The 111,653-nt window shown below is 73.8% G+C and carries 104 protein-coding genes, 3 pseudogenes and 2 riboswitches (2 of these 109 only partly in view); of the genes and pseudogenes, 52 read left to right on the forward strand and 55 right to left on the reverse strand.

Features of this window, described 5'->3' with window-relative positions; genetic code table 11:
- A protein-coding gene (def, locus tag ACH4C6_RS12710) for a peptide deformylase (protein ID WP_398108566.1) crosses the window boundary here: on the reverse strand, nucleotides 1-495 show its 5' portion. It extends 45 nt beyond the left edge of the window; only the first 495 of its 540 coding nucleotides appear in the window; it begins with the start codon at nucleotides 493-495; the stop codon falls past the left edge of the window.
- Nucleotides 496-653: 158 nt separating this feature from the next.
- Between def and ACH4C6_RS12715 the strand changes: the two genes are divergently transcribed.
- From ACH4C6_RS12715 to ACH4C6_RS12735, 5 genes are all read left to right on the forward strand, one after another.
- A complete protein-coding gene (locus tag ACH4C6_RS12715) occupies nucleotides 654-1,892 on the forward strand; it encodes a MurT ligase domain-containing protein (protein WP_398108567.1) in 1,239 nt (412 codons plus the stop codon).
- Between the two features lie 23 nt (nucleotides 1,893-1,915).
- On the forward strand, nucleotides 1,916-2,644 hold the full coding sequence (locus ACH4C6_RS12720) for a type 1 glutamine amidotransferase (RefSeq protein ID WP_369198542.1): 729 nt from the start codon (nucleotides 1,916-1,918) through the stop codon (nucleotides 2,642-2,644).
- Between the two features lie 202 nt (nucleotides 2,645-2,846).
- On the forward strand, nucleotides 2,847-3,872 hold the full coding sequence (locus ACH4C6_RS12725; protein WP_398108568.1) for a 6-phosphofructokinase: 1,026 nt from the start codon (nucleotides 2,847-2,849) through the stop codon (nucleotides 3,870-3,872).
- A 163-nt stretch (nucleotides 3,873-4,035) separates the two neighbouring features.
- A complete protein-coding gene (locus ACH4C6_RS12730; RefSeq protein WP_398108569.1) occupies nucleotides 4,036-4,986 on the forward strand; it encodes a cytochrome c oxidase assembly protein in 951 nt (316 codons plus the stop codon).
- Between the two features lie 80 nt (nucleotides 4,987-5,066).
- The gene (locus ACH4C6_RS12735; protein WP_398108570.1) at nucleotides 5,067-5,246 is read left to right on the forward strand and encodes a hypothetical protein; all 180 of its coding nucleotides are present in this window, start codon (nucleotides 5,067-5,069) and stop codon (nucleotides 5,244-5,246) included.
- Nucleotides 5,247-5,250: 4 nt separating this feature from the next.
- On the opposite strand, the gene ACH4C6_RS12740 is transcribed toward ACH4C6_RS12735, so the two are convergent.
- The 4 genes from ACH4C6_RS12740 to ACH4C6_RS12755 are packed head-to-tail and all read right to left on the reverse strand — an operon-like array spanning nucleotide 5,251 to nucleotide 9,332.
- Entirely contained in the window at nucleotides 5,251-6,465 is a 1,215-nt protein-coding gene (locus tag ACH4C6_RS12740; RefSeq protein ID WP_398108571.1) for a sensor histidine kinase, read from the reverse strand.
- Nucleotides 6,462-8,174, reverse strand: coding sequence for a cation acetate symporter (locus tag ACH4C6_RS12745; protein WP_398108572.1), 1,713 nt, complete (start codon nucleotides 8,172-8,174; stop codon nucleotides 6,462-6,464). Before ACH4C6_RS12745 ends, ACH4C6_RS12740 begins: the two co-directional genes overlap by 4 nt.
- A 10-nt stretch (nucleotides 8,175-8,184) precedes the next feature.
- Nucleotides 8,185-8,580, reverse strand: coding sequence for a hypothetical protein (locus tag ACH4C6_RS12750; RefSeq protein WP_398108724.1), 396 nt, complete (start codon nucleotides 8,578-8,580; stop codon nucleotides 8,185-8,187).
- 2 nt (nucleotides 8,581-8,582) lie between these two features.
- Entirely contained in the window at nucleotides 8,583-9,332 is a 750-nt protein-coding gene (locus tag ACH4C6_RS12755) for a LytR/AlgR family response regulator transcription factor (protein ID WP_398108573.1), read from the reverse strand.
- A gap of 122 nt (nucleotides 9,333-9,454) precedes the next feature.
- Here ACH4C6_RS12755 and ACH4C6_RS12760 point away from each other — a divergent pair, with 122 nt between their 5' ends.
- From ACH4C6_RS12760 to ACH4C6_RS12780, 5 genes are all read left to right on the forward strand, one after another.
- A complete protein-coding gene (locus ACH4C6_RS12760; protein WP_369198548.1) occupies nucleotides 9,455-9,940 on the forward strand; it encodes an Lrp/AsnC family transcriptional regulator in 486 nt (161 codons plus the stop codon).
- A 158-nt stretch (nucleotides 9,941-10,098) separates the two neighbouring features.
- The gene (gene ddaH / locus ACH4C6_RS12765; RefSeq protein WP_398108574.1) at nucleotides 10,099-10,938 is read left to right on the forward strand and encodes a dimethylargininase; all 840 of its coding nucleotides are present in this window, start codon (nucleotides 10,099-10,101) and stop codon (nucleotides 10,936-10,938) included.
- Nucleotides 10,935-12,170, forward strand: coding sequence for an ornithine--oxo-acid transaminase (rocD, locus tag ACH4C6_RS12770; protein ID WP_398108575.1), 1,236 nt, complete (start codon nucleotides 10,935-10,937; stop codon nucleotides 12,168-12,170). Before ddaH ends, rocD begins: the two co-directional genes overlap by 4 nt.
- 211 nt (nucleotides 12,171-12,381) lie before the next feature.
- Nucleotides 12,382-14,841, forward strand: coding sequence for a SpoIIE family protein phosphatase (locus ACH4C6_RS12775; protein ID WP_398108576.1), 2,460 nt, complete (start codon nucleotides 12,382-12,384; stop codon nucleotides 14,839-14,841).
- A 67-nt stretch (nucleotides 14,842-14,908) separates the two neighbouring features.
- The gene (locus tag ACH4C6_RS12780) at nucleotides 14,909-16,150 is read left to right on the forward strand and encodes a PP2C family protein-serine/threonine phosphatase (protein WP_398108577.1); all 1,242 of its coding nucleotides are present in this window, start codon (nucleotides 14,909-14,911) and stop codon (nucleotides 16,148-16,150) included.
- Here ACH4C6_RS12780 and ACH4C6_RS12785 read toward each other — a convergent pair whose 3' ends face one another.
- Entirely contained in the window at nucleotides 16,151-16,606 is a 456-nt protein-coding gene (locus ACH4C6_RS12785; RefSeq protein ID WP_398108578.1) for an RpiB/LacA/LacB family sugar-phosphate isomerase, read from the reverse strand. It abuts the gene before it with no gap.
- A gap of 235 nt (nucleotides 16,607-16,841) precedes the next feature.
- Between ACH4C6_RS12785 and ACH4C6_RS12790 the strand changes: the two genes are divergently transcribed.
- Nucleotides 16,842-17,558 (forward strand): lysophospholipid acyltransferase family protein, encoded by a 717-nt coding sequence (locus ACH4C6_RS12790; protein ID WP_398108579.1) that lies wholly within the window; start codon nucleotides 16,842-16,844, stop codon nucleotides 17,556-17,558.
- 66 nt (nucleotides 17,559-17,624) lie between these two features.
- Here ACH4C6_RS12790 and ACH4C6_RS12795 read toward each other — a convergent pair whose 3' ends face one another.
- From ACH4C6_RS12795 to ACH4C6_RS12830, 8 genes are all read right to left on the reverse strand, one after another.
- Nucleotides 17,625-19,217, reverse strand: coding sequence for an alpha/beta hydrolase (locus ACH4C6_RS12795; RefSeq protein ID WP_398108580.1), 1,593 nt, complete (start codon nucleotides 19,215-19,217; stop codon nucleotides 17,625-17,627).
- Nucleotides 19,218-19,363: 146 nt separating this feature from the next.
- Nucleotides 19,364-20,137 carry an urease accessory protein UreD gene (locus tag ACH4C6_RS12800; protein WP_398108581.1) on the reverse strand — a complete coding sequence of 258 codons (774 nt, stop codon included), beginning with the start codon at nucleotides 20,135-20,137 and terminating at the stop codon, nucleotides 19,364-19,366.
- Complete coding sequence (gene ureG, locus ACH4C6_RS12805) at nucleotides 20,125-20,802, reverse strand: urease accessory protein UreG (RefSeq protein ID WP_398108582.1); 678 nt, start codon at nucleotides 20,800-20,802, stop codon at nucleotides 20,125-20,127. Before ureG ends, ACH4C6_RS12800 begins: the two co-directional genes overlap by 13 nt.
- A gap of 152 nt (nucleotides 20,803-20,954) precedes the next feature.
- Entirely contained in the window at nucleotides 20,955-21,629 is a 675-nt protein-coding gene (locus tag ACH4C6_RS12810; protein ID WP_398108583.1) for an urease accessory protein UreF, read from the reverse strand.
- A 17-nt stretch (nucleotides 21,630-21,646) separates the two neighbouring features.
- Complete coding sequence (locus tag ACH4C6_RS12815; protein ID WP_398108584.1) at nucleotides 21,647-23,368, reverse strand: urease subunit alpha; 1,722 nt, start codon at nucleotides 23,366-23,368, stop codon at nucleotides 21,647-21,649.
- Nucleotides 23,361-23,672: an urease subunit beta gene (locus ACH4C6_RS12820; protein WP_398108585.1), complete on the reverse strand. Its 312-nt coding sequence runs from the start codon at nucleotides 23,670-23,672 to the stop codon at nucleotides 23,361-23,363. Before ACH4C6_RS12820 ends, ACH4C6_RS12815 begins: the two co-directional genes overlap by 8 nt.
- A gap of 12 nt (nucleotides 23,673-23,684) precedes the next feature.
- Nucleotides 23,685-23,987: an urease subunit gamma gene (locus tag ACH4C6_RS12825; RefSeq protein WP_398108586.1), complete on the reverse strand. Its 303-nt coding sequence runs from the start codon at nucleotides 23,985-23,987 to the stop codon at nucleotides 23,685-23,687.
- A gap of 110 nt (nucleotides 23,988-24,097) precedes the next feature.
- Nucleotides 24,098-24,745 (reverse strand): TetR/AcrR family transcriptional regulator, encoded by a 648-nt coding sequence (locus ACH4C6_RS12830; RefSeq protein ID WP_398108587.1) that lies wholly within the window; start codon nucleotides 24,743-24,745, stop codon nucleotides 24,098-24,100.
- A 119-nt stretch (nucleotides 24,746-24,864) separates the two neighbouring features.
- On the opposite strand from ACH4C6_RS12830, the gene ACH4C6_RS12835 reads away from it, so the two are divergent.
- Nucleotides 24,865-25,857 (forward strand): ABC transporter permease, encoded by a 993-nt coding sequence (locus ACH4C6_RS12835; protein ID WP_398108588.1) that lies wholly within the window; start codon nucleotides 24,865-24,867, stop codon nucleotides 25,855-25,857.
- Between the two features lie 920 nt (nucleotides 25,858-26,777).
- Nucleotides 26,778-26,990, forward strand: a riboswitch (cyclic di-AMP (ydaO/yuaA leader).
- A gap of 3 nt (nucleotides 26,991-26,993) precedes the next feature.
- Complete coding sequence (locus ACH4C6_RS12840; protein ID WP_333929876.1) at nucleotides 26,994-27,467, forward strand: C40 family peptidase; 474 nt, start codon at nucleotides 26,994-26,996, stop codon at nucleotides 27,465-27,467.
- A 461-nt stretch (nucleotides 27,468-27,928) separates the two neighbouring features.
- Here ACH4C6_RS12840 and ACH4C6_RS12845 read toward each other — a convergent pair whose 3' ends face one another.
- The gene (locus tag ACH4C6_RS12845; protein WP_398108589.1) at nucleotides 27,929-28,387 is read right to left on the reverse strand and encodes an ATP-binding protein; all 459 of its coding nucleotides are present in this window, start codon (nucleotides 28,385-28,387) and stop codon (nucleotides 27,929-27,931) included.
- Between the two features lie 214 nt (nucleotides 28,388-28,601).
- On the opposite strand from ACH4C6_RS12845, the gene ACH4C6_RS12850 reads away from it, so the two are divergent.
- Together ACH4C6_RS12850 and ACH4C6_RS12855 are read left to right on the forward strand one after the other, a co-directional pair.
- Nucleotides 28,602-29,462, forward strand: a complete 861-nt coding sequence (locus tag ACH4C6_RS12850) for a helix-turn-helix domain-containing protein (RefSeq protein ID WP_398108590.1) — start codon at nucleotides 28,602-28,604, stop codon at nucleotides 29,460-29,462.
- 9 nt (nucleotides 29,463-29,471) lie between these two features.
- Nucleotides 29,472-29,702 carry a DUF397 domain-containing protein gene (locus tag ACH4C6_RS12855; RefSeq protein ID WP_398108591.1) on the forward strand — a complete coding sequence of 77 codons (231 nt, stop codon included), beginning with the start codon at nucleotides 29,472-29,474 and terminating at the stop codon, nucleotides 29,700-29,702.
- A 128-nt stretch (nucleotides 29,703-29,830) separates the two neighbouring features.
- On the opposite strand, the gene ACH4C6_RS12860 is transcribed toward ACH4C6_RS12855, so the two are convergent.
- Nucleotides 29,831-30,958, reverse strand: coding sequence for an 8-amino-7-oxononanoate synthase (locus tag ACH4C6_RS12860; RefSeq protein WP_398108592.1), 1,128 nt, complete (start codon nucleotides 30,956-30,958; stop codon nucleotides 29,831-29,833).
- 150 nt (nucleotides 30,959-31,108) lie between these two features.
- On the opposite strand from ACH4C6_RS12860, the gene bioB reads away from it, so the two are divergent.
- From bioB to mug, 13 genes are all read left to right on the forward strand, one after another.
- Nucleotides 31,109-32,392: a biotin synthase BioB gene (bioB, locus tag ACH4C6_RS12865; RefSeq protein ID WP_398108593.1), complete on the forward strand. Its 1,284-nt coding sequence runs from the start codon at nucleotides 31,109-31,111 to the stop codon at nucleotides 32,390-32,392.
- Nucleotides 32,385-33,665, forward strand: a complete 1,281-nt coding sequence (locus ACH4C6_RS12870) for an adenosylmethionine--8-amino-7-oxononanoate transaminase (RefSeq protein ID WP_398108594.1) — start codon at nucleotides 32,385-32,387, stop codon at nucleotides 33,663-33,665. Before bioB ends, ACH4C6_RS12870 begins: the two co-directional genes overlap by 8 nt.
- 1 nt (nucleotide 33,666) lies before the next feature.
- Entirely contained in the window at nucleotides 33,667-34,392 is a 726-nt protein-coding gene (gene bioD, locus ACH4C6_RS12875; protein WP_398108595.1) for a dethiobiotin synthase, read from the forward strand.
- Between the two features lie 209 nt (nucleotides 34,393-34,601).
- The gene (gene bla / locus ACH4C6_RS12880; protein WP_398108725.1) at nucleotides 34,602-35,486 is read left to right on the forward strand and encodes a class A beta-lactamase; all 885 of its coding nucleotides are present in this window, start codon (nucleotides 34,602-34,604) and stop codon (nucleotides 35,484-35,486) included.
- 93 nt (nucleotides 35,487-35,579) lie between these two features.
- Nucleotides 35,580-36,254: a class I SAM-dependent methyltransferase gene (locus ACH4C6_RS12885; protein WP_398108596.1), complete on the forward strand. Its 675-nt coding sequence runs from the start codon at nucleotides 35,580-35,582 to the stop codon at nucleotides 36,252-36,254.
- A 230-nt stretch (nucleotides 36,255-36,484) separates the two neighbouring features.
- Nucleotides 36,485-37,300, forward strand: coding sequence for an ABC transporter ATP-binding protein (locus ACH4C6_RS12890; RefSeq protein WP_398108597.1), 816 nt, complete (start codon nucleotides 36,485-36,487; stop codon nucleotides 37,298-37,300).
- A 4-nt stretch (nucleotides 37,301-37,304) separates the two neighbouring features.
- Nucleotides 37,305-39,872 (forward strand): ABC transporter permease, encoded by a 2,568-nt coding sequence (locus ACH4C6_RS12895; protein ID WP_398108598.1) that lies wholly within the window; start codon nucleotides 37,305-37,307, stop codon nucleotides 39,870-39,872.
- Nucleotides 39,873-39,975: 103 nt separating this feature from the next.
- A complete protein-coding gene (locus ACH4C6_RS12900) occupies nucleotides 39,976-40,410 on the forward strand; it encodes a GNAT family N-acetyltransferase (RefSeq protein ID WP_398108599.1) in 435 nt (144 codons plus the stop codon).
- Nucleotides 40,411-40,551: 141 nt separating this feature from the next.
- Nucleotides 40,552-41,889: a hemolysin family protein gene (locus tag ACH4C6_RS12905; protein WP_398108600.1), complete on the forward strand. Its 1,338-nt coding sequence runs from the start codon at nucleotides 40,552-40,554 to the stop codon at nucleotides 41,887-41,889.
- A complete protein-coding gene (locus tag ACH4C6_RS12910) occupies nucleotides 41,886-42,899 on the forward strand; it encodes a hemolysin family protein (protein ID WP_398108601.1) in 1,014 nt (337 codons plus the stop codon). Before ACH4C6_RS12905 ends, ACH4C6_RS12910 begins: the two co-directional genes overlap by 4 nt.
- A 96-nt stretch (nucleotides 42,900-42,995) precedes the next feature.
- Nucleotides 42,996-43,775, forward strand: coding sequence for an SGNH/GDSL hydrolase family protein (locus ACH4C6_RS12915; protein ID WP_398108602.1), 780 nt, complete (start codon nucleotides 42,996-42,998; stop codon nucleotides 43,773-43,775).
- A 129-nt stretch (nucleotides 43,776-43,904) separates the two neighbouring features.
- Nucleotides 43,905-45,347, forward strand: a complete 1,443-nt coding sequence (purB, locus tag ACH4C6_RS12920) for an adenylosuccinate lyase (protein WP_398108603.1) — start codon at nucleotides 43,905-43,907, stop codon at nucleotides 45,345-45,347.
- Between the two features lie 13 nt (nucleotides 45,348-45,360).
- On the forward strand, nucleotides 45,361-45,933 hold the full coding sequence (gene mug / locus ACH4C6_RS12925; RefSeq protein WP_398108604.1) for a G/U mismatch-specific DNA glycosylase: 573 nt from the start codon (nucleotides 45,361-45,363) through the stop codon (nucleotides 45,931-45,933).
- On the opposite strand, the gene ACH4C6_RS12930 is transcribed toward mug, so the two are convergent.
- Nucleotides 45,911-46,342: a hypothetical protein gene (locus ACH4C6_RS12930; RefSeq protein WP_398108605.1), complete on the reverse strand. Its 432-nt coding sequence runs from the start codon at nucleotides 46,340-46,342 to the stop codon at nucleotides 45,911-45,913. The two genes, mug and ACH4C6_RS12930, sit on opposite strands and share 23 nt — an antisense overlap.
- 338 nt (nucleotides 46,343-46,680) lie before the next feature.
- On the opposite strand from ACH4C6_RS12930, the gene ACH4C6_RS12935 reads away from it, so the two are divergent.
- A complete protein-coding gene (locus ACH4C6_RS12935) occupies nucleotides 46,681-47,838 on the forward strand; it encodes an ROK family transcriptional regulator (RefSeq protein WP_398108606.1) in 1,158 nt (385 codons plus the stop codon).
- 39 nt (nucleotides 47,839-47,877) lie between these two features.
- Here ACH4C6_RS12935 and ACH4C6_RS12940 read toward each other — a convergent pair whose 3' ends face one another.
- Together ACH4C6_RS12940 and ACH4C6_RS12945 are read right to left on the reverse strand one after the other, a co-directional pair.
- Nucleotides 47,878-48,639, reverse strand: a complete 762-nt coding sequence (locus ACH4C6_RS12940) for a GntR family transcriptional regulator (protein ID WP_398108607.1) — start codon at nucleotides 48,637-48,639, stop codon at nucleotides 47,878-47,880.
- Nucleotides 48,640-48,805: 166 nt separating this feature from the next.
- Nucleotides 48,806-49,690: an RNA polymerase sigma-70 factor gene (locus ACH4C6_RS12945; RefSeq protein ID WP_398108608.1), complete on the reverse strand. Its 885-nt coding sequence runs from the start codon at nucleotides 49,688-49,690 to the stop codon at nucleotides 48,806-48,808.
- Between the two features lie 280 nt (nucleotides 49,691-49,970).
- On the opposite strand from ACH4C6_RS12945, the gene ACH4C6_RS12950 reads away from it, so the two are divergent.
- The 4 genes from ACH4C6_RS12950 (at nucleotide 49,971) to ACH4C6_RS12965 (ending at nucleotide 55,435) form a co-directional block, all read left to right on the forward strand.
- Complete coding sequence (locus tag ACH4C6_RS12950; protein WP_398108609.1) at nucleotides 49,971-50,801, forward strand: alpha/beta fold hydrolase; 831 nt, start codon at nucleotides 49,971-49,973, stop codon at nucleotides 50,799-50,801.
- Nucleotides 50,802-50,860: 59 nt separating this feature from the next.
- On the forward strand, nucleotides 50,861-52,300 hold the full coding sequence (locus ACH4C6_RS12955) for a PLP-dependent aminotransferase family protein (RefSeq protein ID WP_398108610.1): 1,440 nt from the start codon (nucleotides 50,861-50,863) through the stop codon (nucleotides 52,298-52,300).
- 206 nt (nucleotides 52,301-52,506) lie between these two features.
- Nucleotides 52,507-54,069, forward strand: coding sequence for an alkaline phosphatase D family protein (locus ACH4C6_RS12960; protein WP_398108611.1), 1,563 nt, complete (start codon nucleotides 52,507-52,509; stop codon nucleotides 54,067-54,069).
- A 109-nt stretch (nucleotides 54,070-54,178) separates the two neighbouring features.
- Nucleotides 54,179-55,435 carry a GNAT family N-acetyltransferase gene (locus ACH4C6_RS12965; protein ID WP_398108612.1) on the forward strand — a complete coding sequence of 419 codons (1,257 nt, stop codon included), beginning with the start codon at nucleotides 54,179-54,181 and terminating at the stop codon, nucleotides 55,433-55,435.
- Between the two features lie 9 nt (nucleotides 55,436-55,444).
- Here ACH4C6_RS12965 and ACH4C6_RS12970 read toward each other — a convergent pair whose 3' ends face one another.
- Complete coding sequence (locus ACH4C6_RS12970) at nucleotides 55,445-56,662, reverse strand: trans-sulfuration enzyme family protein (RefSeq protein WP_398108613.1); 1,218 nt, start codon at nucleotides 56,660-56,662, stop codon at nucleotides 55,445-55,447.
- A gap of 59 nt (nucleotides 56,663-56,721) precedes the next feature.
- Here ACH4C6_RS12970 and ACH4C6_RS12975 point away from each other — a divergent pair, with 59 nt between their 5' ends.
- On the forward strand, nucleotides 56,722-57,213 hold the full coding sequence (locus tag ACH4C6_RS12975) for an Lrp/AsnC family transcriptional regulator (RefSeq protein ID WP_398108614.1): 492 nt from the start codon (nucleotides 56,722-56,724) through the stop codon (nucleotides 57,211-57,213).
- 32 nt (nucleotides 57,214-57,245) lie between these two features.
- Nucleotides 57,246-58,937: a DUF885 domain-containing protein gene (locus ACH4C6_RS12980; protein ID WP_398108615.1), complete on the forward strand. Its 1,692-nt coding sequence runs from the start codon at nucleotides 57,246-57,248 to the stop codon at nucleotides 58,935-58,937.
- Nucleotides 58,938-58,953: 16 nt separating this feature from the next.
- On the opposite strand, the gene ACH4C6_RS12985 is transcribed toward ACH4C6_RS12980, so the two are convergent.
- Nucleotides 58,954-59,472: an immunity 21 family protein gene (locus ACH4C6_RS12985; RefSeq protein WP_398108616.1), complete on the reverse strand. Its 519-nt coding sequence runs from the start codon at nucleotides 59,470-59,472 to the stop codon at nucleotides 58,954-58,956.
- A gap of 45 nt (nucleotides 59,473-59,517) precedes the next feature.
- Nucleotides 59,518-59,991: a rhodanese-like domain-containing protein gene (locus ACH4C6_RS12990; RefSeq protein WP_398108617.1), complete on the reverse strand. Its 474-nt coding sequence runs from the start codon at nucleotides 59,989-59,991 to the stop codon at nucleotides 59,518-59,520.
- Nucleotides 59,992-60,085: 94 nt separating this feature from the next.
- On the opposite strand from ACH4C6_RS12990, the gene ACH4C6_RS12995 reads away from it, so the two are divergent.
- The gene (locus ACH4C6_RS12995) at nucleotides 60,086-60,532 is read left to right on the forward strand and encodes an Lrp/AsnC family transcriptional regulator (RefSeq protein WP_398108618.1); all 447 of its coding nucleotides are present in this window, start codon (nucleotides 60,086-60,088) and stop codon (nucleotides 60,530-60,532) included.
- 6 nt (nucleotides 60,533-60,538) lie between these two features.
- On the opposite strand, the gene ACH4C6_RS13000 is transcribed toward ACH4C6_RS12995, so the two are convergent.
- The 5 genes from ACH4C6_RS13000 to ACH4C6_RS13020 all read right to left on the reverse strand — a co-directional run bounded on the left by ACH4C6_RS13000 (nucleotide 60,539) and on the right by ACH4C6_RS13020 (nucleotide 66,708).
- Nucleotides 60,539-63,535, reverse strand: a complete 2,997-nt coding sequence (locus ACH4C6_RS13000) for an AAA family ATPase (RefSeq protein WP_398108619.1) — start codon at nucleotides 63,533-63,535, stop codon at nucleotides 60,539-60,541.
- Nucleotides 63,532-64,695, reverse strand: a complete 1,164-nt coding sequence (locus tag ACH4C6_RS13005) for an exonuclease SbcCD subunit D (protein WP_398108620.1) — start codon at nucleotides 64,693-64,695, stop codon at nucleotides 63,532-63,534. Before ACH4C6_RS13005 ends, ACH4C6_RS13000 begins: the two co-directional genes overlap by 4 nt.
- Before the next feature lie 109 nt (nucleotides 64,696-64,804).
- On the reverse strand, nucleotides 64,805-65,431 hold the full coding sequence (locus tag ACH4C6_RS13010) for a YigZ family protein (protein WP_398108621.1): 627 nt from the start codon (nucleotides 65,429-65,431) through the stop codon (nucleotides 64,805-64,807).
- Nucleotides 65,432-65,440: 9 nt separating this feature from the next.
- Nucleotides 65,441-66,001 carry a SixA phosphatase family protein gene (locus ACH4C6_RS13015; protein WP_398108622.1) on the reverse strand — a complete coding sequence of 187 codons (561 nt, stop codon included), beginning with the start codon at nucleotides 65,999-66,001 and terminating at the stop codon, nucleotides 65,441-65,443.
- The gene (locus ACH4C6_RS13020) at nucleotides 65,998-66,708 is read right to left on the reverse strand and encodes a hypothetical protein (protein ID WP_398108623.1); all 711 of its coding nucleotides are present in this window, start codon (nucleotides 66,706-66,708) and stop codon (nucleotides 65,998-66,000) included. Before ACH4C6_RS13020 ends, ACH4C6_RS13015 begins: the two co-directional genes overlap by 4 nt.
- A 285-nt stretch (nucleotides 66,709-66,993) precedes the next feature.
- On the opposite strand from ACH4C6_RS13020, the gene ACH4C6_RS13025 reads away from it, so the two are divergent.
- Complete coding sequence (locus tag ACH4C6_RS13025; RefSeq protein ID WP_398108624.1) at nucleotides 66,994-67,299, forward strand: hypothetical protein; 306 nt, start codon at nucleotides 66,994-66,996, stop codon at nucleotides 67,297-67,299.
- 66 nt (nucleotides 67,300-67,365) lie between these two features.
- Here ACH4C6_RS13025 and ACH4C6_RS13030 read toward each other — a convergent pair whose 3' ends face one another.
- From ACH4C6_RS13030 to ACH4C6_RS13045, 4 genes are all read right to left on the reverse strand, one after another.
- On the reverse strand, nucleotides 67,366-67,722 hold the full coding sequence (locus ACH4C6_RS13030) for a DUF3618 domain-containing protein (protein WP_398108625.1): 357 nt from the start codon (nucleotides 67,720-67,722) through the stop codon (nucleotides 67,366-67,368).
- Nucleotides 67,719-67,985 (reverse strand): phage holin family protein, encoded by a 267-nt coding sequence (locus ACH4C6_RS13035; RefSeq protein ID WP_398108726.1) that lies wholly within the window; start codon nucleotides 67,983-67,985, stop codon nucleotides 67,719-67,721. Before ACH4C6_RS13035 ends, ACH4C6_RS13030 begins: the two co-directional genes overlap by 4 nt.
- 295 nt (nucleotides 67,986-68,280) lie before the next feature.
- Nucleotides 68,281-69,333, reverse strand: coding sequence for a FecCD family ABC transporter permease (locus tag ACH4C6_RS13040; protein ID WP_398108626.1), 1,053 nt, complete (start codon nucleotides 69,331-69,333; stop codon nucleotides 68,281-68,283).
- Entirely contained in the window at nucleotides 69,330-70,355 is a 1,026-nt protein-coding gene (locus tag ACH4C6_RS13045) for an ABC transporter substrate-binding protein (RefSeq protein WP_398108627.1), read from the reverse strand. Before ACH4C6_RS13045 ends, ACH4C6_RS13040 begins: the two co-directional genes overlap by 4 nt.
- A 68-nt stretch (nucleotides 70,356-70,423) precedes the next feature.
- Nucleotides 70,424-70,611: riboswitch (cobalamin riboswitch) on the reverse strand.
- A 79-nt stretch (nucleotides 70,612-70,690) separates the two neighbouring features.
- Here ACH4C6_RS13045 and ACH4C6_RS13050 point away from each other — a divergent pair.
- Entirely contained in the window at nucleotides 70,691-71,101 is a 411-nt protein-coding gene (locus ACH4C6_RS13050) for a CoA-binding protein (RefSeq protein WP_398108628.1), read from the forward strand.
- 101 nt (nucleotides 71,102-71,202) lie between these two features.
- On the opposite strand, the gene ACH4C6_RS13055 is transcribed toward ACH4C6_RS13050, so the two are convergent.
- Both ACH4C6_RS13055 and ACH4C6_RS13060 read right to left on the reverse strand, forming a co-directional pair.
- Nucleotides 71,203-71,766: a YbaK/EbsC family protein gene (locus tag ACH4C6_RS13055; RefSeq protein ID WP_398108629.1), complete on the reverse strand. Its 564-nt coding sequence runs from the start codon at nucleotides 71,764-71,766 to the stop codon at nucleotides 71,203-71,205.
- 43 nt (nucleotides 71,767-71,809) lie between these two features.
- On the reverse strand, nucleotides 71,810-72,382 hold the full coding sequence (locus ACH4C6_RS13060) for an XRE family transcriptional regulator (protein WP_333929834.1): 573 nt from the start codon (nucleotides 72,380-72,382) through the stop codon (nucleotides 71,810-71,812).
- A 97-nt stretch (nucleotides 72,383-72,479) separates the two neighbouring features.
- Between ACH4C6_RS13060 and ACH4C6_RS13065 the strand changes: the two genes are divergently transcribed.
- Nucleotides 72,480-73,337 (forward strand): EamA family transporter, encoded by an 858-nt coding sequence (locus tag ACH4C6_RS13065; RefSeq protein ID WP_398108630.1) that lies wholly within the window; start codon nucleotides 72,480-72,482, stop codon nucleotides 73,335-73,337.
- A 29-nt stretch (nucleotides 73,338-73,366) separates the two neighbouring features.
- On the opposite strand, the gene ACH4C6_RS13070 is transcribed toward ACH4C6_RS13065, so the two are convergent.
- Nucleotides 73,367-74,131 carry an acyltransferase gene (locus tag ACH4C6_RS13070; protein ID WP_398108631.1) on the reverse strand — a complete coding sequence of 255 codons (765 nt, stop codon included), beginning with the start codon at nucleotides 74,129-74,131 and terminating at the stop codon, nucleotides 73,367-73,369.
- A gap of 111 nt (nucleotides 74,132-74,242) precedes the next feature.
- Here ACH4C6_RS13070 and ACH4C6_RS13075 point away from each other — a divergent pair, with 111 nt between their 5' ends.
- Nucleotides 74,243-74,770: a gamma carbonic anhydrase family protein gene (locus tag ACH4C6_RS13075; RefSeq protein ID WP_398108632.1), complete on the forward strand. Its 528-nt coding sequence runs from the start codon at nucleotides 74,243-74,245 to the stop codon at nucleotides 74,768-74,770.
- Between the two features lie 23 nt (nucleotides 74,771-74,793).
- On the opposite strand, the gene ACH4C6_RS13080 is transcribed toward ACH4C6_RS13075, so the two are convergent.
- From ACH4C6_RS13080 to ACH4C6_RS13095, 4 genes are all read right to left on the reverse strand, one after another.
- Nucleotides 74,794-75,432 (reverse strand): DedA family protein, encoded by a 639-nt coding sequence (locus tag ACH4C6_RS13080; RefSeq protein ID WP_398108633.1) that lies wholly within the window; start codon nucleotides 75,430-75,432, stop codon nucleotides 74,794-74,796.
- Between the two features lie 72 nt (nucleotides 75,433-75,504).
- Nucleotides 75,505-77,889: a phosphoketolase gene (locus ACH4C6_RS13085; RefSeq protein WP_398108634.1), complete on the reverse strand. Its 2,385-nt coding sequence runs from the start codon at nucleotides 77,887-77,889 to the stop codon at nucleotides 75,505-75,507.
- A gap of 573 nt (nucleotides 77,890-78,462) precedes the next feature.
- Nucleotides 78,463-80,121, reverse strand: a complete 1,659-nt coding sequence (locus ACH4C6_RS13090) for an RICIN domain-containing protein (RefSeq protein WP_398108727.1) — start codon at nucleotides 80,119-80,121, stop codon at nucleotides 78,463-78,465.
- A 561-nt stretch (nucleotides 80,122-80,682) separates the two neighbouring features.
- Nucleotides 80,683-81,135, reverse strand: coding sequence for a DUF4442 domain-containing protein (locus ACH4C6_RS13095; protein ID WP_398108635.1), 453 nt, complete (start codon nucleotides 81,133-81,135; stop codon nucleotides 80,683-80,685).
- A gap of 163 nt (nucleotides 81,136-81,298) precedes the next feature.
- On the opposite strand from ACH4C6_RS13095, the gene ACH4C6_RS13100 reads away from it, so the two are divergent.
- On the forward strand, nucleotides 81,299-82,309 hold the full coding sequence (locus ACH4C6_RS13100) for a hypothetical protein (RefSeq protein ID WP_398108636.1): 1,011 nt from the start codon (nucleotides 81,299-81,301) through the stop codon (nucleotides 82,307-82,309).
- Between the two features lie 25 nt (nucleotides 82,310-82,334).
- Entirely contained in the window at nucleotides 82,335-83,672 is a 1,338-nt protein-coding gene (locus ACH4C6_RS13105) for an MFS transporter (RefSeq protein ID WP_398108637.1), read from the forward strand.
- Here the strand turns inward: ACH4C6_RS13105 and ACH4C6_RS13110 are convergent.
- Nucleotides 83,634-84,479: a spermidine synthase gene (locus ACH4C6_RS13110; RefSeq protein WP_398108638.1), complete on the reverse strand. Its 846-nt coding sequence runs from the start codon at nucleotides 84,477-84,479 to the stop codon at nucleotides 83,634-83,636. The two genes, ACH4C6_RS13105 and ACH4C6_RS13110, sit on opposite strands and share 39 nt — an antisense overlap.
- Nucleotides 84,480-84,579: 100 nt before the next feature.
- Nucleotides 84,580-85,749: pseudogene (gene tuf / locus ACH4C6_RS13115) on the reverse strand (elongation factor Tu).
- 370 nt (nucleotides 85,750-86,119) lie between these two features.
- Here tuf and ACH4C6_RS13120 point away from each other — a divergent pair.
- Nucleotides 86,120-86,911: a TVP38/TMEM64 family protein gene (locus ACH4C6_RS13120; RefSeq protein WP_398108639.1), complete on the forward strand. Its 792-nt coding sequence runs from the start codon at nucleotides 86,120-86,122 to the stop codon at nucleotides 86,909-86,911.
- A gap of 28 nt (nucleotides 86,912-86,939) precedes the next feature.
- Here ACH4C6_RS13120 and ACH4C6_RS13125 read toward each other — a convergent pair whose 3' ends face one another.
- The gene (locus tag ACH4C6_RS13125; RefSeq protein WP_398108640.1) at nucleotides 86,940-88,109 is read right to left on the reverse strand and encodes a thiolase family protein; all 1,170 of its coding nucleotides are present in this window, start codon (nucleotides 88,107-88,109) and stop codon (nucleotides 86,940-86,942) included.
- Nucleotides 88,110-88,212: 103 nt separating this feature from the next.
- On the opposite strand from ACH4C6_RS13125, the gene ACH4C6_RS13130 reads away from it, so the two are divergent.
- The 3 genes and pseudogenes from ACH4C6_RS13130 to ACH4C6_RS13140 form a co-directional block, all read left to right on the forward strand.
- Nucleotides 88,213-88,683, forward strand: coding sequence for a winged helix-turn-helix transcriptional regulator (locus ACH4C6_RS13130; RefSeq protein ID WP_398108641.1), 471 nt, complete (start codon nucleotides 88,213-88,215; stop codon nucleotides 88,681-88,683).
- Between the two features lie 241 nt (nucleotides 88,684-88,924).
- Nucleotides 88,925-90,262 (forward strand): annotated as a pseudogene (locus ACH4C6_RS13135) (diacylglycerol/lipid kinase family protein); the annotation flags it as partial.
- A gap of 180 nt (nucleotides 90,263-90,442) precedes the next feature.
- A pseudogene (locus tag ACH4C6_RS13140) lies at nucleotides 90,443-91,993 on the forward strand (alpha/beta hydrolase); the annotation flags it as partial.
- A 33-nt stretch (nucleotides 91,994-92,026) separates the two neighbouring features.
- Here the strand turns inward: ACH4C6_RS13140 and ACH4C6_RS13145 are convergent.
- The 7 genes from ACH4C6_RS13145 to ACH4C6_RS13175 form a co-directional block, all read right to left on the reverse strand.
- Entirely contained in the window at nucleotides 92,027-92,752 is a 726-nt protein-coding gene (locus ACH4C6_RS13145; protein ID WP_398108642.1) for a lysostaphin resistance A-like protein, read from the reverse strand.
- Nucleotides 92,753-93,224: 472 nt separating this feature from the next.
- Nucleotides 93,225-94,580: a hypothetical protein gene (locus tag ACH4C6_RS13150; protein ID WP_398108643.1), complete on the reverse strand. Its 1,356-nt coding sequence runs from the start codon at nucleotides 94,578-94,580 to the stop codon at nucleotides 93,225-93,227.
- Between the two features lie 160 nt (nucleotides 94,581-94,740).
- The gene (locus ACH4C6_RS13155; RefSeq protein WP_376326096.1) at nucleotides 94,741-94,938 is read right to left on the reverse strand and encodes a hypothetical protein; all 198 of its coding nucleotides are present in this window, start codon (nucleotides 94,936-94,938) and stop codon (nucleotides 94,741-94,743) included.
- Between the two features lie 154 nt (nucleotides 94,939-95,092).
- Nucleotides 95,093-95,278 carry a CsbD family protein gene (locus tag ACH4C6_RS13160; protein ID WP_398108644.1) on the reverse strand — a complete coding sequence of 62 codons (186 nt, stop codon included), beginning with the start codon at nucleotides 95,276-95,278 and terminating at the stop codon, nucleotides 95,093-95,095.
- Nucleotides 95,279-95,337: 59 nt separating this feature from the next.
- On the reverse strand, nucleotides 95,338-96,966 hold the full coding sequence (locus ACH4C6_RS13165; protein WP_398108645.1) for an MFS transporter: 1,629 nt from the start codon (nucleotides 96,964-96,966) through the stop codon (nucleotides 95,338-95,340).
- A gap of 159 nt (nucleotides 96,967-97,125) precedes the next feature.
- Nucleotides 97,126-99,777, reverse strand: a complete 2,652-nt coding sequence (locus ACH4C6_RS13170) for a LuxR C-terminal-related transcriptional regulator (RefSeq protein ID WP_398108728.1) — start codon at nucleotides 99,775-99,777, stop codon at nucleotides 97,126-97,128.
- Nucleotides 99,778-99,956: 179 nt separating this feature from the next.
- The gene (locus ACH4C6_RS13175; RefSeq protein WP_398108646.1) at nucleotides 99,957-100,448 is read right to left on the reverse strand and encodes a hypothetical protein; all 492 of its coding nucleotides are present in this window, start codon (nucleotides 100,446-100,448) and stop codon (nucleotides 99,957-99,959) included.
- A 307-nt stretch (nucleotides 100,449-100,755) separates the two neighbouring features.
- On the opposite strand from ACH4C6_RS13175, the gene ACH4C6_RS13180 reads away from it, so the two are divergent.
- A complete protein-coding gene (locus tag ACH4C6_RS13180) occupies nucleotides 100,756-101,631 on the forward strand; it encodes an undecaprenyl-diphosphate phosphatase (RefSeq protein WP_398108647.1) in 876 nt (291 codons plus the stop codon).
- Nucleotides 101,632-101,739: 108 nt separating this feature from the next.
- Nucleotides 101,740-101,919, forward strand: a complete 180-nt coding sequence (locus ACH4C6_RS13185) for a hypothetical protein (RefSeq protein ID WP_398108648.1) — start codon at nucleotides 101,740-101,742, stop codon at nucleotides 101,917-101,919.
- 20 nt (nucleotides 101,920-101,939) lie between these two features.
- Here the strand turns inward: ACH4C6_RS13185 and ACH4C6_RS13190 are convergent, their stop codons facing one another.
- Nucleotides 101,940-102,542 carry a DUF4291 domain-containing protein gene (locus ACH4C6_RS13190; RefSeq protein WP_398108649.1) on the reverse strand — a complete coding sequence of 201 codons (603 nt, stop codon included), beginning with the start codon at nucleotides 102,540-102,542 and terminating at the stop codon, nucleotides 101,940-101,942.
- A gap of 210 nt (nucleotides 102,543-102,752) precedes the next feature.
- Here ACH4C6_RS13190 and lnt point away from each other — a divergent pair, with 210 nt between their 5' ends.
- Nucleotides 102,753-104,327, forward strand: coding sequence for an apolipoprotein N-acyltransferase (gene lnt / locus ACH4C6_RS13195; RefSeq protein ID WP_398108650.1), 1,575 nt, complete (start codon nucleotides 102,753-102,755; stop codon nucleotides 104,325-104,327).
- Here the strand turns inward: lnt and ACH4C6_RS13200 are convergent.
- Nucleotides 104,251-105,156, reverse strand: a complete 906-nt coding sequence (locus ACH4C6_RS13200) for a Gfo/Idh/MocA family protein (RefSeq protein WP_398108651.1) — start codon at nucleotides 105,154-105,156, stop codon at nucleotides 104,251-104,253. The genes lnt and ACH4C6_RS13200 overlap by 77 nt on opposite strands.
- Entirely contained in the window at nucleotides 105,128-106,354 is a 1,227-nt protein-coding gene (locus ACH4C6_RS13205; protein ID WP_398108652.1) for an FAD-dependent monooxygenase, read from the reverse strand. Before ACH4C6_RS13205 ends, ACH4C6_RS13200 begins: the two co-directional genes overlap by 29 nt.
- 79 nt (nucleotides 106,355-106,433) lie before the next feature.
- Here ACH4C6_RS13205 and ACH4C6_RS13210 point away from each other — a divergent pair, with 79 nt between their 5' ends.
- The 3 genes from ACH4C6_RS13210 to ACH4C6_RS13220 all read left to right on the forward strand — a co-directional run bounded on the left by ACH4C6_RS13210 (nucleotide 106,434) and on the right by ACH4C6_RS13220 (nucleotide 108,216).
- A complete protein-coding gene (locus ACH4C6_RS13210; RefSeq protein WP_398108653.1) occupies nucleotides 106,434-107,042 on the forward strand; it encodes a TetR/AcrR family transcriptional regulator in 609 nt (202 codons plus the stop codon).
- 42 nt (nucleotides 107,043-107,084) lie between these two features.
- A complete protein-coding gene (locus tag ACH4C6_RS13215; protein WP_398108654.1) occupies nucleotides 107,085-107,597 on the forward strand; it encodes a DinB family protein in 513 nt (170 codons plus the stop codon).
- A gap of 106 nt (nucleotides 107,598-107,703) precedes the next feature.
- A complete protein-coding gene (locus ACH4C6_RS13220; protein WP_398108655.1) occupies nucleotides 107,704-108,216 on the forward strand; it encodes a hypothetical protein in 513 nt (170 codons plus the stop codon).
- A 6-nt stretch (nucleotides 108,217-108,222) separates the two neighbouring features.
- On the opposite strand, the gene ACH4C6_RS13225 is transcribed toward ACH4C6_RS13220, so the two are convergent.
- The 4 genes from ACH4C6_RS13225 to ACH4C6_RS13240 all read right to left on the reverse strand — a co-directional run.
- Nucleotides 108,223-108,732, reverse strand: a complete 510-nt coding sequence (locus ACH4C6_RS13225) for a hypothetical protein (RefSeq protein ID WP_398108656.1) — start codon at nucleotides 108,730-108,732, stop codon at nucleotides 108,223-108,225.
- A gap of 124 nt (nucleotides 108,733-108,856) precedes the next feature.
- Nucleotides 108,857-109,540: a uracil-DNA glycosylase gene (ung, locus tag ACH4C6_RS13230; RefSeq protein WP_398108657.1), complete on the reverse strand. Its 684-nt coding sequence runs from the start codon at nucleotides 109,538-109,540 to the stop codon at nucleotides 108,857-108,859.
- 92 nt (nucleotides 109,541-109,632) lie between these two features.
- The gene (locus ACH4C6_RS13235; protein WP_398108658.1) at nucleotides 109,633-111,213 is read right to left on the reverse strand and encodes an ABC transporter substrate-binding protein; all 1,581 of its coding nucleotides are present in this window, start codon (nucleotides 111,211-111,213) and stop codon (nucleotides 109,633-109,635) included.
- 222 nt (nucleotides 111,214-111,435) lie between these two features.
- Nucleotides 111,436-111,653 carry the 3' end of an SDR family oxidoreductase gene (locus tag ACH4C6_RS13240; protein ID WP_398108659.1) on the reverse strand. It continues 541 nt past the right edge of the window, so 218 of the gene's 759 nt are visible here — the last part of the coding sequence; the start codon falls outside the window, past its right edge; it ends in the stop codon at nucleotides 111,436-111,438.

Genomic DNA, 111,653 nt, shown 5'->3' on the forward strand with positions numbered 1-111,653 from the left:
GTGCCGCCGGCCCGTGAGGCGGTCCGCGTAGATGCGGCCCTCCAGGTGGTCGGACTCGTGCTGCAGGCAGCGGGCGAAGAAGCCCGTGCCGTGGACCGTGACGGGCTCACCGGTCACGGTGAAGCCCTCCACCACGGCGTGGTCGTGGCGTTCGGTGCCCGCTTCCAGGCCCGGCAGGGACAGGCAGCCCTCCGGACCGCGGACCACCACCCCGTCCGCGACCACCAGGCGCGGGTTCACGACGTGGCCCAGATGGCGGACGTCCTCGTCGTCCGGGCAGTCGTACACGAAGACCCGCAGCGGCACGCCGACCTGGTTGGCGGCGAGGCCGACGCCCCGCGCGGCGTACATCGTGGCGAACAAGTCCTCCACGAGCCGGGCCAGTTCGGGGCCGAAGTCGGTGACCTCCGCGCAAGGCGTGTGCAGGACGGGATCGCCGTGCAGCGTGAGGGGTCTCACGCGGCCTCGGGCGCCGGGGATGGGGCTGTGTCGCATGGCGGCAAGAGTAAGGTCCTGTCGGTCCGCGCCTTCCACACGAGTTCGCCACAGTGCCACGGTTCGGGAGTGCGAATGGATCTCGATAGGCTGAGGTCCACACCACGTGGCCGTCAGGCTTCAGGGCGCGGCGCGTACGCAAGGAGGATCGAGAACTGATGGCAGGCAACTCGGACCCGCTCTCGCCGCGGGCCAAGCTGGCCGTGACCGCGGGCAAGGCGGTCGCGGCGGCGTCCCGCGCCGCGGGACGCGGCAGCGGATCGGTGATCGGCGGCCGGGTGGCACTCAAGCTCGACCCCGACCTGCTGGCCCGGCTCGCGCAGAACCTGGACGTGACGCTGGTCTCGGCGACCAACGGCAAGACCACCACCACCCGGCTCATCGCCGAGGCCCTGCGCGCGGCGGGCCCCGTCGTGTCGAACGCGCTCGGCGCGAACATGCCGGCCGGCATCACCTCGGCGCTCGCCGGCGGCTCGGAGGCCCGGTACGGCGTCATCGAGGTCGACGAGAAGTACCTCGCCGGGGTCGCCCGGGACACCGCACCGAAGTGCATCGCGCTGCTCAACCTCTCCCGCGACCAGCTCGACCGGGCCGCCGAGACGCGCATGCTCGCCGAGAACTGGCGCGAAGGGCTCGCGGGCTCCAAGGCCGTGATCGTGGCCAACTGCGACGACCCGCTGGTCGTGTGGGCCGCCTCCTCCTCCCCCAACGTGGTCTGGGTGGCCGCGGGTCAGATGTGGAAGGACGACGCCTGGTCCTGCCCGTCCTGCGGCGGTGTGATGCAGCGCCCGGGCGACGACTGGTTCTGCGGCGAGTGCGGCTTCCGCCGCCCGACGCCGAGCTGGGCGCTCTCCGGCGACCACGTCCTCGACCCGCACGGCTCCGCCTGGCCGATCCACCTGCAGCTGCCCGGCCGCGCCAACAAGGCCAACGCGGCCTCCTCGGCCGCCGTCGCCGCCGTGTTCGGCGTGCCGCCGCAGGTCGCGCTGGAGCGCATGTACCAGGTGCAGGCGGTCGCCGGCCGGTACGACGTCGTCCAGTTCCAGGGCCGTGACCTCAGGCTCCTGCTCGCGAAGAACCCGGCCGGCTGGCTGGAGACGTTCTCCCTGATCGACCCGCCGCCCACGCCGGTCATCCTGTCCGTGAACGCGCGCGGCGCCGACGGCACGGACACCTCCTGGCTGTGGGACGTCGACTACACGCGGCTGTCGGGCCACCCGATCTGCGTGATCGGCGACCGGCGGCTGGACCTGGCGGTGCGCCTGGAGGTCGCCGACCAGAACTTCCAGGTCCACGACACCCTCGACCAGGCCGTGGCCGCCTGCCCGCCGGGCCGGATCGAGGTCATCGCCAACTACACGGCGTTCCAGGACCTGCGCCGCCGCGTCGGCAACTGAGCACGAGACGTCAGGGGACTTTTGTGAGCGACAACCAACTGCGGGTCGTCTGGATCTATCCCGACCTGCTCAGCACCTACGGCGACCAGGGCAACGTCCTCGTCGTGGAGCGCCGTGCCCGGCAGCGCGGCCTGGACGTGGCCCGGCTCGACGTGCGCAGCGACCAGCCCATCCCGACCTCCGGCGACATCTACCTGATCGGCGGCGGCGAGGACCGGCCGCAGCGGCTCGCCGCGGAGCGGCTGCGCCGGGACGGCGGACTGACCCGGGCGGTGGAGAACGGCGCCATCGTGTTCTCGGTGTGCGCCGGCTACCAGATCCTCGGCCACGAGTTCATCAACGACCTCGGCCAGCGCGAGCCCGGCCTGGGGCTGCTGGACGTGGTCTCGGTGCGCGGCGAGGGCGCGCGGTGCGTCGGTGACGTGCTGGGCGACATCGACGAGCGCCTGGGACTGCCGCCGCTGACCGGCTTCGAGAACCACCAGGGCGTCACCCACCTGGGCCCCACCGCCCGCCCCCTCGCCCGGGTGCGGTTCGGCAACGGCAACGGCACGGGCGACGGCACCGAGGGCGCCTTCAACGACACCGTCTTCGGCACGTACATGCACGGCCCGGTGCTGGCGCGCAACCCGCTGATCGCGGACCTGCTGCTGAAGCTGGCCCTCGACGTCAACGCGCTGCCGCCGACCGACGACCGCTGGTACGAGGCCCTGCGCAACGAGCGCATCGCGGCTGCTCAGCAGCCCGCCTGAGCACAGCGCCGCAGCTCGTCCGAGGCACGCGTCGACCTCCGGGTCAACAGCCCGTCTGACGTCACATCCGCACAGGTGAGCGGGGTCGTCCAGCAGGCGGACGCGTGCTTCGGTCCGGCGCCCGGATGCGGCTAGGGTGGCGGGGATTCCCGCCGGACAACGTGGTCCGGTCCCCGGCCCACGTTGAGAAGGTATTCGGGCTATGCGCATTGGTGTCCTCACGTCCGGCGGCGACTGCCCCGGCCTGAACGCCGTCATCCGGTCCGTCGTGCACCGCGCCGTCGTGGACCACGGCGACGAGGTCATCGGCTTCCGGGACGGCTGGAAGGGCCTCCTGGAGTGCGACTACCTCAAGCTCGACCTCGACGCGGTGGGCGGCATCCTCGCCCGCGGCGGAACGATCCTCGGTTCCTCCCGTGTCCAGCCCTCCCACCTGCGCGACGGTGTGGAGCGGGCCCGGGGGCACCTGGAGGAGCTGGGTCTCGACGCGATCATCCCCATCGGCGGTGAGGGCACGCTGAAGGCCGCCCGCCTGATGTCCGACAGCGGACTGCCCGTGGTGGGCGTGCCGAAGACCATCGACAACGACATCGCCGTCACGGACGTCACCTTCGGCTTCGACACGGCCGTGGGCGTGGCGACCGAGGCGCTCGACCGGCTGAAGACCACCGCCGAGTCGCACCAGCGGGTGCTGGTCGTGGAGGTCATGGGCCGGCACACCGGCTGGATCGCGCTGCACTCCGGCATGGCGGCCGGCGCGCACGCGATCGTCGTCCCGGAGCGGCCCTTCGACATGGAGGAGCTGACCCGGCGCGTCGGCGAGCGGTTCGAGGCGGGCAAGCGCTTCGCGATCGTCGTGGCGGCCGAGGGCGCCAAGCCGCGGCCCGGGACCATGGACTTCGACGAGGGCGGCAAGGACATCTACGGGCACGAGCGCTTCGCCGGCATCGCCCGGCAGCTGTCGATCGAGCTGGAGGACCGGCTGGGCAAGGAGGCCCGCCCGGTCATCCTCGGCCACGTGCAGCGCGGCGGGACGCCGACGGCGTACGACCGGGTGCTCGCCACGCGGTTCGGCTGGCACGCGGTGGAGGCCGTGCACCGGGGCGAGTTCGGGCAGATGACCGCGCTGCGCGGGACGGACATCGTGATGGTGCCGCTGGCGGAGGCCGTCGAGACGCTGAAGACCGTGCCGGAGGACCGCTACGACGAGGCGGAGTGCGTCCTCTGAGCCCGAGCTGATCTGCCGGGTGCGGGTCGCGGGTGGTCGCTCGCGCCGTTCCCCGCGCCGCCGAGGCGCCGTGCCGCCCCCGGTCACAGTGGTGACCGGGGGCGGCTCTACTCTTGTGGGCGGACAACTTGTTGCACACCCCCACGAAACAGGAGCCGGCGGAATGGATCACAGCGGGCACGGCATGACCATGGATCTGCCGCCGTTCACGCTGGGGCGAGGGCTGGAGTGGTCGGCGGACCCGTTCTTCCTCGTCGCCTGCCTGGCGGGTCTGGCCCTGTACGGGTGGGGTGTCGTCCGGCTGGTGCGGCGCGGGGACAAGTGGCCCGTGGGCCGGACCGTCGGCTACACGCTGGGCGTGCTGAGCATCATGCTCATGATGTGCACGCAGCTCAACGACTACGGCATGGTCATGTTCAGCGTGCACATGGTGCAGCACATGGTGATCAGCATGGTCTCGCCGATCCTCATCCTGCTCGGAGCGCCGATCACGCTCGCGCTGCGGGCGCTGCCCACGGCCGGACGGGGGCGCAAGGGGCCGCGTGAGCTGCTGCTGATGTTCCTGCACAGCCGGTACATGCGGATCGTCACCCACCCCGCGTTCACGATCCCGCTGTTCATCGCCAGCCTGTACGGGCTGTACTTCACGCCGCTCTTCGACACCCTGATGGGGTCCAGGGCGGGGCACGTCGCGATGATGGTGCACTTCCTCGCCGTGGGCCTGGTGTTCTTCTGGCCGATCATGGGCGTGGACCCGGGTCCCCACCGGCCCGGCTACCTGATGCGGATGCTGGAGCTGTTCGCGGGCATGCCGTTCCACGCGTTCTTCGGCATCGCCCTGATGATGGCGACCGAGCCGATGGTCGAGACGTTCAAGAACCCGCCCGCCTCCCTCGGCGTCGAGGCGCTGTCCGACCAGAACGCGGCGGGCGGCATCGCCTGGGCGTTCAGCGAGATCCCGTCGGTGCTGGTCCTGATCGCCCTGCTGTTCCAGTGGTACGCCTCCGAGCAGCGCCAGGCGCGGCGCACGGACCGGGCCGCGGAGCGCGACGGCGACAAGGAACTGGAGGCGTACAACGCCTATCTCGCCTCGTTGAACGCGCAGGGGCGCTGAAGGCGGCTCGCGCAAGGCCCGTGCGCGCCGGGCGTCCGGCAGGCACCATGGAGGGACCGGACCACGAGGAGGGTGTCGCGATGCCCGGTTCCACGAACGGTTCCCACTCGACGAAGACCATGGGGGTGCTCACCGTCGGCGGTCTCGTCGTCGTGACGGCCTACACGGTGGCGCTCGGGAGCAACGGCTGGCTGTGGTTCGGCTGGGTCGTCCTGGGATTGATCACCCTCGGCATGGTGGTCACCACGCGCAGCACCTGAGCGCTCACCCGCCGGTCAGCCGGCCCGCCGAGTGGACGCCCGGCTGGTACTTGGGCAGCCGGACGGTGATCTTCATGCCCGCGCCCTGCGCGGTCTCGATGACGAGGCCGTGGGCGTCGCCGTAGACCTGGCGGAGCCGGTCGTCGACGTTGGACAGGCCGATGCCGCCGGAAGGGCTGGCCTCGCGGGCGAGGATGCGGCGCAGCAGCTCGGGGTCCATGCCGGCGCCGTCGTCCTCGATGACGACCAGCGCCTCGGCGCCCGCGTCCTGGGCGGTGATCTGGATGTGGCACTTGCCCGTGGGGACGGCCTTGCCCTCCAGGCCGTGCTTGACGGCGTTCTCCACGAGCGGCTGCAGGCACAGGAAGGGCAGGGCGACGGGCAGCACCTCGGGGGCTATCTGCAGGGTGACGGAGAGGCGCTCGCCGAAGCGCGCCCGGACCAGTGCCAGGTAGTGGTCGATGGCGTGCAGCTCGTCGGCGAGGGTGGTGAAGTCGCCGTGCCGGCGGAACGAGTAGCGGGTGAAGTCGGCGAACTCCAGAAGCAGCTCGCGGGCGCGCTCGGGGTCGGTGCGCACGAACGAGGCGATCACCGCGAGCGAGTTGAAGATGAAGTGCGGCGAGATCTGGGCCCGCAGCGCCTTGATCTCGGCCTCGATGAGGCGGGTGCGGGAGCGGTCGAGGTCCGCCAGCTCCAGCTGCACCGAGACCCAGCGGGCGACCTCGCCGGCGGCCCGGACCAGCACGGCGGACTCGCGGGGGGCGCAGGCGACCAGGGCGCCGTGCACGCGGTCGTCGACGGTGAGGGGGGCGACGACCGCCCAGCGCACCGAGCAGTCCAGGTTGTCGCAGGTCAGCCGGAACGCCTCGCCGCGGCCGGTGTCCAGCGGCCCCCCTAGGCGCTCCATGATCTCGCCGCGGTGGTGGGCGCCGTCGCCGTCCCAGACGAGGACCTGTTCACGGTCGGTGAGGCACAGGGCGTCCGTGCCGAGCAGGGAGCGCAGTTTGCGGGCGGACCTGCGGGCGGTCTCCTCGGTCAGGCCGGCCCGCAGCGGCGGCGCGGCCAGGGAGGCGGTGTGCAGGGTCTCGAAGGTGGCGTGCTCGACGGGCGTGCCGAGTCCGGCGAGGCTGCCGGCCCGGGCGGTGCGCCGGCCGATCCAGACGCCCAGGGCCAGGACCGGCAGCACGGCGACGCACAGGCCCGCCAGGAAGTCGCTCACGGCGTCACCTCGCTGCGCAGTTCCTCGGGCAGGTGGAAGCGGGCCAGTACCGCGTTCGTGCCGGGCGGCACCCGGCCGGGGGTGGCCAGGGAGACCACGACCATGGTGAGGAAGCCGAGCGGCACGGACCACAGGGCGGGCCAGGCGAGCAGGGCGTGCAGGGCGCCCGGGCCCGGGTAGCCCGTCATGGTCGCGGCGACGGCGAGGAGGGCGGAGCCGCCCCCGACCAGCATCCCGGCGGCCGCGCCGGGCGGGGTCAGCCGCCGCCACCAGATGCCCAGCACGAGCAGCGGGCAGAACGAGGACGCCGACACGGCGAAGGCCAGTCCCACGGCGTCGGCGACCGGGAGCCCGCCGACCAGCACGCTGGCCGCGAGGGGCACGGCCATGGCCAGCACGGTCCCCAGCCGGAAGTGCCGTACGCCCCGGGAGGGCAGCACGTCCTGGGTGAGGACACCGGCGACCGCCATGGTGAGCCCCGAGGCCGTGGAGAGGAACGCGGCGAAGGCGCCGCCGGCGACCAGCGCGCCCAGCAGGTCGCCGCCCACTCCCCCGATCATGCGGTCGGGCAGCAGCAGGACCGCCGCGTCGGGGTCCGAGGTGAGGGTGAGTTCGGGCGCGTAGAGGCGGCCGAGGGCGCCGTAGACGGGGGGCAGCAGGTAGAAGGCGCCGACCAGGGCGAGGACGGCGACCGTGGTACGTCGGGCGGCGACGCCGTGCGGACTGGTGTAGAAGCGGACGACGACGTGCGGCAGGCCCATGGTGCCGAGGAACGTGGCGAGGATCAGGCCGTAGGTGGCGTACAGGGGGCGCTCCTCCCGGCTCTCGGCCTGGGACGGGGACAGGTCGCCGCCGCCGCTGCGCTCGGCCTCGGGGACGGCGGCGCCGGCGGGGAACGCGAGGCGCGTGCCGCCGTCGATGCGGTGGGTTCCGGCGGTCAGGTCGACGCGGCCGGCGGTGTGGGTGCGGCCGTCGACGGTGCCGGTGACCGTGACGGTCAGCGGGCGGTCCAGCCTCAGGTCGATGTCGTCCGCGACACGGACGACGCGCTGCTCGCGGAAGGTGGCCGGTTCGTCGAAGGCGTGGCGCGGGGCGCCGTCGCCCTGCCAGGCCAGTACCAGGAACAGGGCGGGGACCAGCAGGGCGGTGAGCTTGAGCCAGTACTGGAAGGCCTGGACGAAGGTGATGCTGCGCATGCCGCCCGCGGCGACGGTGGCGGTGACGACGAGGGCGACGGTGACCCCGCCCAGCCAGTCGGGCGCCCCCGTGAGCACGGTCAGTGTGAGCCCCGCTCCCTGGAGCTGGGGCAGCAGGTACAGCCAGCCGACGCCCACCACGAAGGCCCCGGCGAGCCGCCGCACGGCCGGGGAGGCGAGGCGGGCCTCGGCGAAGTCGGGCAGCGTGTAGGCGCCGGAGCGGCGCAGCGGCGCGGCGACGAACAGCAGCAGGACGAGGTAGCCGGCGGTGTAGCCGACCGGGTACCAGAGCATGTCGGGGCCCTGGACCAGGACGAGCCCGGCGATGCCCAGGAAGGAGGCGGCGGACAGGTACTCGCCGCTGATCGCCGCCGCGTTCAGCCGCGGGCCGACCGTGCGGGAGGCGACGTAGAAGTCGGACGTGGTGCGGGAGATGCGCAGGCCGAAGGCGCCGACCAGGACGGTCGAGACGACGACCAGGGCGACGGCGGGGACGGCGTAGCCGGAGTTCATCGGGCGGGGCTCAGCGGTCTTCGACTAGGCGCACGAAGTCGCGTTCGTTGCGTTCGGCGCGGCGGACGTACCAGCGGGCGAGCAGCACCAGGGGCAGGTAGAGGCCGAAGCCGAGGACGGCCCACTCCAGGCGGCGGGCGCCCGGCAGCGCCGCGAACAGCAGGGGCAGCGGGCCGACGAGCAGGCCGAGGACCGCGAGGACGGTGAGGGCGGCGCGCAGCTGGCTGCGCATCAGGGAGCGCACGTAGGTGTGGCCGAGGGTGGTCTGCTCGTCGATCTCGGTGCGCGGCCGGTAGGAGGCGGAAGGCGCGGGATGGCGCCCCCGGGAGCGCAGCCGGGCGTGCGGGAGGCTCTGGCGGGGCGGGCCGGTGACGACGACGCGGCGCGCGGTGGGGTCCTGGGGCACCGTCACGGCCTCCGCATCAGCAGGTCGCGCAGTTCCCGGGCGTGGCGCCGGCTGACCTGCAGCTCCTCCGAGCCGACGAGGACGCTGACGGTGCCGGCGTCGAGGCGGAGTTCGCCGATGTGGCGCAGGGCGACGAGGTGGCGCCGGTGGATGCGGACGAAGCCGCGCGAGCGCCAGCGCTCCTCCAGGGTGGACAGCGGGATGCGCACCAGGTGGCTGCCGCGGTCGGTGTGCAGGCGGGCGTAGTCGCCCTGGGCCTCGACGTGGGTGATGTCGTCGACGGCGACGAAGCGCGTCACGCCGCCGAGTTCGACGGGTATGTGGTCCGGGTCGGGTTCGTGCACGGGGATGCTCGGGGAGGTGCCGCGCCGTTCGGCGGCCCGGCGGACGGCCTCGGCCAGCCGTTCCTTGCGCACGGGTTTGAGGACGTAGTCGACGGCCTTGAGGTCGAAGGCCCGGACGGCGAAGTCCTCGTGGGCGGTGACGAAGACGACGAGCGGGGGCCGGGCGAAACCGCCCAGCAGCCGGGCGAGGTCGAGGCCGTCCAGACCGGGCATCTGGATGTCGAGGAAGACGACGTCGATCGCCTCGGGGCCGCCGGGGCCGGACTCCAGGGCACGGTTGATGCGGCGCAGTGCCTCGGTCGCGTCGCCGGCGCCCTCCGCGCTGCCGATGCGGGGGTCGGCCCGCAGCAGGTAGAGGAGTTCCTCCAGCGAGGGGCGTTCGTCGTCGACAGCCAGGGCGCGCAGCATGAACCCGGAGTGTAGGGGCGATCCCCGCGTCCGGACACGGGCCGGTGGTGATCGTTCGCACCGGCCGGGGCGGCCGCGCCGGGCCGGGGGCGCACCGGGGCGACGGTGGATACAGTGCCCGCATGAACAGCAGGTCCGCGCCGTTCGACGAACTCGACCGGAAGATCATCACCGCGTTGATGGCGAACGCGAGGACGTCGTTCGCCGAGATCGGTACGGCGATCGGGCTGTCGGCCACCGCCGTCAAGCGCCGGGTCGACCGGTTGCGCGAGACGGGCGTGATCACCGGGTTCTCGGCCACGGTCAAGCCGTCCGCGCTGGGCTGGCGCACGGAGGCCTACGTCGAGGTGTACTGCGAGGGCGCGGCGCCCCCGCGGCGGCTGGCGGAGGTCGTGCGGGACTACCCGGAGATCGCCGCGGCGATGACCGTCACGGGCGGCGCGGACGCGCTGCTGCACGTGCGGGCGCGGGACGTGGAGCACTTCGAGGAGGTGCTGGAGCGCATCCGCCAGGAACCGTTCATCCGGAAGACGATCAGCGTGATGGTGCTGTCGCATCTGCTGCCGGAGAGTCCCGAGGCGGGAGCCAGTCAGCCGGCACCCGAGTAGCCCGGCCGGCCGGCGCAGCAGGCGTGCGCTGACCAGCCTGAAGACGCAGCATTCGTGCGTCGACGCGCAAGCAATGTTTCTTGTCGGGCCCGGCTCTTGATTCCTACCGTTGTGTCCACCACTCATTACGGACCGTGAGGAAGCGGAGGGACCCCTTCGTGCCCGACTCCCGTGTGCCGCGCCGGCGGCGCTATCTCGTCTGCGAGCCCAGACACTTCGCCGTGCAGTACGCGATCAACCCGTGGATGCACCCCGACGAACCCGTCGACGTCCTCCGCGCCCTGGACCAGTGGCAGACGCTGGTCGACACCTACCGCGCCCACGGCCATACCGTGGACATCGTGAAACCCGTGCCCGGTCTGCCCGACATGGTCTTCGCCGCGAACGCCGCGGTCGTCGTCGACGGCCGTGTCTTCGGCTCGCTGTTCCACGCCCCGGAGCGCCGTCCCGAGTCCGTGCCCTACGAGGCGTGGTTCAAGACGGAGGGCTACGAGGTCTACCACCCGGAGTCGGTGTGCGAGGGCGAGGGCGACCTGGTGCCGGCCGGCCGGTGGATCCTGGCCGGGACGGGCTTCCGCACCACGCGGGAGGCCCACAGCGAGGTGCAGGAGTACTTCGGTGTGCCGGTGGTGAGCCTGACGCTGGTGGACCCGTACTTCTACCACCTGGACACGGCGCTGTTCGTCCTCGACGACGGGCACGACGGGCGCGACGGAAACATCGTCTACTACCCGGAGGCGTTCTCGCCGGGCAGCCGGGAGGTGCTGGCCCGGATGTACCCGGACGCGGTGCTCGCCACCCGGGAGGACGCGATGGCCTTCGGGCTCAACTCCGTGTCCGACGGACGCCATGTGTTCGTCTCGCCCGGGGCGTCGGGACTGGCCGCGCAGCTGGCCGACCGCGGTTACGTCCCGGTCCCCGTCGACCTGTCCGAGTTCCAGAAGGCCGGTGGCGGCATCAAGTGCTGCACCCAGGAGATCCGGGAGAACCGCTCATGACCGCACCCGTCCGCGCCCAGGACTCGCCCGGGACCCGTGGCTCCGAGGAGCTGATCCGCGCCGAGGAGCCGGTCCTGGCGCACAACTACCATCCGCTGCCCGTCGTCGTGGCCCGGGCCGAGGGCACGTGGGTGGAGGACGTCGAGGGCCGGCGCTACCTCGACATGCTGGCCGGCTACTCGGCCCTCAACTTCGGTCACCGGCACCCGGCGCTGATCGAGGCGGCCCACCGCCAGCTCGACCGGCTGACCCTCACCTCGCGCGCCTTCCACAACGACCGGCTCGCCGCCTTCGCGGAACGGCTGGCGGGGCTCACCGGCATGGACATGGTGCTGCCGATGAACACCGGCGCGGAAGCGGTGGAGAGCGGCGTGAAGGTGGCCCGCAAGTGGGCCTACGACGTCAAGGGCGTCCCGGAGGGCCGGGCGACGATCGTCGTCGCGGCGGACAACTTCCACGGCCGTACGACGACGATCGTCAGCTTCTCCACGGACGAGACGGCACGGGCGGGCTTCGGGCCGTTCACACCGGGGTTCCGGGTCGTGCCGTACAACGACCTGGCGGCGATGGAGGAGGCCGTCGACGAGACGACGGCGGCGGTGCTGATCGAGCCGATCCAGGGCGAGGCGGGCGTCATCGTCCCCGACGACGGCTATCTGGCCGGCGTGCGCGAGCTGACCCGGCGCAAGGGGTGCCTGTTCATCGCCGACGAGATCCAGTCCGGCCTGGGCCGGACGGGCAGGACGCTGGCGGTCGCGCACGAGTCGGTGGTGCCGGACGTGCTGCTGCTGGGCAAGGCGCTGGGCGGCGGCATCGTGCCGGTGTCGGCGGTGGTCGGACGCCGTGAGGTGCTCGGGGTGCTGCACCCCGGTGAGCACGGCTCGACCTTCGGCGGGAACCCGCTGGCGGCCGCCGTCGGCACGGCGGTGGTCGAGCTGCTGGAGACGGGCGAGTTCCAGCGCCGGGCCACGGAGCTGGGCGAGGTCCTGCGCGACGGTCTGACCGGCCTGGTCGGCAAGGGCGTGGTCGGCTTCCGCTCCCGCGGCCTGTGGGCGGGCGTCGACGTGGACCCGGCGCTCGGCACCGGCCGCGAGATCAGCGAGCGCCTGATGCGCGAAGGCGTCCTGGCCAAGGACACCCACGGCTCGACGATCCGTCTGGCCCCGCCGCTGACCATCACGGCGGAGGAGCTCACGGGCGCCCTCGCGGCACTGGAGAAGGCCCTGGGATGAGATCCGGCCGGGGAGGGCCGCTTTCCTGTCCCTCCCCGGCCGCCCGGGCGGCCCGGCGAGCACCCTGTCGGGGCGGCCACGGGGCCAGGGGCTCCCCCGCCGGAGGTGGCGCGGGCCCCGACCGGACCCTCCCGGGCCGCCCCCTGGCGCCGGAAGGGTGAAGATTGGGGCAAGAGGTGGTAGACCACTCTCAGCGACAGAGAGGTCGGCCGTGGGCGCACACGAGGAGTCCGGCGTTGCCCGGCATCGGTTCGACGTGGCCGATGCCGCGCCCCTGTTGCTCGATTCCCGGGGCGTGGTGACGGGCTGGACGGGCGACGCCCGGCGGCTGCTGGCGTACCCGGCGGCGGAGGCGGTCGGCAGGAAGCTGGCCGATCTGCTGGTCGCCGAGGACGCGCAGCGCGTACCGGACCTGGTGGAGCGGTGCCGCAGGGACGGCGGCTGGGCCGGGCTGCTGACGGCCCGGCGCAAGGACGGGCGGCGGGTGAGGGTCGCGGCCCGCATCGCCTCCGCCGAGGAGGCCCAGGGGGCCCCGCGCTGGCTGGTGCTGCTGTCGGAGCTGGCCGGCGCGACCGGCTGGGACATGAGCCGCACGGTGCTGGAGCAGATGGTGGCCGACGCGCCGGTCGGCATCGCGATCGTGGACACGGACCTGCGCTTCGTGTGGTCGAACACCGCTCTCGAGCAGTTCGGCGGCGGACCGGCGGCGAGCCGGCTCGGCCTGCGCTTCGCGGACGTCCAGCCCGGCATGGACGCCCAGGCGGTCGAGGCGCAGATGCGGCACGTGCTGGAGACGGGCGAGGCGGTCGTCGGGTACGAGCACGTCGGCCGCGTGCGGTCGGCGCCACTGCGCGAGACGGCGCACATGCTGTCCTTCAGCCGCCTCGAGGACGACCAGGGGCGGCCGATCGGCGTCTACTACACGGTCGTCGACATGACCGAGCGGCACCGCGCCCGCCAGCGCCTGGCGCTGCTGGACCGGGCCGGGGAGAGCATCGGCCGCACCCTGGACCTCAACCGCACCGCGCAGGAACTGGCCGACGTGGCCGTGCCGGGCCTGGCCGACTTCGTCTCCGTGGACCTGCTGGAGTCGGTCCTCGGGGGTGCCGAACCGGCTCCCGGGCCGCTCGCGGACACCGGGGAACCGGTGGCGCTGCGCCGCGCAGGCTTCCGGTCCGCGCAGGAGGACCTGGTGGAGGCCGTCATCGCCATCGGCGAGGTCGTGGAGTTCCGGCCCGGCACGCCTCCGGTGCGCTGTCTGGCCACCGGGCGGTCCTGGCTCGGGGAGCGGATCGACCCGCAGGCCAGGGACTGGACGACGGACGTCCCGAGCGGCCGGCCCGCCACGTTCCGGGAACTGGGCCTGCACAGCGTGCTGACAGTGCCGCTGCGGTCGCGCGGCATCACGCTCGGCGTCACCACCTTCTTCCGCCGCAACCGCCGGGAGTCCTTCGACGAGGGGGATCTGCGGCTGGCGGAGGACCTCGTCACGCGGGCGGCCGTCTGCGTGGACAACGCCCGCCGCTACACCCGTGAGCGGGACGCCGCGCTCGTGCTCCAGCGCAGTCTCCTGCCCCACCGCCTGCCCGAGCAGGGCGCGGTCGACGTGGCCGCCTGCTACCGACCGGCGGACGAGCTGACCGGCCTCGGGGGCGACTGGTACGACCTGATCCCGCTGTCCGGTGCCCGGGTGGCGCTCGTCGTGGGCGAGGTGCCCGGGCACGGCATCGACGCCGCCGCGGCCATGGGGCAGCTGCGGACCGCCGTGCGGACCCTGGCGGCGCTGGACCTGCCACCCGAGGAGGTGCTGGCGCACCTCGACGACCTGGTGGCCCGCACGGCGCGGGAGGACGGCGCCGAGCCGGGTGCGGCGGGGTCGGCGGGCTCGCTGTGCGTGGGCGCGGGGTGCCTGTACGTCGTCTACGACCCGGTCGACGGCGGCTGTGCGATGGCCGCGGCCGGGCATCCCGCACCGGCCGTGGTCCGGCCCGACGGCTCGGTGGTGTTCGCCGATCTCCCGCAGGGACCGCCGCTCGGGGTGGGCGGCCCGCCGTTCGAGGCGGTCGCGATGCCGCTCGACGAGGGCAGCACGCTCGCCCTGCACACCGACGGACTGCTCGCCCGGGGCGAGACCTGGGCGGTCGACGCCGGACGGGAGCGGCTGCGCCGGGCACTCGAGCACGGCGGGCCGCTGGAGACGTCCTGCCGCGCCGTGGTGGACGCGCTGGTCCCGGCGCGCCCCTACGACGACGTGGCCCTGCTGATGGCCCGGACGAAACGTCTCGGCAGTGATCAGGTCGCCGACTGGGAGCTGCCCTCGGACCCGGCCGTCGTCGCCGAGGCCCGTCGCACGGCCACCCGGCAGCTGGCCCGCTGGGGCCTGGACGAGCTGGCCTTCACGACGGAGCTCGTGGTGAGCGAGCTGGTCACCAACGCCATCCGGTACGCCACCGGCACGATCCGGCTCCGCCTGATCCGCGAGCGCACCCTGGTGTGCGAGGTGTTCGACGGCGGTGCCACCGCGCCCCACCTGCGGCACCCGCGCACGACGGACGAGGGCGGGCGCGGTCTGCTGCTGGTCTCCCAGCTCACCCAGCGGTGGGGCACGCGCTTCGTCGCCGACGGGAAGATCATCTGGGCCGAGCAGTCCCTCACGGAGCTCGCGGACTGACGCCCGGGCGAGGACGGTCCAGGCCGTGCGAAACTGGGGTGATTCCGGCAGCAGTGAGGCGGCGGCCATGACGGAAACGGCGATCGACTTCTCCGCGGTCTTCCAGTCCCTGCCCGGCATGGTGGCCCTGCTGACGCCCGACCTCGTGTACGCGGACGTCAACGCGGAGTTCGTCCGGGTCTCCGGCCGCACCCGCGAGCAACTGGTCGGCCGCTACCTCTTCGACGTCTTCCCCGACAACCCTCACGATCCGCAGGCGACGGGCATGCGCAACCTCCAGGCGTCGCTGTACCGCGTCCTGGCGACCGGCGAGCGGGACGCCATGGCCCTCCAGCGCTACGACGTGGAGGATCCGCCGCACTCCGGGAAGTGGCAGGAGCGCTACTGGAGCCCGGTGAACACGCCGGTACCGGGCCCCGACGGACGCGTGGTGCTCGTCGTGCACCGCGTCGAGGAGGTCACGGAGCTGATCCGGGCCCGGGGCCGCTCCGACGGCCACGGCGACGGCCGCGCCCGGGTGCTGGAGGCCGAGCTCTACACCCGCGCCCGTGAACTGCAGGAGCTCAACGAGCGGTTGCGTCTGGCGCACTCGCGGGAGCGGGAGGTGGCGCTGGCCCTCCAGGAGGCCATGCTGCCCGCCGGGCCGCAGACCCGGCACGACCACCGGGCCGCCGTCCGCTACCGGCCCGCCGTCGGGGCGCTCAACGTGTGCGGCGACTGGTACGACCTGGTGGACCTGGTCGGCGGTCACCGTACCGGGGTGTCCGTCGGCGACGTCGTCGGGCACGGCCTGGGGGCCGCCGGGGTGATGGGCCAGCTGCGCAGCGCGCTGAGCGCGGCGTCCCGGGTCGCGGAGGGGCCGGCGCAGGCCCTGGACGTGCTGGGGCGGTACGCGCACGTCGTCGACGGCGCCGAGTCGGCGACGGCGGTGACGACCTTCATCGACTTCGACCGGCGGACCATCACCTACAGCAGCGCCGGTCATCCGCCGCCCGTGCTGGTCCACCCCGACGGCCGCACGGAGTTCCTGGACCGGGCCACGGACACACCGCTCGACGCACGCCCCGACCCGATCCCCCGGCCGCAGGCGGAGACGGTGTTCACGGCGGGCGCGACGCTCGTGCTGTACACGGACGGGCTCGTCGAACGCCGGCGCGAGGACATCGACACCGGCCTGGAACGCCTCGCCGACGCCCTGCGCCGGCACCGCGCCCTGGACCCCGAACTGCTGGCCGACACCGTCCTGATGGAGCTGCTGCCGCCCGGCGGCGCCACCGACGACACCGCCCTCATCGTCGTGCGGCTGTGACTACAGCCGGGTCTTGCCGTGGTCGAGCAGCCGTACGCGGTCCACGTTCTGGCGGTCCTCCGGGTCCGCGCTGGGCTCGCCGGCGAACCAGGCGTCCAGGATCTCGCCGAGCAGCGGCCCGGACGTCAGGCGCAGGCTCAGCGCGAGCACGTTGGCGTCGTTCCAGCGCCGGGCCCCGTCGGCGGAGTAGGCGTCCGTGCACAGGGCGGCCCGCACGCCGGGCACCTTGTTCGCGGCGATCGAGGCTCCCGTGCCGGTCCAGCAGCACACCACGGCCTGGTCCGCCGCCCCCTCGGCGACCTCCCGGGCCGCGGCCTCGGAGCACACCGCCCATTGCGGATCGTCGCCGGGGCGCAGCGCCCCGTGCGTCCGCACCTCGTGGCCCCGCTCGCGCAGCGCGTCCACGAGGGCCCGGGCCACGGGCTCGTCCATGTCCGAGGAAACAGAGATGCGCATGTCCGGCAGACTACTCGGCGCTCCCCCCGCACGGCACCGGCCGCGCAGCCGAGCGGCGGGATCGGGACGGGGCGGTTCGCCCCTCACCCGGGGGATCGGCGGAGGATCGGCGCGGACCTGTCGGACCTGGTGTCCGGCGGCCGCGCCTGCACCTACACTGGCACCCCACGACATGCCGGTTGACCTGCTGGAACGCGGTGGCTGAGTCCCCCGCGAGAGTCGAAGGGCGGCCGCTTTGTTCTACTACCTGCTGAAATACGTGCTGCTGGGTCCGCTGCTGAGACTGGTCTTCCGGCCGAGGATCGAGGGGCTGGAGCACGTTCCGGCGGAGGGCGCGGCCATCGTCGCCGGCAACCACCTGTCGTTCTCGGACCACTTCCTGATGCCCGCGATCCTGAAGCGGCGCATCACCTTCCTCGCCAAGGCCGAGTACTTCACCGGCCCGGGCGTCAAGGGCCGCCTGACGGCGTTCTTCTTCCGCAGCGCCGGGCAGATCCCCGTCGACCGCTCCGGCAAGGACGCGGGCCAGGCCGCGATCCGCGAGGGTCTCGGCGTCCTGGGCAAGGGCGAGTTGCTCGGCATCTACCCCGAGGGCACCCGCTCGCACGACGGGCGGCTCTACAAGGGCAAGGTCGGGGTCGCGGTGATGGCGCTCAAGGCCGGCGTGCCGGTCGTGCCCTGCGCGATGATCGGCACCTTCGAGGCCCAGCCGCCCGGCAAGGTCGTCCCCCGCCTGCACCCGGTGGCGATCCGCTTCGGCGAGCCCCTGGACTTCTCCCGCTACGAGGGCATGGAGAACGAGAAGGCGGTGCTGAGGGCGATCACCGACGAGATCATGTACGCGATCCTGGCGCTGTCCGAGCAGGAGTACGTCGACCGGTACGCGGCCGACGTGAAGGCCGAGGCGGCCGCCGCCCGGCAGCGCAGGTTCCGGCGGTCGCCCCAGAGCTGATCTGCGCCGCTCGCGGCATGGGTGTGGGGCGGCCGGAGGTCCGGCCGCCCCACGTCGTTCGGTCCGCTACGGCTTCGGCGTGGCGTGCGGCGCGCACGTCACGTCCGCGCCGTCCAGCTTGCCGGTGAGCAGGTAGGCGTCGACCCGCGTGTTGATGCACGGGTTGGTCAGCCCGGTCACGCCGTGCGAGCCGGCGTCCTTCTCCGTGATCAGGCGCGAGCCCTTGAACCGCTTGTGCAGTTCGACGGCGCCCTCGTACGGGGTGGCGGCGTCACGCTCGGACTGGACGATGAGCACGCCGGGCAGGCCCTTGCCCGTCCGGACGTTCAGCGGCGTCTGCTGCTTGGCCGGCCAGGTGGCGCACGGCAGGTTCATCCAGGCGTTGGCCCACGTCATGAACGGGTGGTCCTTGTGGAGCCGCGTGTTGTCGCGGTTCCACTTCTGCCAGCTGGTGGGCCACTTGGCGTCGGCGCACTCCACGGCCGTGTACACGGCGTTGCCGTTCTCCGAGGAGGCGTTGCCGACCGTGTCCGACAGGTCGGGGGCGGCGGCGTCGACGAGCGCCTGGGTGTCTCCGGCGACGTACTTGCTGAAGACCGAGGCGACCGGTGCCCAGGAGGAGTCGTAGTAGGGGGCGCTCTGGAAGAAGGAGATGAGCTCGGCCGGGCCCACGACCCCGCCGATCGGGTTCTTCTTCGCGGTGGCGCGCAGCTTCAGGTACTGCTGCTGGACCTCGGCGCGGGTGTCGCCCAGGTGGTAGGTCGCGTCGTTCTCGGCGACCCAGTCCTGCCAGTCCTTCCAACGGCCCTCGAACGCGACGTCCTGGTCCAGGTTGGCCTGGTACCAGATCTTCTCGCGGGAGGGGTTGACGACGCTGTCGACGACCATGCGGCGCACGTGGCCCGGGAAGAGCGTGCCGTAGACGGCGCCGAGGTAGGTGCCGTACGAGACGCCCAGGTAGTTGAGCTTCTTCTCGCCGAGGGCGGCGCGGATGACGTCGAGGTCGCGCGCGGTGTTCGGCGTCGTCATGTGCGGCAGCATCCAGCCGCTGCGCTCCTGGCAGCCCTCGGCGTACTCGCGGGCCAGCTTGCGCTGGGCGCGCTTGTCGGCCTCGGAGTCGGGCACCGGGTCGGCCTTGGGCGCCTTGACGAACTCCTGCGGGTCGACACAGGAGATGGGCGTGGACCGGCCGACACCGCGCGGGTCGAAGCCCACGAAGTCGTACGCCTTGGCCGCGTTGGCCCAGATCGGGTTCTTGGACGTGACGCGGGCCGGGAAGCGCAGTCCGGAGCCGCCGGGGCCGCCGGGGTTGTAGAGGAGCGCACCCTGCCGCTCGGCCTTCGTGCCGGTGTTGCCGATGCGGTCCACGGCGAGCTTGATCTGCTTGCCGTACGGCTTGGCGTAGTCGAGCGGCACGGTGACGTACCCGCACTGGATCGGCTTGGCCAGGTTCCAGTCGGCGGGGCAGTCCTGCCAGTCGATGCCGGTCTTCGCGGCCCGGGCGGCGGCGATGGCGGCTCCGCGCGCCTCACGGTCCTGGCCGTGGCCACTGCCCGCGCTGGCGTTGGCCGTGGGCGCCGCGACGGCGCCGGCTATCAGCGTGGCCGTGACGAGCGCACCGGCCGAACCGAGCGCCGTCATACGCCTTGTCGGTCTCATACCCCTCAAGGGGGACCTCCCCGTACATCGTTGCGATCAGTACGGGGGATCCTCGCGGTTGCGAGGTGTCCGGGAACAGGGGCGGCCGCCCTTCTTTGCCAATCCGATAAACGGAGAAGTCGTGCTGCTGTACGGACGTGGCCCGTCTAGGAGAGGAGCAGCAACGCCTCGTCGAGCACGCGCCGCAGGCGCAACGCGTCCGGTGCCAGGGCGCTGACCAGCGCGGCGGGGCCGGCGAGCGGCATGAGGCAGGCCGTCTCCCCCAGCATCCGTGCCGTCACCGGCCGCGTGGCGAACTCCGGGCGGACGACGACGAGCTGGCCGACCGCGCGATGGCCGGCGAGTACGGCCGGGCCGTCCCAACCGCCGGGCGCGCCGGGTCCGCAGGCCAGTTCCTGGTCGAGCACGACGCGTTCGGCGACCCGCACGGTCAGCCGGCTCGACAACCGCCCGGGCTGCTCCCCCGCGCGTCCCAGCACCTGCTCCTCGCGCAGCACGAGTCTCGCGGTGGGCGCCAGGTCGGCCCGGGTGGTGACGCGCAGGCCGCTGCCGCGCACGGAGATCAACTGCTGCGGCAGCCAGTGCAGTTCGCCCCGGTCGGCGACGGACAGCCGGACGTCGTAGCGGGCTTCCTCCCCGGTCTGCCCGGGCAGTACGAGGGTGGCGGCCGCCGACTCCACGGTCAGCCGGGCGCCCTCCTCCACGTGGCCCTCCACGGTGAAGTGGTCCCCGCCCAGCGGCCCGCTCATGGCGCCCACCAGCACGACCCGGGCCTCGGAACCGGTCGAGCGGGTGCGGCGCAGGGCCAGGGGGCCGTCGCTCTCCAGGACGGGCAGCGCGGTCCCGCCCCGCCCGTCGTCGCGGGCGACGATCCGTGCGACGGACCGCACCCCCGTGCCGTACGTGGTCACGCCGTCCACGCGGCGAGCCGGTCCCGCACCCAGGCGGCGACTTCGGCCACCCCGGCCTCACTGCGCAACGACTGGAGGACGACGGGGAGTTCGCCCCGCTGCGCCTTGGCGTCGGCAGCCATCCGGGCCAGATCGGATCCCACGTGCGGGGCGAGGTCGGTCTTGTTGACGACGAGCAGGTCGGCGGTGGTGACGCCCGGTCCTCCCTTGCGCGGGATGTCGTCACCCCCGGCCACGTCGATGACGAAGATCTGCGCGTCGACGAGCCCCTTGGAGAAGGTCGCCGTGAGGTTGTCCCCGCCGGACTCGACGAGCACCAGGTCCAGCGGGCCGGCCTCGTCCTCCAGGTCCTCCACGGCCTCCAGGTTCGCGGAGATGTCGTCCCGGATCGCGGTGTGCGGGCAGGCACCCGTCTCCACCGCGGTGATCCGCTCGGGTGGCAGCACGGCCTCCCGCAGCAGGAACTCGGCGTCCTCGCGGGTGTAGATGTCGTTGGTGACGACGGCCAGGGACAGTTCGTCGCGCAACGCCCGGCACAGTGCGGCCACGGTGGCGGTCTTGCCCGATCCGACGGGCCCACCGAGCCCGATGCGCAGGGCACGGCGGCGGCCGTCGGGACGCAGGGCGTCGGCGCCGACAGCGGCCGGGCCGTCGTGGGTGTGGTCGAGGTGCATGGTGCGGCTCCTGCCGTGTGGCCCGTTCGGTGCGGGTGGCCCGACGGGTGCGGGTGGTTCGGTGGGGCGGGTGGTCCGGAGGTGCGATCGGGTCGGCGAGTCGGCGGATTGACGGGGTGCCGGGGTGCCGGGGTGCCGGGGTGCCGGGGAGGCTAGGAGGCGAACAGCCGTGTTCCCCACGCCGCGTGCGCTTGTGCCCCCGTCTCCAGCAGTGGCGCCGACCCCGCGGGCAGTGCGTCGGTCCCGTCCTCGACGGCTCGACGCGCCGCCTCCACCGCCCGGCCGGCGACGAGGTCCATCTCCGGCGCGAGCCGGGCCAGGACGCCCGTCGCGTCGAAGGGGTCCAGGCTCAGCAGGCGCACGGTCGCCGCCGCGGGTCCGCTCACGCTCTCGTACGCGGCGCAGTACGCGGCGTCGGCCGGTCCGAGGCCGGCCGCCCGGGCGGCCAGGCCCAGCACCACCGGCTGATGCGCGCCCTTGGGGAACTCCCGTGCGAGTGCGTCGAGTTCCCGGGAGGGCCAGGTGGTCCGCGCGGCCCGCAGCAACTGCCGCCCCAGCTTCCGCGCGGCGGTCCGCAGCGCGGGTGAGGGCGTACGGGCGTCCGCCGCACGGTCCAGCGCGACCGCGTCGAGCCCGAGCGCGGCGGCCGCGGCGAGCCCGGCCGCCGTCAGGCCCGCCGTGTGCAGCCGTCCCCGGCAGAACTCCCCGAGGCTCGCCGCCCCGGTGATGCGCCCGGCGCCGACGGCCGCCTCGGCGCCGCCCGAGTGGGCGTGGCCGCCGGCGGGGAACCGCCCGTCGGCCACGATCAGCAGCGTCGCACGCGACATGGGATCACCCCTGGCCGTCAGAAGAGGAAGTAGCGCTGGGCCATGGGCAGTTCCGCCGCGGGCGCGGCCTCGACCGGTCGGCCGTCGATGTGCACGGCGAAACTGTCGGGGTCGATCCGCACGTCGGGCCGGGCGTCGTTCTCCCGCATGTCGGCCTTGGTGACGCCGCGGGTGGACTCGATCGGCACGAAACGCTTCCCGAGGCCGAGCCGTTCGGGCAGGCCGTCGTCGAGGGCGAGGGGGGCGACGAAGTTGACGGAGTTGGCGGCGGGCGCCCGGCCGATCGCCCCGAACATCGGACGCGGCAGGATCGGCTGCGGGGTGGGGATGGAGGCGTTCGCGTCGCCCATCTGCGCATACGCGATCTGCCCGCCCTTGAGCACGAGCAGCGGCTTGACTCCGAAGAACGCCGGTTCCCACAGCACCAGATCGGCCAGCTTGCCGGTCTCCACCGAGCCGATCTCGCGGGCCAGGCCCTGGGCGAGGGCGGGGTTGATCGTGTACTTGGCGACGTAACGGCGTACGCGGTGGTTGTCGGCCCGCCCGTCCCCGGGCAGCGCACCCCGGCGCAGCTTCATCGCATGGGCCGTCTGCCAGGTGCGCAGGACGACCTCCCCGACGCGTCCCATCGCCTGGGAGTCCGAGGAGATGATCGAGATGGCACCGAGGTCGTGCAGCACGTCCTCGGCCCCGATGGTGGACGGCCGGATGCGCGACTCGGCGAAGGCCAGGTCCTCCGGCACGGCCGGGTTGAGGTGGTGGCACACCATCAGCATGTCGAGGTGTTCCTCGGCGGTGTTCACCGTGAACGGCCGGGTGGGGTTGGTGGAACTGGGCAGCACGTGCGGCTCGGACACCACGGTCATGATGTCCGGCGCGTGGCCGCCCCCGGCGCCCTCGGTGTGGTAGGCGTGGATGCCGCGCCCGGCGATCGCGGCGAGCGTGTCGCCGACGAAGCCGGCCTCGTTGAGGGTGTCCGTGTGGATGGCGACCTGGATGCCGGTCCGCTCGGCGACGGTCAGTGCGGCGTCGATGACGGCCGGGGTGGAACCCCAGTCCTCGTGGAGCTTCAGGCCGAGCGCGCCGCCCCGGATCTGCGACAGCATCGCCTCGTGGGAGACGGTGTTGCCCTTGCCGAGCAGGCCGATGTTGAGCGGGTGGGCCTCCATCGCCTCCAGCATCCGCGCCAGGTGCCAGGGGCCGGGTGTGACGGTGGTGGCCTTGGAGCCCTCGGCCGGGCCGGTGCCGCCACCGACGAGGGTCGTGATGCCCGACGCGAGGGCCTCGTCGGCGATCTGCGGGCAGATGAAGTGGACATGGGCGTCGATGGCACCGGCGGTGAGGATGCGCCCGTTGCCGGCGATGATCTCGGTCTCCGGGCCGATGACCAGGTCGGGGTGGACCCCGTCCATGGTGTCGGGGTTGCCGGCCTTGCCGATGCCGGTGATCCGGCCGTCGCGGATGCCCACGTCGGCCTTGACGATCCCCCAGTGGTCGACGATCACCGCGCCGGTGACGACGGTGTCCGGCGTGCCCTCCGCACGGGTGGCACGGGCCTGGCCCATGGACTCGCGGATGACCTTCCCGCCGCCGAACACGGCCTCGTCCCCGGCGCGTCCGGGCCCGCCGCAGTGGTCCTCCTCGATCTCCACCAGCAGGTCGGTGTCCGCCAGGCGGATCCGGTCACCGGTCGTCGGGCCGAACAGGTCGGCGTAGGCGGCACGCGAGAGCTCAGGCATCGAGGGGACCTCCCGTCCGGCCGCGCAGGCCGGGCACGATCCGGGCCCCGGCGAGCGGGACGAGTTCGACCTCGACGGGGATGCCGGGCTCGAAGCGCACGGCCGTCCCGGCGGCGACGTTCAGCCGCTTGCCGCGCGCCGCGACGCGGTCGAACTCCAGGCCCGGGTTGGCTTCCGCGAAGTGGTAGTGGGAGCCGACCTGGACGGGGCGGTCGGCGGCGTTGAGGACGGTGAGCCGGGTGACCTCGCGGCCGGAATTGCACACGATCGGCCCGTCGGCGAACAGGATCTCTCCAGGAATCACTGCGGCGCCCCGTCAGACGATCGGGTCGTGGACGGTGACGAGCTTGGTGCCGTCCGGGAAGGTGGCCTCGACCTGGACGTCGTGGATCATCTCCGCGATACCTTCCATGACGTCGTCCCTGGTGAGCAGTTGACGGCCGGAGGACATCAACTCCGCGACGGTGCGCCCGTCACGGGCCCCCTCCAGGAGGTGCGACGTGATCAGGGCGACCGCCTCGGGGTGATTGAGTCGCAGGCCGCGGTCCCGGCGCTTCCGCGCCACGTCGGCCGCCACATGGATGAGCAGACGCTCCTGTTCGTGCGGGGTCAGCTGCACGTCCCACCTCAGTCCTCGCTCCGGACCGTGCGGGGTCCGATGGCCGCCGCCACGGGGCGACGAGCCGGGTGGCGTGCGCGGCAGGCTAGTGGGGCCGCGTTTCGGGTGCGTTAACCGCGTGGCGCTCCGCCGGCGGCGGCGGACCGGCCCTCCATGCTCATCAGCGCCCGCAGTCCGTCCCGCAGGATCTCCACCGGGGCCGGGCCGAACAGGGACTGCTGGGCGATGAAGCCGAGCACGGAGGCGATCATCGTGCGGGCCACGTCGTCCGGCTCGACGTCCGCCCGCATCATCCCGGCCTCCTGGTAGGCCTGGACGATCCTGCCCCAGGACGCGCGGACCGAGCCGTAGCCCTCCCGGAGCAGGGCCGCCAGCTCCTCGTTGCGCAGGGTCTCCGTCCACACCTGGATCACGAGCCGGGGGAAGGCGGGCCTGCCGTCCACGACGAGGGACTCCCGGGCTCCGAGCGTCCTGCCGAGCACGGAGGCGACGAGTTCGTCGGGCGGCGGGGGCGGGGTCCGACGGGCCGCCTCCTCGAAGGCGTCCCGGACCGAGCCGAGGACCTCGGTCACGATCGCGCCGATCAGCTCCTCCTTGCCGCTGAAGTAGCGGTACACCGCACCCGCCGAGAGATCGACCTCCTTCAGCACGTCCTGCATGGAGGTGGCGTGGAAGCCGTTGCGGGCGAAGCAGAGCGCGGCGCCGTCGAGGATCTGGCGGCGGCGGGCGTCGAGGTGTTCCTGGGACACGCGGGCCATGGCCCCCAACGTAAAACGAATATTCATTCTTGACAAGGACGCACCCCGGGAGGACGGTGGAGACAGCAAAACGAACGATCCTTCTTTTTAGTCCAGACCTCTCCCTCCAGGAGACCCTCATGTCCTCCCGAGCCCGCCCGCTGATCGCGGTCGTCGTCCTCGTGCCCGTCGTCGCCGCCCTGGCCCTGTGGGCCTTTGCCTGGCCGGCCTCCCGCACGGCCCCCCGCGACCTGCCGCTGGGCGTCGCCGGACCGCCCGCCGCGGCGGCCCAGGCCGAACGGCAGCTCCAGCAGCACGAGGGAGCTTTCGAGATCCACCGCTACGCCGACGAGGCAGCCGCCCTCGACGCCATCGAGGGCCGGAGCGTCTACGGCGCGATCGTGGTGACGCCCCAGGGGCCCGAGCTGCTCACGGCCTCCGCGGCCGGGCCGGCCGTCGCCCAGTTCCTGCAACAGGCCGTGGCCCGGCAGTCCTCCGCCGAGGGCACCCCCGTGCGGACGGTCGACGTGGTGCCCACCCCGGCGAGCGATCCCCGCGGCGCGGTGCTGAACGCCGCCGTGCTCCCGCTCGCCCTGGCCGGGATCGCGGCCGGCGCGGCGGTCACTTTGCTGGGGCTGCGCGGCGTCCGCGCCGTGACGGCACTGCTCGCGGTGTCCGCCGCGGTGGGTGCGGTCGCCGCCGGGATCGCGGACAGCTGGCTCGGCGCCCTCGCCGGCGACTGGTGGGTGGAAGCCTCGGCGCTCGGTCTGTCCACCCTGGCCGTCGGTGCGGCCGTCGCGGGTCTCGCCGCCCTGATCGGCCCCGCCGGCACAGGACTCGGGGCGGCCCTGGTGATGCTGCTGGGCAACCCCTTCTCCGGAGCCACCTCGGCCCCGCAGATGCTCCCGGAGCCGGCCGGGGCGATCGGCCAGTGGCTGCCGCCGGGCGCGGGTACGTCGCTGCTGCGCTCGGTGTCCTACTTCGACGGCGCCGCGGCGACCGGGCCGGTGCTCACCCTGGCCTGGTGGGCGGCGCTGGGACTGGGGGCCGTCCTGCTCGGCAGCACCCTGCGCGCCCGCAAGAAGGACGGCGCCCCCGCCGAGGACCGGCGCGACCTCGCGACGGTCGGCTGACCGCAGGCGACGGCCGTCGCCGGACGACGGCACCCGGACGACCGTGCATCCCCGCTGTAGCGGACGGGGGTGCACGGTCCTGCCGTGCTCCTGCGGAGTCCGGCACCGGGCCCTGCGGGGGTTCTTGCGGGGGCGCGACGAACCTCGCCGGGGAAGGGCCGCCCGCGACCGCAGGTACCGATGCGGCCCACAACCCCGGCGTGCCGGCACGCCGTGCTCCCGGCGCGCTCCTGGTGCTCCGTCAGCCGGGCCGGCCGAGCGGGCGAGCGGCAGAGCCGGTGAGCGGGCGGCCGGTGATCCCTTGGTGCGGGTGGAGGAGCCGACCCGGTCGAGGGAGGGCGAGGGCGGGCGAGGGAGGGCCGGGCGGGAACCGGCCCCCGCGGCTCGGGGAAGGCCGAGCTGATCGGTCGTTACCTCGGCGTCGTCGACCTCCTCGGACGGGCCAACTCGGCGTGTCGCGCTCACCCTGATGCACCAACGGGGGAAGACGGAATCGCGTGCCGCCACGCCGGACCGCGTCCCGACGCGCTCGGGACGGCGAGCCGCGCACCGCCCGCGTCACCCTTCCGCCGCGGTCCGCCAGTTGAGGGGGGTGCACCACCCGGAACACGCCGACCGGCGGAACGTCCGACTCCGAGTCGAAACCGACCAAATGGCGTACCCCTGTTCGGAGTAGACACGCGTCCGGACTTCGGGTGGCTGAAGTTGCGCAACGGGCCTGGCCGCAGGGCGGAATTGGACATTCCCTCCCTGGTCGGACCGTCCACGGTGGGGTGGACGGCGGCTCGAACACAGACGTGTCCACCCGAACGGGTGAGTGGTGAGTAACAACACAAATCCTCGGTTCCGTTGGGATTTCGGGACAGCCATGAGTCAAGATCCCTGACTGACGACAAGCCCCCGCCACAGCGGCGGGGCGATCCGGGCGGACGCCGAGTCCTGCCGCCGCCCGGATGACCGGTCGACAGGAGTGGATCGGCAGGAGTGGAGGACCCAAGCACGACGGGTCGCCGGGACGGTCACGCCATGACCGGGTCCGAGCAGCCCTTGGGGTGAAGCCGCGTCAGCGGCCGGGCAACTTCGCCAGCCCGAATCCGACAGGTCATCCTTCACAGGCGGCTGACGAAGGGTTGCGCATGACTGCGCTCAATCGTGTCCCGTCGCTCATGGCCCGTGCCGGTACGGCCTCGGCTCTCACCATCGCCGCCGTCGGCGGCTCGATAGTGGCGCCCGGCTTCTCGTCCGAGGCCGCGGCAGCCACCCCGGCGACCAAGGCACTCCAGATCGCGGCCTCGAAGAAGGGATCGCCGTACAAGTACGGGGCCACCGGTCCGCACCGGTTCGACTGCTCCGGGCTGACGCTGTACTCGTTCAAGAAGGCGGGCAAGAAGCTGCCGCGCACGGCCGCCCAGCAGTACAACAAGACGCGCCACATCTCCGCCAAGAGCCGTAAGGCCGGGGACCTGGTCTTCTTCCACTCGGGCAAGAACGTGTACCACGTCGGTATCTACGCGGGTAAGAACAAGCTGTGGCACTCCCCCAAGACCGGGGACGTGGTGCGACTGCAGAAGATCTGGACCAAGAGTGTCTGGTACGGGCGCGTGAAGTGACCGCCCGGCGTGCGGCGGCGTCCTGACGCGCCGCCGCACGCCGCGGGCGTGAAGGCGGCTCGGACGGTTACCCGTGAGGTCACCCAGACGGACGTGCAGATTCTTTTCGCCTTCCTGCCGTCACTGGCCTTCACCTCGCGCTTTCGCCTTCAGCACCTCGGCCCTGCTGGTGGTGGACGTGACCACGGGCCGCAAGGCCGGGATCGCGGCGGGTGGGGCCACCTTCGTGGTCTGCGCCGGCCTGAGGGCTGCTGCCGCGGCTGGTGCGCCGGGCCGGGCCGCCGCGGCGGTGCCCGCGCCCGAGCGGCGCGCGGTGACGCAGCCGCCTCGGCAGCCCGGCTCCCTCAGAGCGCGCACGGAGGCCCCGGCAAGGCGTCGCCGAGCGCGACGGGGTCCCGGGGGCCGCCCGGGGGGCCGAGCGAAGGGTGATCGGGCGCCGTCCGCGGAGGTCCGTCGGAGTTCTAGGGTTCCTGAGGGCCCCGGGACGGTACCGGCTGGGCCGGGATGGTCCAGGGCAGTTCGATCGTGATGGTCTTGCCGCCCTCCCGGGTCGGCCGGATGCGCAGCTTGCCGCCGCATTCCGCGGTCAGCCACCGGATGATGACCAGGCCGCGCCCGTTGTCCTGCTGGACCGCGGCGGGCAGGCGCCTGGGAAGGCGCGGATGGCTGTCCGTGACGCCGATGCGCAGGTGCTCGTCACGGTCGAGCACGACGTCCACCGTGAACGTGGGCGACTGACCGAAGGTGTGCTGGACGGCATTGGTGGCCAGTTCGGAGATGATCAGCCGGACGGTGTCGGACACCTCCGTGTCGGCCGGCAGGCCCCACTCCGCCAGCGTGCCCACCACGTAGGCGCGCGCCGCGGGGACCGAGGCGGGATCGCTCGGCAGAGTGACGGATGCTTCCAGATGGTCTGCCATGGCGACGTCGTCCCTTTCCCACGGCACCGTGGTCCGACACCACGCGGATGGTTCGAGTACGGTCCCGGACTGGTGCTTCCGTCGCCAGAGTGCCACCAGAACACCCCCGAAGGACGGCGATCCACCAAGATATGCATATATCTGTCGCCCGAAGCGGTGAACTCTGCGACGCGAGACCGTATATGGGTGGTCCGGAAGGAGTAAGGAGAAGCACATGCAGCACGGTCCCGCGGTGCGCCGCCGGAAACTCGGCGCCGAACTGCGTGCCCTGCGCACGTCGGCGGGGCTGACCAGCGGTGAGGCGGCCCGGCTGGTGGGCTGGCACCAGTCCAAGGTCAGCCGGATCGAGACCGGCACGAGCGGGGTGAAACCGGCCGACGTGCGGTTACTGCTCGACGCCTACGGCGTGGCCGATTCCCAACTGCGCGAGCTGCTGGCGGTGTTGGCGGGTTCGGACGACGGCGGCGGGCGGCACCACTGGTGGCACGCCTACCGCGGTGTGCTGCCCCCGACCTACCGCGACTTCATCAGCCTGGAGTCCCAGGCCACCGCGATGCGCACGCTGGAGACCACCGTCGTCCCCGGCCTGCTCCAGACGCCCGAGTACGCCCGTGCGGTGACCAGGGCGGCGGTGGGGAACGTGCCGGAGGACCGGCTCGACACCCTCGTGGAGGTGCGCCTCGCCCGGCAGGACGTGCTGCGCGCAGATCCGCCGCTGGAGTTGAGCGCCGTCCTGGACGAGGCGGTGCTGCGCCGGGAGGTGGGCGGCCCGGGGGTCATGGCCCGGCAACGGGAGCGGCTGGTGGAGGCGGCGCGGCTGCCCCACGTACGGCTTCAGGTTCTGCCGTTCGCCGCCGGTGCGCACATCGGGGTGACCGGACCTTTCGTTATCTTGTCATTTTCGAGCACTTCTGATCTGGACGTGGTTGTTCTCGACCACTTGACGAGTAGCCTCTACCTCGAACGGAAAGAAGACCTCCGGGCCTACACGGAGGCCTTCAACTCCCTTTTGATCCACGCCCTTTCGCCCGAGGATTCGTTGGATTTCATCGCCGGGACATCCACCGGCGCATAAGGAGGCACCATGCGTGCACTGCCTCGTCATGTCCCCTCGAGCCGCGCACTGCACGGTGTGCGGTGGCTGCGCAGCAGCTACAGCACCGGCGCGAACAACTGCGTCGAGACCGCGCGTCCGGACGCTCCGCCGTGGGCCGGACTGCTCGCCGTGCGCGACTCCAAGACCCCGGACGGGCCCGCGCTGTTCTTCTCACCGCGGAGCTGGGCGGGGTTCACCGCCGGCCTGGACCGTCTGTGAAGCCCGTCTGTGAAGCTCTTTTGATCAGCCGCTTCAGGCGCTGCGTCAGCTGCCTCAGCCGCTGAAGAGGCCCGTCTCCCGTCCGATCAGTCCGTCATCGTGCCGACGCACGGCCGTGTCACGCCGACTCATGGTCGCGTCTCGCCGATCACTCGTACAGCGCGTTCGATCTGTTCACCGGTCAAGTCCGCGCGAGCGGTCAGCCTGAGCCGGGAGATGCCGTCGGGCACGGAAGGAGGACGGAAACAGCCCACGGCCAGGCCCGCCGCGCGGCATTCGGCCGCCCAGCGCACCGCGTCCTCGGCCGAGGGCGCCCGCACCGAGACCACCGCGGCGTCGGGGCGTACCGCCTCCAGACCCGCGGCGCTCAGGCGTGCGTGCAGGTCACCCGCCACCGCCCGGGCCCGGGCGGCCCGTTCGGGCTCGCGGCGCAGCAGCCGCAGCGCCGACAGGGCCGCCCCGGCCGCGGCGGGGGCCAGGCCCGTGTCGAAGATGAACGTCCGCGCCGCGTTGACGAGATGGTCGACGACCCGCGCGGGACCCAGGACGGCTCCGCCCTGGCTGCCGAGCGACTTCGAGAGGGTGACCGTCGTGACGACGTCCTCGGCGCCCGCGAGACCCGCCGCGTGGGGCGCACCCCGGCCGCCCTCCCCCAGGACGCCCAGGCCGTGGGCGTCGTCGACGACGAGTCCGGCGCCGTGCTCGCGGCAGACGCGGGCCAGTTCCGTGAGCGGGGCGGCGTCGCCGTCGACCGAGAAGACGGTGTCGGAGACGGCGATCGCGGGTCCGTCGTGTGTCCTCAGTGCCTTGCGCACCGCCTCCGGTTCGGCGTGCGCGGCGACCTGGGTCGCGCCGCGGGCCAGCCGGCAGCCGTCGATGAGCGAGGCGTGGTTGCCGGCGTCGGAGACGATCAGCGAGCCGTGCGGGGCCAGCGCGGTGACGGCGGCGAGGTTCGCGGCGTATCCCGAGGAGAAGACCAGAGCCGCCTCGTAGCCGCAGAAATCGGCCAGTTCGCCTTCCAGCTCGGCGTGCAGTTCGGTGGTGCCGGTGACGAGCCGGGAGCCGGTGGCGCCGCCGCCCCAGACCCGGGCCGCCCGGGCCGCCCCCTCGGCCACCTCGGGGTGGTGGGCCAGTCCGAGGTAGTCGTTGCTCGCGAGATCGAGGAGGGGCGAATCGGCCGGGCGGGGGCGCAGCGTCCGGACGAGTCCGGCGCTGCGGCGCCGCTGCGCCTGCTCGTCGAGCCAGCCGAACGCCATGGGTGGTCCTCCGCGGGTTTTGTAGGCAGTGCACAGACACTAGCGGGACGACCAGCGGGTCACAGTGTGGCAATACCCACACGTCGAAGCCGATTGCTTGTGTGAAGTCTCCTTGGCCCGAAGCGGGTCCGTAGGACAGGATCGGCTCTCATGGACCTGCTGAACACGCTGGTGGACAAGGGGCTTCGGCGCGAGACGCCGACCCGTGACGAGGCACTGGCCGTCCTTCGGACGTCCGACGACGACCTCCTCGATGTGGTGGCCGCGGCCGGGAAGGTGCGCCGGCACTGGTTCGGCCGACGGGTGAAACTCAACTATCTCGTCAACCTGAAGTCGGGCCTGTGCCCGGAGGACTGCTCGTACTGTTCGCAGCGGCTCGGCTCCACGGCCGGGATCCTGAAGTACAGCTGGCTCAAGCCGGATCAGGCGTCCGACGCGGCGGCGGCCGGGGTGGCCGGAGGCGCCAAGCGGGTGTGCCTGGTGGCCAGCGGACGGGGCCCGACCGACCGCGACGTGGACCGGGTCTCCGACACGATCAAGGCGATCAAGGAGAACAACGAGGGCGTCGAGGTGTGCGCCTGCCTGGGGCTGCTCTCCGACGGCCAGGCGGAGCGGCTGCGCGAGGCGGGAGCGGACGCCTACAACCACAACCTCAACACGTCCGAGGCGACGTACGGGGACATCACCAGCACGCACACCTACGCCGACCGCGTCGACACGGTGAACAAGGCGCACGCGGCGGGGCTGTCCGCCTGCTCGGGGCTGATCGCCGGCATGGGCGAGACGGACGAGGACCTGGTCGACGTCGTCTTCTCGCTGCGCGAACTGGACCCCGACTCCGTTCCGGTCAACTTTCTGATCCCCTTCGAGGGCACCCCGCTCGCCAAGGAATGGAACCTCACCCCGCAGCGGTGTCTCCGGATCCTCGCGATGACGCGGTTCGTCTGCCCCGACGTGGAGGTCCGGATCGCGGGCGGGCGCGAGGTGCATCTGCGCACCATGCAGCCGCTCGCCCTGCACCTGGCCAACTCGATCTTCCTGGGCGACTACCTCACCAGTGAGGGCCAGGCCGGAAAGGCCGACCTGGAGATGATCGCGGACGCCGGGTTCGAGGTGGAGGGCACCGACCAGGTCACCCTGCCCGAGCACCGGGCCGGCGGCGGCTGCGGCAGCGGTGGCGGCGGCTGCGGTACCGAGGCGGCCGAGGGCGTGGGCGCGTGCGGTTCCGGTGGGGCCGAGGGAGCGGGCGTGTGCGGTTCCGCGCCCGCCTCCGAGCCCGCGTCCACCAACGAGCCCGCGTCCACCACCGAGGCCGCGTCCCCCTCCGGGACCGCGCCCGCTCCTCCTTCGGAGCCCGCTCCCGCCGGTCCCCGTACGGACCTGGTCGCCGTGCGCCGCCGGGGTGCCGGGACGGATCTCGCACCCAATGCCTGAGCTGACGGTCCCCGAGCTGCTGGAGCTCGACCGGCGGCACGTCTGGCACCCGTACGGCCCCATGCCGGGGCGGCAGGAGCCCCTCGCCGTGGAGTCCGCGAGCGGGGTGCGGCTGCGGCTGGCCGACGGCTCGGGCGAGCTGGTCGACGGGATGTCCTCCTGGTGGTCGGCGATCCACGGGTACAACCACCCGGTGCTGAACGAGGCCGCCCGCGAGCAGCTCGGGCGGATGAGCCACGTGATGTTCGGCGGGCTGACCCACGAGCCCGCCGTCCGCCTGGCGAAGCACCTTGTCGACATGTCGCCGGAGGGGCTGGAGCACGTCTTCCTCGCCGACTCCGGGTCGGTGTCGGTCGAGGTGGCGGTCAAGATGTGCCTCCAGTACTGGCGTTCCTTGGGCCGCCCCGGCAAGCGGCGGCTGCTGACCTGGCGCGGCGGCTACCACGGGGACACCTGGCAGCCGATGTCGGTGTGCGACCCCGAGGGCGGGATGCACGAGCTGTGGGCCGGGGTGCTCCCGCGCCAGGTGTTCGCCGACCCGCCTCCGGCGGAGTTCGAGGAGACCTACGCCGAGCACCTGCGCTCGCTGATCGCCGAGCACGCCGACGAGCTGGCCGCGGTGATCGTCGAGCCGGTGGTGCAGGGCGCGGGCGGCATGCGGTTCCACTCCCCCGCCTATCTGCGGGTGCTGCGCGAGGCGTGCGACGCGCACGACGTGCTGCTGGTGTTCGACGAGATCGCGACCGGATTCGGCCGTACCGGCGCGCTGTTCGCGGCGGGGCACGCGGCGGTCACGCCCGATGTGATGTGTGTGGGCAAGGCGCTGACCGGCGGCTATCTGACGATGGCGGCGACGCTGTGCACCGGGCGGGTGGCCGACGGCATCTCGCGCGGCGAGGTGCCGGTGCTCGCGCACGGCCCGACCTTCATGGGCAACCCGCTCGCCGCCTCGGTGGCCTGCGCCTCGATCGAGCTGCTGCTCGGGCAGGACTGGCTCGCGGAGGTCAAGCGGATCGAGTCGGGACTGCGCGACGGGCTCGCCGCGGCCGCCGAGTTCCCGGGCGTCGCGGACGTACGGGTCCTGGGCGCCATCGGCGTGGTCCAGCTGGACCACGCCGTGGACATGCGGGCGGCCACGGCGGCGGCCGTGCGCGAGGGTGTGTGGCTGCGGCCGTTCCGCGATCTGATCTACACGATGCCGCCGTACGTCACGGGCGACGCGGACCTGGCGCGGATCGCGCGGGCGGTGTGCGCGGCGGCGCGGGAGGGATGACATGCCGGTACTGATGATCACGGGTACGGGCACGGAGGTCGGCAAGACCGTCGTGACAGCCGCCGTCGCCGCGGCGGCGCTGGCGGCCGGACGTACGGTGGCCGTGCTGAAGGCCGCGCAGACCGGCGTGCTGCCGGACGAGCCCGGGGACGCGGCGGAGGTGGCCCGGCTGGCGGGTCCGGTGACGACGGCCGAACTGGCTCGCTACCCCGAGCCGTTGGCCCCCGCCACCGCCGCACGCCGGGCCGGCCGGGCTCCGGTGCGGCCGCACGAGGTCGCGGAGGCGGCCGCCAAGCTGGCCACCGAGCACGACCTGGTGCTGGTGGAGGGCGCAGGCGGGCTGCTGGTCCGGTTCGACGCGGCCGGCGGCACGCTGGCGGACGCGGCCGGGCTGCTGTCGGCGCCGGTGCTGGTCGTGGTGCAGGCGGGCCTGGGCACCCTCAACACCACGGAGCTGACGGCGCGTGAGCTGCGGCGGCGCCGCCTGGACCTGGCGGGAATGGTGATCGGGAGCTGGCCCGCCGAGCCGGACCTCGCCGCGCGCTGCAATCTCGCGGACCTTCCGGACGTGGCCGGGGCGCCCCTGCTCGGTGCGGTCCCGGCCGGGTCGGGGAGCCTGTCCCCCGCCGAGTTCCGGTCGTCGGCGCCGGGATGGCTGGCGCCGCGTCTGGACGGCACCTGGGACGCGGAGGCGTTCCACACACGGGAGGCTCCCCGGGAGGTGTGAGCGATCCGGTGGCCGGGACGGCAAGCGGCCACCGGGGGGCGCGAGCGTCGCGTGGGCATGGCGGTGAAACCGCGCACGGGCGTGATCGCGTGGTGAACCACACAGGCGATCACCTCCGCACCTCCCACCCTCCGCTCCTCCCACCCACCGCTCCTGCGCTCTTTCGCTCCTCCGAAAGGACCACCGTGACCACCGTGCGCACCACACCTCTGCTCCCGTCCCGGCGTACCGCCCTCACCCTGGGTGCGGCCGCCGCCCTCGCGCTGGGCGGGGGAACGGCCCGCGCCGCGACCGGCTCCGGCGGCGTCACCGCGCGGCTGAGGCAGTTGGAGCGGGAGCACACCGCCCGACTGGGGGTGTACGGCCGGAACCTGCGCACGGGCCGCACGGTCGTGCACCGGGCCGACGAACGCTTCCCGATGGCCTCGCTGTTCAAGACGCTGGCCGCGGCGGCCGTCCTGCGCGACCTCGACCGCGACGGCACGTTCCTGGCCCGGCGCATCCACTACACCCAGGACTACGTCACGCGGTCCGGCTACTCCCCGATCACCGAGCAGCACGTCGCCACCGGGATGACCGTCGGCGAACTGTGCGACGCCACCCTCCGGTTCAGCGACAACACGGCAGGCAACCTGCTGCTGAAGGAGCTGGGAGGACCGGCAGCCGTGACGCGTTTCGCCCGGTCGGTCGGTGACCGCGTCACGCGGCTGGACCGCTGGGAGCCCGAACTCAACTCGGCCGAGCCCTGGCGCGAGACCGACACGACCTCCCCGCGAGCCATCGGCCTCACCTACGCGCGTCTGGTGCTCGGGGACGCGCTCGACCCGTGCGACCGGGCGCGGCTGACGGACTGGATGCTGCGCAACACCACCAGCGGCGAGAAGTTCCGCAAGGCGCTGCCCGCCGACTGGCTGATCGCCGACAAGACCGGCGGCGGGCGCTACGGCGGCAACAACGACGTGGGCGTCGTGTGGCCGCCGGACGGATCGCCGATCGTCCTGTCGGTCCTCACCACCCAGCCCGAGGAGGACGCCCCTGCGGACAATCCGCTGGTGGCCCGGGCGGCCGAGTTGGTGGCGGCAGAACTCGCCTGAGCGGGCGGCTCCCCCGGCCGCCACGAAGAGGGGTGCGCCCAGTCCGTCCGGGGGAGAATTCGGGTGAGGCCCGCTCCACGAGGGAGGTCCCCCATGCCGCTCCGGTCCGGCCGGGTGCCGCGGGACGTCGTGCACCACCCGCTGTTCGCCCGGTGCTACGCCCGGGTCAGTGTCCGCGCGGAGACCAGCCTGGGCATGGGCCGGGTCCGCGAGCGGCTGCTCGGCGGACTGTCCGGGCGGGTGATCGAGATCGGCGCGGGCAACGGCCTGAATTTCGCGCACTACCCGGGCACGGTCGCGGAGGTGGTGGCCGTCGAGCCGGAGCGACGGCTGCGGCGGCTGGCCGTGGAGGCGGCGCTGCGTGCCGAGGTGCCGGTGGACGTGGTGCCGGGGGCGGCGGAGGCCCTGCCGGTCAAGAGCGAGGGGTTCGACGCGGCCGTGGTGTCGCTGGTGCTGTGCAGCGTGCGCGACGTGCCCCGGGCGCTCGGGGAGCTGCGGCGGGTGCTGCGGCCGGGCGGTGAGCTGCGGTTCCTCGAGCACGGCCGCGGTGGCGGCCGGGCGATGGTCTGCGCGCAGCACGCCCTGGACCGGACGGTGTGGCCGCTGGTCAGCGGCGGCTGCCACGTGGCGCGGGAGCCGGTGCGGGCGCTGCGGGAGGCCGGCTTCGAACTGGGCCCCTACCGACAGCTTCTGATGCCGGAGCAGGGTCCGGTGCTGCCCACGTCGTACTGCGTCCTGGGCACGGCCTGGCGCCCGGCTGACCGCTGACCGCCTACCGCCTACGGCGACGGCCGACGGCCGACGGCTGACGGGCGACGGGCGATGGGCGACGGGCACCTGGTGGCGGCCGGCATGCGGGAGCCCGCGCGCCCGTGAGGTCGCGAGCCCGCGAGGTCGCGCGCGACGAAAGGACGCGTGCGGGCCCTCGGGTGTTTCGGGTGTGGGGCGGGTCACATTACCCTCGGCGGGGACGTGCCCGTGTCACCGGAGGAGGCGCCGTGTCCACACCTGCTGCCGAGCACGCTCCCGGCCTCGCGCCGGCCGACGGGATCGCAGCCCGCGCCCGCGACCTGACCAAGGCATACGGCTCCGGCGAGACGGCCGTGCTGGCGCTGGACTCGGTGGACGTGGACATCGTCCGCGGCCGGTTCACCGCGGTCATGGGTCCCTCGGGCTCGGGCAAGTCCACGCTGATGCACTGCCTGGCCGGGCTCGACACGGTCTCGGCCGGCCAGGTCTGGCTCGGCGACACGGAGATCACCGGGCTGAAGGAGCGTGACCTCACGCGGCTGCGCCGGGACCGCATCGGGTTCATGTTCCAGTCGTTCAACCTCATCCCCACCCTGAACGCGCGCGAGAACATCACCCTGCCCATGGACATCGCGGGCAAGAAGGCCGACGAGGAGTGGCTGGACCGGGTGATCGACACCCTCGGCCTGCGCGACCGGCTGCGGCACCGGCCGGCCCAGCTCTCGGGCGGGCAGCAGCAGCGCGTGGCGTGTGCGCGGGCCCTGGCGTCCCGGCCGGAGCTGATCTTCGCGGACGAACCGACGGGCAACCTCGACTCCCGGGCCGGCCTGGAGGTGCTGGGGTTCCTGCGGGAGGCGGTGGACCGGCTGGGGCAGACCGTCGTCATGGTGACCCACGACCCGGGGGCCGCCGCCCACGCGGACCTCGTGCTCTTCCTCGGTGACGGCCGGATCGTGGACGAGATGCCCCGGCCCACGGCGGACGCCGTGCTGGAGCGGATGAAGCAGTTCGACGTGATCCGCTCCCGGTCCGGGGACGGCCCGGCGACGGGTGCGGAGAACTGACACCGTGCTCAAGGCGACCCTGAGGAGCTTCCTGGCCCACAAGGGGCGGCTGCTGCTCTCGGCGCTCGCCGTCGTGCTGTCCGTCGCATTCGTCGTGGGCAGCCTGATCTTCTCGGACACCGTCAGCCACACCTTCGACCGCCTGTTCGCCTCCACCGCGGCCGATGTCACGGTCAGCCCGCAGGAGGACCTCGACGAGGCGGTGCCCTCGGGGCGGACGGCCACCCTGCCGGCGTCGCTCGCCGCACGCGTGCGCCGGATCGACGGGGTCGCCGCGGCCCGGGCCGACGTCGAGGTCTCCGGCCTCACGGTCGTCGACCGCGAGAGGCGAGCGGTGAGCCCGACCACGGGCGCGCCCGCGCTGGGCAACGCCTGGAACCCGGGCGAGCACAGCCGGGTGGAACTGGCCTCCGGCCACGCCCCGCGCGGTCCCGGCCAGGTGCTGGTGGACGAGGAGACAGCGCGCCGCAAGCACGTGCGCGTCGGCGACACCCTCACCGTGATCGCGCCCCCGGGTTCGTTCGAGGCCCGGGTGGTCGGGATCGCCGGTTTCACCACCGCCAACGCCGGTGCCGCCCTGTTCTACTTCGACACCCCGACCGCGCAGACGAGGCTGCTGGGGCGGCCGGGACTCGCGACGAGCATCTCCGTCGACGCGGCGGCCGGAGTCGGCGACGAGCAGCTCGAGCAGCGGGTCGTCGCCGCGCTCGGCTCGCGGGGCTACGACATCAGGACGGCCGGGGAGCAGGCGAAGTCCGACGTCCAGAAGCTGGGCGGGTTCCTCGACGTCATCAAGTACGTGATGCTGGGCTTCGCCGGGGTGGCCGTCCTGGTGGGCGTCTTCCTGATCGTCAACACCTTCAGCATGCTCATCGCCCAGCGCACCCGGGAGCTGGGGCTGCTGCGGGCCCTGGGGGCCGACCGGCGCCAGGTCCGCCGGTCCGTGCTCACCGAGGCGCTGCTGCTCGGCCTGGCCGGCTCCACGGCGGGGCTCGCCGCGGGCATCGGGCTCGCGGCCGGCCTGATCGCGCTGATGGGGCTGCTGGGCACGAGCATCGGCGCCGGTGAGATGCAGATCGGCTGGGTGACGCCGGTGTCGGCGTACGTCGTGGGCCTCGCGGTCACCTTCGTCGCCGCGTACCTGCCGGCGCGCCGGGCCGCGAACGTCTCGCCGATGGCGGCGCTGTCGGACGCCGAGGTCGCCGGCGTGGGCCGGCCGCTGCGGGTGCGGGCGGTCGCGGGCGCCCTGGTCGGGGCGGCCGGGGCGGCGGCGCTCGCGGGCTGTGCGGTGGCGGACCGGACGGCGCCGGCGGCGTCGCTGCTGGGCCTGGGGGTGGTGCTGAGCCTGATCGCGACCGTGATCGCCGGGCCGCTGCTGGTCCGCCCGGTGATTCGCGTGCTGGGCGGCGCGTTCCCCGCCCTGTTCGGTCCGATCGGCCGGATGAGCCAGCGCAACGCCCTGCGCAATCCCCGGCGCACCGGTGCCACGGCGGCCGCCCTGATGGTGGGTCTCGCCCTGGTCGGCGGGATGTCGGTGGCCAGCGAGTCGATGACGGCCTCGTTCGACCGGCAGATCGACAGGACGCTGGGGGCCGACTTCGTCGTGCAGAACACCAACTTCCTGCCGTTCCCGAGGGAGGTCACCGACGCCGTGCGGGGCACGGAGGGCGTCGGCCTGGTGGTGCGCGGGCGGTTCGCCCCGGTCGCGGTGCGGCTCCCCGACGGCGACCGCGTGGAGACCACGGCGGCGGGCTACGACCCCCGGCTCGACGAGGTCGCCGACATCACCTACACCCAGGGCGACTCGGCCACCGCGCTCGCCCCCGGCCACCTGGCCATGGACCGTGACTTCGCCCGCGAGCACGGCGTACGGGCCGGCAGCACCCTGCCGGTGGAGTTCCAGGGCGGGCGCCGGGCGGAGCTGACGGTCGGCGCGCTCACGGTCCAGGACACCGCCGAGGGCTTCGGCACGCAGGGCGGGCTCTACTTCGGCCTCGGCACGCTCCAGCGGTACGCCCCGGGCGGCCAGGACTCCGCGCTGTACGTCAACGCCGCCCCGGGCACCGGCGACGACGAGCTGCGCGCGAACCTGGAGGAGGTCCTCGACCCCTATCCCCAGGTGCAGGTGCGCGACCTGGCCGACTACAAGCAGCTGGTCCGCGACCAGATCGCCGTGCTGCTGTACCTCGTGTACGCGCTGCTGGGGCTGGCGATCATCATCGCGGTGCTGGGGGTGGTCAACACGCTGGCCCTGTCGGTCGTCGAGCGCACCCGGGAGATCGGGCTGCTGCGGGCGATCGGGCTGGCCCGCCGCCAACTGCGGCGCATGATCCGGCTGGAGTCGGTGGTGATCGCGGTGTTCGGTGCCGTGCTGGGTCTGGCGCTGGGGCTGGTGTGGGGCGTGTGCACCCACGAGGTGCTGGCCCTGCAGGGCATGACGGCCCTCGCGATCCCGTGGCTCACGGTCGTGGCGGTGGTGGCCGGTTCGGCGGTGATCGGCGTGGTGGCGGCCCTGCTGCCGGCCCTGCGCGCCTCGCGGATGAACGTCCTGGCCGCGATCGCGCACGACTGACCGGCGGCGTGCCGGTGGCGTGACCGTGCCGGGACCGGAGGGAGGGCTGTCCGCATCGTGGAACCGTCTGTCCGCGAGGGCCGTCCCTGGTGTGATCGTCGGCATGGACGACGTGCGCATCAGGGCAGCGACCCCGGACGACCTCGACTCGGTCCTGGCCTTCTGGAAGGTCGCCGCCGAGGGGACGAGCATCAGTGACGACCGCCAGGGCGTGGAGCGTCTCCTGGCACGCGACCCCGGGGCGCTGCTCCTGGCCGAGAGCGGTGGCGACACGGCCGGCACGGTGATCGCGGGCTTCGACGGCTGGCGGTGCCACCTGTACCGGCTGGCCGTGCATCCCGGCCACCGCCGCCGGGGCGTGGCGAGGGCGCTGCTCGCCGCCGCCGAGGAACGGTTCGCGGCGCTCGGCGGGCGGCGGGCCGACGCGATGGTGCTGACCCGCAACGGGACCGCGCAGCGCGCGTGGGAGGCCGCCGGCTACGCGGCCGAGGAGCAGTGGCGGCGCTGGGTGAAGCCCCTCACCGACGCGTCCGTCTGAACACCTCCGAAGGACTTTGCACATCCTTTACTCTTGTCGGGCCACTCGGTTCTGCATGAAAGGTCGTGAGCGTCCGCCCATGGGCGATCCTCCCCGCGCGTACCCCGCCGTCCTGGAGAACCATGGAACGGGGGTGAACCGATGACCGAAGTGCTCCTGCTCCTCGCGGCCATCCTGCTGTCGCTGGCCTGCGGCGCCTTCGTGGCCGCCGAGTTCTCCCTGACCACGGTCGAGCGCGCCGAACTGGAGCGGGCCGTGGAGCGCGGCGAGCGCGGCGCTCAGGGCGCGCTGAAGGCCGTACGGAACCTGACCTTCCAGCTGTCGGGGGCCCAGCTGGGCATCACCGTCACGAACCTGGTGGTCGGCATGCTCGCCGAGCCGTCCATCGCCGCCCTGATCGCCGGGCCGCTGGAGGACCTCGGCGTCTCCCGGTCGGCCTCGCGCAGCGTGGCGCTGGTCATCGGCACGGCCCTGTCGACGGTGTTCCTGATGGTGGTGGGCGAACTGGTGCCCAAGAACTGGGCGATCTCCTCGCCGCTGGCGGTGGCCAAGACGGTCGGCAACGCCCAGCGCGGGTTCAGCGCCGTGTTCCGGCCGTTCATCACCCACCTGAACAACACCGCGAACTGGGTCGTGCGGCGCATCGGCGTGGAGCCCGCCGAGGAGCTGGCCTCGGCGCGCGGGCCGCAGGAACTGGCGGCCCTCGCCCGGCACTCCGCCAAGGAGGGTGTCCTGGAGCCGGACACCGCCGAGCTGTTCGTGCGGACCCTGAACCTCGCCGACCTGACCGCCGAGAACGTGATGACGCCGCGGGTGCAGGTCGTCGCGCTGGAGGTGCAGGCGACCCTGGAGGACGTGGCGAACGCGACCCGCGCCACCGGACTGTCCCGCTTCCCGGTCTACCGGGGCACCCTCGACTCGGTCGTCGGCACGGCCCACGTCAAGGACGTGCTGGCGGTGCCCGCGGAGCGCCGCACCCGGATCCACGTCTCCGAGCTGATGCGCGAGCCGCTGCTGGTGCCGGAGAGCCTCACCGTCGACCGGCTGCTGGACCGGCTCTCCGGCAGGCGCACGATGGCCGTGGTGATCGACGAGTACGGCGGCACGGCGGGCGTGGCGACGCTGGAGGACATCGTCGAGGAGGTCGTCGGCGAGGTGCGCGACGAGCACGACCCGCACGAGACGCCGGACCTCGCCCCCGCCGGGACGGACGAGGGCGGCCACGCCCTGTACGCGGCCGACGGCGCCGCCCGCGTGGACCATCTCCAGCGCGTCGGCCTGCGCGCACCGGAGGGACCGTACGAGACGCTGGCCGGACTGGTGGCCGCCACCCTGGGGCGGATACCGGCCCCCGGTGACACGCTCGAGGTCGCGGGCTGGCGGCTGGAGGTCCTCGACGCCACCGGCCGCCGGGCGGCCCGGGTCATGCTGCGCGCACCCCTGGACGAGAAGCCCGAGGAGAAGGGGGCGGAGCTGTGACCGCCGTGCAGTTGCTGATCGGTCTGGCGACGCTCGTCGTCAACGCGTTCTTCGTCGGGGCCGAGTTCGCGCTGATCTCGGTGCGCCGCAGCCAGATCGAGCCGCACGCCGACCAGGGCGACCGGCGCGCCAAGAGCGTGCTGTGGGGCCTGGAGCACGTGTCCGCGCTGATGGCGGCCGCGCAGCTGGGCATCACGCTGTGCACGCTGGTGCTGGGCGTGGTCGCCGAGCCGGCGATCGCGCACCTGCTGGAGCCGGTGTTCCACGCGGTCGGCGTCCCGGAGGGGGCGGGGCACGCGGTGTCCTTCGTGATCGCGCTGGCCCTGGCGACGTATCTGCACATGCTGCTCGGCGAGATGGTGCCGAAGAACATCGCCCTCGCCGAGCCGGTGCGCAGCGCGCTCGCGCTCGGTCCGCCCCTGGTGGCGCTGTCCCGGGCGCTGCGCCCGGTGATCTTCACGGTGAACGCCTTCGCGAACGCGCTGCTGAAGCTGTTGCGGGTGGAGGCCCGCGAGGAGGTCGCGGCCTCCTACTCGGATGCGGAGATCGCGCAGATCGTGAAGGACTCCGGCGAGGCGGGGCTCATCGACGACCGCGCCCAGGAGCGGTTGCGCGACGCGCTGGAACTGGGGCGGCGGCCGGTGCGCGACGTGGTGATGCCGCTGGAGCGCGTGGTGTACGCGAGCGTGGGCATCACGCCCGAGGGGCTGGAGCGGCTGTCGGCCGAGTCCGGGTTCTCCCGGTTCCCGGTGGTGGACGAGGGGCGGCGGATCGTGGGCTACCTGCACGTGAAGGACGCCCTGGAGGCGGTGGGGCGGGACGTGCCGTTCCGGTTGCGGGACATGCGGTCCATCGCGCGGGTCCGGGAGGCGACCCCCATGGACGACGTCCTGACGGCCATGCGGGGCAGCCGGACGCACCTCGCGGCCGTCCTCGGCGCCGACGGAAGGCTGGCGGGGCTGGTGACGATGGAGGACGTGCTGCGGGAGCTGTTCGGGCAGCGGGCGTGACGGGACGGCCCCGGGTGCCGTGAGGGGGCCGGTGCGGGGCCCGGACGGAGGCCGACCGACTGCTGGGTATGTGCACGGGATACCCTTTCCGTCGCCATGCAGACGAACCCCACCTACAGCAGCCTGGTCGCCCTCGGCGACTCCTTCACCGAGGGCATGTCGGACCTGATGCCCGACGGCACCTACCGGGGCTGGGCCGACCTGCTCGCCGCCCGGATGGCGACCCGCACACCCGGCTTCCGGTACGCCAACCTGGCGGTGCGCGGCAAGCTGATCCGGCAGATCGTCGAGGAGCAGGTGGACGTCGCGGCCGCCATGCAGGCCGACGTCGTGACCCTGGTCGGCGGCCTCAACGACACCCTGCGGCCCAAGTGCGACATGGGCCGGGTGCGCGGGCTGCTGGAGGAGGCCGTGGAGAAGCTGGCCCCCTCCTGCAAGCAGCTCGTGCTGATGCGCAGCCCGGGCCGGCAGGGGCCCGTACTGGAGCGGTTCCGCCCGCGCATGGAGGAGCTGTTCGCCTGCGTCGACGACCTGGCCGCGCGGCACGGCGCGCTCGTCGTCGACCTGTACGGCGCGCCCTCGCTGAGCGATCCGCGCCTGTGGGACGTGGACCGGCTGCACCTGACGGCCGAGGGCCACCGCCGGGTCGCGGAGGCCGTGTGGCAGGCGCTGGGCCACGACCCGGAGGACGCCGACTGGCACACGCCGATGCCGGCCACGCTGCCGCCGGGCTGGATCACGCGCCGGGTCACGGACGTGCGCTTCGCGCGCCAGCACCTGCTCCCCTGGATCGGCCGCCGCCTCACGGGGCGCTCCTCGGGCGACGGTCTGCCCCCGAAGCGGCCGGACCTGCTGCCGTTCGAGGAACTGGCCTAGGACCTGTCGTCCGGACCGCGCAGGACCGGCCGCCGCCGCACGGCCGAGTGCTGTGGCGCGGATCTCGTAGGTTCCGACGAAGCCACCCGTGGCGCTGGCCTGCACGAATCGCCAGTAGAATCCGTCCACGTGACTTCCGCTCCCGCCAAGCCCCGCATCCCGAACGTCCTCGCCGGACGCTACGCCTCGGCCGAGCTCGCCACGCTCTGGTCGCCCGAGCAGAAGGTGAGGCTGGAGCGGCAGCTCTGGCTCGCCGTGCTGCGCGCCCAGAAGGACCTCGGGATCGAGGTGCCGGACGCGGCGCTCGCCGACTACGAGCGGGTGCTCGACACCGTCGACCTGGCCTCCATCGCCGAGCGCGAGAAGGTCACCCGGCACGACGTGAAGGCGCGGATCGAGGAGTTCAACGACCTCGCCGGGCACGAGCACGTGCACAAGGGCATGACCTCCCGCGACCTGACCGAGAACGTCGAGCAGTTGCAGATCCGGCTCTCCCTGGAGCTGGTCCGCGACCGCACGGTGGCCGTCCTGGCCCGCCTGGGCAAGCTGGCCGGCGAGTACGGCGAGCTGGTCATGGCCGGCCGCTCGCACAACGTGGCCGCGCAGGCCACCACCCTCGGCAAGCGCTTCGCGACCGCGGCCGACGAGCTGCTCGTCGCGTACGGCCGGGTCGAGGAACTCCTCGGGCGCTACCCGCTGCGCGGCATCAAGGGCCCGGTCGGCACCGCCCAGGACATGCTGGACCTGCTGGGCGGGGACGCCGCGAAGCTCGCCGAGCTGGAGCAGCGCATCGCCGCGCACCTGGGCTTCTCGCAGGCGTTCACCTCGGTCGGCCAGGTCTACCCGCGCTCCCTGGACTACGAGGTCGTCACCGCGCTGGTGCAGCTGGCGGCGGCGCCGTCCTCGCTGGCGAAGACGATCCGGCTGATGGCCGGGCACGAGCTGGTCACCGAGGGCTTCAAGCCCGGCCAGGTCGGCTCCTCGGCGATGCCGCACAAGATGAACACCCGCTCCTGCGAGCGCGTCAACGGCCTGATGGTGATCCTGCGCGGCTACGCCTCGATGACCGGCGAGCTGGCGGGCGACCAGTGGAACGAGGGCGACGTGTCCTGCTCGGTGGTGCGCCGGGTGGCGCTGCCGGACGCGTTCTTCGCGCTGGACGGCCTGCTGGAGACGTTCCTGACCGTGCTGGACGAGTTCGGCGCGTTCCCGGCGGTCGTCGCCCGGGAGCTGGACCGCTACCTGCCGTTCCTCGCCACGACCAAGGTGCTCATGGGCGCCGTGCGCGCGGGCGTGGGCCGGGAGCTCGCCCACGAGGCGATCAAGGAGAACGCCGTGGCCTCCGCGCTCGCGATGCGGGAGCAGGGCGCCGAGCGCAACGAGCTGCTCGACAAGCTGGCCGCCGACGAACGCATCCCGCTGGACCGCGAGCGGCTGGACGCCCTGATGGCGGACAAGCTGTCCTTCACCGGCGCCGCGGGCGACCAGGTCGCCACCGTCGTCGCCCGGGTCGAGGAGATCGTCAAGCAGCACCCGCGGGCCGCCGGCTACACCCCCGGCGCGATCCTGTGACGCGCCGCCGCTGATGCCGCGTCTCACCCCCGAGGAACTTCAGGCCGCCCGCGACCGCGTCGTGCCCGACGTGGTCGCGGAAGGCCTGCACGTGCTGTTCTGCGGGATCAACCCGGGCCTGATGACCGCCGCGACGGGCCACCACTTCGCCCGTCCCGGCAACCGGTTCTGGCCCGCGCTGCACCGCTCCGGCTTCACGCCGAGGCTGCTGAAGCCGTCCGAGCAGGGGGAGTTGCCCACGTACGGGCTCGGCATCACCAACGTCGTGGCGCGGGCGTCCGCCCGGGCCGACGAGCTGAGCGCCGAGGAGTACCGGGAGGGCGGGCGGCTGCTCGCCCGGAAGGTGGAGCGGCTGCGGCCGCGCTGGCTGGCCGTGGTGGGCGTGACCGCGTACCGCGCGGCGTTCGACGACCGCAAGGCCCGGGTGGGACCCCAGTCGCTCCTGATCGGCGATACGCGCGTGTGGGTGCTGCCCAATCCGAGCGGGCTGAACGCGCACTGGACGCTGGAGACGATGGCGCGGGAGTTCGCCCTGCTGCGGGAGGCCGCCGAACTCCCGGACGCTACGGGGGATCCGTCTCCGTGACGAGCGCGAGCAGCCGGACCGCGTCCGCCGGGTCGCGATCGGCGACCGCCACGGCGACCCAGCGGCCGGTGCCCCCCACCTGCCACAGGTGGGCCACGCTCGCCCGCTGACTCAGCTCGGCCCAGGGCCGGGGTATCTCCTCGCGCTCGGTGCGGAGCAGGACGGTGAGCAGGTTGTACGGGTCCGCGTCGCCCCAGCGGGAGGCCAGCACCTCGTGGACGGCGTCGCGGTCCTTCTCGAACCGGTCGACCGTCTCCGCCCGCAGCGCCGGATCGTCCTCCTCCGCCGTCGCCAGCACCGCCGTGTGGTGACCGGGTCCCGACACGCCGACGTCCGACGGGCCGTGCTCCGCCGGAAAGGGGCGGTGGCACAGCTCGTCGACGACGGCGATGTGCCGTGCGATGTCCATGGCTCCAGTAAACCCGCCACCACTGACAGTTGGCGGTGCGTCAACCGGCCGGCCCGCCGTCCGCCGCCGAACCGGCCGGTTCGGCCGGTGACTTCCCGCCCGGACCGGAACCGGCCGGTGGTCCGGGTGAACGGCTGCGACCATGACCCGCATGACCCGCATGATCCGTATGACCGGCCTGACCCGCATGCGGGACCGCACGCAGGCGGTGATCGCCGCCCACGAGTCGGGGTTCGTCGCGCCGGGCTGACGGACCCGTCCTGGTGCCCGGCCCTCGCCGGGGCGGGCCGGGGCAAGTACGATCCGGCCAACACGCGCACGACCTGGGAGGACGGACGGTGGGGCGGCTGACCGGCGGGGATCCCTCGCTGCTGCGCAGGATCAACTCCGCGGTGGTGCTGCACGCGTTGCGTGCCACGGACTGCGCGACGCTGACCGAGATCACCCGGGTGACGGGGCTGTCCAGGCCGACCGTCGAGGGTGTCGTGGAGGGCCTGATCGAGGCCGGGCTCGTCGTGGAGAAGGCTGCGGAGGAGGGCGCCGCGCGGCGGCAGGGACGGCCCGCGCGGCGGTTCCGGTTCCGGGCGGAGGCCGGGCACCTGCTCGGGCTGGAGATCGGCGCACGCCGGGTGGCGGCGCTGCTGGCGGACCTGGACGGCCGGGTGATCGGCTCCCAGGCGCGGGACGTGCCCGAGACCGCGGGGGCCGACGAGCGGCTGGAGCGGCTGCGGGGCGCGGTCGCCGAGCTGCTGCGCCGGGCCGGGGTGGCCCGCGGCTCGCTGCGGGCGGTGGGGGTGGCGACGCCCGGGATCGTCGACGCGGACGGCACGGTGCGGCTGGGCACGGCGCTGCCGGGGTGGACGGGCCTGCGGCTGGGCGAACGGCTGAGCCGGTCCTTCAAGTGCCCGGTGCTGGTCGAGAACGACGCGAACGCGGCGGCCGTGGCCGAGCACTGGAAGGGCGCGGCGGCCGAGACGGACGACGTGGTGTTCGTGCTGGCCGGTCTCAGCCCGGGCGCCGGTTCCCTGATCGGGGGACGGCTGCACCGCGGCTACGGCGGGGCCGCCGGGGAGATCGGCGCACTGCACCTGCTGGGCCGGGAGGTGACCCCCGAGACGCTGCTGTCGACCACCGACGAGCCGCTGCCCCCGCTGGACGAGCAGGCGGTCGCCGGGGTCTTCGCCCAGGCCCGCGAGGGGGACCAGCGGGCCCGGGCGGCCGTCGACCGCTACCTTCAGCGCCTGGTCCACGACGTGGCGGCCCTGGTCCTGGCCCTCGATCCCGAGCTGGTCGTGATCGGCGGCTGGGCGGCGGGCCTGGACGGTGTGCTGGACCCCCTGCGCCGGGAACTGGCCCGGTACTGCCTGCGTCCGCCGCAGGTGACCCTGTCCCGGCTCGGTGACGCGGCGGTGGCGACGGGAGCGCTGCGGCTCGCCCTGGACCATGTGGAGGAGCAGCTGTTCAGCGTGGAGGGCACGACCACGCCGCGCCGCTGAGGGCCCGGGGCCGGACGGGCCGGACCCGGGGGTGCGGCGTCAGCTGGCCTGGCGCTGCGGGCCGTCGTGGATCTCCACGCGCCCCGCGTCGCCGAAGGTCAGCCGGCAGGTGTCCGCCCGGTACGTCGCGACGGACAGCGCGGCCGTGCGCCCCGCCGTGACGAACCGCGTCGTCACCACCAGCACGGGCGCTCCGGGCAGCCGGTCCAGCTCGCGGGCGTCGTCGGCCCCGGCCGAACCGAGCTCCACCGCGTTCTCCTGCCGGTCCAGCTCCAGGCGCTGCAGCTCGCGCAGCACCGCTCGCGCGCGTGCGGTGCCCGAGGGCGCGTCGATGCCGGAGAGCTCGGGCACCGAGGCCCGGGGGATGTAGAGCAGTTCGGCCGCGACCGGGCGGCCGTGGGAGACGCGGAAACGGCGCACGACGTGCACCTGCTCGTCGTCACGGGTCTCCAGCGTCCCGGCGATCGCGGCGGGCGGTACGGCGGCCGTGCAGTCCACCGGCTGCCAGGCGTCCTCGGGGCCGCCGGGCCAGGTGTGCGGGCCGGTGCCGAGGGAGACGCCCATGCGGGGTGGCGCGACCGTCGTGCCGACACCGCGGCGGCGCTGCAACCGGCCTTCCAGTTCCAGCTGCTCCAGGGCCTGGCGGAGCGTGGCGCGGGCGACGCCGAAACGGGCGGCGAGATCGCGCTCGTTGGGCAGGATCTCCCCCACCGCGAACTCCGAGTCGAGGGCTTGGCTGAGCACGGTCTTGAGGTGCCAGTACTTCGGCTCCGGCACCGGTTCCAACTGCGTGGTCCCCACCCTGTCCTCCGCAATCGCCGTGGTCGGCTTCGTTTAAGCGCCCTTGTTTATTAAAGGTTGTTGCACTTATCTGCGACCATAGGGCGGCCCTGATGCTTGGTCAAGACCAATGCCGGGAACGTTCACGGCGCGTTGACACAGGGCGCGCCGGGCCGCGCGGCACCGGCTAGGCGGCGGGCACCGCCCCCAACTTGTCCGGGTTGCGGACCACGTAGACGGTCTGGACGCGGCCGTCGGCCACATCGAGCTGGAAGACCGTGTCGGGCTTGCCGCCGGACAGGACGAGGACCGCCGGGCCGGCGTTGAGCTCCAGGAAGCGGACCGAGAAGTCCTCCACACCCTTGCGCGCCGCACCGACGAGGAAGCGGCCCACCTTGTCCGCGGTGTGCACCACCCGCAGGGGCGCCCGCGACTTGCCGCCGCTGTCCCCGACGAGCCGGACGTCCGGGGCGAGCAGGGCCATCAGCCCCTCCAGGTCGCCGTCGGCCGCCGCGGCGAGGAACCGTTCGGTGAGGTCGCGGCGCTGGGCGGGGTCGACCTCGTAGCGTGGCCGCCGTTCCTCGACGTGGCTGCGGGCCCGCCCGGCCAGCTGGCGGACGGCCGGTTCGCCCCGGTCGAGCATGGCGGCGATCTCGGCGTGCGGGAAGCCGAAGGCCTCGCGGAGCACGAAGACCGCGCGCTCCAGCGGGGAGAGCGACTCCAGCACGACGAGGACGGCGAAGGAGACGGAGTCGGCGAGCACGGCCCGCTCGGCGGTGTCGGGCACGGTGTCGCCGAAGTCGGTGACGTACGGCTCGGGCAGCCAGGGCCCGACGTAGGTCTCGCCGCGTGACTTGATCTGGCGCAGCCGGTCGATGGCGAGGCGGGTGGTGATCCGCACGAGGTAGCCGCGCGGCTCGCGCACGCCCCCGCGGTCGGCGCCCGACCAGCGCAGCCAGGCCTCCTGGACCACGTCCTCCGCGTCGGCCACCCGCCCCAGCATGCGGTAGGCGACGCCCAGCAGGACGGGCCGGTGTGCTTCGAAGACGTCGGTCGCGGTCTCGGTCGTCACGATCCCATCCCAGCCCACGGCCGCCGCCCTGTCCAGGCGGAACCGGTCCTTCCCGGACACCGTGGCCGAGTGGCGCCGGACCCGGTGCCCACCCTCGGCGGGATCCGGCCGGTGCGGTGGGCGGGGGGGGGCCTGCTCCTGTGCAACCCGGAGGTGGGCACGGCCCGTTGAGCGTGCCGCCCGGGGGTGAAGGTGGCGGCTTCCGGGGGCTACCCACCGGTAGCAATTGCTGACAAGCTGTCTACGGCGTCTGTCAGCGCATCCAGCCGAGGAGCACCCCATGTCCGCCACCGTGTCCTTCGACGTCGCCACCGCGCGCGGCGAGCGATCCGTGACCCTGTCGTACACGCGCAGGGGCAGCGGCGATCCGTTGCTCCTGCTGCACGGCATCGGCCACCACCGGCAGGCGTGGGACCCGGTGGTCCCCGCCCTGGCCGCCGAGCGCGACGTGATCGCCGTGGACCTGCCGGGCTGCGGCGAGTCGCCGGCGCTGCCGGACGGCATGGCGCACGACCTGCCCACGATGAGCGCGGTGCTGACGGCCTTCTTCAGCGCGCTGGACATCGAACGGCCCCACGTGGCGGGCAACTCGCTGGGCGGTCTCCTGGCCCTCGATCTGGCCCGGGCCTCCCTGGTGCGGTCCGTGACCGCCCTGTCCCCCGCCGGCTTCTGGAACGACGCCGAGCGCCGCTACGCCTTCGCCGTGCTGACGGCCATGCGGGGCATCGCCCGGCGCATGCCGCTGCCCGTGGTGGAGCGGCTGGCCCGGCCCGCACTCGGCCGCACCCTGCTCACCAGCAGCATCTACGCGCGCCCGGGGCGCCGCGCCCCCGAGGCCGTGGTCGCGGAGACCCGCGCCCTGGCCGGCGCGCAGGGCTTCGCCGAGACGCTGCGCTCGGGCCGTACCGTGCAGTTCACGCACGACATCGTCGGCACACCCGTCACCGTCGCCTGGGGCAACCGGGACCGGCTGCTGGTCCCGCGCCAGGGGGTGCGCGCCAAGACCGTCATCCCGCAGGCCCGGCTCGTGCGGCTGCCCGGCTGCGGCCACGTCCCGATGAACGACGATCCGGCCCTGGTGGCCAGGGTGGTCCTGGACGGCAGCCGCTGACCGCCCGAGGGCGGAAGGCCCCCGCCGGGGGGCGGGGGCAGCCTCTAAGGTCTCCTTCCATGAGGTCGACGCACAGCGAGCCGGGCGAGGGCGGCGCGTCCGCCGCCTGGGAACTGCTGCTCCCCGCCGCCTCCGCGCCCGCGCGCACCCGCGGCCGCGCGCTGCAGGCGGCGCTGCGCGAGGCGGTCCGCTCGGGACGGCTCACCCCGGGCACACGACTGCCGTCGAGCCGGGACCTCGCCGCGGACCTGGGGGTCTCCCGCGGTCTGGTCACGGAGGCGTACGAGCAGCTCGCAGCCGAGGGCTACCTGCGCAGCGGCCGGGGCGCCGGGACCTGGGTGGGCGACGCGGTCCGGACCGCGCGGCCCCGGGCGCACGACCTCGCCCCCCGGTCCGCGGGCACCCGGGCGGACTTCGTGCCCGGCACCCCGGACCTCGCGCTGTTCCCCCGCTCGGCCTGGGCCGCCGCGCAGCGCGGGGTGCTGGCGGAGCTGCCCCACAGCGACCTGGGCTACCCCGATCCGCGCGGCCTGCCCCGGCTGCGCACCGCGCTGGCCGAACTGCTCGCCCGGCGGCGGGGCGTGGTGGCCGACCCCGAGCGGATCGTCGTCGTCTCCGGCGTCGCCCAGGCGACGACCCTGCTCGGTCACGCGCTGCACGCCCGCGGGATCCGCAGGGTCGGGGTGGAGGACCCCGGCAGCCCGCAGCACGACGCGCTGTACGGCTCGGCCGGCGTCACGGCCGTGCCGCTGCCGGTCGACGGCGAGGGCATCGCCATGGAGCCCCTGCGGGCCTCGGGTGTACGGTCCCTGGTGACGACACCGGCCCACCAGTTCCCCACCGGGATCGCCTGCTCGGCCCGGCGCCGCGCCGAACTGCTCGACTGGGCCCGGTCGGTGGACGGACTCGTCCTGGAGGACGACTACGACGGGGACTTCCGCTACGACCGCGCTCCCGTCGGGGCGCTCCAGGGCCTCGACCCCGACCGCGTGGCCTACACCGGCTCGGTCAGCAAGTCCCTCGCCCCGGGGCTGCGGCTGGGCTGGCTGCTGGTACCGGAGTCCTGGACCCCGGAGGTCGTGGAGCGCAAGCGCACCATGGACCTCGGCCATCCGGCCCTCGACCAGGCCCTGTTCGCCCGGTTCCTGGAACGCGGCGACTACGACCGGCAGTTGCGCCGCTGTCAGCGGGCCTACCGTGAGCGGCGGGACGCCCTGGTCGCCGCGCTGGACGCGCACTTCCCCGGCTCGGTGGTCTCGGGCATCGCCGCCGGGCTGCACGTGATCGCCACCCTGCCGCAGCGCTACGGGCCCGAGGAGCGGTTCCTCGCGCGCGTGGCGCAGGCCGGGGTGGCGGTGCGCCCGCTATCCTCGTACGCGCACGCGCCCGGCGCCGGTGACGGCGCGAAGGAGGTACGGCTGGTCCTGGGCTACGCCCACGTGCCGCCCGCCCGGATCCTCGAAGGCGTACGGCTGATGGCGGAGGCGCTCGCCGGCTGACGGCGGGTCGGCCGCGGGACCGCCACCGGCACCCGCAGGCGACCCCGCCACCGACACCGACACCGACACCCGCCGGCGACAGGAAGACGTCGCCCTGTTCCCTCACCCTGCGATCAGTTGTTCACTTGGGGTTCGTGCGGGCGCTGCGGCGTGCCAGTAGGTGTGGCTCTGCACACTGGCCGGATCCCGTCCCTGGAGGCGCATCCATGTCCCACCGTCCCTTCCCCCGGCGCAGCGTCCTGCGCGGCACCCTCGCCGCGTCGGCGGCCCTGTCCCTGCCCACGGCGCTCGGCTCCGCCCCCGCCTTCGCGCGGTCCGGGCGCCCGAACGCCGCCTGGGGCGTCCAGACGGGCGACGTGACCTGCGACTCGGGGCTGGTGTGGGTGCGCTCCGACCGGCCCGCCCGGATGATCGTGGAGACCTCCGCCACCGAGTCGTTCCGCCACACCCGGCGGTGGCACGGCCCGCTGCTCGGTCCGGGCACCGACTTCACCGGCACCACCCGGCTGCGCGGCCTGCCCTCCGGTGAGCAGATCCACTACCGGGTCTCGCTCGCCGACCCGGACGACCCGCGCCGTACCGGCGAGCCCGTCACCGGCACCTTCCGGACCGCCTCCGCCCGGCGCCGCGACGGCGTGCGGTTCGTCTGGTCCGGCGACCTCGCGGGGCAGGGCTGGGGCATCAACCCGGAGTTGGGCGGCTACACCATCTACAACGCCATGGCCGCCCTCGACCCCGACTTCTTCCTGTGCAGCGGCGACAACATCTACGCCGACGGACCCATCGCCGAGACCGTGACCCTGCCCGACGGCCGGACCTGGCGAAACGTCACCACCGAGGAGAAGTCCAAGGTCGCCGAGACGCTCGCCGAGTTCCGCGGCAACTTCCGCTACAACCTGCTGGACGAGAACCTGCGGGCCTTCAACGCCCGGGTGCCCTCCGTCGTGCAGTGGGACGACCACGAGGTCGTCAACAACTGGTACCCCGGTGAGATCCTCACCGACGGCCGCTACACCGAGAAGCGCGTCGACGTGCTGGCCGCCCGCGCCCGCCGGGCGTTCTCGGAGTACTTCCCGGTCTCCACCCTGCGCCGGCCGGACGGACGGGTGTACCGCGTGCAGCACCACGGCCCGCTGCTGGACGTGTTCGTCCTGGACATGCGCACCCACCGCAACGCCAACTCCCCCGGCGACCAGCCCCTGGACGAGCAGGGCATCCTCGGCCGCGAGCAGCTGGAGTGGCTCAAGCGCGAGCTGTCCCGCTCCCGCGCGGTGTGGAAGGTGATCGCCTCGGACATGCCGATCGGCCTGGTCGTGCCGGACGGGAAGACGGACGTCGAGGCCGTCGCCCAGGGCGACCCGGGTCAGCCGCTGGGCCGGGAGCTGCAGATCGCCGAACTGCTCCGGCACGTCACGCACCGGCGGATCACCGGCACCGTGTGGCTCACGGCCGACGTGCACCACACCTCCGCCCAGCACTACCTGCCGTCGCGGGCCGCGTTCACCGACTTCGCGCCGTTCTGGGAGTTCGTGTCGGGCCCGTTGAACGCCGGCGCCTTCCCGGCGAGCGCGCTCGACGGCACCTTCGGCCCGGACCGCGTGTTCGTGAAGGCGCCGGCCACGGGCAACGTCTCGCCCGCGGGCGGCTACCAGTTCTTCGGCGAGGTCGACATCGACGGGCACAGCGGCGAGCTGACGGTGCGTCTGCGGGAGCAGGACGGCACGGTGCTGTACACGAAGGTGCTCCAGCCCGGCCGGGTCGGTCAGTGAGTACACAGCGCAACGTTTGAATCGTCGATAAAACGGGGAAAATGGCGCCTTTACCCGCCGGTCACAATCCGTTCTCGACCGCGCAACACCGTTCCGTCACAGTGGGTGCATGACGCGCGAAGCGAACGAACCGACGAACCGCAACGACGACCCCCGCACCACGACGGCATGGCAGCGGGCCGGGGCGGCCTTCCGCGGGCGTTTCAGTCGCCGCCACGGACACGCGCCGCCGACGAGTGATACCGGGTCCCCGGCACCGCAGCAGGTGCCGGGGGCGGACACCCTGTGGCGGATGCGGACCACGGTGCAGGACGAACCGGGGTCCCTGGCCGCCCTGTGCGCGGCCCTCGCCGCGCAGCGGGTGGACATCATCAGCCTGCAGACCCACCCGCTGGCCGAGGGCACGGTGGACGAACTCCTGCTGCGGGCCCCGGCCGAGCTGCTCGCCTCGGACCTCTCCGCGGCCGTGCGGTCGGCCGGCGGCACCGACACCTGGCTGGAACGGGCCGACGCGCACGACCTGGTCGACGCGCCGACCCGGGTCCTCGGGCTCGCCGCGCGCACCGCCCTCGACGCCGCGGAACTGCCGCTGGCGCTCCGGCAGTTGCTGGGCCGGTGCACGATCCGCTCTCGGCCCGCTCCGGCGGGCGGCGACCGCGCGCCGGCCACCGCGCCGGTGGAAGGGGCCCTCGACGGCACCGTGCTGCGGCTGCGCTCCCCGGAGGGCGGGACGATCACCGTGGAGCGGCCGTACCTGCCCTTCACCCCGACCGAGTTCGCCCGGGCCAGGGCCCTGGTGGAACTGGACGCCCGGCTCGGCCCGCGGGTGCCGCAGGGCGCCGACGTGCTCACTCTCGCCGAGGGCAGCGACATCACCGTGCGGCGGGCCGACCCGAGAGATTTGCCGGCGGCCCGGGCGATGCACGAGCGCTGCTCGCCTCGGACGCTGCGGCTGCGCTACCACGGGCCCGTCGGTGACGCGGACCGCTACCTCGGCCATCTGCTCAGCCCCCGGCACGGCCGCACCCTCGCCGTGCGGACGGCCTCCGGCCGGATCGTCGGACTCGGTCACCTGCTCTGGGACGGGGACGAGACGGAGGTCGCGCTGATCGTCGAGGACGCGTGGCAACGGCGGGGTGTGGGCACGCAGTTGCTGGCCCGGCTGGTGGGCATGGCCGTCGAGGCGGGCTGCTCCAGCGTGTACGCCGTGACGCAGGCGTCCAACACGGCGATGGTCGCGGCCATGCGGGGGCTCGGGCTCCCCCTCGACTATCAGGTCGAGGAGGGCACGCTGGTGATCACGGCGCGGCTGGCCGGGGCCGTGCCGGCGGGTGCGGAGGAACTGGGCAGCACCTCCGCACCGTAGGGCCGCCGGTCAGAGGGCGGGGACGGCGGTGTGCCGCCCGTTCGCGCGGCTCCCCGCGGCACCGGCCGCGCCGGACAACGCCCGGTCCAGGTCCGCCCAGAGGTCCTCCACGTCCTCCAGGCCCACGGACATCCGCAGCAGCCGGTCGCCGACCCCGGCGCCCCGGCGGTCGTCGGCGTCGACGATGCGGTGGCTGATGGACGCCGGGTGCTGGATGAGGGTGTCCACACTGCCCAGGCTCACGGCCGGGGTGATCAGGCGGACCCCGGCGATGACCTCGTGCGGGTCGCCGTGCACCTCGAAGGCGACCATGCCGCCGCCGATGCGCGGGTAGTGCACCCGGGCCACCCGCGCATCGGCGGTGAGGCGGCGGGCCAGTTCGGCGGCCGTGGCGGACGCGGCGCGCACCCGCACCGGCAGCGTGGACAGGCCGCGCAGCAGCAGGTAGCCGGCCAGGGGGTGCAGGACCCCGCCCGTGGCGAAGCGCACCTGGCGCAGCTTCCCGGCGAACTCCTCGTCACAGGCGACGACGCCGGCCAGGACGTCGCCGTGCCCGCCGAGGTACTTGGTGGCGCTGTGCAGCACCAGCCGGGCCCCGTGCTCGGCCGGGCGCTGGAGGACGGGTGTGGCGAAGGTGTTGTCCACGAGCAGCGGCACCGAGCCGCAGGCGTGGGCGACGGCCCGCAGGTCGACCTCGGTGAGCGTCGGGTTGGCCGGCGACTCGACCATCACCAGCCCGGTGTCCGGGCGCAGCGCGTCGGCGACTCCGGCCGGGTCCGTCCAGGTGACCTCCGAGCCGAGGACCCCGGCGGTCAGCAGATGGTCGCTGCAGCCGTACAGGGGGCGCACGGCGACGACGTGGCGCAGGTCCGCCGCGCCGCGCGCGAGGAGGACGGCGCTCAGCGCGGCCATGCCGCTGGCGAAGGCGACCGCCGCCTCGGTGCCCTCCAGCCGGGCCAGGGCGGTCTCGAAGCGGGCCACGGTCGGATTGCCGAGCCGCCCGTAGACGGGCGGTCCGTCCGGCTCCGCGCCGGTGGCGGCGAAGGCGTCGATCCGGGCCGCCTCGCCGCGGCTGTCGTACGACGGGTAGGTCGTGGACAGGTCGATCGGCGGGGCGTGCAGCCCCTGCCGGGCGAGATCGTCCCGGCCGGCGTGCACGGCCTCGGTGGCGAGTGCTCGCGGTGCGGTGCGTACGTCGTCGTAGGCGCCCATGCTCGCTGTGTCCATGACGGAAGGGTGAACACCGGCCGGGTCGGAGGGGGCGAAACCCGTGCTACGTTCGGCCGATGGCCGAATCTGTCGTACTGGACCCGGTGGATCTTCATCTTCTGCGGCTGCTGCAGAACGACGCCCGGGCCACCTACCGGGATCTGGCCGCACAGGTCGGGGTGGCGCCTTCGACGTGCCTGGACCGGGTGGCCCGGCTGCGGCGCTCGGGGGTGATCCTCGGGCACCGGCTGGAGCTGGATCCGGCCAAGCTCGGGCGGGGCCTCCAGGCGCTGCTGTCGGTGCAGGTCAGGCCGCACCGGCGGGAGCTGGTCGGCCCGTTCGTGGAGCGGATCCGCGCGCTGCCCGAGTCCCGGACCGTCTTCCATCTGACCGGTCCCGACGACTACCTGGTCCATGTCGCGGTGGCCGACATGGCGGACCTCCAGCGGCTCGTGCTGGACGAGTTCACCGCGCGGCGGGAGGTGGCGCGGGTGGAGACGCGGCTGATCTTCCAGGAGTGGGCGTGCGGCCCGCTGCTGCCGCCTTCGCCCTCGGCTCAATCCGCGTGACGCGGGCGGTCCGCCGTACCAGGATGGACCGCATGTCTGAGATCACCAGCGCGCTTCCCCGAGAGGTCGCCGACGCCTACGTCGACGAGCTCGTCGCCCTCGACCCGATCACCGGCACGTTCCTCGGCGACAAGGCGAGTTCGAACCGGCTCCCCGACACCTCGCCCGCCGGCCAGGAGGCGCTGGCGGAGCTGGCCCGCCGGACGCTGGCCCGGCTGGACGAGGCGGAGCGGCGGCCCGGCGCGGACAGCGACATCGAGCGCCGCTGCGGGCGGCTGCTGCGTGAGCGGCTCACCGCCGAACTCGCCGTGCACGAGGCCGACGAGGGCCTGCGTTCCGTCAGCAACCTGAGCTCCGTCGCGCACGCGGTGCGGCAGGTGTTCACCGTGACGCCGGCGCAGAGCGAGGAGGACTGGGCGGCGATCGCCGAGCGGCTGCGCGGGGTCCCGGCCGCACTGGAGGGCTACCGGGAGTCCCTGGCGCTGGGCCTGGAGCGCAAGCTGTACGGCGGGCCGCGCGCCACGGCCACCTTCGTCGGGCAGCTCGGCGAGTGGGCCGACACGGACGGCTCGGGCCGCGGCTGGTTCGAGGGGTACGCGGCCGCGGGCCCCGAGTCCCTGCGGACCGAACTCGACACGGCCGCCCGGGCCGCCACCGAGGCGGTCGCCGGGCTGCGGGACTGGATGCGGGACGTGTACGCACCGGCCGTCGAGGGCGCCCCGGACGTGGTGGGACGGGAGCGGTACGCCCGCTGGGTGCGCCAGTACAACGGCACGGACCTCGACCTGGACGAGGCGTACGCCTACGGCTGGTCCGAGTACCACCGCCTGCTGGGCGAGATGAAGGGCGAGGCCGAGAAGATCCTCCCCGGTGCCGCCACCCCCTGGGAGGCGCTGGCCCACCTCGACGGACACGGCACCCACATCGAGGGCGTCGACGAGGTCCAGGACTGGCTCCAGGGCCTGATGGACGAGGCGATGGACGCCCTGGACGGCACCCACTTCGACCTGGCCGAGCGGGTGCGCCGGGTCGAGTCGCGCATCGCCCCTCCGGGCAGCGCCGCGGCCCCCTACTACACGCCGCCGTCGGACGACTTCTCCCGCCCGGGCTGCACCTGGCTGCCGACCATGGGGGCGACGCGCTTCCCGGTGTACGACCTGGTGTCGACCTGGTACCACGAGGGCGTGCCCGGCCACCACCTGCAACTGGCCCAGTGGAAGCACGTGGCGCGAGACCTCTCCCGCTACCAGGCGAGCGTCGGCATGGTCAGCGCCAACGCCGAGGGCTGGGCGCTGTACGCGGAGCGGCTGATGGACGAACTGGGCTTCCTGACCGACCCGGAGCGCCGGCTCGGCTACCTGGACGCGCAGATGATGCGGGCGGTGCGCGTCATCATCGACATCGGCATGCACCTGGAGCTGACGATCCCGGACGACTCGCCGTTCCACCCCGGCGAGCGCTGGACGCCGGAGCTGGCGCAGGAGTTCTTCGGCTCGCACAGCAGCCGCCCGGCCGACTTCGTGGAGAGCGAGCTGACCCGCTACCTGTCCATGCCCGGGCAGGCCATCGGCTACAAGCTCGGCGAGCGGGCCTGGCTGCTGGGCCGGGAGAACGCCCGCAAGCGGCACGGGGACGCCTTCGACGCGAAGGCGTGGCACATGGCGGCGCTGTCGCAGGGGTCGCTGGGGCTGGACGACCTCGTGGACGAACTGTCCCGGCTGTAGGCCCCCCGCCCGGGGGTCACCTCGGCGTGCGCAACCGGAGCCGGACGAGGTCCAGCCAGGTCTCCTGGCCCGGCTGGACCCGCGCGGCGCTGACCGTGTAGGTGCCGGGTCGCAGGGCGACGCGGACCTGGTCGGCGTCCGTGAGGCCGGTGCCGGGCCAGGCGGCGTCGAAGAGACGGACGGGGCCGGGCACCTTCCAGGCCAGCTCCGGCCCCCAGTCGGCCGTCGCGGCCGCCGAGGGGAGGCTCGCCAGCAGCTCCTCCTCGGAGTCGGCCGCGCACCAGCGGACGAACAGGCCGTGGCCGGGGAGGTACGCCGTCGCGGCCGGTTCGTCGCCCAGGACGAGGGCGGTGCCGTCGCCGACCGGGAGGAGCCCGGCCTGCCCGTCGACCTCGCAGGCCCGGTCGTAGTCCGACGCCGTCTCCTCGCCGTCGGCGCCCGCCCAGAACGGCAGGACGGTCTCGGGAACCGCGATCAGCGGCCCGCCGCCCGACTCCACCCACTCCACGACGCCCGGTTCCGCGTATCGCACCATGGCGCACGAACCTACAGGGTCAACTCCTCGGCTTGGACGCGGGGTTCAGCAGCCGCAGTCGTCCGCGTCCACGGGGGCCGTCAGCGGGTCGGGGTCCCGGTGGACGGCGCCGCCCCGGGTCTCGAACGCCAGGCCCTCGCGCACCCAGTACTCGAAGCCGCCGAGCATCTCCTTGACCCGGTAGCCGAGTTCGGCGAGGGCGAGCGCGGCGCGGGTGGCGCCGTTGCAGCCGGGGCCCCAGCAGTACGTGACGACGGGCACGGACGGATCGAGGAGCCGCGCGGCCTGCTCGCGGACGAGCGCGGTCGGCAGGTGGAGCGCGCCGGGGACGTGCCCCTGCTCCCACGCCCGGGTGGCACGGGAGTCGACGAGGACGAAGCCCGGGTCCCCGCCCGCCGCGAGCGCGGCGGAGACGTCGGACACGTCGGTGTGGAAGGCGAGGGCGGCCCCGAAGTACGCGGCGGCCTGCGCCGGTGCGGCCGGCGCGACCCGCAGGACGGGATTCACGGTGGTGGTCATGGACAAGAACCTACGGACCCCGACCCGCCCGTTGAAGGAGCGATCCCCGGCCCCGGCCTTGATCCGCCGGGGATTCCCCTGCTATTCCTCGGGAGTGACCGACTATTCCCCGGACAGCACCGACTGGCGCATCCTCGACGTCCTCCAGCACAACGGCCGGGCCGGTTTCGCCGAGCTGGCCCGGGCCGTGTCGATGTCGGCGAGCGCGGTCACCGAGCGCGTGCGCCGCATGGAGGAGGCCGGGGTGATCCGGGGCTACACGGCGGTCGTCGACCCGGAGCGGCTGGGGCTGCCGATCCTGGCGTTCGTCCGGCTCAGGTACCCGACCGGCAACTACAAGCCCTTCCACGACCTGGTCGCCGTCACGCCGGAGATCCTGGAGGCGCACCACGTCACGGGCGACGACTGCTTCGTCATCAAGGTCACGGCGCGGTCCATGCGCCACCTGGAGGAGGTGTCCGGGAAGATCGGCGCGCTGGGGTCGGTGACCACGAGCGTCGTCTACTCCTCGCCGCTCCCCCGGCGTGCTCTGGGCCGCTGACCGGTCTCAGCCGGCGCCCCGTTGCCTCAGGACCGATCCCGAGCGGCCCTTGACGACCTCCAGCTGGGCGTGGATCCGCCGTCGCAGGTCGGCGACGTGGCTGACGATGCCGACGCTGCGGTCGCGCTCGCGCAGGGAGTCGAGGACGTCGAGCACCTCGTCGAGGGTCTGGTCGTCGAGGCTGCCGAAGCCCTCGTCGATGAAGAGGGTGTCGAGCCGCACCCCGCCCGCCTCGTCCGTGACGACGTCGGCGAGGCCGAGGGCGAGCGCGAGGGAGGCGAAGAAGGTCTCGCCACCGGAGAGCGTCGCCGTGTCGCGTTCGCGGCCGGTCCAGGCGTCGACCACGTGCAGTCCGAGACCGCTGCGGCCGCGCCCGGTGCGGTCGTCGGAGTGGACGAGGGTGTAGCGGCCGGACGACATGCGGCGCAGCCGCACGGTCGCGGCGGCGGCGACCTGCTCCAGCCGGGCCGCCAGCACGTACGACTCCAGGCGCATCCGGCGCTCGTTGTCCGCCGAGGTGCCCGCGGCGAGGCCCGCCATCCGGGCCACCCGGTCGTACTGCTCGCGCAGCGGCGCCAGTCGGCGCATCGCCGCCTGCGCGCGGGCGGACAGCCGGTCGAGTTCGGCGCAGCGCCTCCGGGCGGCGTCGTGGGCGGAGGCGGCGTCGCGCAGACGGCGGGCCGCCCGGTCGGCGGCCTCCTGCGCCGCGGCCACGTCGGCGGGTGGCCGCGCGGCGGCCTCGGCGGTGTCCGCCTCGGCGAGGACGGCCCGGACGGCTGCCTCCTCGTGCTGCCAGGCGTCCAGCCGCCGCTGCAGCTCCCGGTGGGCGGCGTCGTCGAGGAGGGCGGCGGCCGCGGCCTGCGGGGTCTCGAAGCCGGCGCGGAAGGCGGCGTCCGCGAGCCGGGCGTCGGCCTCCTTCAGGCGCTGGGCGCAGTCCGCGGCCGCGCGGACGGCGTCGGCGGCGTCCTGGAGGAGTGCGGTGCGCCGCTCCAGCTGCGCCGCGCGGGCCGCGACGCTCTCCGCAGCGCCCCTCGCCCGGTCCAGTTCCTCCTGGAGGGCGGTGCGCTCACGGTCGAGGCGCTCCCGGTGCCCCACCCGGGAGGCGGCCCGGACGGCGGCCTCCTGCCGGGCGGCGACGCGCCGCTCGTGCTCGAGTCCGGCCTGGCGCAGCCGCTCCTGGGCCGAGTGCAGTTCGGCGGCGGCGCCGCGGGCCCGCGCGTACTCCTCCTCCAGTTCCTCCGCCTCGGTGGCCAGCCGGGCGGTGGGTGCGTCACCGGCCTCGGCGGTGGCGGCGGCCAGGGCCTCCCGGACGACGCCGAGGCGGCGTTCGTGCTCGGCGCGCTGCTCCTCGGCGCGCTGGTGTGCGGCGAGGGCGCGTTCCTCGGCCTCGCGGTCGACGTGCCCGGCGACCTTGCGGGCGGGTGCGGGGTGCTCGGTGGCGCCGCACACCGCGCAGGGTTCGCCGTCGGCGAGGCTCTCGGCGAGTTCGGCGGCGATGCCGGCCAGCCGCTGTTCCTTCAGGTCCAGCCAGTGCTGCTTGGCCCGCAACGCCTCCTCCTGCGCGGTGCGGACCTGTTCGACGGCCTTCTCCGTGTCCCCGGCGAGCTGGTCGCGCAGCCGGGCCGCGGCCAGCCGCTGCCGGGCGGGCTCACGCCGCACGGCGAGCTGCTCGGCGAGGGCGGCGGCCCGCTGGGCGTGGTCCACGCGGGTCTGGAGGGCCGTGCGGGCCTCCTCCCAGCCGTCGAGCCAGGCCTCGGCCTCCTGGAGGAGGTCGGCGTCGGCGCGCTCCTGGCGGTCCAGGCCGGTGCGTTCGTCGTGGAGTTCGGCCAGCCGGCGTTCGGCGCGGCGGGCCGCGTCGAGTCCGCCCAGTTCCTCGGCGGCGCGGCGGGCGGCGGTGGCCAGACCGGACGCTCCCGCGTCGGCGAAGTCGGCGGGCAGCAGGGCGCGGGCGCGCGCTTCGGCGGCGGCCGCCCGGTGGTGTGCGGCCTCGGCGGCCTCCCGCAGGTCCAGGGCGGGGGCGACGCCCTCGGCCTTGCGGGCCCGCTCCATGAGTGCCTGTGCCTCCCGGAACGCCCCGGCCCCCTCCTCCAGCCGCGCCGCCCGCTGCCGCGCCTCGGCGAACCTGCGCTGCAGCCGGGCGAGCTCGCGCACGGCGTCCAGGGCACGGGTGGCGGCGGTCTGCGCGGACTCGGCGGCGGCGAGGGTGCACTCGGCGACGGTGAGCTGTTCGCGGGCGGTGCTGCGGGCCACGGCCGCGGCGCCCAGCACGGCCTCGGCGAGCCCGGGTTCGCCCGGGGTCAGCTCCGGCAGCCGCAGGGCCTCGCCGGCGGCCTGCTGCATCCGGTGGGCGTCGGCCAGCAGCTCGGCGTCGCCCTCGCGCACCCGCGTCTCGGTGGCGCGGCGGCGGTCGGCCAGGCGCTTCTCGACGTCGGCGAAGCGGCGGGTGTCGAAGAGGCGGCCCAGCAGCTTGCCGCGGGCCTCGGCGTCGGCGCGCAGGAACCGCGCGAAGTCGCCCTGGGGCAGCAGCACGACCTGGCAGAACTGCTCCCGGCTCATGCCGAGCAGCTGGGTGATCTCCTCGCCGACCTCCTGGTGGGAGCGGCTGAGGTCCTTCCAGACGCCGGCGGACGCGTCGTAGGTGCGCAGCCAGGTCTGGGCCTTGTCGACGGTCGTGCCGGTGCCGCGCTTCTTGGGGCGCTCCCAGGGCGGCTGGCGGGTGACCTCCAGGCGGCGTCCGGCGACGGTGAGTTCGAGGCTCACCTCGGTGCGGGTTGTGGGGGCGGCGTGGTCGCTGCGCAGGCCGGTGCCCTGGCCGCCCGTCTGCCGGGCGCCGGGGACCGAGCCGTACAGGGCGTAGCAGACGGCGTCGAGGACGGAGGTCTTGCCCGCGCCGGTCGGTCCGTGCAGCAGGAACAGGCCGGCGGCCGACAGGTCGTCGAAGTCGACGCTCTGGGTGCCGCCGAAGGGCCCGAACGCGGTGACCGTGAGCCGGTGCAGCCTCACCGGGCCACCTCCCGCACGGTGTCGTCGGCGCGGACCGCGTCGAACGCGTCGCTCAGCACGCGCTGTTCGTGCGGATCGGGCCCGGTGCCGCGCACGTGCGCGACGAAGTCCTCGGCGATCTGCTGGTCGCTGCGTCCGGCCAGGCGCCGGGCGTAGGACTCCTCGCCCTCCTCCCGCTCGCGGTCGGGGTCGAAGACCAGGCTGAGGGTGTGCGGGAAGCGTTCGGTGAGCCGGGCCATGGGGTCGGCCGGGCGGACCGGGTCGGTGAGCGTCGCCTCCACCCACGCCTCCTCGTGCCGGGCGAGACCCGGGTCGGCGAGCAGGTCGTCGAGCGTGCCGCGGATGCGGGCCAGGGGACGCGGCACGGGGCAGTCGACGCGCTCGGCGCCGACCGTGCCGTCGGCGGCCAGGTCGACCAGCCACATGCTCTTGCGGTGGTCCGCCTCGGAGAAGGAGTACGGCAGCGGGGAGCCGGAGTAGCGGATCCGGTCGGTGAGGGTCTGGCAGCCGTGCAGATGCCCGAGGGCCACGTAGTCGACGCCGTCGAAGACCCCGGCGGGCACGGCGGCCACTCCGCCGACGGTGATGTCGCGCTCGCTGTCGCTGGGTTGCCCGCCGGTGACGAAGGCGTGGGCGAGGACGACGGAGCGGGTGCCGGGCGCCCGCCCCGCGAGGTCGGCGCGGACGCGGTCCATGGCGGCGGCGAGCACGCTCTCGTGCCCGGCCTTCTCCACGCCGAACTCGTCCTTGACCAGGGCCGGTTCGAGGTAGGGCAGTCCGTAGAAGGCGACGTCGCCGTGGGCGTCGGCCAGCACCACCGGGGTGCCGGCCGCCGACGGCTCGGTGCGCAGGTGGATGCCGGCCCGGTCGATCAGCCCGGCGGCCACGCCCAGCCGGCGGGCCGAGTCGTGGTTGCCGGAGATCATGACGGTGGGCACACCGAGGGCGGCGAGCCGGTGCAGGGCGTCGTCGAACAGCTCGACCGCGGCGAGCGGCGGCACGGCCCGGTCGTACACGTCTCCCGACACGACCACCGCGTCCACGGCCCGCTCCCGCACGGTCGCGACGAGGTGCCCGACGAACTCGGCCTGGGCACCGAGCATGTCGACCCGGTGGAAGGAGCGGCCCAGGTGCCAGTCGGACGTGTGCAGGAGTCTCATGATCCCCCGAGACTAACCGCCGGTGCCGACATCACGGGTGCTTACTCCCGTATCGCCCGGCATCAGCAGGCGCGTTGTGACCCGTTAACGTCCGCTTCGTCCCGTGTCCTCAGGCGTCGCCGTACGCCTCGCCGCCCTCTTCGAGGCGGGCCGTGCCGGAGGTCACGTCGGCGAGCCAGGCCCGGAAGGCGTCCAGGTCGGCGTCCGGGAGGGCGATCTCCAGGTCGACCTCCTCGCCGTACCGGACGTCGCGCACCTCGCGTCCGGTGGTGCGCAGGTCGTTCTCCAGTCTCCCGGCGCGCTGGTGGTCGACGGTGACCGTGGCCAGGCGGTACCGGCGGCGGGTGCGGGTGCCGACCGCGTCCAGGGCCTCGCCGACCGCGCCGCCGTAGGCCCGGATGAGCCCGCCCGCGCCGAGTTTGACGCCGCCGAAGTAGCGGGTGACGACGGCGACGACGTAGCGCATGTCGCGGCGCAGGAGCATCTGGAGCATGGGGAGACCGGCGGTGCCGCCGGGTTCGCCGTCGTCGCTCGCCTTCTGGACCGAGGCGTCGGCGCCGATGACGTAGGCCCAGCAGTTGTGGTTGGCGTCGGCGTGCTCCTTGCGGACCGCGGCGATGAACTCCTGGGCCTCCTGCTCGGTGGCCGCCGGGGCGAGGGCGCACAGGAAGCGGGAGCGGTTGACCTCGGTCTCGTGCACGGCCGCGCGGGCGACCGTGCGGTATTCGTCCTGCATCCGGCCAGCCTATGCGTGCGGCCCGTGGTGCTTCCTGTCGCCCCGGGCGACGGTCAGCGCGGTGAGCAGCGCACTTCCGGGGGTGAGGGCGTGCCAGGCCGTGCCGTGCCAGGACAGGACGGCGATCGCCGCGGTCGGGAACTTCGTGCGGACCCGCTCCAGGGTGTCGTCGAGACCGTCCCCGGCGAGGGCCAGGACCAGGTCCTCCAGCCCGGGGTTGTGCCCGATCAGCAGCAGCGTCTCCACCTCGGCGGGCACCTCGTGGATCACGTTCAGCAGGCCCTGGGGCCCGGCGGCGTAGAGCCGCCGGTCGTGCCGCACGGGCGGAGGTGTGCCCCATTGCGCGGCGGCCAGCTCCCACGTCTCGCGGGCGCGCACGGCGGTGGAGCACAGGGCGAGGTCGGGCAGGCAGTCCGCCTCGGCCAGGGCACGCCCGGCGGCGGGGGCGTCCCGGCGGCCGCGCGGCGCGAGGGGGCGTTCGTGGTCGGCGGCGTCCACGGGCCAGGCGGACTTGGCGTGCCGCAGCAGCACCAAGCGGCGCAGCGGGCCTCCTCCCGCACGGTCGATCACGAGGATCCCAGGCCGGCGGTGAGGTCGAGGCCGAGGAGGCGGTCGGCGTGGGCGTAGGTCTCGAAGCGGGCCCCGTCCGGCACCTCGGGCCCGGTCTCCACCCGGCGCAGTTCGTCCAGCACCGCCGGGAGGCCGAGGTCGTGCTCCCAGGCCTCGCGCAGCCGCCGGCGCACGTCCTCGGGGACCGGGCGCGAAGGGCTGCGGGCCCAGCGGGCGACCGCCTCGCGCCAGCGCGTGAGCGTGGCGTCCGCCTCCTGGAGAGCGGCCGGCCCCACGTGGACGGGGGTGCCGTGGTGCCGGGTCAGCAGAGCCAGGCGCAGGGCTGCGGGGTCGGGGAGGTCCGCCGGGCCGGGGCCGCTCGCCGCTGCGACCGCGACGCGCGGCCCGTCCGGCTCGGGACCGCCGTCGGCGGCGACATGGACGACCCGGGTGCCCCTGACCCTTGCGTCGGGTCCGGCCTCGAAGGACCGCATGCCGAGCGCGACGGCACCGGCCCGCAGCTCCGGCTGCAACGGCCCGCCGTCGAGCCACGCCGACGCCACGCAGCCCCCGATCTCCAGGGCCCGGACGAGCAGATCGGCCACGAGCAGGACGCGCAGGTCCGTCAGTGCGGAGCCGGCGGCGTGCGCCCGGACCAGGGTCGGTCCGCGGTGGGCCGGGGCGGCCTCGGCCGGCTCGCCGGTACGGGCGTCGATGATGCGCAGCACAGGGCGAGCCTAGGCCGGTCGGCGGTCCCGTGCGACGTGTTCCGGACGGCGTTTCGGCGCACGGGGCATCGCCGCGAGACGGAGGTTCTCCTGCGCGACGACGGTCGTTGCGGGCGGCCAGGTGCTCCAGCGCCTCCTCGCCGCCTCCCCCGCCGCGCCGGACGGGGGAGCTTCGCCCTCGGTCGGCGATCCGGTGCCGGATCGTGCGAAGCGTCCCCTACGGTGCTGCGCCAAGGCAGCTTGTCGCGGCTCTGGCGACGAGCACACAGGAAGTGAGGTGCCGTCATGGCCGTCCGGGACAGAAGTGCCACCATCGGAGCGAGCGGGATCGAGCAACTCCACCTCTCCGTCGCGAAGCAATGCACCGTGGAGATCCGTCAGCCCCGTGACACCCTGACGCTCAGCCGTCGCAAGAACGGCGTCAACCTCGATCTGATCGAGGACAATCCCAACTTCACCGGCCTCCTGGCCTCTCAGACCATTCCCTGGGGCACGATTCGCGCACTCGGGCCCCAGGGGCTCCGGATCCTCTACCGCGTACGGACCGGCAGAGACGTCACACTCGTCCCGGAATTCGAATTCGAGGACTGAGCCACCGCTCAGGGCCCTCGGAGCAAGACCGGCCGACCGAAGGCGACTTCGAGGGCCTTCACCGGCTCACCTCTTCGTGCGGCACAGCAGCCACAACGCGACACCGGCACCGGCGGCGGCCAGCAGCACGGTGCGGTTGTCCCGCGCCAGTCGGGTGCCGTGGGCCGCCTGGGCGCGGACCGGGTCGGGCAGCTTGTCCTGCAGCCGGGAGGTGGCCCGGACGGCCTCGGCCTTCAGCTCGCCGGCCTTGGCAGCGGCCTGTTCCTTGACCTCGGCTGCCTTTTCCTGGGCGCGGCCCCTGATGTCGGTCCTGGCCGCCAGGGCCTCGACCGTCCTGCCGAGCTCCTGACGGGTGCGCTCGACCTGGTCGCGCACCTGATGCGGGTTCGAGGCGGTGGGCTCGTCCTGGGACGGTCGGGTCATCGCTGTGCACTCTCCTTGATCTCGGCCACGTCTGCCTTCACGCTGTCGATCGTCTTCTCCGGGGTGGGCGGAGCACCCTGCGCAACCTGCTTCTTTCCACTCAGGGCCATGATCGCGGCGATCACCCCCAGCACCGCGGTGACGATCAGTGCCGCGGCCCACACGGGCAGCGGGACCGCCAGGGCGGCGATCGCGGTGGCGACCAGCGCCTGCAGCATCAAGCCGCCCTGGCCGGCTCTGCTTCCGGCAGGGGGTGGCTGCATGGTCGACACGACGATCACCCTCGTCCCTCTCTTGGTCCGATCCGCACCGGTGAGCTTCGGACTCGTCGGCGGTGTTCACGCGAGTACCCAGGAAGAGCAGCTCAGGACACCGATCGACGCGCCATTTCCAGCAACCGGCGGCTGGTCGGCACGTCGTGCGGGAACGGCAGGCGGGGCTGCCGGGCATGCGGCGCCCGGCGCGCGGCACTGCTTGCGCAGTCGGGCCCGGCCCTTCTCACGGCGCTCCACGCCGACTTGTCCGGACTCCGTGCGGCGCCGGGGCGGTCCGGGCCGCTCATCGCACCCTCCGTGTCCGGTACAGCACCGCCACGAACGCCGGCACCCCGACGAGCGACGTCACGACGCCCACCGGGACCCTCTGGGGGTCCAGCACGGTCCGGGCGAGGGTGTCGACCCACACCAGGAACACGGCGCCGGCCAGGGCCGTGACCGGCAGCAGCCGGACGTGGCCGGGGCCGGTGAGGGCCCGGGCGGCGTGCGGCAGGACCAGCCCGACGAAGCCGATGGCCCCGGCGGAGCTGACCAGCGCGGCCGTGAGCAGGGCCGTGACGCACAGCAGTACCAGGCGGGTCCGGGCCACGGAGACCCCGAGAGCGGCGGCGGTGTCCTGTCCGAGGGCGAAGACGTCGAGCGTACGGGCGTACCCCAGACACATCGTCAGGGCGACGGCCAGTGCGGCGAGGCACAGCCGGACGTCGGTCCAGCCCGCGCCGCCGAGCGAGCCGAGCAGCCAGAACAGCACGCCGCGGGTCGTCTCGGCGTCGGCCGAGGTCATCACGACGAACGAGGTCAGCGCGGAGAACAGCTGCATGGCGGCCACGCCCGCGAGGACGACCCGGTCGGTGGTGCCGCCGAGGGTGTGGCTGAGCAGCAGCACGAGCGCGAAGGAGACGAGGGCGCCGAAGAACGCGCCCGCGGACACCGACACGGCACCCCCGCCGACGCCCAGCACGACGACGGCGACCGCTCCCGTCGAGGCGCCGGAGGACACCCCGAGCACGAACGGGTCGGCCAGCGGGTTGCGCAGCAGCGACTGCATCACCGCCCCGCACACGGCGAGTCCGGCCCCGCACACGGCGGCGAGGAGGGTGCGCGGCAGCCGCAGCTGCCAGACGATGCCGTCCCGCACGGGCGTCAGCCCGGACTCCCCGAGGCCGAGATGGGCGGCCACGACCGACCACACGTCCCCGACGCCGATGTCGGCGGGGCCGATCGTGATGGCCGCGGCGACCGAGACCACGAGGGTCACGGCTCCGGCCGCGCCCAGCGCGAGCCCGGCGGCGCGGCGAGGGCGGACGCGGGGGCCGGCCGGATCCGGGGCGGTCACCCGGCCAGCCCGAACCGGCGCAGCCCCGCGGCCACCTGCTCCACTCCCTCGACCGTGCGGATGGTCGGGTTCATGGCCTGCCCGCTGAGCAGCACGTACCGCCGGTGGCGGACGGCGTCCATGGTCCGGGTGACCGGGTTGGACTCCAGGAAGGCGATCTTCTTCGCGGCCGATTCGGCGGTCTGCGACGTGCGGGTCAGGTCGCCGATGACGAGGACGTCCGGGTCGCGGTCGGCGACCGTCTCCCAGTTGATCTGCGGCCACTCGTCGTGGGTGTCGTCGAAGACGTTCTGCGCGCCGAGGGCCCGGGTGATGATGCCGGGCGCGCCGCAGCAGCCCGCCATGTAGGGCGAGTCGGAGTTGGCGAACCAGTACAGGAGGGTGACCCGGGAGGCGTCGAGGCCCGCGGTGGCCTGGTCCATCCGCCGTTGCAGGGAGGCCACGAGCCGGTCGCCGCGTTCCCGCTCGCCGAACATCGCGGCCAGGTCGCGCACTTCCCGGTAGACGGTGCCGATGCCGAGGGGCTTGCCGCGGGAGCCGTCGCCGCCGGAGCTGTTGTCCTTGCCGGCGCAGTCGGACGGGGAGACGTAGGTGGGGACGCCGAGCTTCTCGAACTGTTCCCGGGTGGCGACGCCGCCCTTGCCGAGGGTGGAGACGAACGAGGCGGTCACGAAGTCGGGGTCGGCGTCCAGGACCCGCTCGAAGGAGGGGTTGTTGTCGGCGAGCCGCGGCACCTCGGCGTTCTCCTTCTCGAGCCCTTTCATCACGGGGTCGGTCCAGGTGGCCGTGCCGGCGAGGCGGTCGGCGAGACCGAGGGAGAGCAGGATCTCGGTGGTGCCCTGGTCGAGGGAGACGGCGTGCCGCGGCGGGGACTCCACGCGGACCTCGTGCCCGCAGTTGCGGAGGGTGACGGCTGTCTTCCCGTCATGGCGGCCGGAGGGTTCCGTGCCGCCGCAACCGGCGAGGAGCAGGGAGCAGACGGCGAGCAGGGCGGCCGCGCGGGCGGGTCGGGCGAGGGGCACGGGGAACCAGTCCTCGGTCGTCGAGGGCTCGGTCGCGGAGCCCGGTCGTACAGTGCTCCCCCGCCGCGTCGGCCGCGGGGGCCGCCAGCAGGTCTTCGGACTCGGGTTCGTCCGGATCGGGGCGCCTTCCCGGACACGCGGTGCGTCCAGTGGCCGAGGCCCCGCCCGTCCCCCTCACCGCTGCGCGTCAGTTCCGGATTCGCACCGGATTCCCTGACCCACGTACATGGGTTCGACTGGCCTCGGCAAGCTATCACGGGGGTGCCGGGGAATCACCGGGCTGCCCGGGCCGTTGACCGGGAACAGTTCCTTTGCGACTCCCGAGGAGGTCACCGGTGTACGGCGACGAGGCAGCGGTCCGCAGGATTCTCACCGAACTCGGCGACACCTGGGCCGTGGTGGGCCTGTCGTCGAACCGGCAGCGTGCCGCGTACGGCGTGGCCGCGACGCTCCAGCGCTTCGGCAAGCGCGTGGTGCCGGTGCATCCGAAGGCGGAGACGGTGCACGGCGAGCAGGGGTACGCGAGCCTCGCGGACATCCCCTTCGAGGTGGACGTCGTGGACGTCTTCGTGAACAGCGACCTGGCCGGCGCGGTCGCGGACGAGGCCGTCGCCAAGGGCGCGAAGGGTGTCTGGTTCCAGCTCGGCGTCGTCGACGAGGCGGCGTACGAACGGACCCGCGCGGCGGGTCTGGAGATGGTGATGGACCGCTGCCCGGCCATCGAGATCCCCCGACTGGGGCGGTGACGAGGGCCGTCGCCGCGCTGTAGGCGGCCTCGGTGGACCGCTTGGTGCCGGAGACGGAGACGCGGGCGTTTCGCCGAGCAGCGCCCGGGCGCGGCGGCGCGCTACGGAACGGGAGCTCCGAGGCCCTCCACGACCTCGGCGCCCGGCAGTTCGGCGAGGGCCTTGCCCGGGACCAGCAGCTTGCCGCGGCGCCGGCCGCTGCCGACGAGGACGTAGGGCAGGTCGACCACGGCCGCGTCCACGAGGACGGGCCAGTCGGCGGGCAGCCCGATCGGGGTGATGCCGCCGTACTCCATGCCGGTCTCACCGGTCGCGGTGTCCATCGCGGCGAACGAGGCCTTGCGGGCGCCCAGTCGGCGGCGGACCACGCCGTTGACGTCGACCCGGGTGGTGGACAGCACGACGCACGCGGCGAGCGTGGTCCCGCCGCCGCGCTTGCCCGCGACGACCACGCAGTTGGCGGAGCGCTCCAGCAGGTCCTGCCCGTAGTGCTCCACGAAGGTCGCGGTGTCGGCCCAGGCGGGGTCGGTCTCGACGTAGACGATCCGGTCGGCGGGGACGCTGCCCCGCCAGTGGCGTACGGCGTCGGCTACGGGGGCGGTCAGCTCGTCGAGGCAGGCGGGGGCGGGCCGGGCGTCGTCGAAGTGTCCGAGGGGTGCGCGCATGGCCGCACGCTAACAACACCGCGGGGCCCGCCGCCCGGGCGTCTCAGGAGACGGGCGGCACCGAGACGGCCATGACCATCTCCATCGGCACGTCCCCGGTGTTGCCGTACGTGTGGGGCACGCCGGCCTCGAAGTGGACGCTGGCGCCGGCGGGCACCCGGTGCTCGGCCCCGTCGACGGTGAGCGTCAGCTCCCCGGCCGTGACGTGCAGCAGTTCGGTCGTGCCGGCCGGATGCGGGTCGGAGGGGCTGCTCTCGCCGGGCATCAGCCTCCAGTCCCACATCTCCAGCGGCCCGGGGGCCTCGGTGCCGGCGAGCAGCCGGTTGTAGCTGCCGGCGTCGGTGTGCCACAGCCGGACGGCCTGCTCGGCGGGGACGACGCGGACGTTCGGGCCCTGCTCGTGGTCGAGGAGGGTGGTGATGCTGACGCCGAGCGCGTCACCGATCTTCACGACGGTGCCCAGGCTGGGGTTGGTGCGGGCCTGCTCGATCTGGATGAGCATGCCGCGGCTGACTCCGGCGCGGGCGGCGAGCACGTCCAGCGTGAAGCCGCGCACCGCGCGCCAGTGCTTGACGCTGCGCGCCAGGGACTGGGTCAGCAGGTCGAGGTCCGACACGTTCCGTCCAATATTCTGTATGACATAGTTCAGCGAGCTGCACTATGGTGTGGTTGACCTGATCGTCCACTGAACTGTACTGCGAGGCATCCGTTCCATGACAGCGCTCTTCGCCCTGGCCACCAGCCTGCTCTGGGGCCTGGCCGACTTCGGCGGCGGACTGCTGACCCGCCGCACGCCCGCGCTCACCGTGGTCGTGGTCTCGCAGTCGATCGCGGTCGTCGTCCTGGGTGCGGTCGTCGTCGCCACGGGCGGCTGGAGCGAGGCCGGGCCGCAGCTGTGGTTCGCCGTCGCCGCCGGGCTGGTCGGGCCGGTGGCGATGCTGGCCTTCTACAAGGCCCTGGCCCTCGGGCCGATGGGCGTGGTCTCGCCGCTGGGGTCGATCGGCGTGGCCGTGCCCGTGGGGGTGGGACTGGTGCTGGGCGAGCGCCCCGGCCTGCTGCAGTTCGTCGGGATCCTCGTCGCGGTCGCCGGCATCTGCCTCGCCGGCGGGCCGCAGTTGCGCGGCGCGCCCGTGCAGCGCCAGGCCATCGCCCTGACCCTGCTCGCGGCCTTCGGGTTCGGCGCGGTGATGGCCCTGATCGCCGAGGCGTCGCACACCCTGACCGGTCTGTTCCTGGCCCTGTTCGTGCAGCGGGTGACCAACGTGGCCGCGGGCGGGGCGGCCCTGTACGTCTCGGTGCGGCGCGGCGCCCCCGCGCTCCCGGCGGACGGCTTCCCCTGGCACGCCCTACCCGCTCTCGCCTTCGTGGGCCTGGCGGACGTCGCCGCGAACGGCACCTACTCGATCGCCGCCCAGCAGGGGCCGGTCACGGTGGCGGCCGTGCTCGCCTCGCTCTACCCGGTGGTGACGGCGGTGGCCGCGCGCGGTGTGCTGCGTGAGCGGCTGCGGGCGGTCCAGGCGGCGGGCGCCGGACTGGCCCTGGTCGGTACGGTCCTGCTGGCCTCGGGCTGAGCCCGCGGGCGGCCGGCCCGCCGTGCGGCTCAGGAGCCCGGTTCGAGCTCCGCGAGTCCGGCCGCGGCCTCCTCGGCCAGCTCCGACAGCGCCCGCAGCTGCTCGGGCGTGACCCCCTCCGGGATGGGCACCGGCGCCGGGGTGCGCAGCGGCGGCTGCCAGCCGTCGCCGGGGGTCCAGCGGCGTACGACGCGGGCCGGCGCGCCCGCCACGACGGAGTGGTCCGGCACGGCGCCCCGGACGACCGCGCCCGCCGCCACCACCACGTTCCGGCCGATCCGGGCGCCGGGCAGGATCACCGCGCCGGTGCCGATCCAGCAGCCCGGCCCGATCTCCACCGGCTCCATGCGCGGCCACTGCCTGCCGATCGGCTGGTGCGGGTCGTCGTAGGAGTGGTTCGTGGACGTGACGTAGACGTAGGGCCCGAAGTAGCAGTCACTGCCGATGGTGACCGTCGTGTCCGCGATGACGTGGCTGCCGCGGCCGAGGACCACGCCGTCGCCGATCCGCAGGATCGGGTCGGGACCGAGGTCGAGGTCGGGCATCAGGCCCGCGGTGAGGGTGACCTGCTCGCCGATGATGCAGTGCGCGCCGAGGCGGATCCACGGCTCGCCGAAGACCGTGCCGAGCGGGAAGGCGAGCCTCGTGCCCGTCCCCATCGCGCCGAAGCGGTACCGGCCGGGGTGCTCGGCGGTGACCGAGGCCGTCCGCTGGAGCCAGGCCCAGCCCGCGTGGACGGCGCGCTGCGTCAGGCCCCGCCGCCAGGATGAGAACGTGTTCTTGCGCTTCGGCACGGAAGTCACCGTACTCAGCCGGGCCGGCCCCCATGACGGAGAGGGCCTGTGATCTTCGCCCCACGGCGTGGCGTACGGTGCGGATCGGCAACGACGTCAGTGGAGGCGGGCATGGCACAGCGGGCGATGGTCATGGGGATCGGCGGCCGGGAACCGGAGATCGACGGGACGGCGTTCGTGGCGCCCACGGCCTCCGTCATCGGGGGCGTGACGCTGGGCGCCGGGGCGAGCGTCTGGTACGGGGCCGTGGTGCGCGGCGACGTGGAGGAGATCTCCGTCGGCGCGAGCAGCAACGTCCAGGACAACTGCACCCTGCACGCCGACCCCGGTTTCCCCGTGCGGATCGGTGAGCGGGTCAGCATCGGGCACAACGCGGTGGTGCACGGCGCGACCGTCGAGGACGACTGCCTGGTCGGCATGGGGGCGACGGTGCTGAACGGGGCGGTGATCGGTGCGGGCTCCCTGGTCGCCGCGCAGGCGCTGGTGCCGCAGGGGATGGTCGTGCCGCCCGGTTCGCTCGTGGCCGGGGTGCCCGCGAAGGTCCGGCGGGAGCTGTCCGAGGAGGAGCGGCAGGGTGTCACCCTGAACGGCACGATGTACGCCGAGCTGGCGAAAGCCCACCGGGACGCGCACGCGTAGACGGGACGGGGGGCGCGGCGTCCCTAGGAGGTCGGCGCCCCGGTCGCCTCCAGGTTCTGGCCGGCCTTCTTCGCCTTGCGCTTGAGGACCAGCATGGAGGTCAGGCCCACCAGGACCGCCGCCACCAGCCCCAGCCACGAGAAGCGCTTCAGCCACGACTCCGCGACGATGCCGACGTAGTAGATGACGGCGGTCGTGCCACCGGCCCAGACGATGCCGCCCAGGACGTTGGCGATCAGGAACTTCCAGTACGGCATGCGCAGCACGCCCGCGAGGGGGCCGGCGAAGATGCGCAGGAGGGCGACGAAGCGGCCGAAGAAGACGGCCCACATGCCCCACTTCTCGAAGGACCGCTCGGCGGTGGCGATGTGGCCCTCGCTGAAGTGCCGGGGGAACTTCCTGCCCAGCCAGGCCAGCAGGGGCCGCCCGCCCTTGCGGCCGATGGCGTAGCCGATCGAGTCGCCGATGATCGCGCCGGCCGTGGCGCAGGCGCCGAGGACGACGGGGTCGATGTCGCCGTGCTGGGAGGCGAGCAGCGCGGAGGAGACCAAAATGATCTCCCCGGGCAGCGGGATGCCCAGGCTCTCCAGGCCGATGACCACTCCCACGAGCGCGTAGACGGCGACCGCCGGTACGGTTTCGAGCCATTCCTGGACGTGCAACGCCGGTTCCTTTCGCCGAGCCTCCCTGCGTGCCCCGGGAAGCCTACCGGCTTGGAGGACGCCGCCGACGGCTCAGGCGTTCCAGCTCCACTCGGCGACCTCGGGCAGGTCCGTCCCGTGCTCGCGGATCCAGGCGTGGTGGCGGGTGCGGGCGTCGGCCATCCGCTGGCGTACGGCCGTGGCGCGCACGGCGAGGCCGGGGACCCGGTCGATGACGTCCATGACCAGGCGGTAGCGGTCGAGGTCGTTGCGCACCACCATGTCGAAGGGCGTCGTGGTGGTGCCGGCCTCCTTGTAGCCGCGCACGTGCAGGTTCCGGTGGCCGGTGCGGCGGTAGGCGAGGCGGTGGATCAGCCAGGGGTAGCCGTGGTAGGCGAAGATCACCGGCTTGTCGGTGGTGAACAGCCCGTCGTACTCGAAGTCGCTCATCCCGTGCGGGTGCTCCTCCCGGGGCAGCAGCCGGGCCAGGTCCACGACGTTCACCACGCGGACGGACAGCTCGGGCAGGTGCCGGCGCAGCAGGTGGGCCGCGGCCAGGGTCTCCTGGGTGGGGACGTCCCCGGCGCAGGCCAGGACGACGTCGGGCTCGCCGCCGTCCTCGGTGCCGGCCCACTCCCAGGTGCCGGCACCGCGGGCGCAGTGCACCCGGGCCTCGTCCATCGTCAGCCAGTCGAAGCAGGGCTGTTTGCCGGCCACGATCACGTTGACGTAGTCGCGGCTGCGCAGCGCGTGGTCGGCGACCGACAGCAGGGTGTTGGCGTCCGGCGGCAGGTAGACCCGGACGGCCTCGGGGCTCTTGTTGAGGACGTGGTCGACGAAGCCGGGGTCCTGGTGGGAGAAGCCGTTGTGGTCCTGCCGCCAGACGTGCGAGGTCAGCAGGTAGTTGAGGGAGGCGATGGGGGCGCGCCACGGCAGGCGGCGGGAGGTGCGCAGCCACTTGATGTGCTGGTTGACCATCGAGTCGACGATGTGCACGAACGCCTCGTAGCAGGAGAACAGCCCGTGCCGGCCGGTGAGCAGGTAGCCCTCCAGCCAGCCCTGGCACAGGTGCTCGGACAGGACCTCCATCACCCGGCCGTGCCGGTCGAGTCGCTCGTCGACGGGGAGCGTCTCCGCCTGCCACGTCTTGCCGCCGGCGTCGACGACGGCCTGGAGCCGGTTGGAGGCCGTCTCGTCGGGGCCGACCAGGCGGAAGTCGCGCCGGTCGGCGGTGTCGCGCATGAGGCGGGCGAGCAGGTCGCCGAGGACCCGGGTCGGTTCGTGCAGTGTCGCGCCGGGCTTGTCGACGGGCACGGCGAAGTCGTCCAGGGGCGCCACCGGCAGGTCGCGCAGGAGCAGCCCGCCGTTGGCGTACGGGGTGGCGCCCAGGCGCCGGGTGCCCTCGGGGACGCAGGCGAGGACGTCGTCGACCGGGCGGCCGTCGGCGTCGAAGAGCTCCTCGGGCCGGTAGGAGCGCAGCCAGTCCTCCAGCGCGCGCAGGTGCTCGGGGTTGTCGCGGACCCCGGACAGCGGCACCTGGTGCGCCCGCCAGGTGCCTTCGACCGGGTCGCCGTCCACCTCGGCCGGTCCGGTCCAGCCCTTGGGGGTGCGCAGCACGATCACGGGCCAGCGCGGGCGTTGTGTCGCGCCCTCCTCGCGGGCGGCGCGCTGGAACCGCGCGATGCGGTCCAGGGCGTCGTCCATGGCCTCGGCCATGGCCCGGTGCACGGTCGCCGGGTCGTCGCCGGTGACGTGGATCGGCTCGTGGCCGTAACCGTGCAGCAGCGCGTCGAGCTCCTCCCGGGGGAGCCGGGACAGCACGGTCGGATTGGCGATCTTGTAGCCGTTGAGGTGGAGGACGGGCAGGACGGCACCGTCGTGCACCGGGTCGAGGAACTTGTTGGCGTGCCAGGACCCGGCGAGGGGGCCCGTCTCCGCCTCGCCGTCGCCGATCACGCAGGTGACGAGCAGGTTGGGGTGGTCGAGGGCGGCGCCGTAGGCGTGGGCGAGGGAGTAGCCGAGTTCGCCGCCCTCGTGGATCGAGCCGGGCACCTCCGGGGCCACGTGGCTGGGCACTCCCCCGGGGAACGAGAACTGCCGCATGAGCAGCTCCATGCCCCGGGCGTCCCGGGACGCGTCGGGGTACTTCTCGCCGTAGCTGCCCTCCAGCCACGCGTTGGCGAGCACGGAAGGCCCGCCGTGGCCGGGCCCCCAGATGCACAGGGCGTCCAGGTTCCGCGCCTTGATGACGCGGTTGAGGTGGGTGTACACGAGGTTGAGCCCGGGTGAGGTGCCCCAGTGGCCGAGGAGCCGCGGCTTGATGTGCTCGGGCCGCAACGGCTCGGTGAGCAGCGGGTTCGCCAGGAGGTAGATCTGACCGGCCGCCAGGTAGTTGGCGGCGCGCCAGTGCGCGTCGAGGGTGCGCACCTCCTCGTCGGTCGGTGTCGTCCTGCTGTCCAGGCGCGGGGCCTCGGGCATGCGTCACTCCCTGGGTTCTGCGGCGGCCTCAGGAGGAGTACCAGTCTGTGCCGGTTCGATGCGCGGCGCCTCCCGGCGATCCGTCTGCGCGCGGACTCTGCGGCCCTGCAGGCGGGAACATCCCGGTGAGCACGGGCACGCACGGGACACGGCGGTGGCGGCATCCCGCACGCCGGTCCCCTCGTGCGCAACCCGCACACCTGCCCGCACCCCGGAAGCCGACCCGGAGCCCGGGTGCGCCCCGCTCACCTGCCCGCACCCCGGGCGCCGACTGAGCGCAGCAACCCACCCGTACGGCCCGCGGGAAGTACGGCCCCGGCGGCGGTGGTGGTGGCGTCGAGCGCGTCGGTCACCTCGTGCCCGGCCCGCGCCCCGAGCCCCTGCCGCGCCCTCGGAGCCGCTTCGGCGCAGCGGCCATCCACCCGCCCGCGTCGAGGACCGCTCCGACGGCGCCGAGCGGGCGGTCCAAGGCCGTAGGAGACACCCCACGGCGGTGGCGGTGACCAGCGTCGCGCACGCCGGTCACCTCGTACGCGCCCCGCTCACCTACCTGCCCGCACCCCGGAAGCCGACTCAGCGCAGCAACCCACCCGCACGGCCCGCGGGAAGTACGGCCCGGGCGACGCGGTCACCGCCGAGGCCGGCCGGAAGTGCGCCGGTCACGGCGGCCGTGGTCGCGGTGTCGAGCGTGCCGGTCACGGCGGTGGAGGCGGCGTCGAGCGCGTCGGTCGTCTCGTGCGCGGCCCGGTCCCCGGACGGCACCCCGGGAGCCCCTCCGGCGCAGCAGCCCACCTGCACGGCCCGCGTCGAGTACCGCTCCGGAGGTACCGGGTCAACGGACCCGGTCCGCGGCGGCCTCGGCCGCCGGGTTGCCGATCCGGGCGGTGCGGCGCCCGGGGGCTGCTCCTCCGCCCTCCGCGGGCTCGTCCCCGAAGGCTCCTCGGCTCCCCGGCCGGCCGGGGAGCCGCCCGCGGCGGGCGCCGGTTCCAGCGCCCAGCGCTGGGACGCCGAGCCGTCGCGCGGTGCGACGGTGACCTCCCTCCCGCTGCCCGGTGCCAGGGCGCCGCCCTTCCCTTCCCGTGGCAGCAACTCCCCCCGCACGGTCAGGTCGTAGCGGACGGTTCCGGCGTGCACGAGGCAGCCGGCCAGCACGACCGACTTCTCGGCCGCGTCCGATCCCAGGCAGAGCCGCGGGTCGGCGGCCGAGCGCAGCAGGCCGTCGTCCCGGTACGTCCACTGCGGCGACCCCGCGGAGCAGCCCGCCAGCGTCACACGGGAGTCGGCGCGCAGGCGCCCGCCCCTGACGTCGAGGCACAGGTCCGTGTCGAGGTTGCGCAGCCGCCCCCGGGCCACCTCGGCGGGGTGGGCCACGGTGGCGGCGGTCGCGTCGGGGCGCGCCGCTCCCCCGGTGGCCTGCGAGGCGACCGTGCCGGCTTCCTCGCTCCAGCCTCGGGCTGTCAGCAGGGTCGCGAGCAGCACCAGGGACGTCACCCCGACCGCGGCAGCCAGCGCCTTGGCGTGGCGCCGCCTGGGAACTCCGGGCCGGCCGTCGCCGTCCGGGGTGCGGGCCGTGAGGCGGTGGCGTCCGCCCACGGCGGGGCCGCCGTGTCCCGGGTCGCGGCCCGGCCGCGACTCCAGATAGCGGCGGGCTCCCCACCCGAGCACGGTCTCCGCCAGCAACTCCCCGAGCCCGCCCTCGAAGTGGCTGAGCTGCTCGGCCGCGTGCCGGCAGTAGCGGCAGGCCATCAGGTGCCGCTGCACGTCCGGCAGCAGGGCTCCCCCGCGGCGCATCGGGACGTCCAGCAGACGGTTGTAGTAGCGGCATTCCCGGGTCGGCGCGAGTTCCCGGTGGGCGCGTGCACAACCCGTCCTGAATTGCTCGCGGGCATGCTCCAGGGCGGCCGCCGCGGTACCGGCGTCCACGCCCAGCAGACCGGCCGGTACGGATAGCGACTCGGCTTCGACCTCGGTGTGCCAGAGCAGGCATTGAGAAGCTCCCGGAAGCGCCCGGAAAGCGCGCTCGGCAAGGCGTCGCCTTTCGGGTGTCACCGACCGGGCGGCGCGCAGACCGCGGGCGCCGACGGTTTTGCGGAGTTCCGGCAGCGAGGCGGATACGGCGTCGTCGGCCGCCCACTCCCCGACGGTGTCGCGGACGGCCGCGAGCAGCCGCGGGCGCAGGGCGCCGCCGTCCGGCCGGGCCAGTTCCCGGCGAATGGCGGCGGCCGCCGCCATCGACGCCGAGTCCTGCGAGCAGGCCAGGCAGATGACGGCGTACTCGTGGACCGCACGCCAGTGCCGCGCGAGCAGCAGCGCGACGGCGCGTGGGCCTTCACTCGGTTCGGCTGCCCGGGCGAGGAGATTGCGGTCGGAATCCGCCGGCACCGCTCCGGGGCGCGGCGGGAACGGCGGGCGTGGGGGGTGGGGGGACGGCACGGAACCATTTCCTTCCAGCCACAGGACGGCAGGCGAATGGCGCGTCCGTCCGAAAGCAGGGTGGTGGGTGCATACCTGTGCCGGGTCGATTGCGGACCGGACCCGGCTGTGAGGCGGCTCACTTTCGCACACACGACTGACAAGTAACAAGGAGTTCGGGCGGCTTGAGTTCGCGGTACGAGGAAATGCGAATTGTTACCGCCGGTATCCGCACCGGCTTTCGAAGAAACGACTCGACGGGACGGGCGAGTTGTGCACGGACAAAGGCGAGCGGTCCACGAAATCTCCCCCCGGACCGGCGCACGACGCACGAGAGCCCCGGCACACGGCCGGGGCTCGGGCAGGGCGGTGGCGGATCGTTCAGCCGTTGGGCCGCAGGGTCCACACCACTGTCATCTCGCCGGTCACGGCGCCGTCGGCGCGCCGGATGGCGATGGCGACCGGGAACTCCGGCCGCTCACCGGCGTCGAGTTCGGCGACGACCTCGGCGGCCGGGCGGCCGAGGGTGGCCGTGGCGGTGACGACGCCCATCGCGAGCTTCTTGTAGGCGATCTCGGCACGGACGGCCAGCGGCACGGCACGCGAGAGCTGGTCCCCGAACGCGGCCAGCACGATCGCCCCGCTCGCGGACTCGCCCAGCGTGAACATCGCGCCGGCGTGCGGGCCGCCCACGTGGTTGTGGTACTCGCCCTGGTCCGGCAGGGAGACGACCGCCCGCTCCGGCGAGGTCTCGAGGAACTCGAGGTTCAGGGTCCGGGCCATGGGCACCGTGGCGGCGAGCATCTCGCCGATGGACATCTGGTCTGCGCTCATGCCCGCATGTTACTCACGAGTAGAGTCGTCTGACCAGGTCCGTGTGACGACCGCCGCACACGCCTCCACCGCATGTCCCGCACGACTCCGCCCCCGGGTTGCTACGCCCCCGTCCACGGGCGGTGACCGAATCGTGTCCGAAGCGCGGCTAGGGTGACTGCCCATGTGGCCAGGACAGCAGCCGCCCGGGGGCGAGCAGAACCCGCAGACGAACAACCCGTACCAGCAGCCGGGGTACCAGCAGCCGAATCCGTACCAGCAGCCGGGCTACCAGCAGCCCGGCCCCTACGGACAGCAGCCGCAGTGGGGCACCCCCGCGCCGGCCGGTGCGCCGCAGCCCCCGCAGGGCGGCGGCGGCAACCGGACCAAGCTCGTCGCGATCATCGCGGCGACCGCGGTCGTGGTGGCCGCCGGCGTCACCGGCTTCCTGGTGCTCGGTGGTGACAAGGACGACACGGCGGACGGCACCGACGGCAAGAAGAAGCCGTCCCCGACCGCGTCCAAGGACCCCTCGGCCGATCCGAGCGCCTCGGGCGGCGGGGACAACCCGCGCGGCGGCGGGCCGGAGAAGGCGACCGTCCCCGGCTGGAAGGTCGTCGCCAACCCGCGCTTCGGCACCAAGTTCGACGTCCCCTCCGACTGGGAGATCGAGACGCCGGACACGAGCGTGGGCTTCGAATGGGAGAAGAAGGACGGGGAGATGGACCGCACCACGGTCACCGCTCCCGCCTACTTCAAGTCCAAGTGGTGCACGAGCGACGCGAACAAGGACGGGCGCGAGGAGGACACCGCGCTGGCCACCGCCGGCACCCGCGGCGAGAACGGCGCGAAGAACACGGACATGGCGGCCGAGACCCGTGTCCCGTGGTGGATCTTCGGCGGTTACACCCAGCCCGACAAGAAGAGCGTCAAGTACACCAAGCCCAAGCCGTACACCACCAAGTCGGGCATCAAGGGCAGCGTCGCCACGGCGCATTCGGAGAACACCCCGCAGAACGGCAAGTGCGACAGCGAGGGCAAGGCCATCACCTTCGCCTTCAAGAACGGCGCGGGCGACTTCGTGACCTGGAACCTGTACGGGGCCAAGGGCGTCAAGGACGAGCTGCCCGAGGCGACCATCCAGAAGATCCTCAGCACGGTGCGCCTCACCGAGGAAGCGCCCACGGACTCCTGACCGGGCGGGGCCGGCGCCGGCCGTTTTGGCAAGCCGGCCCCTTCCCGTGGATAGTCACGGGGTGCCGACCACCTTCTCCCGCCGCCCCGCCTGGGCGGGCCGCAACTACTCCCTGCTGACCGCCGCCGCGGTCGTCACCAGCCTGGGCAGCGGCGGCGCCCTCGTCGCCGCCGCCTTCGCCGTCCTCGAGGCGGGCGGGGACGGCGGCGATGTCGGCCTCGTGGCCGCGGCGCGGACGGTGCCGCTCGTGCTGTTCCTGCTGATCGGCGGTGCCGTCGCCGACCGGCTGCCCCGGCACCGGGTGATGGTCGCGGCCAACGCCCTGAACTGCCTCTCGCAGGCCGTGTTCGCCGTTCTCGTGCTGACCGGGGACCCCCTGCTGTGGCAGATGATGCTGCTGGCCGCCCTGGGCGGTACCGGGCAGGCCTTCTTCGGCCCGGCCGCCGAGGGCATGCTCATGTCCTCGGTCCAGGGCGAGCAGGCGGGCCGCGCCTTCGCGGTGTTCCGGATGGCGATGCAGGGAGCCGGTCTCGGCGGGGCCGCGCTGGGCGGCGCCATGGTCGCCGCGATGGGTCCGGGCTGGGTCCTGGCCGCGGACGCGGCCGCCTTCGCCGTCGCCGGGGCACTGCGGGCCTTCCTCGACGTGGGCCACATACCGCCCCGGGCCCCCGGCGGCGGCCTGCTCGCCGACCTGCGCGAAGGGTGGCAGGAGTTCGCGGGCCGGCCCTGGCTGTGGGGCATCGTCGTGCAGTTCTCCGTCGCCAACGCCGTGGTCGCCGCCGCCGACGCCGTGTACGGCCCCCTCGTCGCCCGCGACCACCTCGGCGGCGCGGGACCCTGGGGTCTGGCCCTGGGCGCGTTCGGCGCGGGCACCGTCGCCGGCGCCCTGCTGATGACCCGCTGGAAGCCGCGCCGGCTGCTCCTGGCCGGCACCCTGTGCGTGTTCCCCCTGGCGCTGCCCTCGGCCGCCTTGGCCGTCCCGGTGCCGATCGGCGTGCTGTTCGCGGTGATGTTCGTGGCCGGGGCGACGGTCGAGGTGTTCGGCGTCTCCTGGATGACGGCCCTGCACCAGGAGATCCCGGAGGCGAAGCTCTCCCGCGTCTCGGCGTACGACTGGTTCGGCTCCGTGGCGTTCGTGCCCCTGGCCACCGCGGCGGCCGGACCGGCGGAGGACGCCTTCGGCCGCACCGCGGCCCTGTGGGGCTGCGCCGGTCTGGTGGTCCTGGTGACGGCGGCGGTGCTGTGCGTCCCGGACGTGCGCAACCTGCGCCGCCGCACCACACCGGTGGCCAAGGGCGTCACCGGTGAGGCCGCCGGACAGCCGTCAGCCGATGCCGAACGCCCCGTCGGGGGGCTCGGGTGACGGTACGGCGTCCTCGTCCCGTACGGCCCGCGCGGCACCGGTGAACTCCTGCAGCGCGCGGCCGTGCACCACCCGGGCCGGGAAGGCGTCGGCGGCGGCGAGCCGGGCCAGGGCGGCGACGTCGACGGGCCCGCGCGCGGCGACGAGCACCGCGTTGCCGAACCGCCGCCCGCGCAGCACCCCGGGTTCGGCGACCAGCGCGATCTCCTCGAAGGCGGTGCCTAGGGTGGCGAGTTGGGAGCGCAGGAAGGCGAAGGGCGCCGCGTCGGGCAGGTTGGCGAGGTAGACCCCGCCGGAGCGCAGCACCCGCGCGGCCTCGCGCACGTAGCTCACCGAGGTGAGGTGCGCCGGCACCCGGGAGCCGCCGAAGACGTCGGCGACGACGACGTCCGCCGAGTCGCCGGGAGCCTCCTCCAGCCAGCGCCGCGCGTCCGCCGCGTGCAGCGTCACGCGGGCCCCCTCGGCCAGCGGCAGATGCCCGGTGACCAGCTCCAGCAGGCCGCGGTCGGCCTCGACGACGTCCTGCCGTGAGCCGGGCCGGGTGACGGACACGTACCGGGGCAGCGTGAGGGCCCCGCCCCCGAGGTGCACCACGTCCAGCGCCCGCCCCGGCTCGGCCGCGACGTCCAGCGCGTGCCCGAGCCGGCGCGCGTACTCGAACTCCAGGTGGGCCGGGTCGTCCAGGTCGACGTACGACTGGGGCGCCCCGTCCACGGTGAGCAGCCAGGCACGCTCCCGGTCGACGTCGGGCATGAGCTTGGCGAACCCGTGGTCGACGGACCGGGCGACGGGGAGGGCTTCGTTCACCCCTCGATTGTGCCGGGGCCGGGCGCCCGGGGAGGGACCGGGGCCGCCCCCGCGCGGTCGCTGCGCACGGGGGCGGCCGGAGGCGCGGTGCCGCGCCGACTCAGCCCACCTCGGTCACGGTCCCCGCCGCGACGGTCCTGCCGCCCTCGCGGACGGCGAAGCCGAGTCCCGGCTCCAACGGCACGTCCCGGCCGAGCTCCACGCGCATCGCCACGGTGTCCCCGGGCCGGGCCACCGCCTGCCCGCCGAGGTCGACGGCCCCGACCACGTCCGCGGTCCGGATGTAGAACTGCGGCCGGTACCCGGTGGAGACGGGCGTGGTCCGCCCGCCCTCCCGCGCGGACAGCACGTACACCCGGGCGGTGAAGCGGCGGCCGGGCACCACGCTCCCCGGCGCGGCCACCACGTGCCCCCGCCGGACGGCGTCGCGCGGCACACCCCGCAGCAGCAGCGCCACGTTGTCCCCGGCCTGGGCCTCCTCCATGGGCTTGCCGAAGGTCTCCAGACCGGTCACCACGGTCTCCACCGCGGCCCCGAGCACCTCCACCCGGTCGCCGACCCGCACCACGCCCCGCTCGACGGCGCCGGTCACCACGGTCCCCCGGCCGGTGATGGTGAGCACATTCTCGACGGACAGCAGGAACGGGGCGTCCAGGTAGCGCTCGGGCATCGGCACGTAGGTGTCCACCGCGTCGAGCAGCGCCTCGACCGACGCCGTCCACCGCGGGTCGCCCTCCAGCGCCCTCAGCCCGGAGACCCGGACGACGGGCACCGAGTCGCCGCCTTAGCCGTGCGCGGTGAGCAGGTCGCGGACCTCCAGCTCGACCAGGTCGGCCAGCTCCTCGTCGCCCGCGTCGGCCTTGTTCAGGGCGACGACGACGTGGTCGACCCCCACCTGCCGGGCGAGCAGGACGTGTTCGGCGGTCTGCGGCATGATCCCGTCGAGCGCGGAGACCACGAGGATCGCCCCGTCGAGCTGCGCGGCGCCCGTGACCATGTTCTTGACGTAGTCGGCGTGGCCCGGCATGTCGACGTGGGCGTAGTGGCGGGTGTCGGTCTCGTACTCGACGTGCGCGATGTTGATGGTGATCCCGCGCGCCGCCTCCTCGGGCGCCCGGTCGATCCGGTCGAACGGCACGAAGGCGCCGGTGCCTCGGTCGGCGAGGACCTTGGTGATCGCGGCGGTCAGGGTCGTCTTGCCGTGGTCGACATGACCCATGGTGCCGATGTTGAGATGCGGTTTCGTGCGGATGTAGGCCGTCTTGGGCATGGCTGTACCTCGAAGCGTCTGGCCGGAGGCGCGATGCGCGCGCCCGCCGGCGGAGAGGAAAAAATTCGGGGACCCCGAGGCGCTGCCCGACCCTCCCCTCGCGGGGCCCGCCGGACGAACCGGGGAGGGTCAGCTTCGGGCGCCGTCCGCGACGGCCGCGACAGTGACGACGGCAGCCTTCGGAGCGCCCTTGACCAGGGCTGCAGCGAGAGCGAAGGCGTGCCGGAACATGAGGTCGATCCTCGCCGACAACACCCCGCGCGTCGAATGGTTTTCCCCCGGCCCGGGCACCCCGCGCCCCCGGGCTCCTGTGACGCTCGTGAGACGAACCATACGGCGATCACACACATTTGTCGGTTAGTGTCACCGGATGCTCGATGCCACCAACCGCTCTGGGGGCACCGCAACGGCCTCTCCCCCGGCCGCCACCGCGGAACTCGCCGTCGCCGCTCCCCGGGCCACGACCGCCCCGTCCACCGCGTCCTCCGGTTTCGCCGCCCGCTGCACCAGACTTCTGTTCTCCCCGTGGTCCCGGCTGTCCCTGCTCGTGGCGCTGCTGGGCGCCGGCGCCTGCGCGGTGCTGCTGTTCGAGCCGCAGCGCCTGCTGACCGAGGGCTGGCCGCCCTACATCGGGGGTGCCATGGCGGCCGTGGTGTTCGCGGCCGCGTACGGCGTGTGCACCGTGGCGTTCGTGCCGAGGCCGCTGCTCAATCTGGCGGCGGGTGCGCTGTTCGGTTCACAGCTCGGTCTCGGCGTGGCCCTGTCGGGCACGGTGCTGGGCGCCGGGATCGCCTTCTGCCTGGGCCGGGCGCTCGGCCAGGACGCCCTGCGGCCGCTGCTGCGGGGGCGCTGGCTGAAGGCCGCGGACGGCCAGCTCAGCCGGCACGGCTTCCGCTCGATGCTGGCGGTGCGGCTGTTCCCGGGCGTGCCCTTCTGGGCGGCGAACTACTGCGCCGCGGTCTCCCGGATGGGCCTGGTGCCGTTCCTGCTGGCGACGGCCCTCGGCTCGATCCCGAACACCGCCGCCTACGCCGTCGCCGGCGCGCGCGCCTCCACGCCGACCTCCCCGGCGTTCCTGATCGCCCTGGCCTGCATCGCGCTGCCGGCACTGGCGGGCGTGGTGGTGGCCTGGCGCAAACGGCACCGCCTGCGCGGCCTCTGACCGCCCGTCAGCCGGCCGCCCGCCCCGCTCAGACCCGTTCCAGCACCATGGCGTTGGCCAGTCCGCCCGCCTCGCACATGGTCTGCAGCCCGTAGCGGGCGCCGCGGGCGCGCAGGGCGTGCACCAGCGTGGTCGTCAGCCGGGTGCCGCTGGCGCCCAGTGGATGGCCGAGCGCGAGGGCGCCGCCGTGCACGTTGACCCGCTCCAGGTCGGCACCCGTCTCCTGCTGCCAGGCCAGGACCACGCTGGCGAAGGCCTCGTTGACCTCGAACAGGTCGATGTCGTCCAGGGTCAGGGACGCCCTGCGCAGCACCTTCTCGGTGGCCGGGACGACGCCCGTGAGCATCAGCAGCGGGTCGGAGCCGGTGACGGCGAAGCTGTGCAGCCGGGCGAGCGGGCGCAGCCCGAGCCGGGCCGCGGTCTCGCTCGAGGTGATGAGCACCGCCGAGGCGCCGTCGTTGACGGGGCTGGCGTTGCCGGCCGTGATGTTCCACTCGATCTGCGGGAACCGCTCGGCGAAGTGGGGGTCGTGGTAGGCGGGCCTGAGCCCGGCGAGGGTCTCCCGGGTGCCGCCGGGCCGTACGCTCTCGTCGCGCGTGAGGCCCTCCAGGGGCGCGACCTCGGCGTCGAAGAGCCCGGCCTCCCAGGCGGCCGCGGCCCGGCCGTGGGAGGCGAGCGCGAAGTCGTCCATCCGCTCGCGGCCGAGGGACCACTTGGCGGCGATCAGCTCGGCGCTGATCCCCTGCGGCACGAGCCCTTCGGGGTAGCGGGCGGCGACGCCCGGCCCGAACGGGTCCGCGCCCGCCGGCACGTTGGACCACATCGGCACCCGGCTCATCGACTCCACCCCGCAGGCCACGACGAGGTCGTAGGCCCCCGCCAGGACGCCCTGGGCGGCGAAGTGCACGGCCTGCTGCGAGGAGCCGCACTGGCGGTCGACGGTCGTCGCGGGCACCGACTCCGGGAAGCCGGCCGACAGCAGCGCGTAGCGGGTGGTGTTCATGGCCTGCTCGCCGACCTGGTCGACGGTGCCTCCGATGACGTCGTCGATCAGTGCCGGGTCGACGCCGGATCGTTCGACGAGGGCGCGCAGGGTGTGGGCGAGGAGTTCCACAGGGTGGACGTGCGCGAGGGCGCCGTTCGGCTTGCCCTTGCCGATCGGGGTGCGTACGGCTTCGACGATGACTGCGTCACGCATGGCGGGCCTCCACGGCTACCAGTGAGCTACCAGTGAGTAGGAAATCCGAACTCACAGTAGACCGGTGGATTGGATTTTCCAACCCTCTCCTAGACTGGAGTCCATGGCCGCCACCAAGGACCCCCGCCCCTGCTCCATCGCCGACACCCTGGCGCTCGTCGGCGAGAAGCACTCCCTCCTCGTCCTGCGCGAGGTGTGCCTGGGCAACGGCCGCTTCGACCAGCTCGTGCGCAACATCGGCGCGCCGCGCGACATCCTCGCCACCCGGCTGCGCCGGCTCGTCGACGCCGGGATCCTCACCCGGCGGCTGTACAGCGAGCGTCCGCAGCGCTACGAGTACCGCCCGACGCAGGCCGGTCTGGAGCTCGAACCGGTGCTGTGGACCCTGATGGCCTGGGGCGACCGCCACCTCCGGGCGGACGGCGACCGGCCGATGCTGCTGGAGCACTCCTGCGGCGGGGCCCTGGACCCCGCGGTGACCTGCCGGACCTGCGGCGGCGAGGTACGCCACCAGGACCTCACGGCCCACCCGCAGGCGCCCGGCTGGACGGTCACGGGGCCCACGGCGGTCTAGGCGGCTTCCTCCGCGGGCGCGCTCACCCGCGCCGGGTGAGGTCGCGCGCGGCCCGGCACGGCACGCTGAAGTGGCCCGTACCGGTGCGGACCCGTACGGCGGACGGGGCCGGACCGCCTTCCCGGCGGGCTGCGGGGCATCCCGGTCGGCACGGCCGTGCGGCGCCCCCTGCCGACGGCCGGGCACACCCGACGACGCGAGGCGTCCTCGGCAGGCCGGTGTCGGATGAAGGGCGTGACACGTGGCGCGACGCGGAGACGACACGAGGGAGCCGGGTGACGGCGGCGCCGCCCGGACACACGGCGCCGGGCCCGCCCGCCTCGCCCTGCTGGCCCTCGGGGCAAGCGTTCTGGTGCCGCTCGTCGCCGCGGGCCTGCGGAGTGTGCTGTGGGCCCTGGCCGGTCTCGCGGGCCTCTCGCTCGCCGCCGTCGGCATGTGGTGGTTCCTGGCCCACACCGGTGTGCTCCGCGTCGTCGGAGCGGTCCTGGCCGTGGCCGCACCGGTGACCGTGCTCGCCCTGTACTCCGCGTTCGGGCTGCTGGGCCCGGCTCTGGCCTCCCTGGCCCTGTGGGCGGCGGCCGTGGCCATGGCCCGTGCCGCATCGCGACCCGGCGGGGCCGGAGAGGGGAGAGCCGTCGCCCCGGCGGCCCGCGCTCCCTGGGTGGTGATGAATCCGCGTTCCGGCGGCGGCAAGGTGGGCCGCTTCCAGCTGGTGGAGAAGGCGCGGGCGGCAGGCTGCCGGGTGGAGGTGCTGGACGCGGGTCAGGACGTCGTCGAACTGGCCCGGCGGGCCGTCGCCGACGGGGCCGACCTGCTGGCGGTGGCCGGCGGTGACGGGACCCAGGCGCTGGTGGCCGAGGTCGCCTCCCTGCACGGCCTGCCGTTCGTCGTGATCCCCGCCGGCACCCGCAACCACTTCGCCCTCGACCTCGGTCTCGACCGCGACGATCCCGCCGCGGCCCTGCGGGCGCTGACCGACGGCGTCGACGTCCCGGTCGACCTCGGGTGTGCCGGGGAGCGCGTGTTCGTCAACAACGCCTCCTTCGGGACCTACGCGTCGGTCGTCACCGAGCCGGCATACCGCGAGGCCAAGGCGCGTACGACCCTGCGCACGCTGCCCGGTCTCCTCACCGGCGGCGGCACCGGGCTCCGTGCCCGGGCCGGCGGACGGCTCGTCGGCGAACTCCAGGCGCTGCTCGTGAGCAACAACGTCTACGGGCGGGCGCTGGACGCGGCGCGTCCCGGACGCAGGCACCGGCTGGACGCGGGGACGCTCGGCGTGGTGGGCGTACGGATCGGCAACGCCGTCGAGGCGGCGCGCTCGGTGCGCGGCGCCCGCTCGCAGGCCGTGGTCCGGTTCACCGCCGGCGACGTGGTGGTCGAGGCGGACGCGGAGACCCTCCCGGTGGGCATCGACGGGGAACACGTCGTGCTGCGCTCGCCCGTGGTGTGCCGCATCCTGCCCGGGGCGCTCCGGGTCCGCGTGCCACGCCGGCGCGCCCGCATCCCGCGGACGGTCGGGGACGCGGCGGACTGGCCGCACGTGGCCCGGCTGGCGCTGGGCCGCCCCTCGCCCGGGCGAGGACCGGACGGGGCGGCCCCGCGTGAGCCGGGCGACCCGCCGGCCGGAGCCCACGACGGGGAGGCGGCGCGGGCGGAGGACCGGGGCGACCGGGCCGAGCGCCGCCGGCGGCGCCGCGCGTCTCTGCCCGGTTGCTGGGGTGCGCTCGTCCTGGCCTGCCTGTCGTTCACTCCGTCGCTGCTGCCCCGCGGAGGAGTCCTCCAGGGGCTGATCTGCGGGATCAGCGCCGCCATCGGGTACGGGCTGGGCGTGGTCGCGGCCTGCGTCTGGCGCGCGTTCGCCGACCGGGACGCACGCACACCCTCACCCCGGTCGTGGCGGGTCCTCCTCGTCGCCGCCGCCGTGCTGGGCGGCCTCTCCTTCGGGCTCGGCCAGTACTGGCAGCACAGGATCCGCGAACTCATGGGGGTCACCGACTACAACGTCCTCGCCACCGTCGCCTGCCCGTTCGTCGCGGCGGTCGTCTTCTGCCTGCTGCTGCTGGCCGGGCGCGGGCTCCGCCGCGCGTACCACTGGACGGCCGCCCTCCTGGCACGCTGGATCGGCAGACGAGCGGCGCGCGCGGTCGGCTGGCTGGCGGTGGCCGCCCTGGCGTGGTCGGCGTTCACCGGGCTGCTGCTCGGCGGCATCGTGAACGCGGCCAACGAGGCGTTCTCGCTCCGGGACACCGAGACCCCGGAAGGCGTGCTGCAACCCACCTCCGCCCTGCGCTCGGGCGGGCCGGGCTCCCTCGTCCCCTGGGACTCACTGGGCAGGCAGGGCCGTGCCTTCACCGGCGGCGGCCCCTCGGCCGCCGACATCGGCGCCTTCACGCACCGCACGGGACAGGAGCCGGTGCGCGCCTACGCGGGCCTGGCGACCGCCGACGACGCGGAGAGCCGGGCGGCGCGTGCCGTCGCGGACCTCGAACGGGCGGGCGGGTTCGAGCGCGAGAACCTGCTCGTGATGACCACGACGGGCAGCGGCTGGGTGGACCCGGCCGCCGTGGACTCGTTCGAGTACCTCGGCAACGGCGACTCGGCCACCGTCGCCATGCAGTACTCCTATCTGCCGTCGTGGCTGTCGTACCTCGTCGACCAGTCCAAGGCACGCGAGGCCGGCCGCGAACTCTTCGACGCGGTCTACGACACCTGGTCCAAGCTCCCGTCCGAGCAGCGTCCGCGCTTGTTCGTCGCAGGCGAGAGTCTGGGCTCGTTCGGCGGGGAGACCGCCTTCAGCGGGGAGTACGACCTGCGCAACCGCACCGCGGGAACCGTGTTCGCCGGGCCGCCCAACTTCAACACGCTGTTCCGTGAGTTCAGTGACGGGCGCGACCCGGGCAGTCCCGAGGTCCAGCCCGTCTACGAGGGGGGACGGACGGTGCGGTTCACCGACGACCCCGCCTCCGGAACGCCTCCGGCGAACCGGCCGTGGAACGGTCCCCGGGTGCTCTACCTCCTGCACCCGTCCGATCCGATCGTCTGGTGGAGCCCCCGCCTGCTGCTCTCCGAACCGGACTGGATCGGCGAGGCACCCGGCGACGACGTGCTCGAGGAGATGGTGTGGATGCCGTTCGTCACCTTCTGGCAGGTCACCGCCGACCTGCCGTTCTCCACCGGCGTCCCCGACGGCCACGGCCACACCTACAAGGCCGCGTACGTCGACGGCTGGAACGCGGTCATGCGGCCCGCCGACCTCACGGCGGAGGACCTCGACCGGCTCAAGGACCTCGTCCGGCCCGGCGACTAGCGCGCGGCGGCGGGGCTTGAGGCCGCGGTGCGGTCAGCGGAGCAGGAAGGCGACGAGGTAGCCGAGTGCGTTGACCGCCCAGTGCAGGCCCATGGGAGCCAGCACACTGCCGCTGCGGCGGCGCAGTTCGCAGAACAGGACGCCCGCCGCCGCCGTGAACAGCACCGCGGCCACCACGGCCAGCACGGCGCCCAGCGAGGTGACACCGAACACCGTGGTCAGCGCGGGCTTCGCGCCGGCCAGGTGCAGTGACGGCAGTACGTGCCACAGGCCGAACAACACGCTCGACACCGCGGTCGCCCACACGGCCCCGCGGGCCCGGTACACCAACCCGTAGAGCACGCCGCGGAAGGCCAGTTCCTCCACCAGTACCGTCCCGACGGGTACGAGCACCACGACGCGCAGCGCGAGAGCGGTGCCGCTCATCCCGTCGTAGCGGTGGTCCTCGAACAGCGTGCGGGTGGCGGGCACGGCGGCCCCGGCCAGGTAGACGCCGGCCACCACCGCGGACAGGGCCAGCGCCCAGCGGGCACCGCGGGCCAGGGTCCCGGGTGCCAGCCCCGCGTCGGCGCGCGTGCCGCCGGCCCAGCGCAGTACGCCGAGCAGCAGCACGCAGACCAGGACGGCCACCGCCAGGCGCGACCAGCCCGTCGAGCGGTGCAGGGCCACATTGGCGACCAGGAGGAGGGCCACCGTGAGACCGACCGCCGGCCACGTGCCGAGCGGCGTCCGGCGGCGCTCCGCGACGTTGCCGCTCACGGCGCGCCGCCTCGCCGCGGCGGGAGACGGCGGTCGTCGGCCCCGCTCGTCACCCGCCCTCTGCGGTGAATGGTGCGTCGCGGCCCGCGCGGTGGCCGTTCACGGGCCCGGAGTGTGCGTCGCGAAGTCCGGTCGGCCGGCCGGTGTTCCCCTGCCGGATGCCGCCGTGCCCGTGGCCGGCCGGATGCGTGCATCGAAGGCCTCCTGTTGCGCCCGCGCCTGCGCGATCCCACGGCGGCCCGTGTCCTTCCCGCGGGCGCTCACACGGAGGAGGACGCCCGGGAAGGGCAGCACGACGGTGACCACGAGCTGGCCGCTGTTCGGCCCGGCGTGAGGCCGGGCAGGTGCCCCCAGCGTGCGCGGGCCGGCGCCCGGTCGGCCTCACCCGACGCGGGTGAGCGCACCCGGCGGTCCCGTCGCGGCCGGGGAGCGCGGGCGTCACGGCACGTCGCCGGGTGGCCGCGGGCACGGCTCAGACGGCCCGGTCCCCGGCCGCGTGCGCGTCCCGGCCGGGCCGCCCGGTGGCGGCGGCGAGAACCGCCACGACGATCAGCAGGGCCAGGGCGATGCCCAGGACGAGGGCGACGGCCCCGGCACTCGGCCGGTTCCAGAGCAGCAGCGCCAGCGCCCCGCCCGCCAGGACGACGCCGGTGATCGCCGTCCGGTGCCGGTCCAGCCAGGACCCCAGCCCGCCGGTGTGCACTCCCGCCCGTCCGAGGGCCCGGCCGGCGGCGGAGGTGCCGCGGTCCGCCGTGCTCCGGACGCCGCGGGCGAGCCGTCCGGGACCGTGGAGGTACGCGATCAGCGCGGTGACCACCGCCACCACCAGCAGGGTGGTGGCACTGTCGCGCAGGAAGCGGACGAAGGTGTCGAAGACGGCCGCGGCGGCGTCGGCGGGCAGGGCCGCGGGCGGAACGGAGTCGAGGTAGACCCGCCGGACCAGCGCCAGGATGACGAGCAGGACCGCCATCATCACGGCGACGCCGGTCGCGGTGATCAGCAGCATGAACCGGTGGGCCGGCGCGGTCCACACGGCCAGCGCGGCCAGGACGACGGTGAGGACGGGCAGCCAGGCACCGAGGACGTCCAGCAGCCGCATGGCGTCCTGGGCCTTGCCCAGGTGCTCGGTCTCGAACAGCGTGACGGTGCGGTCGGTGTCCGGGATGGCGGCGGCCTTGTCGAACCCGGCGTCGACGAGCCGCTGCTGCACCTGGTCGACGAGCTCGCCCACGTCCAGCTGAACGGTGCCGTTCTCCTCGCTCACGGCGCCTTCACGCTCACCTGTGAGCATGTTCGTCACGGCGGCGTGCGAGCGCCGGTTGGCGCCTTCCCAGATCTGCCGGAAGGCCTCGCTCGTGACCACCCCGGCGACGGCGCGGTCCACGGCCGTCCGGACCGCGTCGTGCAGGGGTCCCTCCAGCGCTGCGGCCCCGTCGATCACACGGGGTGGCGCGCCCGCCTCCTGGAGGGTCCGCGCCAGCGAGTCCGTCACCGCTTCGACGTCGACACGGTCCACGACACGGTCGGTGAGACGCTCCGTCAGGACCGCCTGCACGGCGGGGTCGGACGCCAGCGGGGCGACCGTGCTCACGTATCCGTCGGTGTCGGACACCGTGTCCTCGACCCACGCGGCCACGACGGCCAGCGGGGCGAGCAGCAACGTCAGCAGGAGCAGGACCGACGCCCCGGCCCGACGCGCGCGCCGGTGCCGGACGGACGCCTGACGCCGCAGCCGCTCGTAGTCCGACCTCTCCCCCGGGCTGAGCGGCTGCTTCCCTCGCGCGGTGTCGCCGCGATCGGGCCGGTCGGGGTCCCCGGCGTTTCCCATGGGTGCGCCTTCCGACGTTCCGCCGACCGTCGCACTGCCGTGCCCACGGTCGCGGTGAGTGCCTTGCGCTCGGTACGACCGTCCCAGCCTCGCGGAGCGAGGGGCTGCCGGGATCACCCTGCGTGGGTGAACCCGCGGGAAGGGCTGCGCCGGGGGCGCGTCACTCCGGTGTGGGGCGCATCTCCACGACCCGCAGGCCCAGCGATTGGCAGCGGGCCAGCAGCCCGTACAGGTGCGCCTCGTCCACGACATGGCCGTACAGGACCGTCTGCCCGGCCATCACGACATGTCCCAGCTCCGGGAATGCCTTGGCCAGGGTCTCCGACAGGTGGCCCTCGACGCGGATCTCGTAGCGCACGAGCTTCCTCCCACGGTTGCCCGGGACAGGCGGACGGCGCCCTGTGAGTCATCCTCCGGCCCGGTGCCGGTGCGGTACCTCACCCGGAGGAGGTGAGCCACCGCGGGCGCCCGCCGGGCCCGGTCGAGCCGGCGGGCCAGGACAGGGCACGCACTCAGGAGCGCCCCCGCTTCAAGGAGTCCCGGACGCCCCGGACCCGTTGCAGGACATCGGCGACCGTCTCGCCGGCCGCGGCTTTCGCCTGGTCGGTCCTCCCCTCGGCCCTCAGCCGGTCGTTCCCGGTGAGTTTGCCGGTCATCTCCTTCAGCTTGCCCCTGGCTCTGATCACGGCGTGGTTCATGACGGCCATCTCCCTTGCGACGCTCGTCGTCGATGCGACATGGGGGGTTCCTCGCGGGCCTAGCGTGGCCGGCCGGGTGCCCGGGCGCGGTCGGCGGTGCCCGGCCCTCGCGGCCGGCTCTCCTTGGCGGCCGGCAGGTTCGGGGTGACGAGGAAGGCGGCCGCAGCGATGCCACCGGTGGCCAGGACGGCCGCCTTCAGGCCTTGCAGCTGGGCAGAGGCGTACGAGTCCGCCACCGCCTCGACCTCCGCGGGCGGCAGCCCCGCACGGTGCGCCGCCGAGCGCACCTGGTCCGTGGGGACGAAGGTGACCCCGGCCTCGAGGGCGACGCCGACCTCCTCGCGCGTGGCGGCGGACAGCTGCGGGTCGTCCTCCACACGGGTGGTGAACGCGTGGGCCAGCGAGCCGATGAGCAGGGACCCGATGAGGGCCGTGCCCAGCGCGGATCCCAGGTTCTGGGCGGTGAACTGCAGGCCGCCCGCCTCGCTGCGCTCCGCCTCCTCCACGCTCGACTGCACGACGTTGCCGAGTTGCGAGGCCAGCAGGCCCATCCCCACCCCGAGCACGGCCATGGCGCCGGCGAACTGCGCGTCGTCGATGGCCGGGTCGATGGTGGCGAGCAACCAGACGATGGCCACCACGAGGGTCAGCAGGGCCAGCCGGACCACCCGGCGCGGACCCAGCTTCCGCCCCAGTGAGGACGCGCCGAGCGAGGTGACCAGCATGGTGGCCGACACCGGCAGCAGACGCAGTCCCGTCTCGAAGGCGTCGAAGCCCTGGACCACCTGCAGGTACAGCGGAATGGTGAAGAAGAGCCCCAGGAGGATCAGGTTCTGGCTCAGCAGGGCGAGCAGACCGGACCGCAGGACGGGCCGGCTCAGCAGGGTCAGGTGCACGAGCGGATCGTCGCCCCGGTGAGTGCGGCGCCGCTCCCACCACCGGAAGACGGCCAGGACGGCCGCGCCGGCCCCGACGACGAAGAGGGTGGGGGCGAAACCGAGGACGGTGAAGGGCGGGTTGCGGGGCTGTACCCAGCCCCAGGTGCTGCTCTGCAGGACGCCGAGGACCCCCAGCCCGAGTCCGACGGCGGAGAGGAGCGCGCCGACCACGTCCAGTTGCGGGCGTGCGCCCCGGGCGGGTGCCGCCTTGATCACGTGGCGGCACAGCAGCACCACCGCGACGATCACGACCTCGCCGGCGAAGACCAGCCGCCAGGTCAGATACGTCGTCACCCAGCCGCCCAGCAGCGGGCCGACGGCGATGCCGGCCCCCGCGAGACCGCCGATCACCGCGTAGGCGACGGCCCGCTCGCGTCCGCGGTAGGACTCCGCGACGAGGGCGACCATGGCCGGGAGCACCATCGCCGCGCCGAGCCCCTCGATGACGGACCAGCCCAGCAGGAGCACCCACAGCTCGGGCGCCACCGCGGTGAGGGCCGACCCGACGCCGTAGACGGCCAGGCCGAGCAGGAACATGCGGCGACGGCCCACGATGTCGCCCAGCCGGCCGCCGATGATCATGAAGGCGGCCATGACCAGCGCGTACAGGGTGATGACCGCCTGGATGGCGGTGACGTCCGTGTCGAAGTCCTCGACGAGCCGGCTGATGGAGACGTTCATCACGGAGGTGTCCAGGACCATGAGGAACTGGGCCGTGCCGAGGACGATCAGAGCCCGCCAGCGTTTCACTGTCTCCACCTCGCCGGGTGAGCCGGGATGCCGGCGCGGCACCGCTCCCGGCACCGCGTACGACCCCTCAAGGACACACCCGGCCGCGGCCGTGCGCCTCACCCGCGAGGAGGGACCCCGGCCGGATCGAGGGCGTGCCCGCCGTCTGCCGGGCCGCCGTCACAGCATCCGCAGCTCCCGCGCGCGGTGCACGGCCTCGGCGCGCCGGGTCACCGCCAGTTTGCGGTAGATGCTCTTGAGGTGGGTCTTCACCGTGTTCACGGACAGGCAGAGGTCTGCGGCGATCTCCTCCGTCGACATCATCCGCGCGACACGTGCCAGGACGTCGTGCTCGCGCGCGCTCAGCTCGACCGCGACGAGCGGCGGTGCCTGTTCCTTCTCGCCGGGCGGCGGCACGGGCCGGAGCCAGCCGGCCGCCAGGTCCCGCAGGGGCGCGGTGGCCAGGAAGGGGCGCAGCCACGCCCCGGCGTCCAGGAAGGGCCGCCGCAGCCGTTCCCGCCGGGCGTCCAGGAGTGCCTGCCCCACGAGCCTGCGGGCGAGGGCGGAGTCCCCTTCCGCGTCCGCGGCCCGCGCCTTGACCAGCACCGCCCGGACGGTCACGGCCGGTCCGGCGCGTCCATCGGTGCGCAAGGTGCCGAGCAGGTCGAGGGCGGCTTCCGGGCCGCCCGCCGCGAGTTGCAGGGTGGCCGCCTGCACGGCCCACACCGGCTGGTCGCCGGGGACCGCCGCGAGTGCCTCGGCGGCCCGGTCCGCTCGTCCCTCGGTCAGCTGGGCCGTCGCCGCCACCAGCATCTCGTGCGTCGTCGCCCAGGGGCAGGCCACGCTGGCGGTGACGGCCGGGTCCGCCGCCTCCACGGCGGCCCGCACCTTGCCCCGGGCCAGCAGCAGACGGGCTTCGACCAGGGCGCGTCCCGCCGCCACGACCGGGTCACGGCTGTCGCGGGAGAGGTGGTCCGCCCGGTCGAGCAGGTCCGCGGCCCGGTCCAGTTCGTCGCGGTCGACCGCGACGGCCGCGAGGACCAGCCGGCCGATGGCGGCGCCGGACGGCTGGGGCGCACCGGGGCGTTCGGTGTCCGGGACCGCCTCCAGGGCCTTGTGCTCGGCCCGCGCGGTCCAGCCGTTCAGGTAGTCGAGCAGGGCCAGATGCCCCATGGCCTCCTCCCGGGCGGACGCGGTGGACACTCCACCGGCCGTGCCGGCCACATCGGTGAGGACCGCACGCGCGTCCTCGAGCCGTCCGGCCCACAGCAGGGTCGAGCCGACGTGGGCCATCAGCAGGGCGTCGAACTCCGGGTGCTTGTCCAGCAGATGGGCCGGCACCTTCCGTTTCAGCCCGGCGGCCGTCTCCGCCGCCCGTTCCACGTCCGGCGGCGAACCGGCCAGCCGGGCGGCCAGGGCGTCCAGCAGGGTGCAGCTCAGCCGGGCCGCCGCGTCGTCGGGCAGGTTCCGCTCGGCCTGGCGCAGGCTGGCGCGGGCATGGTCGACGTCGTGCCGGGACAGGTCCCGGGCGGCACGCACGAGGTCGGTCGCCGGACCGTGGGCCTCCGGCTCCATGTCGGAGAAGAGCTGGGTCAGGTCGTCCGCGCCTGGACCGGTGAACAGCCGGCCGATCGCCAGGTCCTCGACGAGGGCGTCGGCGGCGAAGTCCCAGTCGCCCGCGGCGGTGCTGTGGGTGAGGGCCTCGGCGAGGCAGCCGTGACGGCGCAGCCACTCGGCGGCCCGCCGGTGCAGCTCCGGCTCCTGGCCGGGCATGCGGACCCGCAGGTGCGTGCGCAGAATGGCCCGGAACAAGGGATGCAGCTGGTACCACGCGTGCCCGAGACGCTCGACGAAGGCGTTGGCGCCGTGCAGCGAGGCCAGGATGGGCTCGGCGTCGATGCGCCCGGTGAGCGCGTCGGCCAGGTCGGGGCAGAAGCGCTCCAGGATGCTCACCCGCAGCAGGAAGTCCTGGGTCTGCGGTGTCTGCCCGTTGAGCACCTCGGCCAGCAGGAAGTCTCCTACGGTGCTGCAGTCCGCCTCGAACTCCTTCAGGTAGAGCTCGGGGTCGTGGTTCTCCTTGGCGGCCAGGGCGGACAGGCTCAGACCGGCCGCCCAGCCGCGGGTGCGGTCGACGAGGTTGCGTGCCGCCTGCACCGGCAGGTTCAGGCCGTGCAGGTGCAGCAGCGCCGCGGCCTCCTCGGGCGTGAAGGCGAGTTCGGCCGAGCGGATCTCCGTCAGGACACCGGCGGCCCGGTACCGGTGAAGCGGGAGCACGGGTTCGGTGCGGGTGACGAGCACGAGACGCAGGCCGGGGCCGGCGTGGTGCAGCACGAACTCCAACTGCTCGGCGATCCTCGTGTCGGTGACGCGGTGGTAGTCGTCGAGCACGAGGGTCACGGGCCTGTCGCGTTCGTTCAGTTCGGCGGCGAGGACCGAGAGCAGCCGGTGATCGACGTGCGCGGCGTCCGCGGGTGTGCCCACGGCGTCGGAGACCGGCGCGCCGCCCGCGCGCAGGGCTTGCAGGACGTAGGCCCAGAAGACCCCGGGCGGACTGTCCGTCCCGTCGAAGGTGAGCCAGGCGAGCGGTGTGTCCACCTCGTCGGCCCAGTCGGAGGCCAGCAGGGTCTTGCCGGATCCCGCCGGCCCGTTGATGAGGGTCAACGGTGCCCGGAGGGCCTCGCCGAGGTGATCGACGAGGCGCTGGCGCCTCAGGAAGGCGGAGGGCTTGGCGGGCCGGGCGAAGCGGGTGCGCAGGAAGGGATCGCCCAAGGGGTCGGTGTGGCTGTGCGAGAGAGCTCCGACGAAGGCGACCGCCGGATCCGGGGAATCCATGTCGATGTCGTCCACGGTGCTCATCACCCCTGTCCACCGGGCCGCAGCATGAGCAGCGCTTGCAGCTACAGCATCCCAGCCCCGGCGGTGCCGCGCACGGTGACCGTTCGGTGCGCAGGTCACCCGTCATCGGCGCCACCCGGGGACGAGGGGGGCGGGGGCACGCCGGACCGGCCGGGTCACCGTGGGGGGCGCGGGGACATCGTGGAGCGGTACCCCTCGTCCCGTGCGTACATCGACAGGTCGTCCGACGCCTCCAGGAGGTTGTCGTGCGGTACGACGCACAGGGCCCAGATGATCGAGCCCGACAGCGCGATCATCACGACCGACCAGACGGGGTACTGCGGCAGGGACAGGAAGTTGGCGATGACCACGAGCCCGGCGATGGCCACGCCCACGGCGCGGGCCCACAGCGCCGTCCTGAGCAGTCCCAGGCTCACCACCACGGCGATCACCCCGAGGGCGAGGTGGACCCAGCCCCACCCGGTGAGGTCGTACGCGAAGACGTAGTCGCGCGTGGTGACGAAGATGTCGTCCTCGGCGATGCCCGCGATGCCCCGGAAGACGTCGAGGAGGCCGACCAGGAAGAGCATCACGGCGGCGAAGGCGGTCAGCCCGCCGGCCCATTCGTCCCGCGCCCGGTGCGACGGCTGGGTGGATGTCGTGCTCATCTCACGCCTCGTTCCCGCGGTTCGGCGGCTACTGCCGTGTCTCCACCGAGCCTGAGCGCCTCCGGGGCGGGTGGCCTCACCCGGCACGGGTGAACGGACGGGGCCGCTTCGGTGACTCGCCGGTGACCGGCCGCCCCTCCCCCGGCTCGCCGCCTCCACGGGCCCGCGGCTGCCAACCCCTGTGTCGGTGCGGTCACCCGGGGGCGCTACGCTTCCCCCTCGGCACACATGATCCCCCGTTCACCGCAACGGCGGTCCGGTGCGCCCGTCGCCCGTCCCACGATCGGCACTTGGACTCCGCTACCTCATGTCTTGGTTCGAATCACTCATCCTCGGACTCGTCCAGGGGCTGACCGAGTTCCTTCCCGTCTCCTCCAGTGCGCACCTGCGCCTGACCGCGGCCTTCTCCGGCTGGGAGGACCCGGGCGCGGCCTTCACGGCGATCACGCAGATCGGCACCGAGGCCGCCGTGCTGATCTACTTCCGCAAGGACATCGGGCGGATCATCTCGGCGTGGACGCGCTCGCTCACGAACAAGGAGCTGCGCGGCGATCCGGACGCCCGGATGGGCTGGCTCGTGATCGTCGGCTCCATTCCCATCGGTGTGCTCGGCGTCACGCTGAAGGACCAGATCGAGGGACCGTTCCGCGATCTGCGGATCACCGCGACGATGCTGATCGGCATGGGCATCGTCCTGGGGGTGGCCGACCGGCTCGCGGCGCGGGACGAGAGCGGCGGCCGGCACCGCGCGCCCAAGCAGCGCAAGGCCCTGGAGGACCTGGGCGTCCGGGACGGCCTGATCTACGGTCTGTGCCAGGCCATGGCGCTCGTCCCGGGCGTCTCCCGCTCCGGCGCCACCATCAGCGGCGGCCTGTTCATGGGCTACAGGCGTGAGGCCGCGGCCCGCTACTCCTTCCTCCTCGCCATCCCCGCCGTCCTCGCCTCCGGCGTGTTCGAGCTGAAGGACGCCACGGAGGGCGGGCACATCTCCTGGGGGCCGACGATCTTCGCCACGATCATCGCCTTCGGCGTCGGCTACGCGGTCATCGCCTGGTTCATGAAGTTCATCTCGACCAAGAGCTTCATGCCCTTCGTCTACTACCGCATCGCCCTCGGCATCCTCATCATCGCCCTGGTCGGCATGGGTGTCCTCAGCCCGCACGCGGGTGAGCCGGCGCACTGACCCGACCGCGTGACCGGACCGTGTGACCCCGGTCTCGTGACCAACCGCATATCGATCCCGTAGCCGTCCGGTAGCGGCCTGTCAGGGGCTGCCCCTAGGCTGGGCGGCATGTCCCCCGATTCCCTGACCCCTGGTTCCGTGCGGCCCGCTGCCCAGGTCAACGAGGAGATCCGTGCGCTGTGGCGGCGCACGGGCGGCACCCTGTCCGCCGAGGAGCGCGCGGAGTACGAGCTGCTGGTCGTCGAATGGGCCACCGCCGTCCGCGCCCACGTCGTCAGGGCGGCCTGACCCCACCGCGTGCGGGGTGCTCAGGCACGCAGCGGCGCCAGCACCTCCGCGTCCACCTCGAACGGCCGCTCCTCGGGCAACAGCCGGGCGGCCGCGGCCAGTTCACCGGCCTTCACCCGGGCGTGCACCTCCGTGGCGAGCGGCGTGACGTCCTCGATCCCGACGATCCACTCGTCGGCGTACCGGGCCGCGGCCTCCCCCGCCAGTCCCAGTTGCAGCGAGCGGTGGGGCAGGGCGGCCAGCCTCAGGTCACGCTCCGGGTCCCACTGCACCCGGGCCGGCGCCTGCCTCAACCGCCGCGCGTAGTCCGCCCGGTCCCCGTGCAGCGCGGGCACGTGATGGGTGAGGCACGCGTGCCGCAGCGCCCAGCAGAAGCCCTCCCGGCTGATCTCGACGGCCAGGACGGTCTCCTGCCCCTCCTTGGTGCCCCAGCCGCAGCGGTACATCATCCACAGGAACGAGGGCTTGATCCAGGTCATGCGGTCCCGCTTCCACGACGACGGGAAGCGGCCCGTGCGGGCCGCGGGGCCGCCGATCTCCGGACGGTAGGCCTGGTAGACGGTGAGCGTGGAGTCGGTCTGGCGGGCACGTATCCGGTGGCGCGGTTCTCTTCGGTCGTTCACGCAGGACAGGCTGGCCCCGGCGGCCCGGCCGGGGCCACCGAATATCGCGCGGCGTCCGCCCGCCGCCCCCCTCGTCCGGCACAAGGGTGGCGTTTCCCGGGCGGCCGAGGGCGCCTGCGCCCACCCGGCCCGGCGTCCTGTGTCCTGTGTCCTGTGCCCTAGATCGTCCGCGGGGCGCACACTGGAGGCAGCACGGGGTAGGAGGCGCCCATGAAGACGCTCGGCCACTGGCTCGCCTCCCCCTGGCGGCGTTCGGCCGCCGCGGCGCTCGCGGGCGCCCTGCCCGTCCTGGCCTTCCCCGCCCCGGCCCTGTGGTGGTGGGCGTACGCCGCCCTGGTGCCCTGGCTTCTGCTGCTGCGCACCGCGCCGACGGGCAGGCGGGCGGCCTACGACGGCTGGTGCGGCGGCTTCGGGTTCATGCTGGCCATGCACCACTGGCTGCTGCCGAGCCTGCATGTGTTCACCTTCGTCATCGCCGCCCTGCTCGGCGCCCTGTGGGCCCCGTGGGGGTGGCTCGTGCGCCGTCTGCTGGGCGGCGTGCCCTCGCGCGCCCGGGTCGCGACGGCGCTGCTGGTGCTGCCCTCGGGCTGGCTGGCGGTCGAGCTGGTGCGCTCCTGGCAGGGGCTCGGCGGCCCCTGGGGCATGCTCGGCAGCAGCCAGTGGCAGGTGCAGCCGGCGCTGCGTCTCGCCTCGGTGGGCGGAGTGTGGCTGCTGAGCTTCCTGCTCGTGGGGCTGAACGTGGCCCTCGCCGTCCTCGTCGCGGTCCCCCGGGCGCGGGTGCCCGCCGTGGCCGGGCTGGTCGCCACGGCCGCCGCCACCTCGGCCGCCTGGGCCTTCGCGCCGCGTCCGGCGGTCGACGGCCGGGTGCGGATCGCCGTCGTCCAGCCCGGGGTCGTCGCCGGGGCGGACAGCGCCGACCGCCGCTTCGCGCGTGAGGAGCAGCTCACGCGGCGGCTCGCCGGGCAGGACGTCGACCTGGTCGTCTGGGGCGAGAGCAGCGTGGGCTTCGACCTCGACGACCGGCCCGGCCTGGCGCGGCGGCTGGCCGCCCTGTCCCGCGCGACGGGCGCCGACATCCTGGTCAACGTCGACGCCCGCCGCTCGGACAAGCCCGGCATCTACAAGAGTTCGGTCCTGGTCGGGCCGGACGGCCTCACGGGGCAGCGCTACGACAAGATGCGGCTCGTGCCGTTCGGCGAGTACGTCCCGGCCCGCTCGATGCTCGGCTGGGCCACCTCCGTCGGCAAGGCGGCGGGCGAGGACCGCAGGCGCGGCTCGCAGCCGGTCGTGATGAGCATCGGCGACGGGCTGCGCGTCGGGCCGATGGTGTGCTTCGAGACCGCCTTCCCGGACATGACCCGCCACCTCGCCCGGGAGGGCGTCGACGTGCTGGTCGGCCAGTCGTCGACCTCCACGTTCCAGCACAGCTGGGCCCCCGCGCAGCACGCCTCCCTGGCCGCCCTGCGGGCCGCCGAGACCGGCCGGCCCATGGTGCACGCGACCCTCACGGGCGTCTCGGCCGTCCACGGCCCTGACGGACGCCCCGCCGGATCGCGGCTCGGGACGGACGCCTCCGCGGTCCTGCGCTACTCCGTGCCCCTCGCGCACGGGACGACGCCCTACGTGCGCTTCGGCGACTGGACCGTGTACGCGGCCCTGCTGATCCTCGGCGTCTGGGTCGTCGGGGAGGGGACGCGGACCGTGCGGCTCAGGCGGTCGGCCCCTGGATCGCCCGTACCACCCGTTCGCACAGCTCATGGGTCTGCAGCGCGTCCCTCGCGCTGAGCACCCGGCCCGCCCCGACCGCGTCCAGGAACGCCAGCACCGCCTGCTCGATCCCGCGCTGCCGGGCGACCGGTACCCAGTCCCCGCGCCGCCGCACGGTCGGCTGCCCCTTGTGGTCGACGACCTCGGCCAGATTGACGACCTGCCGTTTGGTGTCCTGCCCGGACACCTCCAGGACCTCCTCGGCGGAGCCGCTGAGCCGGTTCATCACGCCGAGCGCGGTGAAGCCGTCCCCGGCGAGCTGGAGCACCACGTGGTGCAGCAGCCCGTCGCGGACGCGGGCCCGCACCGTGACGTCGTCGACCTCGCCCGGCACGAGGAACCGCAGTGTGTCGACGACGTGGATGAAGTCGTCGAGGATCATCGTGCGCGGTTCCTCCGGCAGCCCGACGCGATTCTTCTGCATCAGGATCAGCTCGCGCGGATGGTCGGCGCACTGGGTGTAGCCGGGGGCGTGGCGGCGGTTGAAGCCGACGGCCAGGCTCACGCCCCGCTCCTCGGCCAGCTCCACCAGCCGGGTGGAGTCGGCGAGTTCGTAGGCGAGCGGCTTGTCGACGTAGGTCGGGACGCCGGCCTCCAGCAGCCGCGTCACGATCTCCGGGTGGGCGTGTGTGGGCGCGTGCACGAAGGCCGCGTCGAGGCCCTCGGCGATCAGGGAGTCGAGGGTGGTGTGCCGCCGCTCCCCCGGTACACGCAGTTCGTCGCCGACCCGGTCGAGCGTGGCGGGCGTGCGGGTCTGCAGGTGCAGTTCCAGGCCCGCCCGGAAGGCGAGGACCGGAAGGTAGGCCTTGCGCGCGATGTCACCGAGTCCGATGCAGCCGACCTTCACGGGACGCGTCTCCTCCAACGGTTGTCTGCCGGGTCTGCTCGGAAGCATACGGCGGCCGCGGCGGCACCCAGTCGGCGATGCCGTCGAAGCTGCGCACGAACAGGGCGGGCCCGGCGAGCGACAGCAGGCTCATGGCCGTGTCGCGCACGGCGAGACCGGCCCGGCTGCTCATCAGGCTGAGCCGGGACGCCTTGACGGCCTGGCGGGCGATGGCGGTCGTCCGGGGGCGCCGGGCGGCGGTGTAGGCGGCGAGGTCGTCGCAGTGGTGGGCGAGCACCACGGCGTCCTCCACGGCCTGGTTGCCGCCCTGGCCGAGACTCGGCGGCATGGCGTGCGCGGCGTCGCCGAGCAGCGCCACCCGGCCCCGGTGATAGGCGGGCAGGGGCTCGGCGATGTGGTGGACGTCGTGGCGCAGGACGTCCTCGGGGCGGACCGCGGCCAGCACGGCGGGGATCGGGTCGTGCCAGTCGCCGAACAGGCGCAGCAGTTCCGCCTTCTCGTCGTCCCGGGCCCGTCCGCCGGCGGGGGTGGTGGCCCCGGCGTAGGCGTAGACACGGCCGTCCTTCAGCGGGTGGCTCCCCCACAGACGGCCGGGGCCCCAGGTCTCGTGCGAGGCGAACCGGGCACCGGGCACGGGGATCAGCACCCGCCAGGTCGTCCAGCCCGCGTAGACGGCGCCCGGGTGGTGCGGGAAGAGCGTCCCGCGCACGGCGGACCTGATCCCGTCCGCGCCGACCACCAGGTCGGCCTCGTGCTCGCCGTCCGCGGTCGCCACGCGGGCCGGCCGGTCCGGGCCGCCGCAATCGGTGAGGGTCGCCGCGGCGTCCGTCCGGACGGACCCGGCCGGGAGCAGGGCGGCCAGGCGCTCGATCAGGGTGGCGCGGGGCAGCAGCACGAGCGGACCGCCGAAGCGCCGGGCGGCCGCCTCGGCGGAGGTGCGGGACAGCCACCGTCCCTTCGGGGTGCGCAGGCCCCCGTCACCGGACCAGGCCGCGAGGTCGCGGACTTCGTCGCCCAGCCCGATGACGTCCAGTGCGCGCAGGGCGTTGGGCGCGAGGGAGATCGCGGCGCCGACCGGCTCCAGCGACCGGGCGCGCTCCAGCACGGTGACGTGCAGGCCGCGCCGGTGCAGGGCGACCGCGGCCGTCAGCCCTCCGATGCCGCCCCCGACCACGACGGCCCGCCTCGGCTGTGTCATGACTCCTCCAAAGGTGACTACACCTGTAGTGACAACACCGAGGCTACTACAGGTGTAGTCATGCGGGTAGCGTGGGGCCATGCCCGCACGCACTCCCGCCTCCTCGCGCACCGCCGTCTCCGCGCGCTCCGACCTGGTCGCCGACACCGCCCTCGCCCTGCTCGCCGAGCGCGGGATGCGCGGACTGACCCACCGGGCGGTCGACGAGACGGCCGGGCTCCCCCAGGGCTCCACGTCGAACCTGGCGCGCACCCGGCAGGCCCTGCTGGAGCTGGCGGTGCGGCGACTGGCGGACCGCGAGGCGAAGGTGCTGGCCCTGCACGAGATGCCCGACCCGGCGTCCGGGCCGCACGCCATGGCCGACGCGCTGGCACTCGCCGCCCACCGCGCGCTCACCGACCACAAGGCCCTGACCCTGGCCCGCTACGAACTGGCCCTGGAGGCCACGCGCCGACCCGAGCTGCGCACCTTCTTCGACGCCACCGGCGCCCGCTTCCGGGACCAGCTGACCGCCCTGGTCACCGCGATGGGCTCGACGGACCCGGACCGGCACGCGCTGTCGCTGATCGCCTGGGCGGACGGGCTGATGTTCAGCTGCGTGGCCGGCTCGTTCGGCGCCCGGGTGCCGAGCCTGGAGGAGGTGCGGGCCGGGGTGCGCGAGCTGCTGACCGGCATGCTGGGCGCCTGAAAACCACGTGTGCCGTACGGGCGCCTGGGACAGGATGCCTGCATGACCGACGAACGACGCATGCCCGGGACCACCGCCGACGAACGCACCATGCTGGAGGGCTGGCTTGACTTCCACCGGCAGACCCTCGCCTGGAAGTGCGAGGGCCTGAGCGACGAGCAGCTGCGGTCCGCCTCCGTGGAGCCCTCGAACCTCTCCCTGCTGGGCCTGGTCCGGCACATGGCGGACGTGGAGCGCAGCTGGTTCCGGCGCGTGCTGGCGGACGAGGACGCGCCCCCGCTCTTCTTCAGCGAGGCGGACCCGGACGGCGAGTTCCACCTGACCGAGGCGGACACCTGGGAGCGGACCCGGGAGGTCTGGCAGGCGGAGATCGAGGCCGCCCGGGCCAACGCGGCCCGGTTCGCCCTGGACGACCTCACCGAGGGCAAGCACCGGCGCACCGGGGAGCGGTTCAACCTGCGCTGGCTGTACACCCACATGATCGAGGAGTACGCGCGGCACAACGGCCACGCCGACCTGATCCGCGAACGCATCGACGGCGCCACCGGCGACTGACGCCCCCGTCGCTCGCGGCCTACGGGGGCGCGGGAGATCACTCGTGCGGGGCATCCTGCGCCGGTCCGCCGCCCCACCGGGGTAGCCGGGCGCCAGAGTTGCGCGGGTGCACCGAAACACGACCGCAGCGACGCTCCTGCTGACCGTGGCCGCCGCGGCCCTCGCCGGCTGTACGACGGTCGGGCAGCCACCCGTCCCGGGGCCTTCGGCGCCGCCGCCGCCCTCGGCGCCGGGGCCGGAGCCGGAGGGACGCTCGCAGGCTCCGTCCGTCCAGGCTCCGGCGCGCGGGGTCCTGCAACGCATCGACGAATCCGACGGGCCGGAAGCAGCCGCGGCGCCGACCCGCGCGGCACCGCCGCCTCCTGCTGCGGCGCCGGACCGCGTGCGCCCGCCCCGGGGTGCTCCGGCTCCGCGTCCCCGCCCGGAGCGGCCCGGAACGGGCGCACGCGGCCCCCAGCGTCCGCGCACCGGCGCCCCGGACGTCCCGGGGACGGCGGGGCGGGAGGTCCGCGAGCAGGTGCCGGGCGGCTCGGACGTCTGCGCCCTGGGCCGGCGCTACGGGGGCTGGCGCGCGGACAGCCCGGAGGCGACGATCTGCCGGGACACGTACGGCGGCTGACGTCGTCTAGGGCCGCTGGCGCGGCGGCCTCCGGCTGCCCGGGCCGTCCTCGCCGAGCCGCCGCTCCAGCCGGGCGATGGCCGCCCACACCCCGTCGCCGTAACGGTCGTCCGCGAGGGCGACCGCCGCTTCCCTGGCACGAGCCAGGTGGGCCCGGGCGGCGTCGTACCGGCCGAGTCCCAGGTAGTCGTCGGCCAGGTTCAGGTGCAGGGACGGACGGAAGGCGCGTACCGCGAGGCCGTCCGACCGGGCGGACGGCCCCTCGGCGACCTCCTGCGCGGCCGACAACGCCCGCAGGTCCCAGGCGAGTTCGTCGGCCGGGTCGTCCTGCGTGTCGGCCAGGTAGTGGGCGAGGGTGCAGCGGTGCAGCGGGTCCCCCTGCGGGCCGATCTCCGCCCACAGGTCGAGGAACCGGTGCCGCGCCTCCTCCCGGTCGCCCGCGTGGTGCAGCATGACGGCCTGCCCGATCCGGGTCGGCACGGCGTCCGGCACCGTCCGTCCCTGTCGTTCCGCCACGGCACCCTCCGCGCACTCGCCGGCTGTTCCCGCCGACGCTAACCGCAGGCGGGGGCGATCCGGCTCAGGCGGCTCCGGACGCACCGGGGTGCATCCCCGGGGAGCCGCCGTGCGCGCGGGGCACTCAGCCCAGGTCGGGGATCGTCCAGTCGATCGGCGGGTGCCCCTGGGCGGCGACCGCTTCGTTGATCTGTGTGAAGGGGCGCGAGCCGAAGAACTTCTTCGCCGACAGCGGCGAGGGGTGCGCCCCCTTGACCACCACGTGCCGGGACTCGTCGATCAGGGGCAGCTTCTTCTGCGCGTAGTTGCCCCACAGCACGAACACCGCCGGGTCGGGACGCTCGGCCACCGCGCGGATCACCGCGTCCGTGAACCGCTCCCAGCCCCGGCCCTTGTGCGAGTTGGCCTCGCCGGCGCGGACCGTGAGCACCGCGTTGAGCAGCAGCACGCCCTGCCGCGCCCACGGCATCAGATAGCCGTTGTCCGGGACGGGGGTGCCCAGCTCCTGGTGCATCTCCTTGTAGATGTTGCGCAGGGACGGCGGGATCCGCACCCCGGGCCGGACCGAGAAGCACAGCCCGTGGCCCTGGCCCTCGCCGTGGTAGGGGTCCTGGCCGAGGACCAGGACCTTGACCTCCTCGTACGGCGTGGCGTCCAGCGCCGCGAAGACCTCCTCGCGGGGCGGGTAGACGGGACCGTTCGCCCGCTCCTCCTCGACGAACTCCGTCAGCTCCTTGAAGTAGGGCTGCTGCAGTTCGTCGCCCAGAACCCCGCGCCAGGACTCGGGCAGCATGGCGATGTCGGTCACGTCAACGTCCTATCGATGTGCGGTCACTTGCCGCTTCCAGAACCTACCGGCGACCACTGACAACGCGCCCCGCGGGCGTGGGGAGGGGGCGGTCACCAGGCGGTCTTGCGGTGCAGCTCCCACATCGTCATGATCGTCGACGGGTCCAGGGCCCGTTCCGCGCCCGAGACGTCCCTGCTGGCCGCCACGTACTGCCGGCCCTGCCACAGCGGCAGCAGCCGTGCGTCGTCGACGAGGATCTGCTGGGCCGCCTCGAACTCCTTCACCACGTTCGCGCGGTCGCTCTCGCGGCGCGAGCGGGGCAGCAGGTCACCGGTGATCTCGGGCGCCGGGTAGGGCGTGCCGAGGGCGTTCTGCTCACCCACGAACGGCGCGATGAAGTTCTCGGCGTCCGGGAAGTCGGGGAACCAGCCGCGGCCGAAGACCGGGTACTCGCCCTTCTGGTAGCCCTCGACGTAGGTCTTCCAGGGGCGGCTCTTGAGGGTGATCGTGAACAGGCCGGAGCCGTCGAGCTGGCGCTTGAGCTCCTTGAACTCGGCGGCGGTCTCGGAGCCGTAGCGGTCGCTGGTGTACCAGAAGGTGAGCGGGACGCGCTGGTTGATGCCCGCCTCGCCGAGGATCTTGCGGGCCTTGGCGATGTCGGGGTCGCCGTAGTCGTCGAAGAAGCCCGTGGTGTGGCCCGCGAGACCCTTGGGGACCATCGAGTACAGCGGGTCGACGGTGTCCTTGTAGACCTTGTGGGCGATCGCCGCGCGGTCGACGACCTGGGCGATCGCCTGGCGCACGGCCTTCTTCTCGGCCCAGGGGTCCTTCGGGTTGAACACCAGGTAGCTGATGTCCGTGCCGGTGCCCTCGACGAGCTGGATCTCCTCCTCCTTGGCGCTCTGCAGGTCGACGACGTCACCGGCGGCCAGACCGCGGTACGTCACGTCGATCTTCTTGTCGCGCAGGGCCTCGACCATGGTGCCGGAGTCCTGGAAGTAGCGGACGGTCACGGCGTTGTTGCGGCGCTCGGCGAAGCCCTTGTAGGAGTCGTTGCGGGCGAGGACGGCCTCCTGGCCCTCGTCGTAGGAGTCCAGGGTGTACGGCCCGGAGCCGACGATGTCGTCGCCCTTGCGCAGGCTGTTCTGCGGGTAGGCCTTCGGCGACACGATCGACATCGCCGGGGTGGCGAGCACGAACGGGAAGGTCGCGTCGGGCTTGTTGAGGTGGAAGACCACCTCGCGGTCGTTGGGCGCCTGGACCCGTTCGAGGCTGCCCAGCAGACCGGCCGGACCGCCGTTGACGTTGATCCGGCGGATGCGGTCGAAGGAGTACTTGACGGCCTGGGCGTCCAAAGCGTCCCCGTTGGAGAACGTCAGGCCCTCGCGCAGTTCGCAGCGGTAGACCTGGTTCGAGGAGTCGCTGAACCCGCACTGCTCGGCGGCGTCCGGCTGGGGCTCGGTCGCGCCGGTGGGGTAGCTCAGCAGCGTCTGGTAGATGTTGCGGAACAGCTCCCAGGAACTGTCCCAGGACGCAGCGGGATCGAGCGTGCTGGGGGCGCTGGTGGTGCCCACGACGATGGGTCCTTCGTCCTCCGGTGCGTCGGACGACAGCACCCCGCATCCGGCGACCAGGGACGATATGGACGCGATGGCCGCCACCCGCCGCAGGCATCGGTTCCGGTTGAACACGCGCACGCTCCTCGATCTGCCATACCAAGGGTCGGCAGACCATACCGCAGTGCCGCGCCCGCTGACCCTCCTCGGAACACTGCTTCTTGATCGGTAAACCTATGACGACGTTGTCAGTCCGTTTTGCGCCTGTTCCACGGCTGGTTCACGTCCCCCGCACAAGGGGTACGGGCGCCCCCCGCGGTGGAGGGGCGCCCGTGCCGGACCGTGGACGAGGCCGGATCAGCCGGTGCCGGCGTTGAGGAAGATGCCGCCGTCCACCACGAGCGTCTGGCCGGTGACCCAGTCAGACTGCTCGGAGGTGAGGAACGCCGCGGCGCCCCCGATGTCGGAGGGCACGCCGAGCCGCCCGAGCGGGTAGGCCCCGGCGGCCTCCTCCTCGCGCCCCTCGTACAGGGCCTGGGCGAACTTGGTCTTCACGACGGCCGGAGCGATGGCGT

The sequence above is a fragment of the Streptomyces sp. NPDC017943 genome, from assembly GCF_044328425.1.
GTDB classification, from domain to species: Bacteria; Actinomycetota; Actinomycetes; order Streptomycetales; family Streptomycetaceae; genus Streptomyces; species Streptomyces djakartensis_A.

Bases quoted from the DNA above. Each gene is read 5' to 3' on its own strand.
- lnt (WP_398108650.1), top strand. From the start codon at position 102,753: ATGAAGACGCTCGGCCACTGGCTCGCCTCCCCCTGGCGGCGTTCGGCC.
- ACH4C6_RS12830 (WP_398108587.1), bottom strand. From the start codon at position 24,745: ATGGCCCGCGTGTCCCAGGAACACCTCGACGCCCGCCGCCGCCAGATC.
- ACH4C6_RS13065 (WP_398108630.1), top strand. From the start codon at position 72,480: ATGACAGCGCTCTTCGCCCTGGCCACCAGCCTGCTCTGGGGCCTGGCC.
- ACH4C6_RS12975 (WP_398108614.1), top strand. From the start codon at position 56,722: ATGGCCGAATCTGTCGTACTGGACCCGGTGGATCTTCATCTTCTGCGG.
- ACH4C6_RS13125 (WP_398108640.1), bottom strand. From the start codon at position 88,109: ATGCGTGACGCAGTCATCGTCGAAGCCGTACGCACCCCGATCGGCAAG.
- ACH4C6_RS12730 (WP_398108569.1), top strand. From the start codon at position 4,036: ATGGATCACAGCGGGCACGGCATGACCATGGATCTGCCGCCGTTCACG.
- ACH4C6_RS12760 (WP_369198548.1), top strand. From the start codon at position 9,455: ATGAACAGCAGGTCCGCGCCGTTCGACGAACTCGACCGGAAGATCATC.
- ACH4C6_RS12810 (WP_398108583.1), bottom strand. From the start codon at position 21,629: ATGTCGCGTGCGACGCTGCTGATCGTGGCCGACGGGCGGTTCCCCGCC.
- ACH4C6_RS12855 (WP_398108591.1), top strand. From the start codon at position 29,472: ATGCGTGCACTGCCTCGTCATGTCCCCTCGAGCCGCGCACTGCACGGT.
- ACH4C6_RS13085 (WP_398108634.1), bottom strand. From the start codon at position 77,889: ATGCCCGAGGCCCCGCGCCTGGACAGCAGGACGACACCGACCGACGAG.
- ACH4C6_RS13205 (WP_398108652.1), bottom strand. From the start codon at position 106,354: ATGACACAGCCGAGGCGGGCCGTCGTGGTCGGGGGCGGCATCGGAGGG.
- ACH4C6_RS13095 (WP_398108635.1), bottom strand. From the start codon at position 81,135: ATGAGCGCAGACCAGATGTCCATCGGCGAGATGCTCGCCGCCACGGTG.
- ureG (WP_398108582.1), bottom strand. From the start codon at position 20,802: ATGCACCTCGACCACACCCACGACGGCCCGGCCGCTGTCGGCGCCGAC.
- ACH4C6_RS13170 (WP_398108728.1), bottom strand. From the start codon at position 99,777: ATGGATTCCCCGGATCCGGCGGTCGCCTTCGTCGGAGCTCTCTCGCAC.
- bioD (WP_398108595.1), top strand. From the start codon at position 33,667: ATGCCGGTACTGATGATCACGGGTACGGGCACGGAGGTCGGCAAGACC.
- ACH4C6_RS13120 (WP_398108639.1), top strand. From the start codon at position 86,120: ATGCTCGATGCCACCAACCGCTCTGGGGGCACCGCAACGGCCTCTCCC.
- bioB (WP_398108593.1), top strand. From the start codon at position 31,109: ATGGACCTGCTGAACACGCTGGTGGACAAGGGGCTTCGGCGCGAGACG.
- ACH4C6_RS12725 (WP_398108568.1), top strand. From the start codon at position 2,847: ATGCGCATTGGTGTCCTCACGTCCGGCGGCGACTGCCCCGGCCTGAAC.
- ACH4C6_RS12990 (WP_398108617.1), bottom strand. From the start codon at position 59,991: ATGACCACCACCGTGAATCCCGTCCTGCGGGTCGCGCCGGCCGCACCG.
- ACH4C6_RS13185 (WP_398108648.1), top strand. From the start codon at position 101,740: ATGTCCCCCGATTCCCTGACCCCTGGTTCCGTGCGGCCCGCTGCCCAG.
- ACH4C6_RS12965 (WP_398108612.1), top strand. From the start codon at position 54,179: ATGACGCGCGAAGCGAACGAACCGACGAACCGCAACGACGACCCCCGC.
- ACH4C6_RS12795 (WP_398108580.1), bottom strand. From the start codon at position 19,217: ATGAGACCGACAAGGCGTATGACGGCGCTCGGTTCGGCCGGTGCGCTC.
- ACH4C6_RS12970 (WP_398108613.1), bottom strand. From the start codon at position 56,662: ATGGACACAGCGAGCATGGGCGCCTACGACGACGTACGCACCGCACCG.
- ACH4C6_RS12870 (WP_398108594.1), top strand. From the start codon at position 32,385: ATGCCTGAGCTGACGGTCCCCGAGCTGCTGGAGCTCGACCGGCGGCAC.
- ACH4C6_RS13160 (WP_398108644.1), bottom strand. From the start codon at position 95,278: ATGAACCACGCCGTGATCAGAGCCAGGGGCAAGCTGAAGGAGATGACC.
- ACH4C6_RS13005 (WP_398108620.1), bottom strand. From the start codon at position 64,695: ATGAGACTCCTGCACACGTCCGACTGGCACCTGGGCCGCTCCTTCCAC.
- ACH4C6_RS13215 (WP_398108654.1), top strand. From the start codon at position 107,085: ATGACCGACGAACGACGCATGCCCGGGACCACCGCCGACGAACGCACC.
- ACH4C6_RS13035 (WP_398108726.1), bottom strand. From the start codon at position 67,985: ATGCAGCCACCCCCTGCCGGAAGCAGAGCCGGCCAGGGCGGCTTGATG.
- ACH4C6_RS12850 (WP_398108590.1), top strand. From the start codon at position 28,602: ATGCAGCACGGTCCCGCGGTGCGCCGCCGGAAACTCGGCGCCGAACTG.
- ACH4C6_RS13150 (WP_398108643.1), bottom strand. From the start codon at position 94,580: ATGGGAAACGCCGGGGACCCCGACCGGCCCGATCGCGGCGACACCGCG.
- ACH4C6_RS13010 (WP_398108621.1), bottom strand. From the start codon at position 65,431: ATGCAGGACGAATACCGCACGGTCGCCCGCGCGGCCGTGCACGAGACC.
- ACH4C6_RS12845 (WP_398108589.1), bottom strand. From the start codon at position 28,387: ATGGCAGACCATCTGGAAGCATCCGTCACTCTGCCGAGCGATCCCGCC.
- ACH4C6_RS13175 (WP_398108646.1), bottom strand. From the start codon at position 100,448: ATGAGCACGACATCCACCCAGCCGTCGCACCGGGCGCGGGACGAATGG.
- ACH4C6_RS12755 (WP_398108573.1), bottom strand. From the start codon at position 9,332: ATGCTGCGCGCCCTGGCTGTCGACGACGAACGCCCCTCGCTGGAGGAA.
- ACH4C6_RS12985 (WP_398108616.1), bottom strand. From the start codon at position 59,472: ATGGTGCGATACGCGGAACCGGGCGTCGTGGAGTGGGTGGAGTCGGGC.
- ACH4C6_RS13075 (WP_398108632.1), top strand. From the start codon at position 74,243: ATGGCACAGCGGGCGATGGTCATGGGGATCGGCGGCCGGGAACCGGAG.
- ACH4C6_RS12735 (WP_398108570.1), top strand. From the start codon at position 5,067: ATGCCCGGTTCCACGAACGGTTCCCACTCGACGAAGACCATGGGGGTG.
- ACH4C6_RS12745 (WP_398108572.1), bottom strand. From the start codon at position 8,174: ATGAACTCCGGCTACGCCGTCCCCGCCGTCGCCCTGGTCGTCGTCTCG.
- ACH4C6_RS13030 (WP_398108625.1), bottom strand. From the start codon at position 67,722: ATGACCCGACCGTCCCAGGACGAGCCCACCGCCTCGAACCCGCATCAG.
- ACH4C6_RS12950 (WP_398108609.1), top strand. From the start codon at position 49,971: ATGTCCGCCACCGTGTCCTTCGACGTCGCCACCGCGCGCGGCGAGCGA.
- ACH4C6_RS12835 (WP_398108588.1), top strand. From the start codon at position 24,865: ATGTCCTCCCGAGCCCGCCCGCTGATCGCGGTCGTCGTCCTCGTGCCC.
- ACH4C6_RS12715 (WP_398108567.1), top strand. From the start codon at position 654: ATGGCAGGCAACTCGGACCCGCTCTCGCCGCGGGCCAAGCTGGCCGTG.
- ACH4C6_RS13130 (WP_398108641.1), top strand. From the start codon at position 88,213: ATGGCCGCCACCAAGGACCCCCGCCCCTGCTCCATCGCCGACACCCTG.
- ACH4C6_RS12785 (WP_398108578.1), bottom strand. From the start codon at position 16,606: ATGCGCATCTCTGTTTCCTCGGACATGGACGAGCCCGTGGCCCGGGCC.
- ACH4C6_RS12885 (WP_398108596.1), top strand. From the start codon at position 35,580: ATGCCGCTCCGGTCCGGCCGGGTGCCGCGGGACGTCGTGCACCACCCG.
- ACH4C6_RS13100 (WP_398108636.1), top strand. From the start codon at position 81,299: ATGTGGCCAGGACAGCAGCCGCCCGGGGGCGAGCAGAACCCGCAGACG.
- ACH4C6_RS12900 (WP_398108599.1), top strand. From the start codon at position 39,976: ATGGACGACGTGCGCATCAGGGCAGCGACCCCGGACGACCTCGACTCG.
- ACH4C6_RS12860 (WP_398108592.1), bottom strand. From the start codon at position 30,958: ATGGCGTTCGGCTGGCTCGACGAGCAGGCGCAGCGGCGCCGCAGCGCC.
- ACH4C6_RS12960 (WP_398108611.1), top strand. From the start codon at position 52,507: ATGTCCCACCGTCCCTTCCCCCGGCGCAGCGTCCTGCGCGGCACCCTC.
- ACH4C6_RS12815 (WP_398108584.1), bottom strand. From the start codon at position 23,368: ATGCCTGAGCTCTCGCGTGCCGCCTACGCCGACCTGTTCGGCCCGACG.
- ACH4C6_RS13025 (WP_398108624.1), top strand. From the start codon at position 66,994: ATGGCCGTCCGGGACAGAAGTGCCACCATCGGAGCGAGCGGGATCGAG.
- ACH4C6_RS12930 (WP_398108605.1), bottom strand. From the start codon at position 46,342: ATGGACATCGCACGGCACATCGCCGTCGTCGACGAGCTGTGCCACCGC.
- ACH4C6_RS12955 (WP_398108610.1), top strand. From the start codon at position 50,861: ATGAGGTCGACGCACAGCGAGCCGGGCGAGGGCGGCGCGTCCGCCGCC.
- ACH4C6_RS13055 (WP_398108629.1), bottom strand. From the start codon at position 71,766: ATGCGCGCACCCCTCGGACACTTCGACGACGCCCGGCCCGCCCCCGCC.
- ACH4C6_RS12980 (WP_398108615.1), top strand. From the start codon at position 57,246: ATGTCTGAGATCACCAGCGCGCTTCCCCGAGAGGTCGCCGACGCCTAC.
- rocD (WP_398108575.1), top strand. From the start codon at position 10,935: ATGACCGCACCCGTCCGCGCCCAGGACTCGCCCGGGACCCGTGGCTCC.
- ACH4C6_RS12840 (WP_333929876.1), top strand. From the start codon at position 26,994: ATGACTGCGCTCAATCGTGTCCCGTCGCTCATGGCCCGTGCCGGTACG.
- ACH4C6_RS12905 (WP_398108600.1), top strand. From the start codon at position 40,552: ATGACCGAAGTGCTCCTGCTCCTCGCGGCCATCCTGCTGTCGCTGGCC.
- ACH4C6_RS12915 (WP_398108602.1), top strand. From the start codon at position 42,996: ATGCAGACGAACCCCACCTACAGCAGCCTGGTCGCCCTCGGCGACTCC.
- ACH4C6_RS13210 (WP_398108653.1), top strand. From the start codon at position 106,434: ATGCCCGCACGCACTCCCGCCTCCTCGCGCACCGCCGTCTCCGCGCGC.
- ACH4C6_RS13090 (WP_398108727.1), bottom strand. From the start codon at position 80,121: ATGGCGGCGGCCGCCGCCATTCGCCGGGAACTGGCCCGGCCGGACGGC.
- ACH4C6_RS13180 (WP_398108647.1), top strand. From the start codon at position 100,756: ATGTCTTGGTTCGAATCACTCATCCTCGGACTCGTCCAGGGGCTGACC.
- mug (WP_398108604.1), top strand. From the start codon at position 45,361: ATGCCGCGTCTCACCCCCGAGGAACTTCAGGCCGCCCGCGACCGCGTC.
- ACH4C6_RS12780 (WP_398108577.1), top strand. From the start codon at position 14,909: ATGACGGAAACGGCGATCGACTTCTCCGCGGTCTTCCAGTCCCTGCCC.